This is a genomic window from Clostridium sp. BSD2780061688st1 H5, from assembly GCF_005845155.1.
GTDB lineage: Bacteria > Bacillota > Clostridia > Lachnospirales > Lachnospiraceae > Claveliimonas > Claveliimonas intestinigallinarum.
Genome location: NZ_SPGT01000006.1, coordinates 54,816 through 156,384, shown reverse-complemented (window position 1 = coordinate 156,384; position 101,569 = coordinate 54,816). Strand labels below are relative to the sequence as shown.

90 protein-coding genes (1 of these 90 running past the window's edge) are annotated in these 101,569 nt (G+C 55.0%); 76 read left to right on the top strand and 14 right to left on the bottom strand.

Features of this window, described 5'->3' with window-relative positions; genetic code table 11:
• Positions 1-667, top strand: a 667-nt coding sequence (locus tag FGQ86_RS05940) for a transposase (RefSeq protein WP_171031517.1), incomplete at its 5' end; no start/stop codon positions are given.
• Positions 668-791: 124 nt separating this feature from the next.
• Here the strand turns inward: FGQ86_RS05940 and FGQ86_RS05935 are convergent.
• Positions 792-2,147: a nucleobase:cation symporter-2 family protein gene (locus FGQ86_RS05935; protein WP_033125498.1), complete on the bottom strand. Its 1,356-nt coding sequence runs from the start codon at positions 2,145-2,147 to the stop codon at positions 792-794.
• A 183-nt stretch (positions 2,148-2,330) separates the two neighbouring features.
• Between FGQ86_RS05935 and FGQ86_RS05930 the strand changes: the two genes are divergently transcribed.
• The 4 genes from FGQ86_RS05930 to FGQ86_RS05920 all read left to right on the top strand — a co-directional run bounded on the left by FGQ86_RS05930 (position 2,331) and on the right by FGQ86_RS05920 (position 5,664).
• Positions 2,331-3,203, top strand: a complete 873-nt coding sequence (locus FGQ86_RS05930; RefSeq protein ID WP_171031516.1) for a DegV family protein — start codon at positions 2,331-2,333, stop codon at positions 3,201-3,203.
• Between the two features lie 110 nt (positions 3,204-3,313).
• Complete coding sequence (locus FGQ86_RS16585) at positions 3,314-3,445, top strand: hypothetical protein (RefSeq protein ID WP_255349846.1); 132 nt, start codon at positions 3,314-3,316, stop codon at positions 3,443-3,445.
• Positions 3,446-3,570: 125 nt separating this feature from the next.
• Complete coding sequence (locus FGQ86_RS05925; RefSeq protein ID WP_138303201.1) at positions 3,571-4,485, top strand: DMT family transporter; 915 nt, start codon at positions 3,571-3,573, stop codon at positions 4,483-4,485.
• 54 nt (positions 4,486-4,539) lie between these two features.
• On the top strand, positions 4,540-5,664 hold the full coding sequence (locus FGQ86_RS05920) for a DUF362 domain-containing protein (protein ID WP_033125501.1): 1,125 nt from the start codon (positions 4,540-4,542) through the stop codon (positions 5,662-5,664).
• A 66-nt stretch (positions 5,665-5,730) separates the two neighbouring features.
• Here the strand turns inward: FGQ86_RS05920 and FGQ86_RS05915 are convergent, their stop codons facing one another.
• Positions 5,731-7,497: a hypothetical protein gene (locus tag FGQ86_RS05915; protein WP_138303200.1), complete on the bottom strand. Its 1,767-nt coding sequence runs from the start codon at positions 7,495-7,497 to the stop codon at positions 5,731-5,733.
• A 22-nt stretch (positions 7,498-7,519) separates the two neighbouring features.
• Complete coding sequence (locus FGQ86_RS05910) at positions 7,520-8,425, bottom strand: MoxR family ATPase (protein ID WP_347562482.1); 906 nt, start codon at positions 8,423-8,425, stop codon at positions 7,520-7,522.
• A 208-nt stretch (positions 8,426-8,633) separates the two neighbouring features.
• Here FGQ86_RS05910 and FGQ86_RS05905 point away from each other — a divergent pair, with 208 nt between their 5' ends.
• Positions 8,634-10,109, top strand: a complete 1,476-nt coding sequence (locus FGQ86_RS05905) for a carbon starvation CstA family protein (protein ID WP_033125503.1) — start codon at positions 8,634-8,636, stop codon at positions 10,107-10,109.
• A gap of 142 nt (positions 10,110-10,251) precedes the next feature.
• Positions 10,252-10,629, top strand: a complete 378-nt coding sequence (crcB, locus tag FGQ86_RS05900; RefSeq protein WP_330635874.1) for a fluoride efflux transporter CrcB — start codon at positions 10,252-10,254, stop codon at positions 10,627-10,629.
• Here crcB and FGQ86_RS05895 read toward each other — a convergent pair.
• Positions 10,568-11,452: a MerR family transcriptional regulator gene (locus FGQ86_RS05895; RefSeq protein WP_138303199.1), complete on the bottom strand. Its 885-nt coding sequence runs from the start codon at positions 11,450-11,452 to the stop codon at positions 10,568-10,570. The genes crcB and FGQ86_RS05895 overlap by 62 nt on opposite strands.
• A gap of 227 nt (positions 11,453-11,679) precedes the next feature.
• On the opposite strand from FGQ86_RS05895, the gene FGQ86_RS05890 reads away from it, so the two are divergent.
• The 3 genes from FGQ86_RS05890 to ilvC all read left to right on the top strand — a co-directional run bounded on the left by FGQ86_RS05890 (position 11,680) and on the right by ilvC (position 15,249).
• Entirely contained in the window at positions 11,680-13,488 is a 1,809-nt protein-coding gene (locus tag FGQ86_RS05890; RefSeq protein WP_033125504.1) for an ABC-F family ATP-binding cassette domain-containing protein, read from the top strand.
• A gap of 132 nt (positions 13,489-13,620) precedes the next feature.
• Positions 13,621-14,163 carry an acetolactate synthase small subunit gene (gene ilvN, locus FGQ86_RS05885; protein WP_052083993.1) on the top strand — a complete coding sequence of 181 codons (543 nt, stop codon included), beginning with the start codon at positions 13,621-13,623 and terminating at the stop codon, positions 14,161-14,163.
• 66 nt (positions 14,164-14,229) lie between these two features.
• Positions 14,230-15,249 (top strand): ketol-acid reductoisomerase, encoded by a 1,020-nt coding sequence (gene ilvC / locus FGQ86_RS05880; RefSeq protein WP_033125505.1) that lies wholly within the window; start codon positions 14,230-14,232, stop codon positions 15,247-15,249.
• Positions 15,250-15,340: 91 nt separating this feature from the next.
• On the opposite strand, the gene FGQ86_RS05875 is transcribed toward ilvC, so the two are convergent.
• Positions 15,341-16,579, bottom strand: a complete 1,239-nt coding sequence (locus tag FGQ86_RS05875) for a hypothetical protein (protein WP_138303198.1) — start codon at positions 16,577-16,579, stop codon at positions 15,341-15,343.
• A gap of 87 nt (positions 16,580-16,666) precedes the next feature.
• On the opposite strand from FGQ86_RS05875, the gene FGQ86_RS05870 reads away from it, so the two are divergent.
• Both FGQ86_RS05870 and FGQ86_RS05865 read left to right on the top strand, forming a co-directional pair.
• Positions 16,667-17,968: a hypothetical protein gene (locus FGQ86_RS05870; protein ID WP_138303197.1), complete on the top strand. Its 1,302-nt coding sequence runs from the start codon at positions 16,667-16,669 to the stop codon at positions 17,966-17,968.
• Between the two features lie 127 nt (positions 17,969-18,095).
• Positions 18,096-18,737: an orotate phosphoribosyltransferase gene (locus FGQ86_RS05865; protein ID WP_033125510.1), complete on the top strand. Its 642-nt coding sequence runs from the start codon at positions 18,096-18,098 to the stop codon at positions 18,735-18,737.
• A 79-nt stretch (positions 18,738-18,816) separates the two neighbouring features.
• On the opposite strand, the gene rpsT is transcribed toward FGQ86_RS05865, so the two are convergent.
• Positions 18,817-19,080, bottom strand: a complete 264-nt coding sequence (gene rpsT / locus FGQ86_RS05860; protein WP_033125511.1) for a 30S ribosomal protein S20 — start codon at positions 19,078-19,080, stop codon at positions 18,817-18,819.
• A 184-nt stretch (positions 19,081-19,264) separates the two neighbouring features.
• On the opposite strand from rpsT, the gene gpr reads away from it, so the two are divergent.
• The 35 genes from gpr (at position 19,265) to recN (ending at position 53,877) form a co-directional block, all read left to right on the top strand.
• Positions 19,265-20,218, top strand: a complete 954-nt coding sequence (gene gpr, locus FGQ86_RS05855) for a GPR endopeptidase (RefSeq protein WP_033125512.1) — start codon at positions 19,265-19,267, stop codon at positions 20,216-20,218.
• Between the two features lie 76 nt (positions 20,219-20,294).
• Positions 20,295-21,479: a stage II sporulation protein P gene (locus tag FGQ86_RS05850; protein ID WP_330635865.1), complete on the top strand. Its 1,185-nt coding sequence runs from the start codon at positions 20,295-20,297 to the stop codon at positions 21,477-21,479.
• A gap of 98 nt (positions 21,480-21,577) precedes the next feature.
• Complete coding sequence (locus FGQ86_RS05845) at positions 21,578-23,500, top strand: DNA gyrase subunit B (RefSeq protein WP_138303196.1); 1,923 nt, start codon at positions 21,578-21,580, stop codon at positions 23,498-23,500.
• Between the two features lie 16 nt (positions 23,501-23,516).
• The gene (locus FGQ86_RS05840; protein WP_138303195.1) at positions 23,517-25,757 is read left to right on the top strand and encodes a DNA topoisomerase (ATP-hydrolyzing); all 2,241 of its coding nucleotides are present in this window, start codon (positions 23,517-23,519) and stop codon (positions 25,755-25,757) included.
• 208 nt (positions 25,758-25,965) lie between these two features.
• Positions 25,966-26,433, top strand: a complete 468-nt coding sequence (rimP, locus tag FGQ86_RS05835; protein ID WP_033125515.1) for a ribosome maturation factor RimP — start codon at positions 25,966-25,968, stop codon at positions 26,431-26,433.
• A gap of 17 nt (positions 26,434-26,450) precedes the next feature.
• The gene (gene nusA, locus FGQ86_RS05830; protein ID WP_138303194.1) at positions 26,451-27,725 is read left to right on the top strand and encodes a transcription termination factor NusA; all 1,275 of its coding nucleotides are present in this window, start codon (positions 26,451-26,453) and stop codon (positions 27,723-27,725) included.
• 32 nt (positions 27,726-27,757) lie between these two features.
• Positions 27,758-28,012, top strand: a complete 255-nt coding sequence (locus tag FGQ86_RS05825) for a YlxR family protein (protein WP_138303207.1) — start codon at positions 27,758-27,760, stop codon at positions 28,010-28,012.
• Positions 27,999-28,310 carry a ribosomal L7Ae/L30e/S12e/Gadd45 family protein gene (locus FGQ86_RS05820; RefSeq protein WP_033125518.1) on the top strand — a complete coding sequence of 104 codons (312 nt, stop codon included), beginning with the start codon at positions 27,999-28,001 and terminating at the stop codon, positions 28,308-28,310. The genes FGQ86_RS05825 and FGQ86_RS05820 overlap by 14 nt, the downstream gene beginning before the upstream one ends.
• A 26-nt stretch (positions 28,311-28,336) precedes the next feature.
• Positions 28,337-31,063: a translation initiation factor IF-2 gene (gene infB, locus FGQ86_RS05815; protein WP_138303193.1), complete on the top strand. Its 2,727-nt coding sequence runs from the start codon at positions 28,337-28,339 to the stop codon at positions 31,061-31,063.
• Between the two features lie 37 nt (positions 31,064-31,100).
• Positions 31,101-31,487: a 30S ribosome-binding factor RbfA gene (gene rbfA, locus FGQ86_RS05810; RefSeq protein WP_138303192.1), complete on the top strand. Its 387-nt coding sequence runs from the start codon at positions 31,101-31,103 to the stop codon at positions 31,485-31,487.
• Positions 31,477-32,457 (top strand): bifunctional oligoribonuclease/PAP phosphatase NrnA, encoded by a 981-nt coding sequence (locus tag FGQ86_RS05805; protein ID WP_138303191.1) that lies wholly within the window; start codon positions 31,477-31,479, stop codon positions 32,455-32,457. Before rbfA ends, FGQ86_RS05805 begins: the two co-directional genes overlap by 11 nt.
• A gap of 3 nt (positions 32,458-32,460) precedes the next feature.
• Complete coding sequence (truB, locus tag FGQ86_RS05800; protein WP_138303190.1) at positions 32,461-33,348, top strand: tRNA pseudouridine(55) synthase TruB; 888 nt, start codon at positions 32,461-32,463, stop codon at positions 33,346-33,348.
• A gap of 36 nt (positions 33,349-33,384) precedes the next feature.
• Positions 33,385-34,311 (top strand): bifunctional riboflavin kinase/FAD synthetase, encoded by a 927-nt coding sequence (locus FGQ86_RS05795; protein ID WP_138303189.1) that lies wholly within the window; start codon positions 33,385-33,387, stop codon positions 34,309-34,311.
• A 146-nt stretch (positions 34,312-34,457) separates the two neighbouring features.
• Positions 34,458-34,724: a 30S ribosomal protein S15 gene (gene rpsO / locus FGQ86_RS05790; protein WP_033125523.1), complete on the top strand. Its 267-nt coding sequence runs from the start codon at positions 34,458-34,460 to the stop codon at positions 34,722-34,724.
• A gap of 204 nt (positions 34,725-34,928) precedes the next feature.
• Positions 34,929-37,016 (top strand): polyribonucleotide nucleotidyltransferase, encoded by a 2,088-nt coding sequence (locus tag FGQ86_RS05785; RefSeq protein ID WP_138303188.1) that lies wholly within the window; start codon positions 34,929-34,931, stop codon positions 37,014-37,016.
• Between the two features lie 170 nt (positions 37,017-37,186).
• On the top strand, positions 37,187-38,104 hold the full coding sequence (spoIIIAA, locus tag FGQ86_RS05780; protein ID WP_033125525.1) for a stage III sporulation protein AA: 918 nt from the start codon (positions 37,187-37,189) through the stop codon (positions 38,102-38,104).
• Complete coding sequence (locus FGQ86_RS05775; protein ID WP_033125526.1) at positions 38,101-38,619, top strand: stage III sporulation protein AB; 519 nt, start codon at positions 38,101-38,103, stop codon at positions 38,617-38,619. The genes spoIIIAA and FGQ86_RS05775 overlap by 4 nt, the downstream gene beginning before the upstream one ends.
• A gap of 9 nt (positions 38,620-38,628) precedes the next feature.
• A complete protein-coding gene (gene spoIIIAC, locus FGQ86_RS05770; protein WP_033125527.1) occupies positions 38,629-38,823 on the top strand; it encodes a stage III sporulation protein AC in 195 nt (64 codons plus the stop codon).
• Between the two features lie 54 nt (positions 38,824-38,877).
• Positions 38,878-39,264 carry a SpoIIIAC/SpoIIIAD family protein gene (locus FGQ86_RS05765; RefSeq protein ID WP_033125528.1) on the top strand — a complete coding sequence of 129 codons (387 nt, stop codon included), beginning with the start codon at positions 38,878-38,880 and terminating at the stop codon, positions 39,262-39,264.
• Positions 39,261-40,472: a stage III sporulation protein AE gene (locus tag FGQ86_RS05760; protein WP_138303187.1), complete on the top strand. Its 1,212-nt coding sequence runs from the start codon at positions 39,261-39,263 to the stop codon at positions 40,470-40,472. The genes FGQ86_RS05765 and FGQ86_RS05760 overlap by 4 nt, the downstream gene beginning before the upstream one ends.
• 40 nt (positions 40,473-40,512) lie before the next feature.
• On the top strand, positions 40,513-40,917 hold the full coding sequence (locus FGQ86_RS05755) for a stage III sporulation protein AF (RefSeq protein ID WP_033125530.1): 405 nt from the start codon (positions 40,513-40,515) through the stop codon (positions 40,915-40,917).
• Entirely contained in the window at positions 40,907-41,527 is a 621-nt protein-coding gene (locus FGQ86_RS05750) for a stage III sporulation protein AG (RefSeq protein WP_243127174.1), read from the top strand. Before FGQ86_RS05755 ends, FGQ86_RS05750 begins: the two co-directional genes overlap by 11 nt.
• A gap of 12 nt (positions 41,528-41,539) precedes the next feature.
• Positions 41,540-42,196 (top strand): SpoIIIAH-like family protein, encoded by a 657-nt coding sequence (locus FGQ86_RS05745; protein ID WP_138303186.1) that lies wholly within the window; start codon positions 41,540-41,542, stop codon positions 42,194-42,196.
• 97 nt (positions 42,197-42,293) lie between these two features.
• Positions 42,294-43,064, top strand: a complete 771-nt coding sequence (locus FGQ86_RS05740) for a lamin tail domain-containing protein (RefSeq protein ID WP_138303185.1) — start codon at positions 42,294-42,296, stop codon at positions 43,062-43,064.
• 204 nt (positions 43,065-43,268) lie between these two features.
• Positions 43,269-44,873 carry a peptide chain release factor 3 gene (locus tag FGQ86_RS05735; RefSeq protein WP_138303184.1) on the top strand — a complete coding sequence of 535 codons (1,605 nt, stop codon included), beginning with the start codon at positions 43,269-43,271 and terminating at the stop codon, positions 44,871-44,873.
• A 110-nt stretch (positions 44,874-44,983) separates the two neighbouring features.
• On the top strand, positions 44,984-45,367 hold the full coding sequence (locus tag FGQ86_RS05730; protein WP_033125536.1) for an Asp23/Gls24 family envelope stress response protein: 384 nt from the start codon (positions 44,984-44,986) through the stop codon (positions 45,365-45,367).
• Positions 45,368-45,766: a transcription antitermination factor NusB gene (gene nusB, locus FGQ86_RS05725; RefSeq protein ID WP_138303183.1), complete on the top strand. Its 399-nt coding sequence runs from the start codon at positions 45,368-45,370 to the stop codon at positions 45,764-45,766.
• 23 nt (positions 45,767-45,789) lie between these two features.
• A complete protein-coding gene (gene xseA / locus FGQ86_RS05720; RefSeq protein ID WP_033125538.1) occupies positions 45,790-47,025 on the top strand; it encodes an exodeoxyribonuclease VII large subunit in 1,236 nt (411 codons plus the stop codon).
• On the top strand, positions 47,010-47,249 hold the full coding sequence (gene xseB, locus FGQ86_RS05715) for an exodeoxyribonuclease VII small subunit (RefSeq protein WP_033125539.1): 240 nt from the start codon (positions 47,010-47,012) through the stop codon (positions 47,247-47,249). Before xseA ends, xseB begins: the two co-directional genes overlap by 16 nt.
• Before the next feature lies 1 nt (position 47,250).
• On the top strand, positions 47,251-48,141 hold the full coding sequence (locus FGQ86_RS05710) for a polyprenyl synthetase family protein (RefSeq protein ID WP_033125540.1): 891 nt from the start codon (positions 47,251-47,253) through the stop codon (positions 48,139-48,141).
• Positions 48,142-48,153: 12 nt separating this feature from the next.
• Positions 48,154-50,046, top strand: coding sequence for a 1-deoxy-D-xylulose-5-phosphate synthase (gene dxs / locus FGQ86_RS05705; RefSeq protein WP_138303182.1), 1,893 nt, complete (start codon positions 48,154-48,156; stop codon positions 50,044-50,046).
• A gap of 13 nt (positions 50,047-50,059) precedes the next feature.
• Positions 50,060-50,869 carry a TlyA family RNA methyltransferase gene (locus FGQ86_RS05700; protein WP_033125542.1) on the top strand — a complete coding sequence of 270 codons (810 nt, stop codon included), beginning with the start codon at positions 50,060-50,062 and terminating at the stop codon, positions 50,867-50,869.
• A gap of 3 nt (positions 50,870-50,872) precedes the next feature.
• Positions 50,873-51,703, top strand: a complete 831-nt coding sequence (locus FGQ86_RS05695; protein ID WP_033125543.1) for an NAD(+)/NADH kinase — start codon at positions 50,873-50,875, stop codon at positions 51,701-51,703.
• A gap of 4 nt (positions 51,704-51,707) precedes the next feature.
• On the top strand, positions 51,708-52,157 hold the full coding sequence (argR, locus tag FGQ86_RS05690; RefSeq protein WP_033125544.1) for an arginine repressor: 450 nt from the start codon (positions 51,708-51,710) through the stop codon (positions 52,155-52,157).
• Between the two features lie 40 nt (positions 52,158-52,197).
• A complete protein-coding gene (recN, locus tag FGQ86_RS05685) occupies positions 52,198-53,877 on the top strand; it encodes a DNA repair protein RecN (RefSeq protein ID WP_138303181.1) in 1,680 nt (559 codons plus the stop codon).
• A 316-nt stretch (positions 53,878-54,193) separates the two neighbouring features.
• Here the strand turns inward: recN and FGQ86_RS05680 are convergent, their stop codons facing one another.
• Genes FGQ86_RS05680 through FGQ86_RS05665 form a run of 4 tightly spaced genes read right to left on the bottom strand, consistent with a single transcriptional unit; the run spans position 54,194 to position 63,935 of the window.
• Positions 54,194-55,648, bottom strand: coding sequence for a glutamate synthase subunit beta (locus FGQ86_RS05680; RefSeq protein ID WP_138303180.1), 1,455 nt, complete (start codon positions 55,646-55,648; stop codon positions 54,194-54,196).
• A gap of 21 nt (positions 55,649-55,669) precedes the next feature.
• A complete protein-coding gene (gene gltB, locus FGQ86_RS05675; protein ID WP_138303179.1) occupies positions 55,670-60,190 on the bottom strand; it encodes a glutamate synthase large subunit in 4,521 nt (1,506 codons plus the stop codon).
• A gap of 26 nt (positions 60,191-60,216) precedes the next feature.
• Positions 60,217-61,797 (bottom strand): asparagine synthase B, encoded by a 1,581-nt coding sequence (gene asnB / locus FGQ86_RS05670; RefSeq protein ID WP_138303178.1) that lies wholly within the window; start codon positions 61,795-61,797, stop codon positions 60,217-60,219.
• A gap of 44 nt (positions 61,798-61,841) precedes the next feature.
• On the bottom strand, positions 61,842-63,935 hold the full coding sequence (locus FGQ86_RS05665; RefSeq protein WP_138303177.1) for a glutamine synthetase III: 2,094 nt from the start codon (positions 63,933-63,935) through the stop codon (positions 61,842-61,844).
• A gap of 459 nt (positions 63,936-64,394) precedes the next feature.
• Here FGQ86_RS05665 and FGQ86_RS05660 point away from each other — a divergent pair, with 459 nt between their 5' ends.
• From FGQ86_RS05660 to rpsU, 10 genes are all read left to right on the top strand, one after another.
• Positions 64,395-65,621: a glutamine synthetase family protein gene (locus FGQ86_RS05660; RefSeq protein WP_347562481.1), complete on the top strand. Its 1,227-nt coding sequence runs from the start codon at positions 64,395-64,397 to the stop codon at positions 65,619-65,621.
• 37 nt (positions 65,622-65,658) lie between these two features.
• The gene (locus FGQ86_RS05655; RefSeq protein ID WP_138303176.1) at positions 65,659-66,240 is read left to right on the top strand and encodes an ANTAR domain-containing protein; all 582 of its coding nucleotides are present in this window, start codon (positions 65,659-65,661) and stop codon (positions 66,238-66,240) included.
• A 109-nt stretch (positions 66,241-66,349) separates the two neighbouring features.
• Positions 66,350-67,417, top strand: a complete 1,068-nt coding sequence (spoIVB, locus tag FGQ86_RS05650) for a SpoIVB peptidase (RefSeq protein WP_138303175.1) — start codon at positions 66,350-66,352, stop codon at positions 67,415-67,417.
• Between the two features lie 113 nt (positions 67,418-67,530).
• On the top strand, positions 67,531-68,322 hold the full coding sequence (gene spo0A, locus FGQ86_RS05645; protein WP_033125552.1) for a sporulation transcription factor Spo0A: 792 nt from the start codon (positions 67,531-67,533) through the stop codon (positions 68,320-68,322).
• A 76-nt stretch (positions 68,323-68,398) separates the two neighbouring features.
• Positions 68,399-69,835 carry a glycogen synthase GlgA gene (glgA, locus tag FGQ86_RS05640; RefSeq protein WP_033125553.1) on the top strand — a complete coding sequence of 479 codons (1,437 nt, stop codon included), beginning with the start codon at positions 68,399-68,401 and terminating at the stop codon, positions 69,833-69,835.
• A gap of 99 nt (positions 69,836-69,934) precedes the next feature.
• A complete protein-coding gene (locus tag FGQ86_RS05635) occupies positions 69,935-70,588 on the top strand; it encodes a vitamin B12 dependent-methionine synthase activation domain-containing protein (RefSeq protein ID WP_033125554.1) in 654 nt (217 codons plus the stop codon).
• Complete coding sequence (locus FGQ86_RS05630; RefSeq protein ID WP_033125555.1) at positions 70,585-72,975, top strand: homocysteine S-methyltransferase family protein; 2,391 nt, start codon at positions 70,585-70,587, stop codon at positions 72,973-72,975. The genes FGQ86_RS05635 and FGQ86_RS05630 overlap by 4 nt, the downstream gene beginning before the upstream one ends.
• A 131-nt stretch (positions 72,976-73,106) precedes the next feature.
• Positions 73,107-74,621: a 4Fe-4S dicluster domain-containing protein gene (locus tag FGQ86_RS05625; protein WP_033125556.1), complete on the top strand. Its 1,515-nt coding sequence runs from the start codon at positions 73,107-73,109 to the stop codon at positions 74,619-74,621.
• Positions 74,622-74,739: 118 nt separating this feature from the next.
• The gene (gene alaS / locus FGQ86_RS05620) at positions 74,740-77,376 is read left to right on the top strand and encodes an alanine--tRNA ligase (RefSeq protein ID WP_033125557.1); all 2,637 of its coding nucleotides are present in this window, start codon (positions 74,740-74,742) and stop codon (positions 77,374-77,376) included.
• 121 nt (positions 77,377-77,497) lie between these two features.
• Complete coding sequence (gene rpsU / locus FGQ86_RS05615) at positions 77,498-77,674, top strand: 30S ribosomal protein S21 (protein WP_004222305.1); 177 nt, start codon at positions 77,498-77,500, stop codon at positions 77,672-77,674.
• Between the two features lie 80 nt (positions 77,675-77,754).
• On the opposite strand, the gene FGQ86_RS05610 is transcribed toward rpsU, so the two are convergent.
• Positions 77,755-78,339 (bottom strand): Maf family protein, encoded by a 585-nt coding sequence (locus FGQ86_RS05610; protein WP_138303174.1) that lies wholly within the window; start codon positions 78,337-78,339, stop codon positions 77,755-77,757.
• 140 nt (positions 78,340-78,479) lie between these two features.
• Between FGQ86_RS05610 and FGQ86_RS05605 the strand changes: the two genes are divergently transcribed.
• Positions 78,480-79,022 carry a prolyl-tRNA synthetase associated domain-containing protein gene (locus FGQ86_RS05605; RefSeq protein ID WP_033125559.1) on the top strand — a complete coding sequence of 181 codons (543 nt, stop codon included), beginning with the start codon at positions 78,480-78,482 and terminating at the stop codon, positions 79,020-79,022.
• A 31-nt stretch (positions 79,023-79,053) separates the two neighbouring features.
• Here the strand turns inward: FGQ86_RS05605 and FGQ86_RS05600 are convergent, their stop codons facing one another.
• On the bottom strand, positions 79,054-80,208 hold the full coding sequence (locus FGQ86_RS05600; protein ID WP_033125560.1) for a DUF4317 domain-containing protein: 1,155 nt from the start codon (positions 80,206-80,208) through the stop codon (positions 79,054-79,056).
• 214 nt (positions 80,209-80,422) lie between these two features.
• Here FGQ86_RS05600 and FGQ86_RS05595 point away from each other — a divergent pair, with 214 nt between their 5' ends.
• The gene (locus tag FGQ86_RS05595; RefSeq protein WP_138303173.1) at positions 80,423-81,634 is read left to right on the top strand and encodes a D-alanyl-D-alanine carboxypeptidase family protein; all 1,212 of its coding nucleotides are present in this window, start codon (positions 80,423-80,425) and stop codon (positions 81,632-81,634) included.
• A gap of 123 nt (positions 81,635-81,757) precedes the next feature.
• Positions 81,758-82,627, top strand: a complete 870-nt coding sequence (locus tag FGQ86_RS05590) for a metallophosphoesterase (RefSeq protein ID WP_033125562.1) — start codon at positions 81,758-81,760, stop codon at positions 82,625-82,627.
• Positions 82,628-82,629: 2 nt separating this feature from the next.
• On the opposite strand, the gene FGQ86_RS05585 is transcribed toward FGQ86_RS05590, so the two are convergent.
• Entirely contained in the window at positions 82,630-83,508 is an 879-nt protein-coding gene (locus FGQ86_RS05585) for a DegV family protein (protein WP_138303172.1), read from the bottom strand.
• 165 nt (positions 83,509-83,673) lie between these two features.
• Here FGQ86_RS05585 and FGQ86_RS05580 point away from each other — a divergent pair, with 165 nt between their 5' ends.
• The 5 genes from FGQ86_RS05580 (at position 83,674) to FGQ86_RS05560 (ending at position 89,186) form a co-directional block, all read left to right on the top strand.
• A complete protein-coding gene (locus FGQ86_RS05580; RefSeq protein ID WP_033125564.1) occupies positions 83,674-84,258 on the top strand; it encodes a TetR family transcriptional regulator in 585 nt (194 codons plus the stop codon).
• A 72-nt stretch (positions 84,259-84,330) separates the two neighbouring features.
• Positions 84,331-85,125 carry a segregation/condensation protein A gene (locus FGQ86_RS05575; protein ID WP_052084000.1) on the top strand — a complete coding sequence of 265 codons (795 nt, stop codon included), beginning with the start codon at positions 84,331-84,333 and terminating at the stop codon, positions 85,123-85,125.
• Position 85,126: 1 nt separating this feature from the next.
• Entirely contained in the window at positions 85,127-85,696 is a 570-nt protein-coding gene (gene scpB, locus FGQ86_RS05570) for an SMC-Scp complex subunit ScpB (RefSeq protein WP_033125565.1), read from the top strand.
• Between the two features lie 127 nt (positions 85,697-85,823).
• Entirely contained in the window at positions 85,824-87,074 is a 1,251-nt protein-coding gene (locus FGQ86_RS05565; RefSeq protein ID WP_347562480.1) for a D-alanyl-D-alanine carboxypeptidase family protein, read from the top strand.
• A 123-nt stretch (positions 87,075-87,197) separates the two neighbouring features.
• A complete protein-coding gene (locus FGQ86_RS05560; RefSeq protein ID WP_138303171.1) occupies positions 87,198-89,186 on the top strand; it encodes a 2-isopropylmalate synthase in 1,989 nt (662 codons plus the stop codon).
• Positions 89,187-89,210: 24 nt separating this feature from the next.
• Here FGQ86_RS05560 and pepI read toward each other — a convergent pair whose 3' ends face one another.
• Positions 89,211-90,104: a proline iminopeptidase gene (gene pepI / locus FGQ86_RS05555; protein ID WP_138303170.1), complete on the bottom strand. Its 894-nt coding sequence runs from the start codon at positions 90,102-90,104 to the stop codon at positions 89,211-89,213.
• 304 nt (positions 90,105-90,408) lie between these two features.
• Between pepI and FGQ86_RS05550 the strand changes: the two genes are divergently transcribed.
• The 11 genes from FGQ86_RS05550 to FGQ86_RS05500 all read left to right on the top strand — a co-directional run.
• Positions 90,409-92,196, top strand: coding sequence for an aminopeptidase P family N-terminal domain-containing protein (locus tag FGQ86_RS05550; RefSeq protein WP_138303169.1), 1,788 nt, complete (start codon positions 90,409-90,411; stop codon positions 92,194-92,196).
• A gap of 28 nt (positions 92,197-92,224) precedes the next feature.
• Complete coding sequence (locus tag FGQ86_RS05545; protein WP_033125201.1) at positions 92,225-93,586, top strand: peptide MFS transporter; 1,362 nt, start codon at positions 92,225-92,227, stop codon at positions 93,584-93,586.
• A gap of 91 nt (positions 93,587-93,677) precedes the next feature.
• Positions 93,678-94,763 carry a Xaa-Pro peptidase family protein gene (locus FGQ86_RS05540; protein ID WP_033125202.1) on the top strand — a complete coding sequence of 362 codons (1,086 nt, stop codon included), beginning with the start codon at positions 93,678-93,680 and terminating at the stop codon, positions 94,761-94,763.
• A 118-nt stretch (positions 94,764-94,881) separates the two neighbouring features.
• A complete protein-coding gene (locus FGQ86_RS05535; protein ID WP_033125203.1) occupies positions 94,882-95,820 on the top strand; it encodes a MurR/RpiR family transcriptional regulator in 939 nt (312 codons plus the stop codon).
• Positions 95,813-97,042, top strand: a complete 1,230-nt coding sequence (locus FGQ86_RS05530) for an NAD(P)/FAD-dependent oxidoreductase (protein ID WP_033125204.1) — start codon at positions 95,813-95,815, stop codon at positions 97,040-97,042. Before FGQ86_RS05535 ends, FGQ86_RS05530 begins: the two co-directional genes overlap by 8 nt.
• Before the next feature lie 35 nt (positions 97,043-97,077).
• Positions 97,078-97,521: a YcxB family protein gene (locus FGQ86_RS05525; RefSeq protein ID WP_138303168.1), complete on the top strand. Its 444-nt coding sequence runs from the start codon at positions 97,078-97,080 to the stop codon at positions 97,519-97,521.
• Between the two features lie 58 nt (positions 97,522-97,579).
• Positions 97,580-98,236, top strand: a complete 657-nt coding sequence (gene cmk / locus FGQ86_RS05520) for a (d)CMP kinase (protein ID WP_033125206.1) — start codon at positions 97,580-97,582, stop codon at positions 98,234-98,236.
• Between the two features lie 178 nt (positions 98,237-98,414).
• Positions 98,415-98,519 carry a hypothetical protein gene (locus tag FGQ86_RS16670; RefSeq protein ID WP_347562479.1) on the top strand — a complete coding sequence of 35 codons (105 nt, stop codon included), beginning with the start codon at positions 98,415-98,417 and terminating at the stop codon, positions 98,517-98,519.
• Positions 98,500-99,600 (top strand): 30S ribosomal protein S1, encoded by a 1,101-nt coding sequence (rpsA, locus tag FGQ86_RS05510; RefSeq protein WP_033125207.1) that lies wholly within the window; start codon positions 98,500-98,502, stop codon positions 99,598-99,600. Before FGQ86_RS16670 ends, rpsA begins: the two co-directional genes overlap by 20 nt.
• A gap of 212 nt (positions 99,601-99,812) precedes the next feature.
• Entirely contained in the window at positions 99,813-101,135 is a 1,323-nt protein-coding gene (gene rsxC, locus FGQ86_RS05505; protein ID WP_033125208.1) for an electron transport complex subunit RsxC, read from the top strand.
• Positions 101,136-101,164: 29 nt separating this feature from the next.
• A protein-coding gene (locus tag FGQ86_RS05500) for an RnfABCDGE type electron transport complex subunit D (protein ID WP_033125209.1) crosses the window boundary here: on the top strand, positions 101,165-101,569 show its start. Its footprint extends 549 nt past the window's final position; only the first 405 of its 954 coding nucleotides appear in the window; it begins with the start codon at positions 101,165-101,167; its stop codon lies beyond the right edge, outside the window.

Genomic DNA, 101,569 nt, shown 5'->3' with positions numbered 1-101,569 from the left:
CCGGTATATCGTAGGTTTTACTATCCACCCTAATCCTACAGACACAACAACGATGATCCCCCATTTGCAGCATCTAAAGGAGAAACTGGGTAGGTTCCCGGAAAACATCGTGGCAGATGCAGGATACGGGAGTGAAGAGAATTACGAATATTTAGAAGAAAAACAACTGGGCAATTATGTGAAATATAATAAGTTTCATTGGGAAAAGAGACGAAAGAACCGAGAGAACCCCTATTTACCGGAACATTTACCCTACAATAAAGAGAGGGATTGTTTCCTATGCCGGAATGGAAAACATCTGGAGCATGTAGGGGACCGAAAATATGTAACAGACGCTGGATATGAAACCCGTAGAGATTATTACCGGTGTGAAGACTGCGGAGGGTGTCCATATGCAGGGGAGTGCAAAAACTCAGACAAACCAAAGACGATACGGATATCCCATCGTTTAAATGAGTTAAAGAGAAAAGCGAACGAAAACCTTTGCTCTGAGAAAGGACTGGAGCTGCGTTCACAAAGAGTGGTGGAAGTAGAACAGACCTTTGGAAGGATCAAAGGCTGTTGGTCGTTCCGGCGATTTCTGCTCCGAGGAAAAGAGAAGGTAAAGATAGAGTGGGGACTATTATCGATTGCCCATAATATCACAAAAATGGCACTGGAAGGCTAAGGACCAGTGCCGTTTTTCAGATATGAAAGAGCCTTTTGATAAAAGAAAGGGTGCCCCTTTCCTATAAATTTAAAAATTCATAGTTTTGGGACACCCTCTTCTTACAGTTCACTCGGATTTTTTCTTATTTTGTCCCTTCTTCTTTTTTCTCCTCCTTTGGGAGTATGACGTTCAGAAGAATGGCCATCAGTGTGGCAACAACAACCGGTGAGCTTCCAAATACGGTAGTCACCCACTCGGGGAAGGCGGCCAGTGAGCCGGAGGCCTGGGTAATTCCCATGCCGAGAGCCACGGAAAGTCCCACAATGGAGGTGTTCCGGAAGTTCATCTCCTGCTGGAAGATGAGCTTGATGCCGGTCATGGCGATGGAGGCGAACACAGATATGGTGGCGCCGCCCAGCACACACTGGGGAATGGTGGTCAGAAGACCGGAGAACTTGGGCACAAAGCCGGCGATCATCAGGATGATGGCGGCCAGTCCCAGCACGCAGCGGTTGATGACCTTTGTAGTGGTCACAATACCCACGTTCTGGCTGTAGGTGGCTGTGGGAAGTCCTCCCAGGAAGGCGCAGAGGATGTTGCTGATGCCGTACATGACAATGCCTCCCTGCAGCTCCTTGTTCTCAGGCATCCGGTTCATGCTGCCGGATGTTGTGGCGGAGAAGTCTCCGATGGCCTGAATGGAGTTGATGGCGAACAGAAGTCCGATGGCTATGCAGGCGGAGGGCTCAAAGCTCATGGAAAAGTGCAGCGGCTGCGGAAGCTGGAAGAGCCCGGCGGACTGGACACCGGACAGATCCACAAGGCCAAAGGGGATAGCCAGAATATAGCCGGCCACAATACCAATCAGGATGGAGGCCAGCTTAAGGAAGCCTTTTGCAAAGTGATTGAGGCCTGTCACAACAGCCAGCGTAAAAAAGGCTACAAGCCAGTTCTGCCAGGAGCCGTAGGCGTCGCTGGAGGTACCGCCCGCCATATAGTTGACAGCAGTGGGGTACAGAGAAAGGCCGATGGTGAAGACGACGGTCCCCGTCACAAGGGGCGGGAACAGGATGCGGATCTTCCTTATGCAGAAGCCCACAATGATGGCGACAACGCCGCCTACCACCTGTGCGCCCAGAATGGTGGCGATGTCGTAGGTGCCTGCAATAGCCTGCATGCTGGGCACGTAGGCAAAGCTGATGCCCATGATGACAGGCAGGGCGCTTCCGAGCTGGAAATTTCCAAATTTAATAAACGGGAAAAGCTGGAGCAGTGTGCTGATAGCGGAGCAGAACAGGGCGGCCTGTATGAGAATGACCCTGTCGCTGTCGTTGATCCCGGCCACACCTGCAACAATGATGGACGGCGTGACGCATCCCACGATCATGGCGACTACATGCTGCAGAGCCAGGGGCAGAGCCTGCCCGAAGGACGGTACACCGTTCAGTTCAAAAACAGACGCGTGTGTTTTCTTGACAGATGAATTTGAACCAGACATAATTTCCTCCTATGTACTATATAGATTTACCTTTTTCCACTGTGCGGGCAGGCCGCACAGCAAACTACCATACTACTTTATCACTAAACGGACGAATTGCAAAGAAGAAAATCAAATCACTGGTAAATTCCTCCGCAATGCGATATAATGGGCAAAGCGGTATTTTACAAGGAGGTTTTTGGCATGGCAGATTTTGTGATCACAACAGACTCCAACTCGGATGTCCCGGAAGAATTTCTGGAGCAGTACAAAATTCCCGTTATCCCCCAGTACTACATGTTCGGGGACACTGTATACGGGGATGAGATCAAGATGGAGCCGTCAGAATTTTATGAGACCATGAGGAAGGGAGAGCTTCCCAAATCCATGGCAAACAATCCGGAGGTGATCCGTGAAAAGTTTACGGCTATATTAAAACAGGGAAAGGATATTCTTCACATTGCTTTTTCCAGCGCCCTCAGCGGCAGCTGCCAGAACGTGCAGGTGGCGGCCAGGGACCTGATGGAGGACTTCCCGGGCAGAAGGATCCTTGTATTTGACTCCCTCAACGCCTCCCTGGGCGAAGGGGTATCCGTCATGCGGGCGGCGCAGCTCAAAGAGGAAGGGCGATCCATGGAGGAGATCTATGATACGCTGACAGAGGAGAGAGACCATATAAATGTGTATTTCACGGTGGACGATCTTCACCATCTCCAGAGAGGCGGACGGGTCTCCAAGACGACGGCTGTGGTGGGCAGCATGATCAACATCAAGCCCCTTCTTACGGTGACGGCCTCCGGGGAGCTGAAGTCTGACGGTACGGTGCGGGGCAGGAAGAAAGCCCTGAAGACTCTGGTGACAAAGATGGAGCAGTCCCTTGACACGGAGCGCTTCGGCAAGGACAGGCCTGTAGCCATCGTGCACGGAGACTGCCCTGAGGACGCCAGGGCTGTGGGGGAGCAGGTGGCGGCGCTGGGCTTTGACAATATCGTGATCAATGATGTGAGCCCAAGCATCGGCACCCACGCGGGCCCCGGTGTGGTGGGACTGATCTTTTATGGGAAAACAGTACAGTAAGGGTACGATAGCAGAGGCTTTACCTGGATTTGACAAAGGCTTAATCCTTTTGTGACAATTGTATGTTAATCTTTCTATGTCAACATTTTAGGACAGTGAGGATGAGGAAGATGAGAAAAGAGAGAAGAAGCCGCAAAAGGATTAAAGCCGATCTGATGAGATCCTACTACAGCATGGAATCAAAGGTGGACGCCAAGGCAAGGGAAGTGTTTAAGAGAAAGCCCTACACGGCGGCGCACTAGAGATGGCATGCGGTACAGATCCTGAGAGTATCCCATATCAGTCCGGAAGGAAAAGACGGATATGGGATTTTTTTCTGCTTAAATGCAAAGGCAGCTAAAAAACATAGGAAGAGGCATTCGGTATTATGACAAATATGGAAAGAAGAGAGGCGATGAGAGGGATGTCCATCGCCCTCATTGGAGGGATATTCTGGGGACTGGCAGGCGTCTTTGGACAGTTCTTATTTGAGTATAAGGGGACAAACGCCAGGTGGCTTGTCAGCGTCCGGCTTGTGATCGCGGGCATCCTGCTCCTGTCCACAGTGCTTGTCAAGCAGAGGAATACCTTCTGGAAGATCTGGACAGACAAAAGGGACGCTCTTATCCTTGTCCTCTTTGCCATCTTCGGGATGGCTGGCTGCCAGCTCTCCTACTACACGGCGGTGGAGCTCTCCAACGCGGGGACAGCCACGGTGCTGCAGTACACAGCGCCGGTGCTGATCCTGGGGTATGAGTCCGTCCGCATGAGGAGGTGCCCGAAGGGATTTGAGATTGCAGCCCTGATCCTGGCGCTGGGAGGGACGTTTCTTCTGGCCACCCACGGAAATGTCCGAACCATGGCCCTTTCCGGGGAGGCTCTGGCCTGGGGGCTTTTGTCCGCGGTCATGATGGCTGTGTATAATCTGCTCCCAACAAAGCTTATGAAAAAGTACGGCACCTTCTGCGTCATCGGCTGGGGCATGCTGGTGGGCGGCATTGTGCTGTCCGCCTTTACCCACCCCTGGCATGTGGCCGGGCACTGGGATCTGGAGGCGGTGGGAGCTCTGGCGGTGGTCATCGTCGTGGGAACAGTGCTGTCCTTCTCCTTCTATATGGAGGGAGTGCGTATGATCGGGGCGGCAAAGGCCAGCCTGCTGGCATCTGTGGAGCCTGTCACAGCCACTGTGGCATCGGCCCTTATCATGCATGTTGTGTTTGCGGGGATAGATGTGGCTGGCATCCTGTGCATTCTGGCTGCGGTGCTCCTTTTATCTCTGCCGGGACTGAAAAAAGACAGGTAATGGAAAGATACAGAGAAATCCAGAAAAAATATAAAGAATAAAGAGGAGAAAGCAATGGAAAAATCAAAAGTGTATTTTACTGACCTCCGGGCTCTGCCTGGAACCAACCTTCCCCGGAAGCTGCAGAAGCTGATCAAAAAGGCGGGCATCGGGGAGATTGATTTTGAGAAGAAGATGACGGCCATCAAGATCCATTTCGGAGAGCCGGGCAATCTGTCTTTCCTTCGGCCAAACTATGCCAAGGCGGTGGCAGACGTGATCAAGGAGCTGGGAGGACGTCCCTTCCTGACAGACTGCAACACACTCTATGTGGGCAGAAGAAAGGATGCGCTGGAGCACCTTTCCGCAGCCTATGAGAACGGGTTTAACATCCTATCCACAGGCTGCCATATTATTATTGCCGACGGCCTGAAGGGGACAGATGAGGCCTATGTGCCGGTGCGGGGAGGAGAGCTGGTCAAGGAGGCGAAGATCGGCCGGGCCATTATGGACGCGGACATCTTTATCAGCCTCAACCATTTTAAAGGGCATGAGGCCACCGGATTCGGCGGAGCCCTCAAGAACATTGGCATGGGCTGCGGGAGCAGAGCCGGCAAGATGGAGCAGCACAATAGCGGCAAGCCGACTGTGGACAGGGAGCACTGTGTGGGCTGCCGCGTCTGTTCAAAGAACTGCGCCCACGGCGCTATTTCCTTCCCGGAGAAGAAGGCCAGCATTGACCACGACAAATGCGTGGGCTGCGGACGGTGCCTGGGAGCCTGCAACTTTGACGCCATCTACAACGAGAACAGCTCCGCGGTGAAGGATCTGGATATGAAGATCGCGGAGTACTCCAAGGCGGTGCTGGACGGCAGACCGAATTTCCACATCAACCTGGTCATCGATGTATCGCCCTACTGTGACTGCCATGCGGAGAACGATCTTCCCATCCTGCCGGATGTGGGCATGTTCGCCAGCTTTGATCCGGTGGCCCTGGACCAGGCCTGCGCGGATGCCTGCAACGCGCAGCAGCCCATACCGGGAAGCCTTCTGGACGACCGGATGCACGAGCGCGATTTCTGCGATCACCACGACCACTTTGTCAACACCACGCCGGAGAGCGAGTGGGAGACCTGTCTGGCCCATGCGGAGAAGATCGGCATCGGCACAAGGGAGTATGAGCTGATCGAAGTGAAATAGAGGACACAATGATTATAAAGTGAGACAGACGGCAAAAAGCTGACCCTGCCGAGGCGACAAAGGCCTCTAGCGCAGGGTCAGCTTTTGTATCTGCTGCTGTATGAGCACCCCGGCGGCCTCGCTGAAGCGCTCCATTTTCTCTATGCGGACAAAATCATTGCCAAAGATCTCCCGGGCGGCTCTGGTGTCCCCGTCGGCGCCGGTCAGGATGCCGCACACGTATACGCCCTTTTTCCGCAGGGCCCGGACCTCGGCGGCAGTGTCCTTCACGCCGGCCTGACCGGAGTAGTCCTGGCTCACCAGTCTCCTGGAGGAACCGGCTGGGGTGGCGGGGATCCGCCGGTCGTCGTTAGGGCTGGCGTCGGTGAGGACGATGAGAAGGCGGTTCCTTGCAGGAGAGTCCTCCATCAGGCGCCCGGCGCCCCGGAGGGCCAGGCCGTCCCTGTTCCATCCGGCCGCGAAATACCGGAAGATGTGCTCCGCCTGTCCCGGATCTGTCTGGCTGTAGTCCACAAACCTCTGTAGGACCGTGTAGCCACGGACGCTGAGAAAGGAGAAGACCTGTACCGGTATGCGGCAAAGCTGCAGGCTTCGGGCGATGACATAGCCCTGGGCCGCGATGATCTCCTGGCTCTGAAGCCGTGAGGCGGAGGCGTCCAGCATCAGATCCACAGAGAAGTCTGCCTCCGACTCATCCAGCGTGTCCATGAAGACCCGTGGATCGTCCAGGTAGAGTCCCCTCCAGATCTGGGAGGGGAAGAGGACGCCGGACCGGCTGCGGACCCGGATGGGCTGGGGATAGACCAGAAGACTGCTTCGTATCTGTTCCGAGAGCCGGGTGATGCTGGCCCTGTAGAGCCTGTATCTGCCCTGGAAATGTGCTTTATTCCTGTACATCTGGGCGGCGGCGTCCCGCCGAACCTTCTGCACCGCGGTGTCCGGGGAGGGGGCGGCTCCCTGCTGGCCGTCTGTAAAATAGAGATGGCATCTGGCATGGGCGTCCCGGCACAGCTCATCCTCGATCCGCCGCCATTCCTCCTCCGTGTACAGAGGCTTTCCAAAGCAGCCCTCTATATAGAGGAGATCCGCCTTCTGGACAGCCGGGTTCTGGCGGCCCACATCCAGGCCTCTGCGTCCTTCGGCGACCCGGCCCTCCCCGGGGATGACGCCGGTCATGAGGAGCGTGTCCGTGCGGACCAGGCGGGAGGGGAGTCTGCGAAGAAGGAAGCGGCGGAGCTTTTGGCGAAGGCCGGCCAGGACAGAGGGACGTCCGGGGGAGGAGAGGATCGGGAAATATCTGCGGAAGACCTGAAGGGTCCGCTCTCTGATCTCCTGCGCTGTCATGGCCCCATCGTACTGGAGGTCTGCAAAGAGTCGCCTCTCCCAGGGGTTCACAAGGCCCGCCTCCTTTCCCAGGACCAGACGGCACCGGGCTGCCTGGAGAGCGTAGACAAGACTGTTCTGGGCCATCCACTGCTGCCGGGATCGGGACAGCTCCTGGGCGAAGAATGTTTCTGCATGGCGCAGGCGCATTTCGGACAGCACAGGCCGCTGGGCTGATTCCCTCTCATAGGCGCAGCTTTCCAGGGCGACCCAGAGAAGGCCGTCCAGCGTTTCCCGGAGGAAAGAGCGGTTGATCTGGTCAAAGAGCTCCCCCATGATGTCCGGGTCATACCACTTGTGTACATATCCGATGATGGAGTTCATGTAAAAGTCCGGCTCCCCGTCCTGCCAGAAGGCGGTGAAGGAAGGGGTGAAGGAGTAGTCGCCGGCGGCAGTCCATATGATATTTAGAGCCCGCCTCTGAGGGCGGGGAAGCTTCTTTTCCTGCATGTTCTGGTATACCGCCTCTCTGCTACGGCCGGAAGATGGCCTGTGCGTCTGTCTTTTTGGAAATCCTGGATGCGATGATATCCCGAACAAGGGACTGCTCGTACTCGTCCGGGGTCTTGTTTGTCAGGCCCATGTCCAGAGCCTGACAAGGGGCCAGCCCTCCCTGCATCATCCGCAGAGCACCGGTGAGTCCCCGCAGATCCAGTACCTTTTCCGTCAGCTCACCGCTCCTGCATTTATCCCTTATATCAATGAAAAGAGAGGTGAACTGCCGGACATAGTCAGGCTTCATGGCGGGAAACTCTCTGGTGAGCAGACGGGAGAGATCCTCCTTTGCGATTTCCGGCATGATAAGGATCATAAAGCGGGAGGAGAGCGCCTCGTTCAGTTCCCTCGTCCCGGCATAGCCGTAGTTCATAGTGGCGATGAACCGGGTGGCGCCGTGGATCCGGATTTTTTTATATCCGGGGATCTGGACAAAGCGGCGGAAGTCCAGGACTGAGTGGAGGACTGCCAGAGCCTCATTCCTGGCCATATTGATCTCATCCAGCACACAGAAGCCTCCCCCTGCGGCAGCCTCGCTGACCGGGCCGGGGCGGAAGGTGACCTCCCCGTTTTTAAATGTGTCTGTCCCCAGCATGGACGCCGCGTCGGCATTGATGTGGAGGGAGACGTTGTATACCGGCCGCCCGAAGGCGGCAGCCAGATTTTCCGCCAGCACGTTTTTCCCGGTGGCTTTGGCCCCCGCCAGGAGCAGGTTTTCGCCGGCCAGAAGAGCCTGGGCAGCCTGTTCCCACACGTTCCTTCCATAATAAAAATAGCGGGGCGTTTCCGCAGCCTCCGTCTCCAGCGCATAGGCTTTCCTGAATTCCTTTATCCCATTGATCACCTGTGGATCGATCTGTTCTTCCTCTAAAAATTTCAGCACAATGATCCCTCGCTTCCTCATAAATTGACAGGTGTATTATATCACTTTGGTAAAAAAATGAGAAGAATAGTCGGAATACTGAAAAAAATATTAAAATAGATCAAGAGATATTGATTAAAAAAGTTTCTTTACTTTTAAAATTCGCACTGTTATACTAAATTAGTGCGTAAAAGTGTAGTTTATGGAATGAGAAAAAGGAGGGAAACATATGGCAACTTTTATTATCGGTCTCGTGATCCTGTTCGTCGGCGCTGCGCTGTACGGCAAATTCTGCGAGCATGTATTTGGGCCTGATGACAGGAAGACTCCTGCCTACACAAAACAGGACGGTCTGGACTATGTTCCCATGAGAGAGTGGAAGAACAGTCTGATCAACCTGCTGAATATTGCAGGTACAGGCCCGATCCTTGGACCTATCCAGGGAATTCTTTTCGGGCCTATCGCATTTATCACTATCCCTATCGGAAATATTATCGGCGGCGCTATGCACGATTACTTTTCCGGTATGATCTGTCTGCGTGACGGAGGTACACAGATGCCGGATATGATCCGCAGATACAGCAACAAAGGCGTGTACACTGTTTACCAGATTTTCTGCAGTCTGCTGCTTCTTCTGGTAGGCGCTGTATTTATCTACACACCTGGCGACATTGCCGCGACACAGGTGTTCGGCTTTGACGGAAAGGCAACCTCCGTTTCCACATGGGTGATCTACGGTGTGATCTTTGTTTACTACCTGGTCGCTACTGTATTCCCCATCGACAAGATCATCGGACGTATCTACCCGATCTTCGGAGCAATCCTTCTGTTCTCCGCACTCGGCGTATTTGTCGGCCTTTTTGCAAAGGGCTACCCGCTGATCAACATCTGGGACAACTGGAACGGCGCTCTTGTATCCTACGGTGACTATTTCAGTGCAAACCACTTTATCCCGATCTTCTTCATCACGGTGGCATGTGGTATTCTGTCTGGATTCCACTCCACACAGACAGCCATCATCTCCCGTACAATGAAGAGCGAGCGCCAGGGCCGCATGACATTCTACAACATGATGGTTCTGGAGGGATTCATCGCTATGGTTTGGGCTGCAGGCGCCATGGGCGTTTACAACCTGGGACTGCAGGCTGCGGATGCTTCACTTGCCACAGCTACCATCGGTGTTGTCTGCAAGGATATCCTTGGACCTGTGGGCGGCGTGATCGCTCTTCTGGGCGTCATCGTACTTCCCATCACATCCGGAGATACTGCCCTTCGCTCCCTGCGTATGGCCATCTCTGATGCCCTTCACCTTGATCAGAAAAATGTGAAAAAACGTCTGGGCCTGGCAGCTGTTATCTTCATCCTGGTTGCTGTCATCCTTGTATTTGCAAAGAGCAATGCGGAAGGATTCAACATCCTGTGGCGTTACTTCGCATGGTCAAACCAGACGCTGTCGCTGTTCGCCTTCATCGCCATCTCTGTATGGATGTTTGAGAACGGAAAAGCAAAATTTGTCTGGATGCCTCTGATCCCGGGCGCATGGTATGCCTTTGTCACAATTACATACATTGTAAACGCCAAGATCGGCTTCAATGTACCGTGGGGCGCATCCTATGTGATCGGTGTCATTGCGGCAGCCGTTTATGTCGCACTCATTATCTGGTACGGCAAAAAGCGCGCGGCACGCAAGGCGCAGAACGCATAATGTAACAGAACCATATACACTTTGCATAGAGAGGGGCAGGGCCTTGACGGTCCTGCCCTTTGTCTGCGCGATAAAATTTAGTTTCCCGAAGAAATGATCTTTGCCGGAAAATGATTTTACAAGAGAAATGATTTTGAGAGAGGTGAATGAGATGCAGCTTGCGAGCTTTGTTTTTGTGGGACTGGGCGGGGCTGTGGGAGCCATGCTCCGGTACGCTGTCAGCCTTCTGCCCTACAAGGGTACCTTCCCTGTGCTGACCCTTGCGACCAATCTGCTGGGGGCCCTGGCCATCGGCGTGATCGCCGGTATGGCGGCCAGGAGGCAGGCCCCGGAGGGGCTGGTGCTCTTCCTGAAGACGGGAGTGTGCGGCGGTTTTACGACCTTTTCCACCTTCTCACTGGAGGCCTGGCAGCTCCTGGAGAAGGGGCATCCGGGCCTTGCCGTGACTTATATGCTGCTCAGTGTCCTGGGCTGTCTTGCCGGCGTGGCTGCAGGTCTGTGGGCTGCCTCCAGGTGGTAAACTCTGCCCGGCTGCGCATGGCGGAGGTAAAGGGCAGGATGACCATGACAAGATCCAGGGCAGCGTAGAGGAGAAGGCAGAGACCCTGGAGAGCCACCGCGGCGGCCACAGCCGGACCGCCGCCAGACTGGATGATGGCGCTCCGTATCAGCCAGATGCGGCTCAGTATCATCTGCCCGGCCACGGCAAAGGTGAAGGCACACAGCAAAAAGAGGAGAGCGGCCTCCGCGGGCATGACCATCCGCAGGAAGGCGCCCCTTTCAAGAGCTTTCTTCTTAAGCCGGCTCTTCCAGATGCCCAGGATGGCGGTGAGAGAGCACTGGATCATCAGAAGATAGGGCGGGAGCGTAAAAGAGGGATGCCGCATCATCTGGAGAATGAGGAGCGCTGTGATGACCAGAAAGGAGCCCAGGTTGGCCATGGCAAATAACAGGTTGCCGGCCAGAATGCGCCGGGTTTGCGTCAGGGCATCGCTAAGGAGAAGGGCCTCCACATCCAGAGCTTCCAGATTTTCCCCTCGTTTTATCTTTTCCAGAAGGCGTATCGTCTGCTTTGCCTTGCTGAGCGTCTGCTGTTCCTCCTGTATTCTTTTTTTCAGAAGGCGTGAGGGGTCATCCCCGCTCAGATATTGGCGGATCTGAGGAACGGAAAAGTCGAGCAGGCGCAGCTTCCTGATGAGGAGGAGGGAGCGTATCGTCTCCTCGTCATAGTCCTTATATCCGTTTTCTTCCGGCTGGGCGGGATGAATCAGCCCGTTTGACTCATAGTACCGAATGGCCTTGCGGGTCAGCCCGGTTCTTTCTTCTGCTTCCTTTATCTTCATGGCTTGTATCCTCCAATCTCAGTTTTTCTATGCTCTTTATAGCATGTGCCCCCGGGGAACAGTCAATAGAATTCAGGCATATAGTTTGCTCGCAGCATTTGCAGAGGCCATTTTTGCTCCTATGGACTTGCCGGGAGAAAAGAAATCCTATAAAATAGCGTCATGTGCAGTGGTTTGCCGCAAGTGTTTTCGCCAGCGGCAAAGGAAAATGAAAAGAGGTTTTACTTATGAATATCATCAACATTGAACATATCAGCAAGGTTTTTGGCGGCAAGACGATTTTTGAGGACGCCTCCTACGGCGTGCAGGAGGGGGACAAGGTGGGGATCATCGGCATCAACGGGACCGGAAAGACCACCCTCCTGCGCCTTGTGGCAGGGCTGGAGACACCGGATGAGGGGCAGATCGTGACCCGCAGCGGCATCCGCATGGCCTACCTCTCACAGACGCCTCAGTTTGAGGACGGGGCCACGGTCTCCTCCTGGGCCTTCAGCGGGGATCCGGATATGGACTGGAAGGTGCAGAGCAATCTCAATGAGCTGGGCATCACGGACTGGGAAGCCCCCATCGATACCCTGTCCGGCGGGCAGAAGAAGCGGACCGCCATGGCCAGGCTGCTGGCGGACTCCTTTGATGTGCTGCTTCTGGACGAGCCCACCAACCACCTGGATCAGGAGATGATCAGCTGGCTGGAGGACTATCTGAAATCCTTCCGGGGCACTGTTCTGATGGTGACTCACGACCGGTATTTTCTGGACAAGGTGACAGACAGAATTCTGGAAATTGACTGGGGAAAGATTTACGGATACGAGGCGAATTATTCACAGTTCCTTGAGCTGAAGGCGGCCAGGGAGGAGAGTGAGCTTGCCTCGGAGAGAAAGAGAAAGAGCGTCCTTCGGATGGAACTGGAGTGGGCCAGGAGGGGATGCCGCGCCAGATCCACCAAGCAGAGAGCGCGGCTGGAGAGGCTGGAGGCGCTCAAGAGCCAGGCGGCCCCTGTGGCTAAGGAGACGGCCCAGATCGATTCGGTGGAGACGAGGATGGGCAGGAAGACGGTGGAGCTGCACCACATCAGCAAGAGCTATGGCGAAAATGTGATTATCCGGGATTTTGACTACATTTTCCTGAAAAATCAGAAGGTGGGGATCGTGGGGCCCAACGGCTGCGGAAAATCCACCCTGCTGAAGATCATTGCCGGGGAGGTGGAGCCGGATGGCGGACAGGTGGAAGTGGGGGAGACTGTGCGGATAGCTTATTTCTCCCAGGAGCTGCCCCAGATGGACACAGAGCAGAGAGTCATCGACTATGTGAAGGATATAGGCGAGTATGTGCAGACAAAGGAGGGCAGGATAAGCGCCTCCCAGATGCTGGAGCGCTTTCTCTTTACGCCGGAAATGCAGTATTCTCCGGTCGGAAAGCTGTCCGGCGGAGAGAAGAAGCGCCTTTATCTGCTTGGGATCCTGCAGTCAAACCCCAATTTCCTCGTCCTTGACGAGTGCACCAACGACCTGGACATCCCCACCATGACGATCCTGGAGGACTACCTGTCCGCCTTTACAGGGATCGTAGTGACTGTCTCTCATGATCGGTATTTCCTGGACAATGTGGCGGACCGGATCTTTGAGTTCTGCGGAGGAGGAGCTCTCAGACAGTATGAGGGAGGCTATACGGACTACATCGAGACAAAGGGGCGGGAGGAGATTTCCGCCGGGATCCACAGTCAGGCTCCGGGAAAGAAGAGCGAGGCAGAAGCACAGGATAAAAGCGGGGCGAAGGACTGGAAGCAGCACAGGAACGCAAAGCTCAAATTCTCCTACAAAGAACAGAGAGAGTACGAGACCATTGATGAGGACATAGCGGCCCTGGAGGAGAAGCTGGAGGAGCTGGACGGGGAGATTATGGCCAACGCTACCAACTCGGCAAAGCTTGGGGAGCTGATGGAGAAAAAGGAGCAGGCGCAGGCAGAGCTGGACGAGAAGATGGAACGGTGGGTCTATCTGACAGAGCTGGCCGAGAAAATAGAGGGGCAGAAGTAGGATTTACGGAAGCAAAATTTCCTGAAAATAAAAGTTTCTGGAAACTGCTTGACAAAACTATATAGAATTGCTATTATAAAAAAACAGAACGCACTCTGTTTTTGAAAAAATCAAATGAAAAGAGGTGCAGATATGAATAGGGTATTTTCACTGCTGGTTGACAACACGCCGGGTGTGCTGAGTCGAATTTCAGGACTTTTCAGCCGGCGGGGCTACAGTATTGACAGCATTACCGCAGGTGTGACCGCTGATCCCCGCTTTACAAGAATTACGATCGTGTCAAGTGGCGACGAGCTGATCCTCTCTCAGATTGAGAAGCAGGTACGCAAGCTGGAGGATGTCATTGAGATCAAGGTGCTGAAAGAGGGCGAGTCCGTTTACCGCGAGCTGATCATGGTGAAGGTGAGAGCTAACGCGGCCCAGAGGGCGGAGATCATCTCCGTGGCAGATATTTTCCGGGCCAAGGTGGTGGATGTGGAGAAGGAGTCCCTGATGCTGGAGCTGACAGGAAATCAGTCCAAGCTGGAGGCTTTCTTAAATCTCCTTGACGGCTATGAGATACTGGAGCTGGCGAGAACCGGAATTACCGGACTGTCCAGAGGAGTCAAGAACATCACTGTGATTGACGAGAACGGACAGAAGAGGACATGGAACCCGGACGACGGCGCCAAGTAAAATGTGCATGCTAAAGGACTAAAGCCTTTAACAATATAAAGATTATATTTTAGGAGGAATGTAAAAATGGCAGCAAGAATTTTTTACCAGGAAGACTGTAATTTATCAGCACTGGAAGGACAGAAGATCGCAATCATCGGATACGGAAGCCAGGGACATGCCCACGCGCTGAACCTGAAAGAGTCCGGATGCGATGTCATCGTAGGACTTTACGAGGGAAGCAAGTCCTGGGCCAAGGCTGAGGCACAGGGATTTAAGGTATACACAGCAGCAGAGGCCGCAAAGCAGGCTGACGTGATCATGATCCTGATCAACGATGAGAAGCAGGCTGATATGTACAAGAAGGACATCGAGCCGAACCTGGAAGAGGGCAACATGCTGATGTTCGCACACGGCTTCAACATCCATTTCGGATGCATCAAGCCGCCGAAGAACGTGGATGTTACTATGATCGCTCCGAAGGCTCCGGGCCACACAGTAAGAAGCGAGTACCAGGCTGGAAAAGGAACTCCCTGCCTGATCGCTGTTGAGCAGGACGCAACAGGAAAGGCCTGGGACCGTGCACTGGCTTACGGACTGGCTATCGGCGGAGCAAGAGCCGGACTTCTGGAGACAACCTTCCGTGTTGAGACAGAGACAGACCTCTTCGGTGAGCAGGCTGTTCTTTGCGGCGGCGTATGCGCTCTGATGCAGGCTGGATTTGAGACACTGTGCGAGGCAGGATATGATCCGAGAAACGCATACTTTGAGTGTATCCACGAGATGAAGCTGATCGTAGACCTGATCTACCAGAGCGGCTTTGCCGGAATGAGATACTCCATCTCCAACACAGCAGAGTACGGTGATTACATCACAGGACCGAAGATCATCACAGAGGATACAAAGAAGGCTATGAAGAAGATCCTCTCCGATATCCAGGACGGCTCCTTCGCAAAAGAGTTCCTGCTGGATATGTCAGACGCTGGACGTCAGGTTCACTTCAAGGCCATGAGAAAGCTGGCTGCAGAGCATCCGTCAGAGAAGGTCGGAGAAGAGATCAGAAAGCTTTACAGCTGGAACGGCGAGGACAAGCTGATCAACAACTAATCAGAAATCCTACATATATAAAAGAGATGAAGAAAAGGCATCTTACGAAGCGGAAGCTCCGGAGGATGCCTTTTTTAGATGCGTTATGCGCCTACGAATAGAAGTCGATCCGCTTGGTGCTTTCGTCTATGCGATAGTCCAGGTCAAAGAGCCCGGCGAAATCCTCGACCTTCAGGCCGACGCAGAAGCGGGCACCCACCTCCGTGTCCTCGTCTGCGGTGACAAAGGGAAGGTTTAGAGGCTCTCCATTTTTCATCACGTTGAATTCCGTGATCTCATTATCGGAGAACTGGCTCTCCATCTGCCAGGTGTCGTCTCCGATCTTCCAGGATGACAGCCACAGTCCCTCCTCCGGCTCCAGGCAGTAGCTGCCGCCCAGGGCACTGACATACTCCCGCACGATCAGAGGCACGCTGGCGGAGTCGGTGACATATCCGATATCGCATGGAAGCATGTAGGAGGCGGTCTCCTGGCTGTACCAGCAGTAGCAGAAACGATCCGTGATCAGGGACCACTGGTTGACGGAGTCCTCCTGGCTGTTGTAGGTCATTTTTTTACCGTCCAGATAAATCGAGTCCAGTCTGGTCATGTGCTTACCGCGGGTGTATTCCTCGGGGATAGCGGCTAACTCGTCCAACTGGTTGTCCACGCACATCTGTGCATACTCATCGGCAAGCCGCTGGTACAGCTCCTCCTGAGAGCTGAATCCGTTGATCCCAAAGTCCGCCATGTTGATCCAGCTCTGGTGGGCTTCCATATCCTCCTGCGAAGGGTACCAGGCCAGGTGCACGCTTGTCAGGGGATTGTTCCAGAGAAAGTCCTCGTCATTGTAGGCCAGCTCCTCCCGGTAAACATCCCCCGCGCGGGCCATGACTTCAGCGACCTGCCCGAGATCGTCAAAGGAGAGAAGCCCGATCCACCCGTCGTCGTAGGTGGGAAGCTCCTCCAGGATACGGACGGCCCTGTCGTAATAGAGGTCATGGATCTCCGACACGTAGGTGCAGGAGATTTCCTTTGAGTAAAGAATTGTGCTGCTCCCGTCAATCGTGACGTTTTTCAGATAGCTGTTGGCTGTGAATGTGAGATCCCGCTCCCTGGAGCGGAAGGTGTACTCTACATTTTTGGGACGGTCCTCCACCTGCTCTGATGAGACCAGCTCAAACTCCTCGTCCGGGCAGACGGAGCGGACGTAGTCCAGCACCTCCTCCTCGCCGTACACATCGCTGTCAATGGTGGTACAGGAGGCGAGGAGCAGGGAGGAGAGAAGAGCGGCGAGCAGGGCGGGGAGGACGCGCCTCTTTAAATGTCTTTGTGTTTTCTGTCTGTTCATATTGACCCCTCATATTTTATAAAAAATCTAGTATTGAGTTTCTCATGGTTTGATTATATCATAGAGAAAAAGAGGGGGATATATTATATGGAGAACAAAATTATTTACAGTGAGATACCGGACAATCTGAGGGAGCAGAGTGAAAATTTAAAGAAGCCTGTCGACATTGCCCATATGATTTTTTTCCCGGTAGTTCCATTTCTTTTGAGCGTGGACCAGTGGCTTGAGATACCCAGAGAAGATCTTTACTTTTACAAAGCGAGATATTTTGTGTTTTCGCTCATCCTTTCTCTTCTCCCCGTCCTTGTCGGCTTTTTATATGCCAGGCGGAAGGCGAGAAAGAGGCAGGAGAAGATATGCCGATGCATGGAACGCGCACAGCAGGAGGACTGCATACTGACATTTTCAGAAGAAGGGATATGTCTTTTCTCCAAGAAAACAGGAGAAGCAAAAGATATCCCGTATGAAGGTGTGAAGGAGATACTCGAAGAGAGGGATGCTTTTCATATTCTGTTGGACAGGGGAGAAAAGACATTTCTGAAAAAATATCTGGACTTTGAGAGCATGGAAAAGCTGGAGACACTATCGAAAATCTATTGCCCGGACAGATATGTGCGGGAGGGAGAAGAAAAAGTGGAGGAGATCTCAGTCTCTATCCCGGCCATTTCCAGCGATACGTGGACAAAGATCCGTGGAAAGCTGCGCACAGATGAGGCAAAGAAAGCGGTTCGGGCCTATACAGCCCGGTTCACAAGGGAAATGGAGATAAAGGAAGATCAGACATTCATAGCAGAGGGAGTGGCCATAACCGCGATGGGAGTCGTGATTTCTTACTTTGAAAGCGGAGACTTTTCCCACATTTTAGCTGTCTTTGCCACTCTGTTAGGTCTGGCTCTGACTGGATATAGCCAGGCGCTGCGTGGTCTGATGTGGGCCTTCCTCCGGCTGTGCGGCATACCTTCGTTCTATGAGGCAATTAGAAAGCGGGATGAATATGCCGCAAAGGAATACCGTCTTGGCAAAGAGGGGATTTGTGATCAGATGACTGGCATTTTTTATCCGTATGACAATATCGGGCCTGTCATCGAGACAGAAGAGGAACTGAGGGTGGGACGCGTTTTTACATATGAAAAAGGCAACGACCCGGAACAATTTGACAGGCTGCGCGCTATGCTGAAAAAATATACGCCGGACCAGTACAGATACTATGAATTTTCGGGAGAGGCAGAAGAGAAGAAGGAAGGGAAGGCCGGGTATATTGCGGCGGCTGTTGTCCTTCTGTTTGTTCTCTTTGGCCGTTTCCTGCTCCCGCCCTGGTATGAGACGGATTTATTTGTCCGTTTTCTGGCGGTTCCCAGGGATGTATATTTAGACAGCCTTTTTCACTAAAGAGTACCGAACAAAATCTATACAAAAATATATCTGACAACATTCCATTTTTTGCTAATTTGTGCTAAAATATGAACTAGCAGAAAAAAAGAAAAAACTGCCCGCGGCAGAAGGGAGGAATTGTGTAATGGATACGAATTTTGAGGATCTGCGCTCATGGAAAAATCCGAAGGCGCGCGTAAAAATCATGAAGGGGCATTTTGTTACCACACATTCACACGTCAATACATATATTGACCTGTCCACCATGAAGTCCAGGTGCAACAATGCCAGAGAGACTGCCAAGGTGATGGCTGAACCCTATCTGGCATCCACGGAGATCGACACGATCGTGTGTCTGGACGGCATGGAAGTGGTGGGAACATTTATTGCGGACATTCTGTCCAGGCCCGGAACCGTCTCCATCAACACAGGAAAAAATATTTCCGTTGTCACACCGGAGACAGACAGGGCCGGCCAGATGATCTTTCGGGACAACACGAAGCGCATGATCGACGGCCAGAGGATCCTGATCGTTGCAGGTCTTATCACAACGGGAAAAACTATGATGCAGTCCATAGAGAGCGTTCTCTACTATGGCGGGATAGTAAACGGCATCTGCGCCGCTTTCAGCCTTGTCTCCAAGGTGGCGGGGATGGACATCAACGCGGTGTTTACCCAGAAAGAAGTGCTGGGGTACGAGAAGTACTCTGACGGCGACTGCCCCATGTGTGCGGCTGGGAAGAAGGTAGACGCCTTTGTAAACAGCTACGGATACTCGGCTCTCTAAGCGGTTTCAGAGAGATTTTTGAGGACAAAAAAAGACAACCACTGACGGTATGGTTGTCTTTTTTGTCTTCACTTTATTATTAAGCAATTCCGTTAACAGCTTTTGCTAAACGGGAAATCTTTCTTGCGCAAGTGTTCTTGTGATAAACACCCTTGCTTCCTGCCTTGTTGATCTCGATTGTAGCAACTCTCAGAGCTTCTGCAGCAGCAGCGGCATCCTTGTGCGCAACGGCTGTCTCAACTTTCTTTACGCAGGTCTTAACTTTAGATTTGATTGCCTTATTTCTAGCAGCCTTTGTTTCGTTTACTAAAATTCTTTTTTTAGCAGATTTGATGTTAGCCAACTTGTCCACCTCCATTAAAACTATTTCGAATTAATCGATGACCGTTCGTTAGAGCCGGACACGGACGTTCTAACGAAACATACTATTGTATTTTATGCCAAGGTTTCCCGGATGTCAATACATATTTCTGAAAATATTGCAAAAACTATCGGTAAACCAAAAGACTGAAGTGAGGTTATCAGACATGATCGAGAAGTACAGTATCCGAACAGACCTGGCCCTGGAACAGAAGGAGCGCTTTGAGGCGGACAATGTGGAAATTTCCGGGGTGGTGCTGGAGGAAAAGTATGATGAGGAGAGGGACATCAAAGTCACGACTGTCAGGATCGAGACGGAAAACGGAGCCAGGACGATGGGAAAGCCGGTAGGGACCTACATTACCCTAGAGGCCCCGGAGCTGGCAGTGCCGGACGAAGGATACCACAGGGAGGTCTCGGAGGAGATCCTCCGCTTTCTCAGGCGGCTTCTTGATATGGGGAAAGAGGATTACTCTGTCCTTGTGGTCGGCCTTGGAAACCGACAGGTGACGCCGGACGCGCTGGGGCCTTATGTGGCGGACAATCTGAACATTACCAGGCACATCGTGAAGGAGTACGGCAAATATGCCATGGGGAAGGACCAGGTGCGGCTTCTGAGCGCCATTGTGCCCGGGGTCATGGGACAGACCGGGATGGAGACTGTGGAGATCATAAGGGGCGTGGTGAGAGAGACAAAGCCGGACGCGGTCATCGCCATTGACGCGCTGGCGGCCAGGAATTCCAGGAGGCTGAACAGGACCGTGCAGATCTCAGACACAGGGATCAGTCCGGGCTCAGGGATCGGGAACCAGAGAAGCGCTATCACAGAGGAGACGGTAGGAGTCCCGGTCGTCGCTATCGGTGTACCCACAGTGGTGGACGCCGCCACGATCGTAGGCGACGCCATGGAAAACCTGATCGCCCAGATGGAGCGCTCGGAGACTATGAAGGGCGTGGGGGTTGTTCTCCAGGGGTACAATGCGGCCGAAAAGTATGAGCTTGTCAAGGAGCTGATTGCCCCGCACCTGAACGGCATGTTTGTGACGCCGAAGGATGTGGACGAGACAGTCAAGCGGATCAGCTTCACTATATCAGAGGCACTGAACCGGCTTTTCGCATAATGCAGGCGGAAATCTCATATAGTGTAAAAGCGGCAGAATGGACCGGAGAATATGAGACGAGCAGGTGGAAGAGCTGTTGAGAAAGAGATGGAGATTAAACAGAATAGGAATCGGGGTGATCCTGCTTCTGCTGACCGCCTACGGGTCAGTACAGGCAGGATTTCGTCCTGTGGGCAGCGTGGGAGGACATCTGGCGGAGGCCCTTCTGGGGAACTCGGAGAAAATGTTTTTGCCGGGAGCCTTTTACATAGAGAACGGGGCGGAGCTCTCCGCAGCGGATCTGCTGGCGAAGGGCATCAGTCTTCTGGCCCCCATCGGCACCTACGTGGATGGGCAGGAGAGTGAGGAGACCGATGTGGAGGATGCGGCAACCTACCAGATGATCCTGTCCCAGCAGGCCAGTGATGAAAATGAGGTGGGCGCCGACGGCACTCTGGTCAGCGGCACAGACGACTCTGACCAGACGACCATACATACCTCGGGGACACCGATTGATACTTCCATAGAAAAGATGAGCAGCTTTGACTATCTGATCGGCAATTTTTACACAGTGGACAGCACCACTATGATCCGGCCGGATGAGCTGAACGGGGCAGAGCTCCTGAGCAAAAATATGAAGATAGACCAGAGCACGGAGGGGCCGAAGATCCTGATCTACCACACCCACTCCCAGGAGATGTTCGCCGATTCGGTGGAGGGGGATGCGTCCACCTCCATCGTGGGGATCGGGGATTATCTGACTGCGCTCCTAAACGACACGTATCACATTCCTACCATGCACCATACAGCTGTCTACGACCTGATAGACGGGAAGCTGGACAGGAGCCTTGCCTACGACCTGGCAAAGCCGGATCTTCAGAAGATATTGGATGAAAACCCGAGCATTGAGGTTGTGATCGACCTGCACAGAGATGGGGTGAACGAGGGAACCCATCTGGTGACAGAGGTGAACGGGAAACCCACTGCTCAGATCATGTTTTTTAACGGGCTGAGTAAGACCAGGGCCAACGGGGAGATCGACTATCTGGCCAATCCGTACATACAGGATAACCTGGCTTTCTCTCTGCAGATGCAGGTGGCGGCTAACAATGAGTACCCGGGATTTACCAGGCGGATCTACCTGAGAGGATACCGCTATAACATGCACTTTAAGCCCAAGAGCCTCCTTGTGGAGGCGGGGGCCCAGACCAACACGGTGGAGGAGATGAGAAACGCCATGGAGGTGCTGGCAGACCTGCTGCACACAGTGCTGGTGGGGTAAGCGTCCTTTTTCTGTTTGCAAGCCCCTACATTTTGTGCTAATATTGAAACAGTGCGTAGAAAAATACCAGAAATTGGAGAGGAAGGATTAGGAGCAACATGGCGAACAAAAACACGTATGATGCAGACAGCATTGCTGTGCTGGAGGGACTGGAGGCGGTCCGGAAGCGCCCGGGCATGTATATAGGAAGCGTCTCCACAAAGGGGCTGAACCACCTGATCTACGAGATCGTGGACAACTCAGTGGACGAACATCTGGCCGGCTACTGCAGTGAAATCCGGGTCACACTGGAGAAGGACGGATCCTGTACGGTCAGCGACAACGGGCGCGGCGTTCCTGTGGGTATGCACGCGAAAGGCGTCCCGGCAGCGAGACTTGTCTACACGACTCTCCATGCCGGTGGAAAATTTGACGACTCCGCCTACAAGACAAGCGGCGGTCTACACGGCGTGGGCTCATCGGTAGTCAACGCCCTCTCTGCCTATATGGATGTGGAGATCAGCAGGGACGGCTATATCCACCATGACCGCTACGAGAGAGGAATTCCGGTGGTGGAGCTGGAGGACGGCCTTCTTCCCAAAATTGGAAAAACGAAAAAGACAGGGACTAAGGTGAATTTCCTCCCGGATGACACCATCTTTGAGAAGACCAGATTCCGGGGGGAAGAGGTCAAGAGCCGTATGCACGAGACCGCCTACCTCAATCCATCCCTTACTATTATATATGAAGACAAGCGGGGGGCTGAGCCGGAGAAGATCACCTATCACGAGCCGGACGGCATCCTTGGATTTATCCGGGAGCTGAACGAGAAGAAGGAGGCGGTCCACGAGCCGGTCTACTTTAAAGGAGAGGCTGACGGCATCGAGGTGGAGGCGGCCTTCCAGTACGTCAATGAATTTCACGAGAATGTGCTGGGATTTTGTAATAACATCTACAATGCAGAGGGGGGAACCCACCTGACCGGCTTTAAGACAACCTTCACCACAGTTATGAACCAGTATGCCAGAGAGCTGGGTATTCTGAAGGAGAAGGACGCCAACTTTACCGGGGCGGATATCCGCAACGGCATGACTGCCATCATTTCCATCAAGCACCCGGATCCAAGATTTGAGGGACAGACAAAGACTAAGCTGGACAATCCGGATGCCGCCAAGGCAGTCAGCAAGGTGACAGGCGACGAGATCGTCCGGTATTTTGACAGAAATCTGGACAACCTGAAAAAGGTCCTTTCCTGCGCGGAGAAGGCGGCCAAGATCAGGAAGACGGAGGAGAGGGCAAAGACGAACCTTCTCACGAAGCAGAAATATTCCTTTGACAGCAACGGAAAGCTGGCCAACTGTGAGAGCAGGGACGCCTCCAAATGCGAGATCTTTATCGTGGAGGGGGACTCTGCCGGGGGCTCGGCGAAGACGGCCAGAGACAGAATGTTCCAGGCCATTCTTCCCATCCGGGGAAAGATCCTGAATGTGGAGAAGGCCAGCATTGACAAGATCCTGGCCAACGCGGAGATCAAGACCATGATCAATGCCTTTGGCTGCGGATTTTCGGAAGGGTACGGAAACGATTTTGACATTTCCAAGCTGAGATACGACAAGATCATTATTATGGCCGATGCGGACGTGGACGGAGCGCATATCTCCACCCTGCTTCTGACGCTCTTTTACCGCTTCATGCCGGAGCTCATCTACGAGGGACATGTGTATATCGCCATGCCGCCCCTCTACAAGGCTATGCCCAAAAAGGGGGAGGAGGAGTACCTCTACGATGACAAGGCGCTGGAGCGATACAGAAAGACCCACGACGGCCCCTTTACTTTGCAGAGGTACAAGGGACTGGGAGAGATGGACGCGGAACAGCTCTGGGAGACAACGCTGAACCCTGAGACCCGGATCCTGAAGCTGGTGGAGATTGAGGACGCCAGGATGGCCTCCGGCGTGACGGAGATGCTGATGGGCAACGAGGTTCCGCCCCGCCGGGCATTTATCTACGAAAACGCGACAGAGGCGGAGCTGGATATATAGAAGGGAGTAAAGAAAGATGCCGGAAGAACAGATCATACGGACAGAATATTCCGACCTGATGAAAAAATCATATATTGACTACGCCATGAGCGTGATCATTGCCAGAGCTCTCCCGGATGTCCGGGACGGCCTGAAGCCTGTCCAGAGGCGTACTCTCTACGATATGCATGAGCTGGGCATCCGCTGGGACAGGCCCTACAGGAAATGCGCCCGTATTGTGGGAGATACCATGGGTAAATACCACCCTCACGGGGACAGCTCCATCTACGAGGCGCTGGTAGTCATGGCCCAGGATTTCAAGAAGGGCATGGTGCTGGTGGACGGTCACGGAAACTTCGGCTCCATCGAGGGGGACGGAGCCGCGGCCATGAGGTACACGGAGGCCAGGCTGGCCAAATTTACCCAGATGGCCTTTCTCCAGGACCTGGACAAGGACGTGATCAATTTTGTCCCCAATTTCGACGAGACGGAGAAGGAGCCTGAGGTGCTGCCGGTGCGCGTCCCCAACCTTCTTGTCAACGGAGCGGAGGGAATTGCGGTGGGTATGGCCACCAGCATCCCCACCCACAATCTGGGGGAGGTCATTGACGCGGCCAAGGCCTACATGAAAAACAGCGACATCAGCACAAGACAGCTGATGAAATACGTGAAGGGACCGGATTTCCCCACCGGAGGGATCGTGGTCAACAAGGACGACCTGCCGGACATCTACGAGACCGGCGTGGGTAAGATCAAGATCCGGGGAAAGGTGGAAGTGGAGGACATGAAGGGCGGCAAGCAGCGACTTGTCATCACAGAGATCCCCTACACCATGATCGGCTCCGGCATCGGGAAGTTCCTAAATGATGTGTGCGCCCTGGTGGAGACAAAGAAGACCGGGGACATTGTGGACATTTCCAACCAGTCCTCCAAGGAGGGCATCCGCATTGTCATTGAGCTGAAAAAAGGCGCGGATGTGAAAAATCTGACCAACATGCTCTACAAGAAGACCCGGCTGGAGGACACCTTTGGCGTCAACATGCTGGCTGTGGCGGACGGCCGCCCGGAGACCATGGGTCTCAAGAAGATCATCGAGCACCACGTGGACTTCCAGTTCGAGCTGGCCACGAGAAAGTACAAGACACTCCTTGCCAAGGAGCAGGAGAAAAAGGAAATCCAGGAGGGCCTCATCAAGGCCTGCGATGTCATTGACCTGATCATTGAGATCCTCCGGGGCAGCCGGAACATCCAGGACGCAAAGGCCTGCCTCACCCAGGGCATTACGGACAACATCACCTTCAAGTCGAAGATCTCGAAGAAGATGGCCTCCATGCTCCGGTTCACGGACCGCCAGGCGGACGCTATCCTGCAGATGCGCCTGTACCGTCTCATCGGACTGGAGATAGACGCCCTCATGAAGGAGCATGAAGAGACACTGGCCAACATTGCCCGGTATGAGGATATCCTGAACAACTATGACTCCATGGCGGACGTCATCATAGAGGAGCTGGACGCCTTTAAAAAGGAATTTGCTGTTCCAAGAAAAACAGTGGTGGAGAATGCGGAAGAGGCGGTCTTCGAGGAGAAGAAGATCGAGGAGCAGGAAGTGGTGTTCCTGATGGACCGTTTCGGCTACGCAAGGTGCGTGGACACGTCCACCTATGAGAGAAACAGGGAGGCAGCGGACAGCGAGAACAAGTTCGTCCTCACCTGCCTCAACACAGGAAAAATCTGTATCTTTACAGATACGGGAAAAATGCACCAGGTGAAGGTGCTGGATGTGCCCTACGGAAAATTCCGGGATAAGGGCCAGCCCATAGACAATATGAGCAACTTTGACAGCACCGCCGAGGAGATCGTCTACATGTGCGACGCGGAGCAGATGCGCTTTGCCATGCTTTTCTTTGCCACAAGGCAGGGAATGGTCAAGAAGGTGGCCGGAACCGAGTTCCAGGTGTCCAAGCGGACCATAGCCGCCACCAAGCTGCAGGAGGGAGATGCCCTTGTCGCTGTGGCTGTGATCAACGACAACCAGTACGTGGTGCTGCAGACAAAGGACGGCTATTTCCTGCGTTTCCACGCGGAGGAGGTCTCCGAGAAGAAGAAGGGCGCCGTCGGCGTCCGGGGCATCAAGCTTCGGAAGAACGACGAGCTGGAGGCCGCCTATCTCTTTGAGGACGGGGAGGACCCGAAGGCCATCTACAGGGAGAAGGAAGTGGCCCTGAACCGGCTGCGGATCGGGAAGAGAGACACCCAGGGAGTGAAAAACCGGGGATGATTAGGAAAAATCTGTGTAAAACCCCTTGATTTCCCGAAAAAGGAGTGCTATACTATATGCCAGTTACATAAGCATGCGGCAGAAGAGTGGACGAAAGTTCACTCTTCTTTATATGATAGGGAGCTTTTCCATTTTTCATATATTTTCCGCTGGATCTATGTCTTTATCAGCGCCGGGGAGGCGCACAGGTACGATAGGAGGTTTTACATTGGCGAAGAGAGAAGCGTATGAACAGAAGACCGAGGAAATCCTTCTTCCTATTATGGAGAGGAACGGATTTGAACTGGTGGACGTGGAGTATGTCAAGGAGGGCGGCAACTGGTACTTGAGGGCCTATATCGACAAGCCGGGCGGTATCAATGTGGATGACTGTGAGATGGTCAGCAGAGAGCTGTCAGATATACTGGACGAGAAGGACTTTATTGACGAGGCCTACATCCTGGAGGTCAGCTCGCCGGGACTTGGACGCCCGCTGAAAAAGGAGAAGGATTTCAAGAGGAGCCTTGGCCAGGAGGTGGATGTCCGCACGTACCGGATGGTGGATAAGAGGAAAGAATTCACCGGGATCCTGAAGGATTATGATAAGGACACTGTAACGATAGAAATGGAAGATGGAAGCTTAAAAACATTTGAGAAAGGCGATATCGCGCTTATTCGTCTGTCATTCGATTTTTAATTTAGGAGGAAAGACACATGAACACAGAATTACTGGAAGCGTTGAATATTTTGGAAAAGGAAAAGGACATCAGCAAGGATACACTGATGGATGCCATTGAGAATTCTCTCATCAATGCCTGCAAGAACCATTTTGGAAAGGCGGACAATATCAAGGTCATCATGGACAGAGAGACATGCGACTACAAGCTTCTGCAGGAGAAGACGGTTGTGGAGGAAGTGGAAGACAAGGTGGAGGAGATCAGCCTCGAGGACGCCAAGAACATTGACAGCAAATACGAGCTGGGCGATGTGGTCCAGATCCCGGTAGAGTCCAAATCCTTCGGCCGTATCGCCACACAGAACGCCAAGAACCTCATTCTTCAGAAGATCCGCGAGGAGGAGAGAAAGGTCATCTACGACCAGTATTTTGAGAAAGAGAAGGATATCGTGACAGGTATCGTTCAGCGCTATGTCGGAAAGAACATCAGCATCAACCTGGGTAAGGCGGACGCCATGCTGACAGAGAACGAGCAGGTGAAGGGCGAGGTGTTCAAGCCCACTGAGCGCATCAAGCTCTACGTGGTGGAGGTTAAAAACACCACAAAAGGGCCGAAGATCCTCGTGTCACGTACACACCCGGAGCTGGTAAAACGGCTTTTTGAGGCGGAGGTCACCGAGGTGAAGGATGGCATCGTGGAGATCAAGAGCATTGCCAGAGAGGCTGGAAGCCGTACAAAGATCGCTGTCTGGTCCAATGATCCGGACGTAGATCCGGTGGGAGCCTGCGTGGGCATGAACGGTGCCAGGGTCAACGCCATTGTAAATGAGCTGAGAGGCGAGAAGATCGACATCATCAACTGGGATGAGAACCCGGGTATCCTGATCGAGAACGCTCTGAGCCCGGCCAAGGTCATCTCCGTTATGGCTGACCCGGACGAGAAGACGGCCAGCGTCATCGTGCCGGATTACCAGCTCTCACTTGCCATCGGCAAAGAGGGACAGAACGCAAGGCTTGCGGCCCGTCTGACCGGCTACAAGATCGACATCAAGAGCGAGACACAGGCCATTGAGTCCGGCGAGCTCCCGGAGAACTACATGGAGCTGGGCGAAGGCGTATACGAGGAGGAAGTATACGAGGACGGCTACGATGAGGCTTACGATGACAGCTATGATGAGAACTACGATGACTACGGCTATGAAGAGGACGGCTACGGCGAAGAGGATGAGGAGTACGGCGACGGCTATGACCAGGAGGATGAGCCGTACAGCGAAGACCAGGATGACATAGAATTCCACGAGACAGAAGAATAGGTGATTATTTGAGCAATAATAAAAAAGTTCCCATGCGCAAATGCGTGGGGTGCCAGGAAATGAAGAGTAAAAAAGAGATGCTGCGCGTTATCAGAACCCGGGAAGGAGAGTTCCTGCTGGATGCAACCGGAAAGAAGAACGGCAGGGGAGCCTATATCTGCCCTTCCTCTGAGTGCCTCGCGAAAGCCATCAGGCAGAAGGGGCTGGAGCGGTCATTCAAGCAGGCGATCCCGCAGGAGGTCTACGAGATGCTGGAAAGGGAGATGAGAGAGATTGAGTCAAAGTAAAGCCCTGTCCATGATCGGACTTGCGACCAAGGCCGGAAAGACGGCGAGCGGGGAGTTCTGTACGGAGAAAGAGGTAAAGACAGGAAGAGCTGCACTTGTCATCGTCGCCGGCGATGCGTCGGATAATACAAAGAAAAAATTCCGGAATATGTGCGAGTATTACAAGGTGCCCATCTGTTTTTATGCGGATAAGGATACGCTTGGCCACGCCATGGGAAAAGAATTCCGGGCATCTCTGGCAGTCCTGGACGCCGGGTTTGCAAAAGGGATCATGAAACATCTGGATACGGAAAGATAATGATGCTGCATAGAGGAGGTATTTGCATGTCGAAAATTAGAGTGTATGAGCTTGCCAAGGAGCTCGACAGATCCAGCAAGGAGCTGATGGAGTTTCTAGCAGAGAAAAATATAACAGTAAAAAGCAATATGAGCTCCCTGGAGGAAGAGGAGACTCAGATGCTGAGAAAGGCATTTGGAAAGAAGAAAGAGGAGGCTCCAAAGAAGGAAGAGGCTCCCAGGAAGAAGAACATTGTCCATGTCTTCCGTCCTCAGAACAGCCGCGACGGAAAGAACCTGATGCGCCAGGGAAGGGCTCAGGGACAGAAGGGAGCCGGCGCGCGTCCGGCAGCACCCGGGGAGAGACCGCAGGCAGGACGTCCGGGGGCAAGACCACAGGGCGACAGACCGGAGAGAGCCCAGGGAGGGGCGCGCCCGGCAGGATGCCCGGAGAGGCCGCAGACAGAGCGGGCTCACAGCGACAGACAGAGGGCAGAAGGACGTCCACAGGGCGACAGACCGGAGAGAGCCCAGGGAGGAACACGTCCGGCAGGAGGAGCTGAGAGAAGCCAGGGCGGCGCGCGCCCGGCAGGACGTTCAGACAGACCTCAGGGGACAAGAGGCGGCGACAGAAGAGACGGACGCCCCCAGGGAAGACCCTCTCAGGACAGAAGAGACGACCGGCGTGACGGCGGCGAGAGAGGCGACAGAAGGCCGGGACAGCGCTCCGGCAGAGGCTTTGAGGGAGAGAGAAGAGACGACAGACAGGGCAGCCGTGACAGCAGAGGCGGACGCTTTGGCGACAACAAGGACCGCCAGCCCAGAAAGAATTCCTCTATCCCCGCGCCTGCCCTGGAGGGACAGAAGCCCCAGAGAGCAAAGGGAAAGGGCAAGGACGATTACAGGAAGAAGGATTACCGCGGCGACGAGGACGACAGAATGACAAAGGGCAAGGGCAAGAAGCAGGAGTCCAAGAACCAGCTTCAGAAGCCGCAGCATAAGGAGCAGAAGCAGGAAGAGCAGATCAAGTCCATCGTCATCCCTGAGGTGCTGACCATCCAGGAACTGGCAGACAAGATGAAGGTCGTTCCGTCTGTTATCATAAAGAAGCTGTTTATGCAGGGCAAGATCGTCACAGTAAACCAGGAGATCGACTATGACACAGCGGAGGAGATTGCCCTTGAGTTTGACATCCTCTGCGAGAAGGAAGAGGTAGTGGACGTGATCGAGGAGCTCCTCAAGGAAGAGGAGGAGGACGAGAAGAAGATGAAGAAGCGTCCTCCGGTAGTCTGTGTCATGGGTCATGTAGACCACGGCAAGACCTCCCTTCTGGATGCCATCCGCCACACGAACGTGACAGACAGAGAGGCCGGCGGTATCACCCAGCACATCGGAGCCTACGTGGTGGAGGTAAACGGGGAGAAGATCACATTCCTGGATACACCGGGACATGAGGCGTTTACCGCCATGCGTATGCGCGGCGCCAACTCCACAGATATCGCCATCCTGGTGGTGGCTGCGGACGACGGCGTGATGCCCCAGACAGTGGAGGCCATCAACCATGCCAAGGCCGCGGGAGTCGAGATCATCGTTGCCATCAACAAGATCGACAAGCCCAGCGCCAACATTGACCGGGTGAAGCAGGAGCTGGCAGAGCACGAGCTGATCCCCGAGGACTGGGGCGGAAGCACAGTGTTCGTACCTGTGTCCGCCAAGACAGGCGAGGGACTCTCTGACCTCATGGAGATGATCATCCTGACTGCGGAGATGATGGAGCTGAAGGCGAACCCCAACCGCCGGGCAAGGGGACTTGTGATCGAGGCGCAGCTGGATAAGGGAAGAGGCCCGGTTGCCACTGTACTCGTGCAGAAGGGAACTCTCCGGGTAGGCGATCCGGTTGCGGCCGGCAGCTCATTCGGAAAGGTGAGAGCCATGATGGACGACAAGGGAAGACGGGTCAAGGAGGCCGGTCCTTCCATGCCGGTGGAGATCCTGGGTCTCAACGACGTCCCCAACGCGGGGGAGGTCCTTGTGGGCTGCAAGAACGAGAAGGAGGCCCGCAGCTTTGCGGACACCTTTATTTCACAGAACAAGGCGAAGCTTCTGGAGGAGACAAAATCCAAGCTGTCTCTTGACGATCTGTTTACCCAGATCAAGGAGGGCAATCTGAAAGAGCTGGGCATCGTCGTGAAGGCTGATGTACAGGGCTCTGTGGAGGCCCTGAAGCAGAGCCTCCTGAAGCTGTCCAACGACGAGGTGGTTGTGAAGGTCATCCACGGAGGAGTGGGAGCCATCAACGAGTCGGATGTCAGCCTTGCCTCTGCCTCCAACGCCATCATTATCGGATTTAACGTGCGTCCGGATGCTGTGGCCAAGGAGACGGCTGAGAGAGAAGGAGTGGATATCCGCCTGTACCGCGTGATCTATAATGCCATCGAGGATGTGGAGGCAGCCATGAAGGGTATGCTGGATCCCGTCTTCGAGGAGAAGGTGCTGGGACATGCGGAGATTCGTCAGACCTTCAAGGCATCCGGCGTGGGAACCATCGGCGGAGCCTATGTGATGGACGGAACATTTGAGAGAGACTGTCAGGCGAGGATCATTCGTGACGGCGTTGTCATCTACGACGGCAAGCTTGCGTCCTTAAAGAGATTTAAGGACGATGTCAAAGAGGTGAGATCCGGATACGAGTGCGGCTTTGTCTTTGAGAATTACAATGATATTAAAGAGGGAGACCAGGTGGAGGCCTACAAGATGGTTGAGATTCCGAGATAGGCTTCCCGTCTGGCTGCCGCAGTAAGGAGAGAGATCTATGAGAAAGAACAGCATTAAGAATACAAGAGTCAACACGGAAGTGCTAAGGGAACTCTCCAACATCCTCAGGGGCGGCATCAAGGATCCGCGGATCGCGCCGTGGACCTCTGTCGTCGCTGTGGAGGTGGCCCCGGATTTAAAGACCTGCAAGGCCTACATCAGCGTGCTGGGAGACGAGAAGGCCCAGGCTGATACCATTACCGGCCTGAAAAGCGCGGAGGGCTATATCCGGAGGGAGCTGGCACATACACTGAACATGAGAAACACGCCGGAGATCCGGTTCATTCTGGATCAGTCCATTGAGTACGGCGTCAATATGTCCAAAAAGATAGCAGACGTAACCAAAGGCATGGATCAAAAAGGAGATGCGGAGGATGCAGAATAAACTGGCAGAACTTCTGGAGGGAAAGACCTCTGTTGCAATAGGCGGACACGTGCGGCCCGACGGCGACTGCGTCGGCGCCTGCATGGGGCTTTACCAGTATTTGAGAAACAACTATAAAGACATAGAGACAGACGTGTACCTGGAGGAGATCCCCTCCCATTTCTCCTTTGTGAAGGGGACCGGGGATATCCGCCATCAGGTGCAGCCGGGAAAAACCTACGACCTGTTTATCTGTCTGGACTGCGGAGATGCGGAGAGGCTGGGCTTCTCCGGCCCTCTCTTCGAGAGCGCAGCGCAGACTTTCTGTGTGGATCACCATATCAGCAACCAGGCCTTTGCGGATGAAAACTATATCGTGCCGGACGCAAGCTCCACCTCGGAGCTGGTCTTCCATCTCCTGGACAGAGAAAAGATAACAAAGGAGATCGCGGAGGCCCTCTACATAGGGATCGTGCACGACACCGGCGTGTTCCAGTATTCCTGCGCAGGGCCGGAGACCTTCCGCATAGCGGCGGACCTGCTGGAGAAGGGAGTGGATGCGCCATCCATCATAGAGAGGACCTATTGTGAAAAGAGCTATGCCCAGAACCAGATCCTGGGACGGGCGCTTCTTGAGAGCATTGTCTTTATGCATGGACAGTGCATTTTCTCCTCAGTCTCCCAGGCGGTGATGAAATTTTACGGTGTGACACCCAAGGAGCTGGATGGAATCGTCAGCCAGCTTCGGATCACGAAGGGCGTGGAGGTGGCCATTTTCCTCTATGAGCAGGAGCCAAATGTCTACAAGGTCAGCCTCCGGTCAAAGGAGAAGGTGGATGTCAGCAGGGTGGCTGTCTACTTTGGAGGCGGCGGCCACGTGAAGGCGGCCGGCTGCACCATGCCCGGCACAGTCCACGATGTGATCAACAACCTGGCAGGGCAGATCGCCCTCCAGCTTGAACCGGAAGAAACGAAGACAGAAGAGGCATAACGCATGTTGGACGGCATTTTCAATGTTTATAAAGAGAAAGGCTACACATCCCACGATGTGGTGGCAAGGCTGAGAGGCATTGCCGGGCAGAAAAAAGTCGGGCATACAGGGACGCTGGATCCGGATGCGGAGGGCGTCCTTCCCGTCTGTCTGGGAAAGGCCACCAAGGTGTGCGACGTGCTGACAGACAAAAGCAAGACCTATCAGGCAGTACTGCTGCTGGGACGGAGAACAGACACCCAGGATATATCCGGGGCCTGCCTGGAGGAGAGAGATACTTCGGGACTTGCAAAGGAGACTGTCAGAAGAGCGGTGGAGAGCTTCCTGGGGGACTATATGCAGACGCCTCCCATGTACTCCGCCTTAAAGGTAGATGGAAAAAAGCTCTACGAACTGGCCCGGGAGGGAAAGACGGTGGAGCGCAAAGCCCGGAAGGTACAGATTCACAGGATAGAGATCAGGAAGATGGATCTGCCCCGGGTCTGGATCGAGGTGGAGTGCTCCAAGGGAACCTACATCCGCACCCTCTGCGATGACATCGGGGAGCTGCTGGGCGTGGGGGGATGCATGGAGGAGCTTCTGCGCACCAGAGTGGGACATTTCAGGATAGAGGACAGCGTAAGGCTCTCGGAGCTTGAGAGGTACAGGGAGGAGGGCACGTTTGAGGAGCATCTCATACCTGTGGACAGCGTGTTCGCGGACTGTCCCAGGCTGGACGTGCCAGAGCGCCTGGAGCCTCTTTTATACAACGGCAATCCTCTCCGCCTTCCGGAGGGGGAGGACGGTCAGCTGGTGCGCGTGTACGACAGCCGGGGCCGGTTCATTGCGCTGTACCGCTATCAGCAGAAAAAGCATATTTACAAAAATGAAAAGATGTTCTTCAGCCCATAGAGGCAGGACAGGACAGAGGACAAAGAAGGGATCGCAATGCAGTATATAAATGGACTGGAGACCTTCAGCGCGGCAGGCAGGAGCGCTGTGACGCTGGGGAAATTTGACGGCCTGCACAAGGGACATCAGAAGCTTGTGGAGAAAGTAACAGAATACGGCAGGGCAGACGGGCTGAACAGCATTGTATGTGCCTTTGACATGGAGCCCCTGTGCCGGCGTCTGAACCGCCCTTACCAGGTGCTGATGACACAGGAGGAAAGAAAGAGGCATCTGGAGGGACAGGTGGACTATCTGGTTAGCTGCCCCTTTACCGAGAGCTTCAGCCAGATGAGCGCGGAGGATTTTATCCGGGATGTGATCGCCGGACTTTTCCAGGCAGCATACGTGGTGGTGGGTACTGATTTTCATTTCGGCTATCAGAAGAGAGGGGACGTGCACATGCTGGCCGCCTATCAGCATATCTATGACTATCAGCTTGAGGTGGTGGACAAGGAGCGATACGAGGACCGGGAGATCAGCAGCACCTTTGTGAAGGAGGCGCTGGCGGCTGGGGACATGGCTCTGGCCGAGACACTCCTGGGCTATCCCTACGAGCTGGAGGGGACGGTGGAGCACGGGAAAAAGCTGGGCCGCACCCTGGGCTTTCCCACCTTCAATGTGGAGCCGCCGAAGGAGAAGCTCCTCCCCCCTAACGGCGTCTATCTGGAGCAGGTGGAGGTGGATGGAAGCTGGTACAACGCCATCGGCAACCTGGGCGTCAAGCCCACGGTGACGGACAGCGGCAGGATGCTTGTGGAGAGCTTTCTCCTTGACTACAGCGGCAACGCCTACGGGAAGCGCGTGAAGATCAGGCTCAGGGCCTTCCGCCGTCCGGAGCAGAGGTTTCGGGACGTGGAGGAGATGAAGCGCCATGTGGACATGGATATTGCCTGCGGAAGAGAGTTTTTCGCCGGCTCAAAGTAGAAACTTAAAGTAAAAAAGTGTTTACTTTCCCATCTGCATATGCTATACTACGCAAGTGGTAAAAAGACAGCCGGCGTTCGGTAAAAGGAAGACTCCGACCATTACTTAATGCCTGGCCAAGTATCAGAAAAAGGAGGAAATGAAACATGATTTCAAAAGAGCAGAAAGCACAGATCATCGCTGAGTATGGAAGAGGAGAGGGAGACACAGGTTCTCCGGAGGTACAGATCGCTATCCTGACAGCCAGGATCAACGACCTGACAGACCACTTCAAGGCAAACCCGAAGGATCACCACTCAAGAAGAGGACTTCTGAAGATGGTTGGTCAGAGAAGAGGCCTTCTCGCTTATCTGAAAAAGAAAGATATCGAGAGATACCGTGCACTGATCGAGAGACTTGGTCTGAGAAAATAATCGGATCGCAAGATACAGAGGGACACCCAAAATGGGCGTCCCTTTTTCTTGCCTGTCAGTCATTTCTATGATATAATAACTTAGATTGTGGGCAGGGATAAATTCCGAGACCACTGAAAAGCACAGTTGCCCCGGCAAATATGTTTTTCAGTAGTTTCGGTTTTGCCTGCCCCGGCTGAATACTATTTTTAAAAGGAGAATGACATGTATAAGAAGTATGAAATGGAATTAGCCGGAAGAACACTCCGTGTCGATGTGGACAGAGTGGCCAAGCAGGCCAACGGCGCTGTGCTCATGCACTATGGCGACACGACGGTTCTTTGTACGGCAACCGCATCTGAGAAACCCCGGGAGGGCATTGATTTCTTCCCGCTGAGCGTTGAGTACAATGAGAGAATGTACGCTGTCGGAAAGATCCCGGGCGGATTTAACAAGCGTGAGGGAAAGGCTTCCGAGAACGCCATCCTCACAGACCGCGTCATCGACCGGCCTATGCGCCCCCTTTTCCCCAAGGACTACAGAAACGATGTAACGCTGGAGAACCTGGTGCTGTCTGTGGATCAGGACTGTGCGCCTGAGCTGACGGCCATGCTGGGAGCTGCCATCGCCACATGTATTTCCGACATCCCCTTTGACGGCCCTATCTCCACCACGCAGGTGGGTCTGGTGGACGGCGAGTTCGTGTTCAACCCAACCGCAGACCAGAGAGAGGCTTCCGACCTGGCCCTCACCGTGGCATCCACAAAGGAGAAGGTGATCATGATCGAGGCCGGAGCAAACGAGGTTCCGGAGGACAAGATGGTCGAGGCCATCTTTGCGGCCCATGAGCTGAACCAGAAGGTCATCGCCTTCATTGAGACCATCGTTGCTGAGTGCGGAAAGCCGAAGCACTCCTATGAGAGCTTTGCCGTTCCCCAGGAGCTGTTTGACGACATCCAGAAGGTGGTTCCGCCCCAGGAGATGGAGGAGGCAGTCTTCACGGACGACAAGCAGACAAGAGAGGAGAATATCCGCCAGGTGACAGAGAAGCTGGAGGAGGCTTTTGCAGACAACGAGGAGTATCTGGAGAAGCTGTCTGAGGCAGTGTACCAGTATCAGAAAAAGACGGTGCGCAAGATGATCCTGAAGGATCACAAGCGCCCGGACGGAAGGGCCATCGACCAGATCCGTCCCCTCTCCGCAGAGGTGGATCTGATCCCGAGAGTGCACGGCTCCGCCATGTTTACGAGAGGACAGACACAGATCTGCACAGTGACTACACTGGCGCCTCTGTCTGAGGCGCAGCGCCTGGACGGGCTGGACGAGCGTGAGACATCCAAGCGCTATATGCACCACTACAATTTCCCGTCCTACTCTGTAGGTGAGACAAGACCTTCCAGAGGACCGGGACGCCGCGAGATCGGTCACGGAGCTCTGGCTGAGAGAGCGCTTATACCTGTACTTCCCAGCGAGAGCGAGTTCCCTTATGCTATCCGTACAGTGTCCGAGACATTTGAGTCCAACGGTTCCACATCCCAGGCCAGCGTGTGCGCCTCCTCCATGTCGCTGATGGCGGCGGGCGTGCCCATCAAATCCGCAGTTGCGGGTATCTCCGCAGGCCTGGTGACAGGGGAGACAGATGACGATTACCTGGTGCTGACAGACATTCAGGGACTGGAGGACTTCTTCGGGGATATGGACTTCAAGGTGGCAGGTACACACAAGGGTATCACAGCCATCCAGATGGATATTAAGATCCACGGACTGACAAGGCCCATCATCGAGGAGGCCATTGCAGCCACAAAGAAGGCAAGAACCTACATCCTGGACGAGGTGATGGCAAAGACTATCGCTGAGCCAAGACCGGAGGTGGGCCCCTATGCGCCGAAGATCATCCAGATGCAGATCGATCCCCAGAAGATCGGTGATGTGGTTGGCCAGAGAGGAAAGACCATCAATGCCATCATCGAGGAGACCGGCGTGAAGATCGATATTGAGGACGACGGCTCTGTATCCATCTGCGGAACAGAGAGCGAGTCCATGGAGAGGGCGAGACGCCTTATCGAGATCATCGTCACAGACTTTGAGGCCGGACAGGTGCTGGAAGGAAAGGTTGTCAGCATCAAAGAGTTTGGCGCTTTCCTTGAGTTTGCTCCTGGAAAAGAGGGAATGGTACACATTTCCAAGATCTCCAAGCAGCACATCAAGCAGGTGGAGGACGTGCTCACCCTGGGCGATGTGGTGAAGGTCGTATGCCTCGGAAAGGACAAGATGGGACGCTTCTCCTTCAGTATGAAGGACGTGGCGCAGTAGAGACAGACCGCGCAGGATATAGAAGAATACAGAAAGCTATCAATGCAAAAAAGGCATGCTTCATCCCCTTTTATGGGCTCTGAGGCATGCCTTTTTATTGTGGGTTTTGAAAGCTGACAGGAATAAATGATTGTCCACAACATATATATGGGTTAAAGAGGTGGACAAAGATGCAGAAAGAAAGAGTGTGGAGCATCCTCCCGGAGAGGGTGCGGCAGGTGCTGGATAAAGAGGTTACAAATTATGACGAGCTTCAGGAGATCAAGCTCCGTACCGGTCAGCCGCTGCTGATCAGGTGCCGCGGGGAGGAGAGGATCCCCGGCAGGGGCCACCCCTATGTGGTGACGGCAAGAGATGTGAGGGAGGCCGTGGATTACACGAGCAACTTCTCCCTCTACGCCTATGAGGATGAGATGAGGCAGGGATTTATCACGATAGAGGGAGGACACAGAGTGGGCATGACAGGGCAGGTCATACTGGACGGAGGGCATGTGAAAAATCTGAAGTATATCTCCTCGGTCAACATCCGCATTTCCCACGAGATAGAAGGGTGCGCGGACAAGATCATGCCCTATGTGGTCCGGGGCGGCAGGGTGGCGCACACCCTGATCCTCTCGCCGCCGGGATGCGGAAAGACGACCCTTCTGCGGGACATGGTCCGGCAGATTTCCGACGGAAACCAGCTTGTAAAGGGCATGACAGTGGGTGTGGTGGACGAGCGGTCAGAGATCGCGGGCTGCTGGAGGGGAGTGGCCCAAAATCATCTGGGCATACGCACAGATGTGCTGGACGGATGCCCCAAGGCGGAGGGCATGATCATGCTGATCCGCTCCATGGCGCCCCAGGTGATCGCTGTGGATGAGATAGGTGCCCAGGAGGATGTGCACGCTATAGAGTACGCCATGCACTGCGGCTGTAAGCTGATCGCCACCATGCACGGCGCCTCCATTGAAGAGCTGAGGAAGAAGCCGGTATCCAGAAAAATGATTGACGAGAAGCGCTTTGAGCGGTACATCGTCCTGGAGGGAAGAGGACAGATAGAGGGCATATACGACGAGTACGGGCGGCCCGTGAGGAGGGAGGGATGATCCGGCTGGCCGGCGGATTTCTTGTCATCGGCACAGCTTCTCTGTTCGGCTTTCGGGCAGCGGACACGCTTGAGGAGGAGTACCGGCAGATGCAGGACATCCGCAGGATCGTGTACATGCTCCAGGGGGAGATCCGGTACGCCAGATCCTTTCTATCGGAGGCCTTCCTTGCCATCGCGGCAAACCAGGAGGAGCCTTACCGGTCCTGGCTCCTCAGTATGCAGGAGAAAATGGACCTGCGGGAGGAGGGCTCTTTGCCCTGTATCTGGGAGGAGACAGCCAGAGAGCACCTTGCCAGGCTGGCACTGAAGGAGGGGGAGAAGAGGAGGCTGTACGCCCTGGGGCGTTACCTGGGGACAGCGGATGTGAAGATGCAGATCTCCCACCTGCAGATGTACGCGGAGCACCTGGAGACGCGGATGGAGGAAATGCAGCAGACCATGCAGACACAGAAAAAGCTTTACAGGGTCCTCGGCATGTCCGGCGGTATCCTGCTGGCAATCCTGCTCATATAGGAGGAGAAGATGGAAGTAGATCTGATATTTAAAATTGCGGCAGTTGGCATCCTTGTCTCTGTGCTGAGCCAGGTGCTGAAGCACAGCGGCAGGGAAGAGCAGGCCTTTCTCACAAGCCTGGCGGGACTCCTCCTTGTACTGTTCTGGATCGTGCCCTACATTTATGATCTGTTTGCAGCCATACAGGGCCTGTTTTCGCTGTAGAGCCCTTTGCTCTGACAGCGTGGCGGACGCCGAGGGAAGACAAGGTGATGGAAGATGGACATTTTACAGATTGCCCTGCTGGGGGTGGCGGGAACGCTCCTGGCCATCCAGTTCAAGGGTGGAAAAACAGAATACGGGATATATATCTGCGCCGGCATCAGCCTTCTCATCTTTTTTGCTGTCCTTGACAGGATCGCGGCGGTGGTGGCCCGCCTGGACGAGATCACAGCCTACATTGATCTGGCTCCGGCCTACATAGAGATGCTGCTGAAAATGCTGGGGATCACTTTTGTGGCTGAATTTTCCTCGGCCCTGTGCAGGGATGCAGGCTATCAGACCATTGCCCAGCAGATCGAAGTGTTTGCCAAGCTGGCGGTTCTCGTGCTGGGCCTGCCGGTGGTGTTCTCGCTGCTGGAGCTGATAGGGGAGTTTCTGTCATGAGCCACAGAAGAAAGGGAAGCCGCCTGCCATTACGGCGTCTGTGCCTCCTTCTGCCTGTCCTTGTCTGCTGCCTCCTCGCCTGCTGTCTCCTTGCTCCGGCCAGGAGCCTGGCGGCGGATACAGAAGAGAAGGAGCAGACGCAGACAACAGACCGGGCAGAGGAGATACTGGAGGAAGAGCTGGAACTGGATCAGATCAATGAGACGCTGGAGGAGATCTTCCCGGATGAAAAGCTGGACTTTGGAGAGACGGTCAGGGCTGTCATCACAGGAGACCTGTCCGTCTCGGTGGATCTCCTTGGGCGGCTCATATCGGATCAGCTCTTTCACGCCCTGGAGGTAAACCGGGAGAGTCTGATCCACATGGTCCTCATCGCGGTGATCGCGGCTGTGTTTGCCAATTTTGCGGAGGTCTTTCAGGCGCGCCAGATATCAGAGATCAGCTTCTATGTACTCTACATGCTTATGATCGCTCTCTGTCTGGGAGCCTTCCAGAGCGCAGCGGCCTGGGTGGAGGACGGGATCGGGCTTCTGACAGAATTTATGAAGGCCCTCTGTCCGGTCTACTTTATCGCTGTCTCCCTGGCAAAGGGGAGCATGACAGCCGCGGCGTTCTACAATCTGGCGCTTTTTGTCATCCTGCTGGTGGAGGTGTTTATGGTGAAGCTTCTGCTGCCTGCCCTTCACGTGTACATGATGATCAAGGTGCTGAACTATCTGTCCCAGGAGGAGTATCTGTCCAGATTTATCGAGCTGATCGAGACCATCGTGTCCTGGACTCTAAAGACTCTGCTGGCACTTGTCATCGGACTGAACACTATACAGGGGCTTATCGCCCCGGCTGTAGACAGCGTAAAGCGCAGTGTGCTGACCCGGGGCGTGGAGGCCATACCAGGCGTGGGAGACGCCATCGGCGGCACGGCGGAGGTCATCCTCGGGACGGCGGTGGTGGTCAAAAACGGCATTGGCATAGCCGGGGTGATCATCTGCTTTGCGCTTTGCATGGTGCCCCTTGTGCAGGCCGGTCTCATGGTGCTCATGTATAAGCTGGCCGCTGCGGTCCTGCAGCCTGTGTCGGACAAACGGCTCATCGGCTGCATCGGTGGAATGGCGGACGCCTGCCAGCTCCTGATGCGGCTCATCTTTACCGCCGGCATGCTCTTTCTCCTGACCGTGGCCATTGTGGCTGCTACCACGAACAGCGGATAGAGAGCAGGCAGGTAATAATCGTGAGAAAAGGAGGTGCGATATGCTGGAGCAGCTCTATGGGTGGATCAGGAGCCTCGCTTATTTTATGGTGTTCTCCGCTGTGCTCAGCCATGTGATCCCCGGCCAGGCCTACAAAAAATATATCCGCTTTTTCACAGGGCTCCTGCTCGTCATCCTCCTCCTGACGCCGGTCATGAAGCTGCTGGGCATGGGGCAGGAGTTCTCTGCCATCTACCAGGGCACTGCCTACGCGGAGGAGCTGCGGCAGATCCAGGAGGCGGGGGCCTACCTGGAGGATATCGGGTCAGGGGAGGGCCTGCCAGCGAATGGCGGAAAGCCGGACAGCGCGGAGCCGGGCCCCGAAGAGCCGGATACTAAAGAGTCGGAGGCAGAGGAGACAGGGGGCAACAGGATCAGTGTGGAGGAGATCAGGATTGGACAGTAAAAAAATCAAAGAATGGCTTGGAAAGCTGACGGCAGGAGGCGCCAGGACCTGGCTTCGGAAGGATCGGCTGCTGATCCTTCTCCTGGCGGGTGTGCTGCTGCTGGTGATCACCCTCCCCGTCTCAGACAAAAGCGGGGAGGAGGACTCCTCCCTGTCCCAGGGCGGGCAGGAGGCGGGCACCGGGCTTTCCGGAGGTGTGGACTATGCGCAGTACATGGAGAAAAGACTGGAGGAGGCCCTGTCAGAGGTGTCCGGCGTGGGGAAGGTGAAGGTCATGGTGACCCTCCGTTCCACCTCCGAGAAGGTAGTGGAGAAGGATGAGGAGCAGGAGAGCGAGACGGTGACAGAGCAGGACAGCCAGGGGGGAACACGCACCACAGCAAGGAGCAGCTCCAGCGGTACCACTGTATACGGTGAGCCTGGCAGCGGCACCTCCGCCGGGCAGGAGCCCTACGTGACAAAGGAGCTGACCCCTTCCGTGGAGGGGGTGGTGGTGATCGCCCAGGGCGGGGACCAGCCCGTCACCGTGCAGAACATAACGGAGGCGGTGCAGGCATTATTTAATGTAGACACGCATAAAATTAAGGTGATGAAGCTGAATGAAAATTAAGGAGGTAGCAGAGTGAAAAAAATATTCAGGAAAAACCAGATCATCATTGCGGCTCTTGCGGTCATGATCGCTGCGGCGGGGTATCTGAACTACTCGGGGCGGCTCTTCGGGGAGAAGGACGACGCGGCTCAGACGAGCGGGGATCTGGCCAGCCAGGAGCTTCTGGACATATCCGAGGAGGACGTGTCTGCCAGCTCGGACGACATTGAGAGCCAGGATATAGACGGGGACGCTGCCGGGACGGACGGGGAGACAGACGACGGAGGTGTGGACGGCACACCCGGCGAGGCTGTGCTGACAAGCGGGGATGCCAGCGCGGTGGTGGCAGAGGCGAAGGTGACAAGAGAGCAGGTGCGGGCAAAGAACAAGGAGGATCTCCTCTCCATCATTGACAACCAAAATCTGAGCGATGAGCAGAAGCAGGACGCTGTCAACCAGATGGTCCAGATGACTGATCTTGCGGAAAAGGAGGCGGCGTCCGAAACCCTGCTGGCCTCCAAGGGATTTACTGACGCGGTAGTCAGCCTGACGGCGGACAGCGCGGACGTGGTGGTCAGTGCCTCGGAGCTGTCGGACGCTAACCGGGCGCAGATCGAGGATATTATTACAAGAAAAACCGGGATTGCCGCCCAGAATATCGTCATCACACCCATCAACACAGCGGAGTAGCTTTACAAAGATTTAACGGAAAGCAAAGATGGATTTGAACTGGAGCTGTTAAGATAAGAACGAAGAAAGATACCAGGGGCAGAAAGGGAATGAGAGGATGACAGGGAGAGAGAAGAGGGCGCTTCGGGATGCGTTTATCAAGCTTTTGTCCGCCGCAGTGGTGGCCGCCGGTCTGGCCGGCATGTACGGCATGAGAGCGGGAGCTGTGCAGGCTCCGGCGAACAGGACGGCTTTCCAGGCAGAGGCAGAAGCTGTGGAAAAAACAGAGCCAGGACAACAGACAGGACAGCAGGGGAAGGTGATCATTTCCCAGTTCTACGGAGCCGGAGGCGGGGAGGGAGTCTTCTCCAACGACTTTGTAGAGCTCTACAACCCTGGAGACGAGGCCGTTCGTCTGGACGATTACATACTGGGCTACAGCTCGGGGGCCGTGGAGGACGAGGCCGGCTCCACCGTGGACAGCGACGGCGTGCGGACAGAGAGGACAGTCGGGCTGGCCGGATCCATACCGGCCCACGGCTACTATCTCGTGTGCGGCGCAGGCAATGTGCAGGAAGATAGAGCTTACCAGATAGAGAGCTTTAACAGGATGTGGCAGGATCTTGTGATCGATGACCAGCCCACGGTCACACTGAAGCTCTACGGGGGAGCGAACCTTGTAGATATGGTTTCCACAGAGGGGAGCAGCTGCCAGTATCTCGTCTCCGCCAGCACGTCTGTAGTCAATGGAGAGGCGGCAAGAGGGGAGAGTGGAAGAAGCGGAAAAGGGCTGCGGACCTTCTACTGGGACGGCAGGGTGACGCCGGAGTATGAAAACCTCTACGAGCCCCACAGCTCCTACGGGGCAGCGGACGGAGAAGGAAGATAAGGAAGAGAGATAGCGGGTACGGACAGGTACAGTGTACAGCGGGACAGCTTTGGCTGCCCCGCTGTTTTGCGCTGGCAGTTTGGGCTTTTTTTGCAGAGATGGAGATTAAAACAATTGCACAGACGGCACGACCTGTGGTAAACTGTATATTCGGAGTAAAACGACTATCTGATGTAAATTAGAATATAGAGGAGAGCTTATATCATGCCGGAATTGACAAAACAGATGAAAGATGAAATCAAAAGGCGCCGCACCTTTGCCATCATTTCCCACCCGGACGCGGGAAAGACGACTCTGACAGAGAAGTTCCTGCTCTACGGGGGAGCCATCAACCAGGCGGGAAGCGTGAAGGGAAAGGCTACCGCAAAGCACGCTGTGTCGGACTGGATGGAGATCGAGAAGGAGAGAGGTATCTCCGTCACATCCTCTGTCCTGCAGTTTGAGTACGACGGGTACTGTATCAATATTCTGGATACACCGGGTCACCAGGACTTCTCGGAGGATACCTACCGGACTCTGATGGCGGCGGACTCCGCCGTCATGGTGATCGACGCGTCCAAGGGTGTGGAGGCCCAGACGAGAAAGCTGTTCAAGGTCTGTACCATGCGCCACATCCCCATCTTTACCTTTATCAACAAGATGGACCGGGAGGCCATGGATACCTTTGAGCTGCTGGACGACATCGAGAATGAGTTGGGAATTGCGACCTGCCCCATCAACTGGCCCATCGGCTCGGGCAAGAGCTTTAAGGGCGTGTATGACAGGAAGGAGAGAGAGGTGGAGCTCTTCTCCGACACAAAGAAGGGAACGACCCAGGGAGAGGTCAAAAAGGTGAAGATCGATGACCCGGAGATCGCCTGGCTCATCGATGACAACCAGAGACTACAGCTGGAGGAGGAGATTGAGCTCCAGGACGGAGCAGGAGCCGAGTTTGACCAGGAACTGGTCAGCCGTGGAGAGCTGTCGCCGGTATTTTTCGGCTCCGCACTGACCAACTTCGGCGTGGAGACCTTCCTGCAGCACTTCCTTGATATGACCTCATCCCCTCTCCCGAGAAAATCTGACAAGGGGGACATCGATCCCATGGAGGAGCCGGATTTCTCGGCCTTTGTGTTCAAGATACAGGCCAACATGAACAAGGCCCACAGGGACAGGATCGCCTTCATGCGCATCTGCTCCGGCAAATTTGACGCCGGCATGGAGGTCCATCACATCCAGGGGGGCAAGAAGGTGCGGCTCTCCCAGCCCCAGCAGATGATGGCCAGCGAGAGAAAGATCATTGAGAACGCCTATGCGGGAGATATCATCGGCGTCTTTGACCCGGGCATTTTCTCCATCGGAGATACGCTGACCGCCTCCCCGGAGAAATTTGCCTTTGAGGGCATCCCCACCTTTGCCCCGGAGCACTTTGCAAGAGTCCGCCAGGTGGACACCATGAAGAGAAAGCAGTTCATCAAGGGTATCAGCCAGATTGCCCAGGAGGGAGCCATCCAGATCTTCCAGGAGTACAATACCGGTATGGAGGAGATTATCGTGGGCGTTGTGGGCGTCCTGCAGTTCGACGTGCTCAAGTACCGTCTGGAGAACGAGTACAAGGTGGAAATCCGCCTGGATACGCTGCCCTACGAGCACATCCGCTGGATCGAGAACGAAGACCTGGATCTGGATCACCTTGTAGGCACTTCGGACATGAAGAAAATCAAGGATCTGAAGGACCGTCCGCTGCTCCTCTTTATCAACGAATGGAGTATCCGCATGACTCTGGACCGGAACGAGGGACTTGTCCTCTCGGAATTCGGCCGCTCATAGGACACGGAGTTCGTTCGCAGGAGAAAGTGTTGGCATTTGCATATAAATTTGTTATAATGTATATTAATAATGTAATGTGAATTTGTAACACATATATGGAGGGCATTTTTATGGGAAAAGACGAGAGAAGTACCTATACAATAAAAGAGGATGAAAATCTCGGCGAGGTGAAGATCGCTGACGAGGTGGTGGCCATCATCGCCGGCCTTGCGGCCATGGAGGTGGACGGAGTGGCGTCCATGTCCGGCAATGCCACGAGAGAGCTGATCAGCAAGCTGGGCATGAAGTCCCTGTCAAAGGGCGTGAAGGTGGACGTGCTGGAGGGAATTGTCACAGTGTCCCTGAAGCTGAACCTGAAGTATGGCTACAATGTCATGGACATCTGCCAGAAGGTGCAGGAGAAGGTGAAGGCAGCCATCGAAAATATGACAGGCCTTACTGTTGCGGACGTGAATATCCGCATCGCAGGCGTGGATGTTCCGGAGGAAGCGTAAGTGAAGAGATCAGAGTCTAGGGAACATATATTTAAGCTGGTGTTTGGACTGGAGTTCAACGCCGAAGAGGAGATGCCCCAGCAGCTGGAGCTGTATTTTGACCAGCTTGAGGAGGCGAAGGAGAAGGACAGGGAATATATCCGGAAGAAAGCCCAGGCTGTCGCTGAGCACAAGGAGGAGATCGACAAGCTGATCGGTGAGCACACGACAGGCTGGAAGACCACCAGGATGAACAAGGTGGATCTTACGATCCTGCGCCTGGCTGTCTATGAGATGAAGTGGGACGATGACGTGCCTGTGTCTGTGGCGATCAACGAGGCAGTGGAGCTTGCCAAGCGGTTTGGCGGGGACGAGAGCCCCTCTTTCATAAACGGCGTTCTGGCCAGGATCGCAGACTGAGACGAGAGGTGCATTGACAGATCATGGCGGGAAATGTTTATACAGTAAAACAGGTAAATGCCTATATCCGGAATATGTTCACCCAGGATTTCATGCTGAACCGTATTTACGTTAAAGGCGAAGTGTCAAACTGTAAGTACCACACGTCGGGTCATATATATTTTTCATTGAAGGATGAGTCCGGAACGATTGCCTGTGTCATGTTTGCAGGGCAGCGTGGAGGGCTCTCTTTTCGTATGACGGAGGGACAGCAGGTGATCGTCTTTGGCTCGGTCAGCGTGTATGAGCGTGGAGGTACATACCAGCTCTACGCGAGGCAGATCCGGCTGGACGGTGAGGGCGTTCTATACGAGAAATTCCAGGCCCTGAAAAAGGAGCTGGAGGAGATGGGCATGTTTGCCCCCGAGTACAAAAAACCCATCCCGCCCTTTGCCATGCGGGTGGGCGTAGTGACGGCATCCACCGGGGCGGCTGTGCGGGATATCATGAATATCAGCAGGCGCCGGAATCCCTACGTGCAGCTCATTCTCTACCCGGCCCAGGTGCAGGGTGAGGGGGCAAAGGAGAGCATTGTAAAAGGAATACGCATGCTGGAGCAGGCCGGTGTGGATGTGATGATCGTTGGCAGAGGCGGCGGTTCAATCGAGGATCTCTGGGCCTTCAACGAGGAGATAGTGGCCAGAGCCATCTTTGACTGCTCTGTGCCGGTGATCTCCGCGGTTGGACACGAGACCGACACCACCATCGCTGACTATGTGGCGGACCTGCGGGCTCCCACGCCCTCGGCTGCGGCCGAGCTGGCAGTGTGGGATATCCGGCTCTTTGACCAGCGCCTGCAGGAGACGGCCCTGCAGATGAACAGGCAGATGGACAGAGTGCTCCAGGTGAGCCGCCTGCGGCTTCAGAAATACGAGGCCAGGCTCCAGTATCTCCACCCCGGCAACAAGCTGCGGGAGAGACGGCAGATGCTGGTGGAGCTGGAGGATGCCATGAGGCGGAGCATGGAGCAGAAGGTGCAGAGGGCGAGACACCAGCTTGCCATTTACATTGAGAAGATGCGGGGGCTCTCCCCCGCCGGAAAGCTGAATCAGGGCTACTCTTACGTGGAGAGGGAGTCCGGCGGCAGACGGGAGGCGGTAAAGAGCATCCGCCAGGTGGAAAAAGATATGGAGCTGCGCATCTACGTCTCGGACGGTGTGATCCGGGCCAGAGCGGAGGATGTGCAGGATGAAGGAGGGACACCATGGAAGAGAGAATAGAGGAGCAGACAGTGCCCGCGGAAGGAGAGCAGACGCTGGAGCAGCTCTTTGCGGAGCTGGAGGCGTTGACAGGAGCGCTGGAGGAGGAGTCCTCCCTTGAGAAGTCCTTTCAGCTCTACCACAGGGGAATGGACATGCTGAAGGCGTGCAGCGACAGGATAGACAGAGTGGAAAAACAGATACAGGTTCTGGATGAAAAAGGAGAGACCCATGAGTTGCAGTAGGATGGAGTATGAGCGAGAGCGGGAGCAGAAGGTTGAGGAGATAGAGGCCCTGCTCACAAAGTATCTGCCCTCAAAGGAGGGATTGCAGAAGATCATCATGGAGGCCATGGAGTACAGCCTCATGGCAGGCGGCAAGCGGCTCCGCCCCATGCTGATGCAGGAGACCTACCGCCTCTTTGGCGGAGAGGGAGAGCTGGTGGAGCCCTTTATGGCGGCTATGGAGATGATCCACACCTACTCCCTTGTCCACGACGACCTGCCGGCTATGGACAATGACGAGTACCGGAGAGGACGGAAGACCACCCATGTGGTCTACGGGGAGGACATGGGGATCCTGGCAGGCGATGCCCTTTTAAACTATGCCTTTGAGACGGCCTCCTCGGCTTTTGAGCAGTATCCGGATAAAGCCCTTCTCATAGGAAAAGCCCTCCGTGTCCTGTCCGCAAAGGCGGGCATCCACGGCATGATCGGCGGTCAGGTGGTGGATGTGAAGGAGACGGGACACGCTGTCTCAAGAGAGGTGCTGGATTTTATCTATGAGCTGAAGACAGGGGCGCTTATCGAGAGCTCCATGATGATCGGCGCCATCCTCGCCGGCGCCTCGGATGGAGATGTGAAGAAGGTGGAGAAGATTGCCTCCAATGTGGGCTTTGCCTTCCAGGTGCAGGATGACATCCTGGATGTGACCAGCACCAGCGAGGTGCTGGGAAAGCCGGTCCACAGCGATGAGAAGAATGAGAAGAGCACCTACGTGACTCTGGTCGGACTCAAGGAGGCGGGAAGGCTGGTGGAGACAGCGTCCATGGAGGCTGTCCGTCTTCTGGGAGAGCTTCCCGGGGAAAACGGCTACCTGGCATGGCTCATCGAGAAGCTGATCCACCGGGAGAAATAAGGAGCGACAGGTATGTTGTTAGATCGGATCGAGAGAGAAAATGATGTAAAAAAACTTAGGGCCGAGGAGCTGGAGGAGCTGGCGGCGGAGATCAGGCAGTTCCTGATCGAAAAGATCAGTATGACAGGAGGCCATCTGGCCTCCAATCTGGGTGTGGTGGAGCTCACTATCGCCATGCACAGAGTGTTCCAGCTCCCGGAGGACAAGATGATCTGGGATGTGGGGCATCAGTCCTACACCCATAAGATCCTGACAGGGCGCAGGGCGGGCTTTGACGACCTGCGCAAATACGGGGGCATGAGCGGCTTTCCGAAGCGGAAGGAGAGCGCCTGCGACGCCTTTGATACGGGGCACAGCTCCACCTCCATCTCCGCGGGGCTGGGGTACGTGCAGGCCCGTGATCTCCTGGGGCAGGACTACAGTGTCCTCTCTGTTATAGGAGACGGCGCCATGACCGGCGGCATGGCCTACGAGGCCCTGAACAACGCGGCGCGGATCAAGACCAATTTTATTATTATCTTAAATGACAATGAGATGTCCATATCGGAGAATGTAGGCGGCATGTCCGACTATCTGGCCCGTCTGCGGACAGCGGACATCTATACAGGCCTGAAAAAGGGAGTCACCAACACCCTCCACAGAATTCCGGTAGCGGGGGACTCCATCATCGAGCAGATCCGCCGGACAAAGAACAGCATCAAGCAGCTGGTAGTGCCGGGCATGCTCTTTGAGGATATGGGGATCACCTATCTGGGGCCCATACCGGGACATGACATCGCCATGCTCTGCCGGGCCCTGCGGGAGGCGAAAAAGGTGGAGGGGCCTGTCCTTCTCCACGTCCTCACCCAGAAGGGAAAGGGCTACGAGCCGGCGGAGCAGGAGCCGGCCCGCTTCCATGGGACAGGTCCCTTCGACATAGAGACGGGAAAGCCTGTTGGCACAAAGAAGAAGGATACATACACGGATGTGTTCTCAAAGGTGATCTGCGATATCGGCAAGAGAAATCCCAGGGTGGCGGTCATCACAGCCGCCATGGCGGACGGCACCGGCCTCTCCGAGTTCCAGCGCCGTTTCCCGAAACGGTTTTTCGACGTGGGCATCGCAGAGGGCCACGCGGTCACCTTTGCGGCCGGTCTGGCGGCAGGGGGGATGAAGCCAGTGTTTGCCGTGTACTCCTCCTTCCTCCAGAGAGGGTATGACCAGATCATACACGATGTGGGACTGCAGAACCTGCCGGTTGTCTTTGCGGTGGACAGGGCCGGACTGGTGGGCAGCGACGGGGAGACTCACCAGGGGATCTTTGACCTGTCCTATCTGGGCAGCATCCCCAATATGACTGTCATGTCGCCCAAGAACCGCTGGGAGCTGGCGGATATGCTGCGCTTTGCTGTGGACTATGAGGGACCCATCGCGCTGCGCTATCCCCGTGGAACAGCCTACGACGGCTGCGAGGAGTTCCGCTCCCCCATCCGGTACGGAAAGAGCGAGGTCATCTACGAGGAGGAGAGCATTGCCATCGTGAGTGTGGGCCACATGTTTGAGGAGGCCCTGAAGACCCGCAGGCTTATCAAGGAGACCGGGTACAATTGCAGTCTGGTCAACGCCAGATTTGTCAAGCCCATTGACAGCGAGATGATCGAGGAGTTGGCAAAGCGCCACAGTCTCATCGTCACCATAGAGGAGAACGTCCTCTGCGGAGGCTTTGGGGAGCAGGTGACAGAGTACGTGTCCGCTCAGGGACTTCCGGTAAAGGTGCTGAATCTGGCCCTGCCGGACGACTATATCGAGCACGGCAGCGTGGATGTGCTGCGAAGAGAGGTCCTTCTGGATGCTCCTTCCATGATGAAGCGCATTGTGACTGCGTATATACTTGCATGCTCCAAAAGGGCAGAAAAGGATATCTGAAAGGAGAACAGCCATGAAAGAGCGTCTGGATGTATTGCTTGTAAAAAGAAATCTCGCCGGTTCCAGAGAGAAGGCCAAGGCCATCATCATGTCCGGCATTGTGTATGTGGACGGACAGAAGGAGGACAAGGCCGGCACAACCTTCCCGGAGGATGTACAGATTGAGGTCAGAGGGCACACCCTTCCCTATGTCAGCAGAGGGGGACTGAAGCTGGAGAAGGCTCTGAAGTGCTTTGACGTGTCCGTGGAGGGAAAGGTCTGCACAGATGTGGGATCCTCCACAGGCGGGTTCACAGACTGCATGCTGCAAAACGGCGCGGTCAAGGTGTTTGCCATAGATGTGGGACGGGGACAGCTTGACTGGAAGCTGCGCCAGGATGACCGGGTGGTCTGTATGGAAAAGACAAACATCCGCTACGTAAAGCCGGAGGATTTGGGGGAGCCCATCGACTTCTCCTCCATAGATGTATCCTTCATCTCCCTCACAAAGGTGCTCGGCCCTATCCGGGACTATCTGACAGAGAAAGGGCAGATCGTGGCTCTTATCAAGCCCCAGTTTGAGGCCGGCAGGGAGAAAGTCGGAAAGAAAGGGGTGGTGCGGGAAAAGAGCACCCATCTGGAGGTCATCAGCCAGATTATTTCCTATGCCCTTTCCATTGGCTTCCGGGTGCTGGACCTGACATTTTCGCCCATCAAAGGGCCGGAGGGGAATATCGAGTATCTGGTCCACCTGGAAAAATGTGATCCCTCGCAGGCGGCTGTGGAGGATGGGATCGCTGTGGAGACGGTTGTGTCAGAAGCATTTGAAGCACTGCGAGGTTAGAAGATGGAACGGTTTTATATAGTGACGAATGATGGAAAAGACAGAGACGGAAGGGTCACGGACAGGATCCGGCACATCCTTGAGGGCGCAGGGAAGACATGCCTGTTCTCGGAGAAGGATGAGAAAAAAAATATCATCCGGGAGACAGTTCCCGAGGATGCAGACTGCGCCATTGTCATCGGCGGAGACGGCAGCCTCATAGAGGTGGCAAGGATCCTGAAAAATGAGATTCCCATTTTGGGCATTAATATGGGGACGCTGGGTTACCTGACCGAGGTGGATCCCGCCAGGCTGGATGAGGCGCTGGCACAGATCCTGCAGGGGGATTACTGCATTGAGGAGAGGATGATGCTGGAGGGACATTTTCAGGGGAAGGAGCCGGACGTGGCCCTCAACGACATCGTAATTTCCAGAAAAGGAAGCCTGCGGGTCATTCATTTTGATGTATATGTGAACGGCGCCTGCCTGAATTCCTACGAGGCGGACGGAATGATCATATCCACCCCCACTGGCTCCACAGCCTACAACCTGTCGGCAGGAGGACCTGTGGTAGAGCCGACAGCGTCCCTCATCGTCCTCACCCCCATCTGCTCCCATGCGCTGAACACAAGCAGCATTGTGCTGTCCGCGGAGGATGAGGTTATCGTTCAGATCGGGCAGGGGAGAAACGGGAGAGAAGAGGAAGTGTTCGCCACATTTGACGGCGCGGATGTGGTGGAGATGCGGACCGGAGACAGAGTCCTGGTGCGCAGATCAGAGCACGTGACAAAGCTGATGAAGCTGAGCAAGGTCAGCTTTCTCGAAATCATGCGCAGAAAGATGAAAGGAAACTGATACCATGAAGATCAACCGACATGCGAAGATAGTAGAACTCATCAATAAATACAGAATTGAGACACAGGAGGAGCTGGCAGAATACCTGAACAAAGAGGGCTTTAAGGTGACCCAGGCCACTGTATCCAGGGATATCCGGGATCTGAAGCTGACCAAGGTGCCTACAGACGACGGCAGACAGAAATACGCGGTGCACCAGAAGGGTGAGTCCGAGATGAGTGAGAAATATATCCGGGTACTCCGGGACGGCTATGTCTCCATGGACAAGGCTCAGAATATCCTCGTGATCAAGACCGTGGTGGGTATGGCGAACGCGGTGTGCGCTGCCCTGGATGCCATGAAGTGGAATGAGATCATCGGGAGCGTGGCCGGGGACGATACTATCATCTGTGTGATCCGCAGTGTGGACGAGACCATAGCTGTCATGGATAAGATCAGCAAAATTGTTTCTTAGTGGCTTTTGAAAGATACAGTATAAGGATACAGGAGGCTGTATGTTACAGAATTTACATGTAAAAAATCTTGCCCTGATCGATGAAGTGGAGATCGACTTCCAGAAAGGGCTGAACATACTGACAGGAGAGACCGGAGCGGGGAAATCGATTATCCTCGGTTCGGTCAGCCTTGCTCTTGGGGCCAGATACACCACAGATATCCTGCGCAAGGGCGCCAGGTACGGATTTGTGGAGCTGACCTTTACAGTGGAGAATGAGAAGCAGGAGGAGAAGCTTAAAAAGCTGGATATCTTTCCCGAGGAGGGGACAGTCGTCCTGAGCCGGCGTCTCATGGAGGGCCGCAGTACAAGCAAGATCAACGGAGAGACCGTGCCCATCTCTCTCCTCAAGGAGGCAGCCGCCATCCTGATCGACATACACGGACAGCATGAACACCAGTCTCTTCTCTACAAGAAGAGACAGCTGGAGCTGCTGGATGCCTTTGCATCCGAGAAGATCCTGGAGGCAAAGGAGAAGGTCCGCTTCTCCTTCCAGGAGTACAGAAAGTGGAAAAAAGAGCTGGAGGAGGCTGATCAGGACGAGGCAGAGCGGGCGAAGGAAGCCTCTTTTCTCGAATTTGAGATAGGCGAGATCGAGGACGCCGGACTGAGGGACGGCGAGGATGAGGAGCTGGAGGAGAGCTACCGGCGCATGGTCAACAGCAAGAGGATCGTGGAAGGTGTCAGTGAGGCCCACGGCTACACAAGCGGGGAGGCGGGCAGCGCCAGCGAGTGCCTCAGCCGGGCGGCCAGGTGTCTTGCGGAGGCGGCAGGACTGGACGAGGATGCCCGTCAGCTCTACGAGCAGCTTCTGGAGGTAGACAGCCTTCTGAATGATTTCAACAGGGAACTGGCAGACTATGAGAAGTCGCTGGAGTTCTCTGATGAGGACTTTGCCGAGACGGAGAACCGGCTCAATGAGATCAACCGGCTCAAGACAAAATACGGCAGCACTATCGAAGAGATCAGGGCCTACTGTGAGGAGAAAAAAAGCCGTCTCCTGGTGCTGAACGACTACGACCGCTACCTGGAGGAGTTGAAGGAGAAGTACGAGCGCTCTCTTAAGCATCTGGAGAAGAATACCACTGTCCTTACAAGGCTGAGAAAGGAGCAGAGTCTGCTTTTTGCTGACAGGATCACAGAGGGACTGCGTGATCTGAATTTCGCCGATGTACGGTTCCAGATCGATTTTTCCGGTCTGCCGGAGTATACCTCAAACGGAAAGGACGACATCGCCTACATGATCTCCATGAACCCGGGAGAGCCCTTAAAGCCCCTGGCGGAGGTGGCTTCCGGAGGCGAGCTGTCCAGGATCATGCTGGCCATCAAGACAGTGATGGCGGACAGGGACGAGATACCGACCCTTATCTTTGACGAGATCGACGTGGGGATCAGCGGCCGGACAGCCCAGAAGGTGTCCGAGAAGATGGCTGTCATCGGGAAGACCCACCAGGTCATCTGTATCACCCATCTGGCTCAGATCGCCGCCCAGGCGGACGCTCACTACATGATCGAGAAGACGGTGGAAGAGGGAACGACCCACACCGGTATCCGTCAGCTCTCGGAGGAGGAATCCGTTGAGGAGCTGGCAAGGATACTGGGAGGCGCGAAGATCACCGACGCGGTCCTGGAGAACGCGAGGGAGATGAAGGAGATGGCCCGAGGTGGAAGAGGGGAGTAATTGGATTAGCGGGTATAAATCAATCTGCTGGATACTGTCGCTGTGTTTGAGATTACATACAAAATCATTTGTTTGATTTTCCTCATATACAGGAAAACAGTATCCCGGCAAAGGCAAACGCCCATCCGCTCTGGCAAGCGTGATGGGCGTTTGCGTCACAGACGCAGATAACTAATCATCTCAAAGAGCTGCCACATCGGCTTTGATCCGATATGCAATGCTTCTTTTCATCTTCAGTATAGTAAGAAAATTATCTTTTGTCAATGCGTTTATGGAAACACTTTTTTAAGCAGCTGTAATTTCCTGACAAGAAAGTTTACATATTTGTATACCCCATCAGGTACTCATCCACTTCCCTGGCACACGCGCGGCCCTCCGCGATGGCCCAGACTACAAGGGACTGCCCCCGGTGCATATCTCCTGCGGCAAACACCTTCTCTGTGTTGGTCTTGTAGGAGGAGGGGGCAGTGGCAGCCACGCCTCTGGGCGTGAGGTCGAGCTGGAAGGCGTCTGACACGTAGGACTCGCATCCGGTAAAGCCTGCCGCGATGAGGAGCAGGTCTGCCTCCAAAATCTGCTCACTGCCCTCTATTTCTGTCATTTTTCCGTCCTTGAAAGAGAGTTTCACGGTCTTTACTCCGGTGAGCTGATTTTTGTCGTCTGTCAGGAATTCCTTGATGGTGGTCTCATAGATCCGGGGATCGTGGCCAAAGCAGAAGATGGCCTCCTCCTGTCCGTAATCGGTCTTGCAGACCTTGGGCCACTCCGGCCAGGGGTTGGATGGCGTGCGCTCATCCGGGGCCTTGGGCATCATCTCAATCTGCGTGACGGAGGCGCAGCCCTGGCGGATACAGGTACCCACGCAGTCATTTCCGGTGTCTCCGCCGCCCACGATGATGACCTTTTTATCCTTTGCGGATACCCAGGGGGTACCGTCCAGCAGATGCTTTGTGGCCCTTGTGAGGAAGTCCACGGCAAAGTAGATGCCCTCCGCCTGGCGGCCCTCACCGTTTAAGTCCCTGGCTCTCTTGGAGCCGCAGCACAGGATCACAGCGTCATACTCCTCCAGCAGCTTCTGGGCCGGGATGTCAGCGCCGATGTTGGCGCCGGTCACAAACTCGATGCCCTCCGCGGTCATCAGATCCACGCGGCGCTGTACGATGGATTTGTCCAGCTTCATGTTGGGGATACCGTACATGAGAAGGCCTCCCACGCGGTCCTCCCTCTCAAACACAGTCACATGGTGGCCTCTCTGGTTGAGCTGGTCTGCGGCTGCCAGGCCGGCGGGACCGGCCCCAACTACGGCCACCTTCTTTTCCGTGCGCACAGCCGGGATCCGGGGCTTCATATTTCCCTCGGCAAAGCCGGTCTCTATGATGAAGAGCTCATTGTCGCGGATGGTCACCGGATCGTCGTTCATGCCGCAGACACAGGCTTTTTCACACAGCGCAGGGCAGACCCTCCCGGTAAATTCCGGAAAGCTGCTCGTCTTGCGCAGACGGGAGAGTGCCTGGGAGTAGTTTCCGTGAAACACCTCGTCGTTCCACTCCGGGATCAGATTGTGGAGCGGGCAGCCTGTCACCATGCCCTTCAGCTGCAGTGCAGACTGGCAGAAGGGAACGCCGCAGTTCATGCAGCGTGCCCCCTGGAGCCTTCTTTCCTCAGGGGAAAGAGGGGGATGAAATTCATTGAAATTCTTGATGCGCTCCTCCGGAGCACAGGACGAATTATCCACTCTTTTATATTCTAAAAAACCAGTTGGTTTTCCCATAGTCAGTCTTCCTCCTTTGGACTATTTCTGGATCTCATAAAATGCTTCAAGCGCCGCGTCTTCATGGGAGAGACCCTTCTCTTCGTACTTGCTGATGGCGTGGAGCATGCGCTGGTAATCGTTGGGAAGGATCTTCTTAAATCCGGGCAGATAATCTCCGAAATGCTCCAGGATATCCTTTGCGAGAGCGGAAGAGGTCTCCTTCTCGTAATCCTTCAGTATATTTTTCAGCTCGGCAATGTCGTGCTTTTCCGTCACCTCAGACATGGTCACCATATCCTTGTTCAGCTTTTTGTAGAGCTGATGATCCATATCCAGCACATAGGCTGTGCCGCCGCTCATGCCTGCGGCAAAGTTTTTGCCGGTTTTTCCAAGGATGACCGCGCAGCCTCCTGTCATGTATTCCAGACCGTGGTCGCCGCAGCCCTCGGCCACCGCTGTGGCGCCGGAGTTGCGGACGCAGAAGCGCTCGCCGGCCACGCCGCAGACATAGGCTTTTCCTGATGTGGCGCCGTAGAGGGCCACGTTTCCGATGATGATGTTTTCAGAGGCCTTAAAAGTGCTGTGTCTGGACGGATACACGATCAGCTTTCCGCCTGACAGGCCCTTGCCGAAGTAGTCGTTGGCGTCTCCCTCCAGCGTCAGGGTCAGACCCTTGGGGATAAAGGCGCCGAAGGACTGTCCGCCGCCTCCGGTGCAGTGTACCTTAAAGGTGTCGTCCTTGAGTGTGTTCTTGAAGGCGGCTGTGATCTCGGATCCCAGGATGGTTCCGACAGAGCGGTTCACGCTGTTCACGCGGATGCTCTCGCTGTGCTTCCTGCCGCTCTTCAGAGCCTTCTCAAAGCGGGGCAGGAGAATGGCCTCGTCCACGGTCTTCTCCAGCTCAAAGTCAAAGACATCTTCCGGGTTGAAGTGAACTGCGCTGCCCTCCGGAGAGGAGCAGAGGATCCTTGAGAGGTCTACCTTTTTCGCTCTCGGGATCGTACAGTTCTCCCTTACCTTCAGACATTCCGTGTGTCCCACCATCTCAGAGAGAGTGCGGAAGCCAAGCTTTGCCATAATCTCCCGCAGCTCCTGGGCAATGAAGAGCATGAAGTTCATGACATACTCCGGCTTGCCCTTGAAGCGTTTGCGCAGGCACTCATTTTGGGTGGCAACACCTACAGGGCAGGTGTCCAGATTGCAGACCCGCATCATCATACAGCCCATGGTCACAAGGGGAGCGGTGGCAAAGCCGAACTCCTCAGCTCCCAGCAGGGCGGCGATGGCCACATCCCGGCCGCTCATGAGCTTGCCGTCTGTCTCGATCACGACACGGCTCCTCAAGTGGTTCTGGATCAGCGTCTGATGCGTCTCGGCAAGGCCAAGCTCCCAGGGAAGACCCGCGTGGTGGATAGAGCTCTGGGGCGCGGCTCCTGTACCTCCGTCGTAGCCGGAGATGAGCACAACCTGGGCTCCCGCCTTGGCCACGCCGGAGGCGATGGTGCCTACACCAGCCTCGGACACCAGCTTGACAGCGATCCGGGCCTTTCTATTGGCGTTCTTCAGGTCATAGATAAGCTGCGCCAGATCCTCGATGGAGTAGATATCGTGGTGCGGCGGAGGGGAGATCAGAGACACGCCTGGGGTAGAGTAGCGGGTCTTTGCGATCCAGGGGTATACCTTCTTACCGGGCAGATGTCCGCCTTCTCCGGGCTTTGCGCCCTGGGCCATTTTAATCTGGATCTCTTTTGCGCTCACCAGATATTCGCTGGTGACGCCAAAGCGCCCGGAGGCCACCTGCTTGATGGCGCTGTTTTTCTCTGTCCCAAGGCGCTCCGGCTTCTCGCCGCCCTCGCCTGAGTTGGACTTGCCGCCCAGCCGGTTCATGGCAATGGCCATGCACTCGTGGGCCTCCTCGGAGATGGAGCCGTAGGACATGGCCCCTGTCTTAAAGTGCTTGACGATCTCAGAGGCGGGCTCCACCTCGTCGATGGGGATGCCCCCGTCCTCCGGGAACTGGAAGGCCAGAAGGCCCCGCAGAGTGTGGGGACGGGTCTCATCGTCCACCATGGCCGTATATTCCTTAAACCTGTTATAATCGCCGTTCTGTGTGGACTGCTGGAGGGCAATGATGGTGGCGGGGTTGTAGAGGTGGTCCTCCTTGTCCTCGCCGCTCCGAAGCCGGTGGAAGCCGGTGCTGTCCAGCGTGGTATCCACACCCAGATCCAGGGGATCAAAGGCCTTGTTGTGGCGGGCGATCACATCGTCATTGATGTCCTTCATGCTGATGCCGCCCACCCGGCTGACAGTGTTGGTAAAGTATTTGTCTATGACTTCCTTGCTGATGCCCACAGCCTCGAAGATCTGGGCGGACTGGTAGGACTGGAGGGTGGAAATGCCCATCTTGGCCGCGATCTTCACGATACCGTGGAGAACAGCCTCGTTGTAGTCGTGGATGGCTGTGTGGTAGTCCTTGTCCAGAATTCCCCTGTCAATGAGCTCCGCAATGCACTCGTGGGCCAGGTAGGGATTGACAGCCCTGGCGCCGTAGCCCAGGATGGTGGCAAACTGGTGCACATCCCTCGGCTCGCCGCTCTCCAGGATGATGGAGACAGCGGTTCTCTTCTTTGTCCGGATCAGGTGCTGCTCCATGGCGGAGACAGCCAGGAGAGCGGGGATGGCCACATGGTTCTCATCCACGCCCCGGTCGGAGAGGATGATGATGTTGGCCCCCTTTGTATAGGCCCTGTCGCAGCTCACAAAGAGCTGATCCAGCGCCTTCTCAAGAGAGGTGTTCTTGAAGTAGAGCAGAGATACCACCGCGCTCTTAAATCCCGGCCGGTCCAGGGACTTGATCTTCATCATGTCCACGCCGGTGAGGATGGGATTTTTCACCTCCAGCACCGTACAGTTGCCGCTTTCCTCCTCCAGCAGGTTTCCATCCGATCCGATGTACACCGTGGTGTCTGTGACGATCTCCTCCCGGAGAGAGTCGATAGGCGGGTTGGTTACCTGGGCAAAGAGCTGTTTAAAATAGTGGGAGAGAGGCGGATGCTTCTCCGACAGCACGGCCAGGGGAATATCGGTTCCCATGGAGGCTGTGGCCTCAGATCCGTTTGTTGCCATGGGAAGGAGCACATCCTTCACATCCTCGTAGGTGTATCCAAAGACCTTGTAGAGCTGATCCCTCCTCACCTGATTGTGGACCGGCACCTTCTTGTTGGGAACCGGGATGTCCTTTAAGTAGAGCAGGTTCAGGTCCAGCCACTCGCCGTAGGGCTGGCGGGTGGAGTAGTACTCCTTGCACTCCTCGTCGGAGATCAGCTTTTTCTTCTTTGTGTCCACGAGGAGGATCTTGCCTGGCTGCAGCCTGGATTTCTCCACCACATGCTCCGCCGGGATATCCAGTACCCCCACCTCGGAGGAGAGGATGAGATGCCGGTCGTCCGTGATGTAGTATCTGGAGGGACGAAGTCCGTTCCGGTCCAGGACAGCGCCCAGGATATCCCCGTCTGAGAAGAGGATGGCCGCAGGGCCGTCCCAGGGCTCCATCATGGTGGCGTAGTAGTGGTAGAAGTCCTTTTTCTGCTCATCCATGTACCGGTCGTGTCTCCAGGGCTCCGGTATAGTGATCATGACGGCCAGGGGAAGATCCATGCCGTTCATGTAGAGGAACTCCAGCGTGTTGTCCAGCATGGCGGAGTCAGATCCACTGCTGCCGATGACCGGGAGCACCTTGTCGATGTCATCGGAGATAACAGAGGAGTGCATAGTCTCCTCCCTGGCCAGCATGCGGTCCGCGTTGCCCCGGATGGTGTTGATCTCCCCGTTGTGGAGGATCAGGCGGTTGGGGTGGGCCCGCTCCCAGCTGGGCGTTGTATTGGTGGAGAAGCGGGAGTGGACCATGGCGATGGCTGTGCGGTAGTCCTCATCCTGCAGGTCGTCGTAGAAGCGGCGGAGCTGTCCTACAAGGAACATCCCCTTGTAGACGATGGTCCGGGAGGAGAGGGAGGCCACGTAAGTGTCCTCGCAGCTCTGCTCAAACTCTCTTCTTGCGATGTAGAGACGGCGGTCAAAGTCGATGCCCTTTGGGCAGTCCTTTGGCCTTTCCACAAAGCACTGCATGATGTAGGGCATGCGCTCCCTGGCGTAGTCGCCCAGTATCTCCGGGTGGACCGGCACATTTCTCCAGCCCAGAAGCGTAAGGCCGCCCTTCTCCAGGATGACCTCAAACATTTTCCGGGAGAAGTTCCTCTTCAGCGTGTCCTGGGGAAAGAAGAACATGCCCACGCCGTAGTCCCTCTCATCTCCCAGGGCAATGCCGATCTGCGCGGCTGCCTTGGAAAAAAAAGAGTGGGAAATCTGCGTCAGGATTCCCACTCCGTCACCAACCTGTCCAGTAGCGTCTTTGCCTGCGCGGTGTTCCAGTTTTTCTACGATCGTAAGGGCGTCATCCAGGATTTTGTACTCCTGGATGCCGTCGATACTGACAACAGCTCCGATGCCGCAGGCATCGTGCTCAAAACTGCTCTGATATAAATTTTGATTTTCCTGGTTCATATGAAAACTCCTTTCGTATTGCGGGATTACACGCCGCTTGCTCCGTAGTTGGAGAGTACTCTTGCGGAAGGATCATCCACATCACAGCCCTCCCACTCCCTGTTGGGCATCCAGAAGTCCACGATCATCTCGGACTGTCCGGGATAGTATTTCTCGAAGATCTCCCGGTACAGGAGGGACTCCTTTGTGAAGGGAGCTGCATGTGTATATTGTTTCCGTTTTTCTTCAAATTCTTCATCGGAATAGCAGCCCTCGGCGTATTCCTTCAGATAGTCCACCATGGAGTGGCCCACTGCGTCGGAGAAGGCCGCCTTCTCGCGCATCAGGATGTCGTAGGGAAGATAGTCGCCCTCAAAGGCGTGGCGGAGAAGATATTTTCCCTTGCCATAGATGTTCATCTTCTTTGCCGGGTCCACGCTCATGACGTAGGAGACAAAATCTAGATCGCCGAAGGGAACCCGGGCCTCCATGGAGTTTACGCTGATGCACCGGTCTGCCCGGAGCACATCGTACATGTGAAGCTCGTGGACTCTCTTGACGGACTCCTTCTGGAAGGCCTCCGGTGAGGGAGCGAAATCCGTATATTTGTATCCGAACAGCTCATCGGAGATCTCGCCGGTCATGAGAACCCGAACGTCCGTATTCTCGTGGATCGCTTTGCAGAGAAGATACATGCCCATGGAGGCGCGGATCGTGGTGATATCAAAGGTTCCCAGGGTGCGGATGACATCGGGGAGGGCGTTCAGCACATCCTCTTTTGTGATGATGACTTCTGTGTGGTCGCTGCCGATATAGTCCGCCACCTCTTTTGCGTATTTCAGGTCAATGGCGTCCTGGCTCATGCCGATGGCGAAGGTGCGGATGGGTTTGTCCAGGATGCGGGCAGACACAGCGCACACGAGAGAGGAGTCCAGGCCGCCGCTGAGGAGAAAGCCAAGAGGAGCGTCCGCGTCCAGTCTCTTGCGGATCCCCTCCACCAGTTTGTCATGGATGTTTTTGCAGACCGTCTCTGTGTCGTCCATGCACACAGAGCTTACTTCCGTGATATCCCTGTAGCAGATGAACTCTCCGTCCTTATAGTAGTATCCAGGCGGGAAGGGCATGATCTTGTCAGTGAGTCCTACCAGGTTTTTTGCCTCACTTGCGAAAATAGCGGCGCCATTTTTATCATATCCATAGTAGAGTGGACGGATGCCGATGGGATCCCTGGCTGCTATGTATGATTTTGTGTCGCCGTCGAAGAGGATGAGAGCGTACTCTGCATCCAGCATGCCGAACATGTCTGTTCCGTATTCTTTATAGAGAGGGAGAAGGAGCTCGCAGTCGCTGTCGCTCTTAAAGGTGTAGCCCTTTTCCTCCAGCTCTTTTTTCAGCTTTCTGAAGCCGTATAACTCTCCATTGCATACAAGGGTATGACCGCAAAGGGAGAAGGGCTGCATCCCTTCTCCTGTAAGTCCCATAATCGCAAGTCTGTGAAAACCGAGAAGACCGAAGCCGGTATCCACGATCCGGCTGTCGTCCGGTCCTCTCGAGATGGTGCGGTCAAATCCCTCCTTAAATAAATCGTAATCGGCACTGGGTGAACAGTACCCCATAATTGAACACATAAGATGTTACCTCCGGGATTTGATTTTTTTATAAAGCGCTCTGTCTAAATGATGCCAAAGAGCAGTTTTCCGTAAGTCGGGAAAGGCCATACGGCTGTGTCTGTCATGGTCTCCAGAAGATCCACGTCGCCTCGGAGAGCTTCCATGGCCGGGATGACCATATCTCTGTAGTAGAAGGCCGCCTTCTCGAAATCGGAAATCGTGTCTGCTTCACTGACAACTCTCTTCAGTGTCTCCAGCTTCTCGTAAGCGGAAGCGGTGAGAGAGGAGATCTTCTTGACTGTGCTGTATTCATAGGATGTGTCGATCTCAGCGCCGAGAGAGCGCTTTGCGAGTACAGTGTCTGTGAGTGAGTGGGCGTATCCGCTGACTGCCGGGAGAATATCCCGCTCAGCCATCTCAGCCATAGTCAGGGCTTCGATGTGCAGTACCTTCACATAGTTTTCCATCATGATCTCATAGCGGGACTCCATTTCCTCCTCGCTGAACACCTTGTGGGAGGTGAAGAGCTTCACGTTCTTTTCGTGGAGGAAGCAGGGCAATGCGTCCGGCGTGGTGCGCAGGTTCAGAAGTCCTCTCTTTTCAGCCTCCTCAAGCCATGCGTCGTCATAGCCGTTTCCGTTGAAGATGATCCGCTTGTGATCCCGGATCGTATCCCGGATCAGGTCGTGGAGAGCAGCCTCAAAATCATCTGCGTTCTCCAGGACGTCTGCGAACTGTTTCAGTTCTTCCGCGACCGCTGTGTTCAGGATCACGTTAGGTCCTGAGATGGAAGCGGAGGAGCCCAGCATACGGAACTCAAATTTATTTCCGGTAAAGGCAAAGGGTGATGTCCTGTTCCGGTCTGTGGAGTCCTTCGGGAACTTGGGGAGAACGTGCACGCCGACGCGCATCAGCTCTTTTTCCTTTCCGTCGTAGGACTCTTCATTTTCAATAGCCTTGAGGATCTCGGTCAGCTCATCGCCAAGGAACATGGAGATGACGGCCGGCGGAGCCTCGTTGGCGCCCAGTCTGTGGTCGTTGCCAGCAGAGGCGGCTGAGAGGCGGAGCAGATCCTGGTACTCATCCACTGCTTTGATAACCGCGCAGAGGAAGAGGAGGAACTGGGCGTTCTCGGATGGCGTGTCGCCGGGCTCAAGAAGGTTAACGCCGGTATCTGTGGAGATGGACCAGTTGTTGTGCTTGCCGCTTCCGTTGATGCCCTCAAACGGTTTCTCGTGGAGAAGACAGACAAGGTCGTGCTTCTTGGCGATCCGCTGCATCAGCTCCATCATCAGCTGGTTGTGGTCTGTGGCAATGTTGGTGGTGGTGAAGATAGGAGCCAGCTCATGCTGTGCGGGAGCCACTTCGTTGTGCTCTGTCTTGGCCAGGATGCCCAGCTTCCAGAGCTCCTCATTTAACTCCTTCATGTAGGCCTGGACACGGGATTTGATGGTGCCGAAGTAGTGATCCTCCAGCTCCTGTCCCTTCGGAGCGGGAGCGCCGAAGAGTGTTCTGCCTGTGTAGATCAGGTCCTTTCTCTCCTCGTAATATTTTTTGTCCACCAGGAAATACTCCTGCTCAGGTCCTACGGTTGTCTTTACGGATTTCACATCATCGTTTCCAAAGAGGTGGACAACCCGGAGCGCCTGCCGGTTGATGGCCTGCATGCTGCGAAGAAGAGGTGTCTTTTTGTCAAGCGCGTGGCCGCTGTAGGAGCAGAAGGCTGTGGGGATGCACAGAACGCCGTTCTTGATGAAAGCGTAGGCTGTGGGATCCCAGGCTGTGTAGCCTCTGGCTTCAAAGGTGGCTCTCAGTCCTCCTGACGGGAAAGAGGAGGCGTCCGGCTCGCCCTGCACCAGCTCTTTCCCGGAGAACTCCATGATGACTTTTCCGTCCACATCCGGGCTGATGAAGCTGTCGTGCTTCTCGGCTGTCATGCCTGTCATGGGCTGGAACCAGTGGGTATAGTGGGTGACGCCCTTCTCGATGGCCCAGTCCTTCATAGCGTTGGCAACGACGTTGGCAATATTTATGTCCAGGCTCCTTCCGTCTTTCATTGTGCGCTGAAGCTGCCGGAATGTCTCCTTGGGAAGACGCTCCTTCATGACAGACTCATCGAAAACCATTGAACCGAATTTTTCTGCTGCTGTACTCATGACTCTCAAACTCCTTTTCATTTTTATTTGGATTTGATGTGTGCGGCCCAGGCCGCAAGGATAAAATAAATAAAAAAGAGCGGCAGTGGAACTCCTCCATCCCGATATGGCCATTTCTCAGGGTGGAAAAGCGACTCCATTGCCGCGTACACAAAGTAAAAGAAAAAACGGCGCGCAAAAAAAGGGGTATTCCTGCGACGCCGTTGCCGTTCTTTGCATATGACTATACTGCCGTGATAAAGATTTGTCAAATGTTTTCTTGTATTTATTTTCGTACAATCCGCCCGGCCGGCCCGACAGAAGTTGACACAGAAAAGGAAATCCGCTATATTTTCTACTGTAAAGAATAGTGGGCAAAGGCGTTCATCTGAGGCAGGGAAAGTTTTCGCGGCTGTGAGAGCTTTCTCTTTCAGAAGACGCCTTTTTATCATATATTAAGATGTAAGAGGAGGTAAGAATATGGACATGTATCAATATGAAAAGGTCATGACATTTGTGGATGAGGAGGATGTAAAATTCATCCGTCTGGCCTTTTTTGACGCCTTTGGCGTGCAGAAAAATATTTCCATCATGTCAGGCCAGCTGGAGAGGGCCTTCAAGGAGGGGATCTCTTTCGACGCGTCGGCTGTGGCCGGATTTGACAGTGAGGTGAAGAGCGACCTCTTTCTCCACCCGGATCCGTCCACCTTTTCTATTCTGCCGTGGCGTCCGTCCACAGGGCGGGTGGCCAGGATGTACTGCGACATCCGCTATCCGGACGGGACGATCTACGAGAAAGACAGCCGCTATATATTAAAGAAGGCAGTGGAGAAGGCAAGGGAAAAGGGACTGAAGATCGATTTCGGGACAGAGGTGGAGTTCTACCTCTTTAATACAGACGAGCAGGGCAGCCCGACCAAGATCCCCTTTGACATGGCCGGATACATGGATGTGGCCCCGGAGGACAAGGGGGAGAACATTCGCAGGGAGATCTGTTTCACCCTTATTGATATGGGTATTGAGCCGGAGGCATCTCACCACGAGGAGGGGCCCGGCCAGAATGAGATTGACTTCCAGTACAGTGATCCCCTCACAGCGGCGGACAACACGGCCACCTTCAAGTGGGTGGTGAGCACAGCGGCCATGGGGAACGGCCTTTACGCCGACTTCTCTCCAAAGCCCATCAAGGAATATGCGGGAAACGGCATGCATATCAATATGTCAGTGAGATGTGAGGACGGGTCGGACTGCAACGGCCAGTTTATGACAGGCATCCTGGAGCACATAAGGGACATTACCCTGTTTTTAAATCCATCCGAGGATTCCTACAGGAGGCTGGGTGAGAAGAAGGCTCCCAAGTATGTGACCTGGTCCCCGGAGAACCGCTCCCAGCTGATCCGGATCCCGGCGGTGAAGAACAAAAGGAAGCGGATCGAGCTTCGCTCCCCTGACCCCACGGCCAATCCCTATCTGGCCTTCGCCCTCCTCATCTACGCCGGGATGGACGGCATCGAGAGAAAGCTGCCCCTCCAGAAGCCGGCCAATGTCAATCTGTACACGGCGGACCACAAGGTGACGGATCAGCTCAGGAAGCTGCCGGAGAGCCGCGGGGAGGCCTGGGATGCGGCGTCTGCAAGCACCCTGGTAAAGAAGGTGCTGCCAGAGGCTTATCTGGACGTTTACAAGAACCCGCCGAAGACACGCTGACAGATACATTGACAAGGATAAAGGAGTGGGAAAGAACATGACAGCAGAAAAAGAGGCATACCGCATCCTGGTGGCTTCTGCGTCAGACAAGATGGTCTCAGTTGTAAGGGAGGTGCTCCCGGGCCCCCAGTACAGGGATATTTCCTACGTGTCCACCATGGGGGACGCCAAGCGTATGCTGGTCAGCCATATCTGTGATATTCTCATCATCAACACGCCGCTGAAGGACGACTTCGGCATACAGTCCGCCATCGATATAGCGGAGCAGCACGAGACGGGAATTCTCCTGCTGGTCAAAGCGGAGATGTACGAGCAGGTGTCCTCCCAGGTGGAGGACTACGGCATCGTCACCCTGGCCAGGCCCACCACAAGGCAGAGCCTCTACGCGTCCGTGAAGATGCTCAGCGCTGTCCAGATGAAGATAAAGAAGCTGGAGAAGGAGATGCGCAGGCTGAAGGAGCGGATGCAGGAGCAGCAGACCATTGACAGGGCCAAGTGGGTTCTGGTGGACCAGAGGAAGATGAGCGAGCCGGACGCCCACAGGTACATAGAGAAATCAGCCATGGACCGGTGCGTCAGGAAGATCCGCATTGCGGAGGAGATTTTGAGAGACAGCTGACAGCCATTGAAGACAGGCAGCCATTTATTACCAGTGTAAAAGTTTTCCTCCTTCGCATACTAACGATAAAACGCCCTCACAGGAAGGGCGGCAGTATGGAGACGATAGTATGCGAAGATATTGGTACAGACGAATTTTGATCATGATCCTTGTGTTCACCATCTCTGTAGGAGGGAGCTGGTATCTGATCGAGGAGAACAGAGCCGGCCTGGAGAGGGAGGCAAGCGCGGACGCGTCCGGGGAGCTACTGATCCCCGGCGGCATGCCGGTGGGCATCTATCTGGAGACAAAAGGGGCCATGGTCCTGGGAACTGAGAAGATCCAGGGCGAGGACGGGCAGGAGTATGAGCCCGCCGCCAACCTGGTGCAGGAGGGCGACTACATCATTGGGCTGGACGGGGAGGAGATCGACAACAAGTCCCAGCTCGTGGAGGCAGTGGCGGCACTGGACAAGGAGGAGGTCGTGCTGAAGGTGCGCCGGGATGGCCAGGAGATCGCCATCCGCATGAAAGCTGTGCGGTGCGGAAGGGATGAGTACAAGCTGGGGATCTGGGTGCGGGACAATGCCCAGGGCCTGGGGACTGTCACCTTTCTAAACGCGGACAGCCAGTTCGGAGCTCTCGGGCACGGGATCCGGGACACAGATACAGGAAAGCTCTTAAGCGCTTCGGACGGCCTTCTCTACACAACCAGCATCAAGGACATCAAGAAGGGGAAGGATGGGACGCCGGGGGGCATGGAGGGCGTCATTATCTATAACAATTACAATATCCTGGGGACCATCACCCAGAACACGGAGGACGGCATATACGGCACCCTGGACAGGATCGACGCTCTCTTTACGGATACGCAGCCCCTGGAGGCGGCTGTGGATGAGAGCCAGATAGAGGAGGGGGAGGCTACCATCCGATGCGCGGTCAGCGGCCAGGTGGAGGATTACAGCATTCGTATTACAAAAGTTGACAGGAACGCCCAGGAAGCGAACAAAGAGATTTTGCTGGAGGTGACGGACGAGAAGCTGCTGGAGCTCACCGGCGGCATCGTCCAGGGCATGAGCGGCAGCCCCATTATCCAGAACGGACGGCTCATCGGGGCAGTGACCCACGTGTTCGTGAACAACCCGAAGGAGGGCTACGGCATTTTTGTCCAGGATATGTTGAAACATATCGAAAGGTAAGAAAACAGGAAGAAGGTGTCGAGATCTTCCGACTTCAAAACCTTGATTTCGCATTTTTGTAATTCTATAATTTTCCTTGACAGTTTTTCAAGAACAGATAGGAGGATTATGGAATGGGAGAGATTCGTGTAGCAATCGCCGACGACAATGAGAGAATTCTGGAGCTGCTTGGCGAAATCATCAGCAGCGACAAGGATTTAAGTCTGGTGGGAAAGGCGGACAACGGTGAGGATATGTGCCGCGTGATCCGGGAGAAGGAGCCGGATGTTGTCCTGCTCGATCTGATCATGCCTAAAATGGACGGACTGGGAGTGATGGACGCCGTCAACCATGACAAAACTTTGAAAAAGCGCCCGTATTTTATCATAGTGACAGCTGTGGGCCAGGAGAGGATCACGGAGGACGCCTTCAACAAGGGAGCCATGTACTATGTCATGAAGCCCTTTAAAAATGACGTCATCCTGGAGCGGATCAAGCAGGTCACTCAGAAGGGGAGGACAAGCTATATCCCTGGCACGGATCTGTCCCAGCAGGGCGGCGAAACGCAGGAGCAAAGCCTGGAGACGAGAGTGACAGACATGATCCACGAGATTGGTATTCCCGCCCACATCAAGGGGTATCATTACCTGCGGGACGCTATCATGATGGCCGTGGAGGACATGGACGTGCTGAACGCGGTGACCAAGGTGCTGTACCCCACAGTCGCCAAGCGCCACCAGACGACGGCCAGCCGGGTGGAGCGGGCTATCCGCCACGCCATTGAGGTGGCATGGAGCCGAGGGAAGCTGGACACACTGGATGAGCTCTTCGGATACACTGTGAGCAACGGCAAGGGAAAGCCCACAAACTCAGAGTTTATCGCCCTTATTGCGGACACCCTCCGCCTGGAATATAAAAACAGATAACCCTTTTCATCTGAAAAAAAATACGGTATAATAAGCGTATATACCTAGATACCGTAAGGATGGGAGGAAAGATATCATGAAACAAATACTTTTTGCAGCATCGGAGTCCGTGCCCTTTATCAAGACGGGCGGGCTGGCAGACGTAGTCGGGTCTCTGCCGAAATATTTTGACAAAGAAAAATACGATGTCCGCGTCATGCTGCCAAAATATCTCTGCATAAAAGAGGAGTGGAGAAATCAGCTGCAGTACCGGACGCATTTTTACATGGACCTGAACTGGAGAACAGAGTACGTAGGAATTCTTGAGTTGCAGTACGAAGGAATTACGTTCTATTTTATAGATAATGAATACTATTTCAGCGGCTGGGCGCCCTATGGAGATATGTATGCGGATATCGAGAAGTTTGCCTTCTTCTCCAAGGCGGTGCTGAGCGCCCTGCCGGTGATCGGCTTCCGGCCGGATATCATCCACTGCCATGACTGGCAGACCGGTCTGATCCCCATCTTCCTCGATAATTTCCGCTATGGAAACGAGTATTACCGGGGCATCAAGACAATCATGACCATCCACAACCTGAAATTCCAGGGCACCTGGGATACAAAGAGAGTGCAGGATATCACAGGCCTTCCGTCCTACTATTTCGTGCCGGACAAGCTGGAGGCCTACAAGGATGCCAACTACCTGAAAGGCGGCATCGTTTATGCGGACCGCATTACCACTGTCAGCAGTACATATGCGGAGGAGATCAAGACTCCCTTCTACGGCGAGAAGCTGGACGGACTGATGAACGCAAGGGCAAACTGCCTCTCAGGTATTGTCAACGGCATTGACTACAATGAGTACAATCCGGAGACAGACAAGCACATTGCCCGCAATTACTCGGTGAGCAATTTCCGGAAGGAGAAGGTAAAGAATAAGATTGCCCTCCAGGAGGAGCTGGGGCTGGACAAGGACAGCCATGTAATGATGATCGGCATTGTTTCCAGACTGACAGATCAGAAGGGCTTTGACCTGATCGACTGTGTACTGGATGAGCTCTGTCAGGACGCCATCCAGATCGTGGCTCTGGGAACCGGGGAGGCGCGGTACGAGAACATGTTCCGCCATTACGCATGGAAGTATCCGGGAAAGGTTTCCGCGAACATTTACTATTCCGAGCCCATGTCCCACAAGATCTACGCTTCCTGCGACGCTTTCCTCATGCCCTCCCTCTTTGAGCCCTGCGGCCTGAGCCAGCTCATGAGCCTGCGGTACGGGACTCTGCCCATCGTCAGGGAGACAGGCGGACTGAAGGACACGGTGGAGCCCTACAATGAATATGAGAAGACCGGCACCGGCTTCAGCTTCTGCAATTACAATGCTCACGAGATGATGGCAACTGTCCGCTATGCGGAGCAGATCTACTACGATCACAAGAGAGACTGGAACAAGATCGTTGAGAGAGCCATGCAGCAGGATTTCTCATGGAACAATTCCGCAAGACAGTATGAGAAGCTTTACGACGAGCTATAGAATGTATGACAGGATGATCTCAGGCTGCCGCACCTGTTTATCTGGCGCGGCAGCCTGTTTTGTACAACTACAAGGACAAGAAAGGACACAGAAATCGGGATGACAGACACGAGGACAAAAGAGGCGATCCGCTACCTGGGATTTGGACGAAAGGAGGCGGATCAGGCCACTCTGGACCTGATAGCAGGCTCCTTTGACAAGCTGGAGCAGGCGGCCTCCCCCAGGATCGTCTGGAGGCTCTTTGACCTGAAAACCGCCGGGGAGGGACGCCTGGACATAGGCGGCATGGAGGTGGAGAGCAGGAGTCTCTGGAAAAATATGAAGGGCTGCTGTCAGACAGTAGTCCTGGGAGCCACCCTGGGAGCCGGCGTGGATCTCCTTATGCGCCGCCAGTCCCTGACAGACATGGCCGGAGCCGTGGTGACACAGGCCTGTGCGGCTGCCATGCTGGAGGAATATCTGGATGAGGAGCAGGAGAAGATCGGCCGCGAGCTGGAGAGGGAGGGCAAGTATCTGCGGCCCAGGTTCAGCCCCGGCTACGGAGATTTTTCCATCCGGCACCAGGGACAGATCCTGGCCATGCTGGATGCGCCAAAGAGGATTGGCCTTTCCATGACAGACAGCTCCATGCTCACCCCGGTGAAATCTGTCACCGCGGTGATCGGGGTTTCCACAGTGAGGGAGCCCTGCCACAGGAAGGGCTGTGAGGCCTGCGGAAAGAGAGATTGCATATATCGGAGGAACGAAGGATGATACTGGACAGATTAGGAAAAGAGCTGCTGTTTTTTGACGGCGGCATGGGAACCCTTCTCCAGGAGAAGGGACTGCGCCCCGGGGAACTGCCGGAGGTCTGGAACCTGGAGCACACAGAGGAGATCGTGGATATCCACAGACAGTACTTTGAGGCCGGGAGCGACATTGTCCTCACCAACACATTCGGGGCCAACGCCCTCAAATTCCACAGCAGTGAGTACGATCTGGAGGACATCATCACAGCCGCTGTGGTGAGCGCCAGGGAGGGCGCCTATCTGGGAGTCCATGACGACAGGAAGGTCTACGTGGCCATGGACATAGGACCAACAGGAAAGCTCCTGAAACCGCTGGGAGACCTGGACTTTGAGACGGCCCTGTCCGCCTTCGGGGAGGCCGCCGGGTACGGGGAGGCCGCCGGGGCGGACCTGATCCATATTGAGACCATGAGCGACATGTACGAGATGAAGGCGGCGGTGCTGGGGGCCAAGGAGCACACCTCCCTGCCGGTCTTTGTCACCATGATCTTTGACGAGAAGGGCAAGCTGCTGACGGGCGGGGATGTGGCTGCCGCTGTCTCCATGCTGGAGGGGCTCCGGGTGGACGCCCTTGGCATCAACTGCGGCCTGGGACCGGAGCAGATGCTCCCCATTCTGGAGGACGTCATGAGATACACCTCCCTGCCGGTGATCGTGAAGCCCAACGCGGGCCTGCCGGTGCAGCGGGACGGACACACGGTGTATGACGTGGAGCCGGAAGAATTTGCCGCCTCCATGCAGAGGATCGTGGAGATGGGGGCCTGCGTGGTGGGCGGATGCTGCGGCACCACCCCGGATCACATTCGGCAGATGACCCGGCTGTGCCGGGGGATGGAGGCGAAGGCTCCGGTCAGGAAGAAGGAGACCATCGTATCCTCCTACGGGCAGGCGGTGATCCTGGGGGATAAGCCGGTGATCATCGGAGAGCGCATCAATCCTACAGGAAAGAAAAAGTTCCGGCAGGCGCTGAAGGATCACGACATGGAGTACATCCTGAAGGAGGCGGTTACCCAGCAGGAGAGAGGCGCCCACATCCTGGATGTGAACGTGGGCCTTCCGGACATTGACGAGACAGCCATGATGCGGGATGTGGTGGGAGAGCTGCAGAGCATTACCAGCCTGCCCCTGCAGATCGACACGGTGGATCCGGAGGCTATGGAAGCCGCCATGCGGATGTACAACGGGAAGCCCATGATCAACTCTGTCAACGGAAAGCAGGAGTCCATGGCCCAGGTATTCCCCCTTGTGAAAAAGTACGGGGGCGTAGTGGTAGGCCTGACTCTGGACGAGGCGGGTATCCCCTCGGACGCCGAGGGGCGTGCCAGGATCGCCGGAAAAATCATCAAAGAGGCGGCCAGGTACGGGATCGAGCCCAAGGATATCGTCATCGACGTGCTGGCTATGACCATCAGCTCCGACCCGGAGGGGGCCAGGACGACACTGGAGGCTCTCCGCCTTGTGCGGGAGAGATACGGCGTCCGGACTGTCCTCGGCGTGTCCAACATCTCCTTTGGCCTGCCGGGGCGGGCGGTCATCAACGCCAACTTCTACACCATGGCCATGCAGAGCGGCCTCACGGCGGGCATCATCAATCCCTCCTCCCCTGAGATGATGAAGTCCTACTACGCCTACTGCGCGCTGATGGGCTTTGACAGCAACTGCGAGGACTACATCAGGGAGTACGGCAGCGCCGGTCCGGAGATCTCTGCCCCGACGGGGGGACAGCCCGCCCTCACCCTGAAGGAGGCCATAGAGAAGGGATTGAAGGAGGATGCCTCTGCCATCACAAAGGAGCTGGTGAAGGAGCAGGCTCCCCTTGCCATTATCGACAGTGAGCTGATCCCGGCCCTGGATCAGGTGGGAAAGGGATTTGAGAAGGGAACCGTCTTTCTGCCCCAGCTTCTCATGAGCGCCGACGCGGCCAAAAACGCCTTTGCCGTGCTCAGAGACAAGCTGGAGGAGAGCGGAGCAGCCGCGGAAAAGAAGGAGAAGATCATTCTTGCCACAGTCAAGGGAGATATCCACGACATCGGGAAAAACATCGTGAAGGTGCTCCTGGAAAACTACAGCTTTGACGTGATCGACATGGGCAAGGATGTTCCCCCGGAGGACATCGTGCAAAAGGCTCTTGACGAGGATGTCCGGCTGGTTGGTCTCTCTGCTCTCATGACCACCACTGTGGGCAGTATGGAGGAAACCATCCGGCAGCTTAGAAAGGAGAAGCCGGACTGCCGGGTGATGGTGGGCGGCGCTGTGCTGAACCAGGAGTATGCGGACATGATCGGAGCCGACTTCTACGGGAAGGACGCCATGCAGTCTGTGTATTACGCCCAGAGCCTGTTTGAAAAGTAGGGCTTGCTCCATGTTCCTGATTTTGTACACGCAGTGTTCTTGACAGAAAATTAACAGCCGGCTATAGTTGTAATGATGAAAGGCCCTTTTGACGAGGGGGCAAAAGTTCTAATACAGGAGGAGACCGCTTTATGATGAGAGGATTGGATACGACGGTGCGGAGACTGCGCCGCAAGGTATTCGAGGAGGTCGCAAGGCTTGGGTTTAAATCCAACCCGGAGACGTTAAACGACGATATGGAAGCCATTCCATACAAAATGGTAAACGAGGACACGAAGATCAAATACAGGGAGAGTGTGTACAGAGCCAGGGCTATCGTCCGCGAGAGGCTGCGGCTGGCCATGGGTCTGGCCCTGCGCCCGGAGAACAAGCCGGTTCACCTGACCGCAGGTGTGGAGGCCAGCAATATTTCCGACAAATACTATGAGCCGCCTCTTATGCAGGTGATCCCGTCCGCCTGCGAGGCCTGTGAGGAGAAGGGATACGAGGTCAGCAACATGTGCAAGGGCTGTCTGGCACATCCCTGTATGGAGGTCTGCCCCAAAGGAGCCATCTCCTTTGTGAACGGCAAATCCTTTATCGATCAGTCCAAATGTATCAAGTGCGGCAAGTGCAAGTCCGTCTGTCCCTATGACGCCATTGCCAAGAAGGAGCGGCCCTGCCAGAAGGCCTGCGGCGTGGGAGCTATCGTTTCTGACAAGATGGGACGGGCCTACATTGACAATGACAAATGTGTTTCCTGCGGTATGTGCATGGTGAACTGCCCATTCGGAGCCATCTCAGACAAGTCCCAGATCTTCCAGCTGGCCAGAGCCCTGACCGAGGGGGACTATATCATTGCGGAGATCGCCCCGGCCTTCTACGGACAGTTCGGCGACAACATCACGCCGAGGAACCTGAAAGCGGCTCTCATGGAGCTGGGCTTTAAAGAGGTGTACGAGGTGGCTCTGGGAGCGGACATCGGCGCCATTGCCGAGGCTCATCACTATGTGGAGAAGGTGACTACAGGGGAGCTTCCCTTCCTGCTCACCTCCTGCTGCCCCTCCTGGGCTATGCTGGCGAAGAAATTCTTCCCGGATCTCATTGACGAGGTATCCCAGGAGCTGACGCCTATGGTGGCTACTGCGAGGACCATCAAGAAGGAGCATCCGGACGCCAAGGTGGTCTTTATCGGACCCTGCGCGGCCAAGAAGCTGGAGGCCATGAGAAGAAGCGTCCGCAGCGATGTGGATTTCGTGGTGACCTTTGAGGAGCTCCAGGCTATGTTTGACGCAAAGGACATTGACCTGGCTGAGTACTCCGCCGAGTCCTCCTTCCACAACGCCACAGGCGCAGGCCGCGGCTATGCGGTGGCTGGCGGCGTGGCGGACGCCATCAAGAAATGTATCAACACCTACTATCCGGATGTGCAGGTGAACATCGAGCACGCGGAGGGGCTGGCCGACTGCAAGAAGATCCTGACCCTGGCCAAGGCGGGCAGGATGAACGGCTGTCTCATCGAGGGTATGGGCTGTCCCGGCGGCTGCGTGGCCGGCGCCGGCACCAATATCCCCGTTGCGAAGGCCCAGAAGAAGATCCAGGATTTCGTAAAGGCATCCTCAAAGCAGGTGCCTCCGAAGGAGCTGGAAGAGATCGAGCTGAAGTAGGCAGACCTGTAAGCGGTGAGGCTGAAAGGTAAAGCTAACAGGTGAAAAGCCCCGGCGTTGACAAACGCCGGGGTTCTCTTTATAATTAGATATTAGTTTGAAAATTTAGGAGGAAACTATGCAAAAATACGGTGTAAATGAATTAAGAAAAATGTTCCTGACATTTTTTGAGAGCAAGGGACACCTGGCGATGAAGAGTTTTTCGCTCGTGCCCCACAATGATAAAAGCCTTCTTCTGATCAATTCCGGTATGGCTCCTCTGAAGCCCTACTTCACAGGCCAGGAGATCCCTCCGAGGACGAGAGTGACTACCTGCCAGAAGTGCATCCGCACCGGGGACATTGAGAATGTGGGAAAGACAGCACGCCACGGCACCTTCTTCGAGATGCTGGGCAACTTCTCCTTTGGAGACTACTTCAAGAAGGAGGCCATCGCCTGGACATGGGAGTTCCTGACAGAGGTGGTGGGCCTTGACCCGGATCGCCTGTACCCTTCCGTCTACGTGGACGACGACGAGGCGTGGGAGATCTGGAACAAGCAGATCGGTATTCCGGAGGAGAGAATCTTCCGTTTTGGCAAGGAGGACAACTTCTGGGAGCACGGAAGCGGTCCCTGCGGCCCCTGCTCAGAGGTCTACTATGACCGGGGCGAGAAGTACGGCTGCGGAAAGCCGGACTGCACGGTAGGCTGTGACTGTGACCGGTATATGGAGATCTGGAACAACGTGTTTACCCAGTTTGACAATGACGGGCACGGGAACTATACAGAGCTGGAACAGAAGAACATTGACACAGGCATGGGTCTGGAGCGTCTGGCCTGTATCGTGCAGGACGTGGACTCCATGTTTGACATCGACACGATCCGGGCTCTCAGAGAGCACGTATGCCGCCTTGCCGGCAAGGAGTACGAGAAGGATTATGCCACGGACGTGTCCATCCGCGTCATCACGGACCACATCCGCTCTGTCACCTTCATGATCTCCGACGGCATCATGCCCTCCAACAGCGGAAGAGGCTATGTGCTGCGCCGGCTTCTCCGCCGCGCCTGCCGTCACGGACGTCTCCTGGGCATCAAGGGAGAGTTCCTTGTAGAGCTGGCCCAGACGGTCATCGATGGGTCCAAGGACGGCTATCCGGAGCTGGAGGAGAAGAAGGATTTCATCTTCAAGGTGATCACCAAGGAGGAAGAGCAGTTTAACAAGACCATAGACCAGGGACTTTCCATCCTGGAGGGGCTGGAGTCCCAGATGGAGAAGGAGGGAAGTAAAGTCCTCTCCGGCGAGGAGGCCTTCCGCCTCTATGACACATACGGCTTCCCTGTGGATCTGACAAGGGAGATCCTGGAGGAGAAAGGCTTTTCCATCGATGAGGAGGGCTTTGAGAAGGCTGCAAAGGCCCAGAAGGAGCGGGCTAAGGGCACCTTCGGCGAGACAAACTACATGGGAGCCGATGTGACTGTGTACGAGTCCATCGACCCTGCCGTGACCAGTACATTTGTAGGCTATGACCACCTGACATACGACTCTGAGATCACTGTCCTGACGACAGAGGACGAGGTGGTGGACGCCCTCTCTGACGGACAGAAGGGCACCGTATTTGTAAAAGAGACTCCGTTTTACGCTACAAGCGGTGGCCAGGAGGCGGACAACGGCGTGATCCGCACAGAGGACGGACTGTTCCAGGTGGAGGACACGATCAAGCTCCTGGGCGGAAAGATCGGCCATGTGGGCCATGTGGTGAGCGGTATGCTGAAGGTGGGAGACAAGGCTACCCTGGAGGTCAACGAGGAGAAGCGGGCCCTCTCCGCAAGGAACCACAGCGCCACCCATCTTCTCCAGCAGGCGCTGCGCCAGGTGTTGGGAACCCATGTGGAGCAGGCCGGATCCTCTGTCAACGAGTACAGGCTCCGTTTTGACTTTACCCACTTCTCAGCCTTGACAAAGGAAGAGCTGAAAAAGGTGGAGGAGATCGTCAACGAGCAGATCATGAACTGTCTGCCTGTGAAGGCGGAGAACATGCCTATCGAGGAGGCGAAAAAGACCGGAGCAGCCGCTCTCTTTGGAGAGAAGTATGGCGACATCGTCCGCGTGGTGAGCATGGGTGATTTCTCCAAGGAGTTCTGCGGCGGAACCCATGTGGACAACACAGGCGTCATCACAGCCTTCAAGATCATCTCTGAGACAGGCGTGGCCGCTGGCGTGCGCAGGATCGAGGCCCTCACATCCAAGGGTCTTCTCAGGTACTACGACGAGCTGGAGGAGAAGCTGGAGAGATCCGCGAAGCTTTTGAAGACCACGCCGGACAAGCTGGAAGAACGGCTGTCCCACATGATCTCCGAGAACAAGGAGCTTCACAGCGAGGTGGAGAGCCTGAAGAGTAAGCTGGCCAAAGAGTCCATGGGAGATGTGACAGACCAGGTGACAGAGGTGAAGGGCGTTAAATTCCTGGCGGCCAAGGCGCCTGGTGCTGACATGAACGGACTGCGGGATCTGGGAGACCAGCTCAAGGAGAAGCTGGGAGAGGGCGTCATCGTCCTGGCGTCAGACGCAGGAGGAAAGGTCAGCCTCATGGCCACAGCCACAGAGGGAGCCATCAAGGCAGGAGCCCACGCCGGCAACCTGATCAAGGCCATCGCCGGCTGCGTCGGCGGAGGCGGAGGCGGACGCCCGAACATGGCGCAGGCAGGCGGAAAGAACCCGGCCGGCATTGACGAAGCCCTGGAAAAAGCAAAAGAAGTACTGGAAAACCAGCTTTAAAACGCAAAAAATTATTGACGTGCCGGAAAAATGTGCTATAATCTAATGTAGTGCAATAAATATACCCGAACAGTCGTATGATGCACAATATAGGGCTGGAGGGGAGGTTAGGTGTGAGACTATGTCAAATGTAATCGTTAAAGAAAACGAGACGTTGGACAGCGCTTTACGCAGATTTAAAAGAAGCTGCGCAAAGGCTGGTATTCAGCAGGAAATTCGGAAAAGAGAGCATTACGAGAAACCAAGCGTAAGACGCAAAAAGAAATCCGAAGCTGCTAGAAAACGTAAATATAACTAATGTGCAAAGCAAAGATGACACGCGGATGCGTGTCATCTTTTTTTCATCTTTTTCAGTGCCCTCTTACATTCGATACTTCCTTACAGAGCTTCCAGCTCTCTCAGCTCGTGGTACAGCCTCGCGATGGGAAGTCCGACCACGTTGTTGTAGTCTCCCCGGATTTCCTTTACATGCACGGCAAAGGGCCCCTGAATCCCGTAGGCTCCGGCCTTGTCCAAAGGATCGCCGGTCCGTATGTAGGAGAGAAGCTCCCCTCTTGTCACGGGATAGAAGGTGACAAGGGTGCACTCGTGGAAGGTGCGCATGTATTTCTTTTTTCCCTTCACTGCGATGAGGCACACGCCCGTGTAGACCTGATGGGTCCGGTCCGCCAGCATGGAGAGCATATCCAGCGCCTCATCCTCATCGGCGGGCTTTCCCAGGATCTCGCCGTTGTAGGCGACGACAGTGTCCGCTCCGATGACGGTAAAGTCCTCTGTCTGGGAAGCCTGGCATTTTTCGAAGATATCCCTGGCCTTCAGAGCCGCCAGATCCTCCACGATCTCGGCGGGGGAGGAGCCGCCGCTCTTTTCTTCCGCGTCAGAGGGACACACCTCAAAGGAAAATCCTGCCTGGGAGAGAAGCTCCCTCCTTCTGGGGGAAGCGGAGGCAAGTATATATTTCATGACAGATCACAACCTTTCAATCATATTTTTTGATGGTTTTCACAGCCGGCCCGCCAAAAAGCCATCTGTGCGTCTTGCGAAAGAGGGGGCCGGTGCACTATAATAGCTCCTGTAAGACAAAATGAAATGGAGGAAAACCTATGTATATCAGCGAAATCACAAACACCCCTCCGGACGATGTGGAGAAGAGAGTCCCGCTTGAGCAGGAGGTGTACAGGGTCTTCAAAAAGCTGGGGATCCCCTACGAGAGGGTGGACAACGACCCGGCCGCGTCCATGGAGGAGTGCGCCGAGATCGGCGAGGTGCTGCAGGCGCCTGTGAGAAAGGATGTCTTTCTCTGCAACCAGAAGAAGACCTCCTTCTTCCTGCTTCTCATGCCCGACGACAAGCCCTTTGACACCGCCTCCTTCAGCAAAAAGCTGGGCGTGTCCCACATGTCCTTTGCGCCGCCGGAGTTGATGGTGAAGCACATCGGCTGTACACCTGGCTCTGCCAGCGTTGTGGGGCTTCTGAACGATGAGGACGACTACGTGCAGCTCATCATCGACAAGGAGGTGGCCCAGGCGGAGTGGTTTGTCTGCAACACAGGCATCAACACCACCCATCTGAAATTTAAGACCCAGGATCTTCTGAAAAAGTTCCTGCCCTACACCCACCACAGACCCAGGATCGTGGAGCTGTAGAGTCTGTGACTTTGCAGACGGAGGGGCCGTCCTATACGGACGGCTCCGAAACCCCTGTCTCCGGATCCATTCGGACTTCAATGCCGTTGACCTCCACCTGGTCATCCACAGGGATCACAAGGCATTTCCGCCCGTCCACGATCCGTACGTCCACCAGGTCTGTCCGGTCCGGATTGACGTTGATCACAATGTCCGGAGTCTTGATGTTGAATTTCTTTGTGCTGGCAATGTTGGAGGCCAGAAGGGAGGCCTTTGCGCCCACAGTTTCATCGAACTCCCGGTCAAAGTTCTCCAGGTTCTCCTCCGGCACCCCGCTCAGGGAGAAGAGACGTCTGACCTCCGGCTTGCCAAGCTCCAGGGGCTCCGGCTCCTCCTTGTTCTCCTCGATCAGGGTGTTCAGGTTCTCGTGAATATTGCGGATCACACTGTAGGCACAGTCCTCGCCCAGGGTGTCCGCGATCATGGCCTGGAAGGACTCCTTCTGGGTGCCGGCGCTCAAGACCTGGCTGCAGCCCAGAACCTGGGTGAGGAAGACCTCCTGCAGCTCCTCGGGCTTCTTGGAGTAATAGAGCAGGCCGTGGACGTCGCTGGCCCGGTCGTTGAAGGCGGGGAAGAGAAAACCGTTTACCGGATCATTTACGATCCAGTCCCGGATCCTGTCCTCGATGCTGTTGTGCTCCGCGTTGTAGCAAAGGCCCGCCTTGGAGAGGGACACAGGACAGATGCTGCACAGTATGTAGTCGTAGACTGTATCGGAGGCGTCGTACATCTCCATCCCGTCGGAGGCCTTGCCGGGCACGTCGTAGGCGGCGTGGATGAGGAGAATGAGATAGTGCTCCCCAAAGTCATAGTTCTCGATCACCTTATCGTAAAACTCGGACACCAGCATGTCGTCTGTGAGCCTGCTGTCCTTGAGCTGCATCAGGAACTCCTGGGCTCCGCCCTTTTGCTCCTCCTCCAGAGGAAAGCTCATATTGAGGAGGTTTTTCCCGACAGTGCCGGACAGAGTCCGCTTGAACAGATCAAAATACTTGTATTCCTCCTCCTCGGGGAGAGAGAGGAAGGCCTCCTTGAATTCCAGTTTCTTTTCCTTGTCTCCGTCCACATAGCAGCCGCAGATGCGGGTGATGGCGCAGTTCTGCAAAGAGAACTGCTTTCGGATTTCCAGAACTTCTTTTTTATTCATGAGATACCCCTTTTCTTACTATATTTTTTCTAAAAAGTCAGCCGGAGCCTCTCCCGGGGGAGACGAATTCCGGAACACTCATTTTAACACAGGGGAGCAGGCTTGACAACTATCCGGCCCGTCCTGGCGGCCCGCGGGCGGAGAAAAAAAGAATAAGTGCAAAAAGAGCAAAATATATTAGTAACAGACGATGTATGCAAGGAGAGATGGGCATATGAAACGATTTTTGACGGCCCTCCTGTGCGGGGCGCTGCTCCTGCAGCCGGCCCTGCTCAGAGCGGCGCCCCAGGCCGGCCAGGAAGAGACTGGGCAGGAGGAAAGCGGGCAGGAGGAAGCGGGGGCAGGTCCCCAGGTGGGTTCACCCTCTGCTTTTCTGATGGAGGCGTCCACAGGAAAGTCCGTCTACGAGAAAAACGCGGATGAGAGGCGGCCCCCTGCCAGCGTGACGAAGATCATGACCCTGCTTCTCATCTTTGACGCTCTGGCGGAAGGGAAGATTGCCCTGGAAGACCAGGTGACCGTGTCCGAGTATGCCGCCTCCATGGGAGGCTCTCAGGTCTTCCTGGAGCCGGGGGAGGTGCAGACGGCGGACACCCTGATCAAGTGTATCGCCGTAGCAAGCGCAAACGACGCATGTGTAGCCATGGCAGAGCATATCTGGGGGAGCGAGGAGGAGTTTGTGAAGCACATGAACGAGAGGGCTGCCGGACTTGGCATGGAGAACACCAGCTTTGTCAACTGTAACGGCCTGGATGCGGAGGGGCATTTGACTACCGCCAGGGACATAGGGACCATGTCCAGGGAGCTGATCCTTATATATCCCCAGATCCGGGATTACGCCGGCATCTGGATGGAGGACATTACCCACACCACGGCAAAGGGGAGCAGCACTTTCACCCTGGCCAACACAAACAAGCTGATCCGCCAGTACGCCTACGCCACAGGCCTGAAGACCGGTTCCACAGACGACGCCGGCTTCTGCGTGTCCGCCACGGCCGAAAAGAACCAGATGGAGATGATCGCGGTGGTCATGGGGGCGGAGACCTCAAAAGACCGGTTCAGGGACGCGGTGACTCTTCTGGACTATGGCTTTGGAAAGTGTGTCAAATATGTGGATGAGGGCATCCAGAGCCTGGAGCCTGTGAGGGTCCAGGGAGGCCAGAAGAGACTGGCGGCTGTCAGCCAGAAGGAGCCTTTCCAGTATGTGGACACGGAAGGGGCGGACCTGACAGCCATTGAGCGGGAGTATCAGCCCCAGGAGAAGCTGACAGCCCCTGTCAAAGCGGGGGATAAGGCGGGAAGCGTGGTCTACACACTGGACGGCGCCGAGATTGGCAGGGCGGACATTGTGGCGGTGGAGGATGTCCCGAAGGCCACCTACCAGAGCTCCCTGGAGCAGACCCTGGAGCTGTTCTTCCCGGCCTAGCCGGAAAGCAGGCATTAACTGGAAGAGAAGACGCGAAAGAAAGTTGCAAAACAGGGAAACAGATTATATAATCATTACCAGAACTGCCCAGAAGGCGGCAGACAGATAAGGGAGGAACGCGAAATGTGGAAGAAGCCGCTTGCGCTGCTTGGCGCGTCTGCCCTGGTGTGCGCCGGGGAGATGGCAAGGGAATTGTCCACCTTCCGGGTGAGACGCTACAGGGAAGAGATACCGGGAATGGAGAGAGGGAGCAAGATCCGGATGGTCTTTCTCTCAGATCTTCACGGAAAGGAGTACGGAAGGGAGAACCGCAGGCTCCTGGAGCAGGTCGAGAGGGAGGAGCCGGACTGTATCCTGGTGGGCGGCGACATGCTGACCCGGACACAGCCGGAGACTGACAGGACGGCAGCCGCTCTCATGAGGAGGCTTGCGGCTGTGGCCCCCGTCTATGCCGCCAACGGAAACCATGAGCAGAAGATGAAGGAGAACAGAAGACAGTACCAAGACCGGTATGAGAGATACCGGGACGCCCTGATGGGGGCAGGCGTACACCTGCTGGAAAACGAGACCTGTCTGTTTCAGAAGGGGAGCTTCCAGGCTGCGCTGACAGGCCTGGAGATCCCCCTTTCCTGCTACAGTCATTTCGGGAGGGAAAAGCTGCAGACAGAGGAGATAAAAAGGAGGATCGGGGAGCCGGAGGGAGAGGAGTACCACATCCTCCTGGCTCACAACCCGGCCTGCATGGACGCCTACTGGGACTGGGGGGCGGATCTTGTCCTGTCCGGGCATCTCCACGGAGGCGTCGTCCGGCTGCCCCTTGCGGGGGGAGTCATCACGCCTCAGATGCAGCTTTTCCCCAGATATTCAGGAGATATGTACAAAAGAAGAGACGGGCGAAGCTGTGTGGTCAGCCGGGGGCTGGGAACCCACACAGTCAATGTCCGTCTCTACAATATGGCTGAGCTCGTCAGCCTTTCCTTTACAGGTAAATAGGCCTAAGGCCGGTGCACCCGGAAGACGCCCACTCCAAGAGCCCCCGCCCCGGTGTGGCAGCCGATGCTCATGGTGAGAGGATAGTGGACGATCTCCATATCCGGAAAACATTCCTGATACTTTTCCTTCCAGGAGAGAAACTCTTCTTCGTCCATGTCCGTCTCGGCCATGCCAAGCTTCAGGACGCCCTCGTCCCTCAGATGGGAGAAGCGCATGTCTATATCCTTTCTTACCGCCTTGCACATAGTCCGGAAGGCGGCCTTCATGCCCCGGACCTTGGCGAAGGCATCCAGCTTGTCCCCCTGGATGGTGAGGACAGGCTTCAGGTTCAGCACCGTGCCCACCGCGGCGGCGGCTGGAGTGATGCGCCCTCCTTTTTTCAGGTATTTCAGGGTGTCCACCGCAATGTAGATGCTGGCATCCAGCGCCTCGCTTTCAAGCTGCTCCTTGATCTGTCGTCCCGTCCTTCCCTCCCTGGCGAGGAAGTAGGCGTCCAGCACGGACTGGGTTTGGGTGACAGAGATCCGGTGGTTGTCCACCACATGGACGCGGCCCTCAAAGTCACCCTCAGAGGCCAGAGCCAGAGCGCTGGCGCAGGAGGTGGAAAGTCCGCTGGACATGGGGATATACACGACCTCCCGGTAATCCCGCAGGAGGGAGGCCCACATGTCCATCACATCTCCGGGGGAGGGGAGGGATGTGCTGACAGCGGCGTCAGAGGCCAGCTTCCGGTAGAACGCGTCGGCAGTGATGCTCTTCCCCTCGTAAAAGGTCTCACCATCGATCAGGACAGGCATGGGAATGATATGGATGTCGGAATAAGGCTCGCACCCCGGCATGATCCCGCAGTTGCTGTCCGTCATAATAGCAATGTCTGACATAGTATTCTCCTTTACAGTTCCATGATATGACTTAAAAACTCAAAATATCTTACACATTGACCGATATTTTAACAGATGTTAAAATATTATAGCAGAACAAAAAATAAAACTCAATGACAGACCATCCGTTTTTGTCAGTTATTTATACAGATCGGGGGAAATGTAATGGAAGACAGACGCATTACGAAGACAAAGAGAAATCTGAAGAGCACCCTCATCTCCATGCTTCCGGAGCAGCCCTTTGAGCAGATCTCCATCACGGAGCTGTGTGCCAGGGCGCAGATCAGCAGGATCACCTTCTACTCTCACTACAGCGACAAGTACGCCCTGGTGGACGAGATCTTTCAGGATATGGTGGTCCTGGGCACGGAGGACTATGAGAGGAAACAGCGAAAGAACAATCCGGGAAGGGACGAGGTGCTCAGCTACTGCAACATCCTGGATGCCATTATGGAGCTGTACTACAGCCATTTTGACTTTTTCCATTACACGGCGCCGGACAAAAATCCCTACCTTGCGTTCGCCTTCTACAGCATCGTCCTGGAGACGGTGGAGAAGCACACCAAGAGGATGGAGAGGCAAAGCCGGCTTAAGTACTCGCCGAAGAGGATCGCCGGTTTTCTCTGCTACGGGATCATCGGCTTCATCAACGAGGGACACGCAGAGCGCATTCCGGTGGAAAGGCAGCAAAAAGAGGCCAAGGAGCTTCTCATGGGCATTCTACGGTCCCGAGTGCTCATACAGCTTTAGAAAAACTGTTGAGAAAAGAGCAAAGGTCAGATATAATAGTATGGTTAAGTCAGGAAAGAGCGGAGGATGTCTGTGGGATTAGAGGTAAAGCTGCAGGTGTTTGAAGGCCCTCTGGACCTTCTTCTGCACCTCATCGACAAAAATAAAATAGATATCTACGACATTCCTATCGTGGAGATCACAAATCAGTACATGGAATATATCCACGCCATGGAGAGGGAGGACCTGAACGTGATGAGCGAGTTCCTCCTCATGGCGGCCACACTGCTGGACATCAAGTGCCGGATGCTGCTTCCCAAGGAAGTGAACGAGGAGGGGGAGGAGGAAGACCCCCGGCAGGAGCTGGTGGAGCAGCTTCTCCAGTACAAGATGTACAAGTACATGTCCTACGAGCTCCGGGACCGGCAGGTGGAGGGCGAAAGATCCCTGTACCGGGAGCCGGACATACCGGAGGAGGTGCAGGACTACGTGGAGCCTGTGGATCTGGACAAACTGCTGGACGGGCTGACCCTGTCCAGGCTGAACAGCATTTTCCGGGAGATGATGCGCAGGCAGACGGAGAAGATCGATCCCATCCGCAGCCGCTTTGGAAAGATCGAGAAGGAGGAGGTCTCCCTGCCGGAGAAGCTGGACTATGTGGAGGAGTACGCCGGAACCCACCCCGCCTTCAGCTTCCGGCAGCTCCTGTCAAGGCAGGGATCCAGGGTACAGCTTGTAGTCACCTTCCTGGCCGTGCTGGAGCTGATGAAGACAGGCAAGATCAGGGTTCTGCAGGAGCAGCCCTTTGACGATATCCTTATCACCTCCATGATATGCGGCGGGGAGCGGACAGCGCAAGAAGAGCAAAGAGAAGAAGGGGAAGTATAAAGTGGAGATAAGCAGACTAGAGGGTATCATAGAAGCCATTCTTTTTACTATGGGGGACTCCGTGGAGCTCTCCAAGATCGCGGCGGCCATCGGCCATGACGAGGAGACGACCCGCAAGGTGATCCACAACATGATGGATAAATACGAGACGGACGACAGGGGAATCCACATCATTGAGCTGGAGGACTCCTTCCAGATGTGCACAAAGCCCCAGATGTACGAGTATCTCATCAAGGTGGCAAAGCAGCCCCGCAGGTACGTGCTCACGGACGTGCAGCTGGAGACGCTCTCCATCATCGCCTATCGCCAGCCTGTCACAAAGCTGGAGATCGAAAAGATCCGGGGAGTCAAGTCAGACCACGCGGTGAACAAACTGGTGGAGTATGATCTCGTGTGCGAGGTGGGACGGCTGGACGCGCCTGGAAAGCCCATCCTGTTCGGGACAACGGAGGAGTTCCTGCGGCGCTTCAGCATCCACTCCCTGGACGAGCTGCCGGGGATCAACCCGGAGCAGATCGAGAATTTCAAACACGAGGCCGAGGAGGAGGCCCAGCTGAAGCTGGACGTATAGCCTGTTCGGGCGCAAGACATATTTTTCGGTCACGGGGCATACATATAAGTTAACTGCGCGGATGCTTCGGGTCGTGATGTGTATGAGAAGACCGGAAAAAGGTCGGTTATATAGAAAATGGTATGGAATGAGAAGGATAAAGAGGGCCGGTATTCTCCTGGCGCCTGTCCTCCTCTTTATCTGGCTGGCGTTCTGTCCTTCCATGCGGGGGATGGCTGCCGGTGCCGGGGAGGGGGAGACGCCGGAGGAGCTGGCCCAGCTCTACGCCCGGTCAGCGGTCCTGATGGACGCTGACAGCGGGCGTGTTTTATTTGGAAAAGACGCGGACACAGCCCGTCCCATGGCCAGCACTACCAAGATTATGACGTGCATCCTGGCGCTGGAGACGGCGGACCTGGAGATGGAGTGCTCTGTGTCGGAGGAGGCTGCCTCCCAGCCGGAGGTCCGGCTGGGCGTCCGGGAGGGGGAGACCTACCGCCTGGAGGATCTTCTCTGCTCCCTGATGCTGGAGTCCCACAATGACAGCGCTGTAGTGATCGCGGAGAACACAGCCGGGAGTGTGGAGAAATTTGCCGGGATGATGAACCGGAAGGCGGAGGAGATCGGCTGCCGGGACACCTATTTCATCACTCCCAACGGCCTGGACGCCTCCGATGGGACCGGGATCCACTCCACCACAGCGGCCGACCTGGCCCGGATCCTTAAGTACTGTATCACCCAGTCCCCAAAGAGGACGGCCTTTCTCGACATCACGGGGAAGGACAGCTACACCTTCACAGACCTGTCCGGTCAGAGGAGCTTCTCCCTGCAAAACCACAACGCCTTTCTCACCATGATGGAGGGGGCTCTCACGGGAAAGACCGGATTTACAGCGGACGCCGGATACTGCTATGTGGGAGCTCTGGAAAACAGGGGACGCACCTTTATCGTAGCCCTGCTGGCCTGCGGGTGGCCGGGCAACAAGGGGTACAAGTGGGAGGACACAAAGAAACTGATGCAGTACGGGATTGACCACTACCAATATGAGACGGTCACTCTGGACCGGCCCCTGCCAGCCCTTCCTGTTTCCGGCGGCGCGCCGCCCTCCGGCACTCTGGAGGGGGAGGCTCTGGCTCTCCTTGCGTCAGAGCCCATCCAAAAGGAATTCCTTCTGGCGGAAAACGAGACGGTGACTGCCAGCATCGACCTGCCGGAGAAGCTGACTGCCCCGGTGACAGAGGGGCAGGAGGTGGGGAGTATCCGCTACTGCGTCGGGGATTTTCCGGTGGCAGAGCAGAAGGTAACGGCGGCTGCAAAGGTGCCGGAGCGAAGCGCCCTCTGGTGTTTCAGCCAGGTCTGCGCCCGCTATTTTGCGGGGAAGAATAAAATAAATCAATAAAAATGATTAAATTTACCACTTTTCTTTTGGGCATATGTATGATAGGATAGACGGGTATTAAAAAAGAACAATAAAGTTGATAAATATTCTGCTTTTTGTATTGCTGAAAGGAAGAGATGAGACATGAAGAATTTTGAGAAGTATGAGCGGCAGTATTTCATGCCGCCGGAAGTCACCTACGACTGGGTGAAGAAAGAATACATAGACCAGCCTCCCATCTGGTGCAGTGTGGACTTGCGGGACGGCAACCAGGCCCTGATCGAGCCTATGAGTCTGGAGGAGAAGCTGGAGTTCTTTGAGCTGCTCGTAAAGGTGGGCTTCAAGGAGATCGAGGTGGGCTTCCCGGCTGCCTCTGAGACAGAGTACAACTTTATGCGAGCCCTGATCGAGAAGAACATGATCCCAGACGACGTGACAGTCCAGGTGCTGACCCAGGCCAGAGAGCATATCATCAAGAGGACCTTTGAGGCTGTGAAGGGTGCGCCCCACGCTGTCATCCACCTGTACAATTCCACTTCTGTGGCTCAGAGAGAGCAGGTGTTCAAAAAGGATAAAGAGCAGATTAAGAAAATTGCTGTGGACGGTGCAAAGCTGCTGAAGAAGCTGGCGGACGAGACAGAGGGAAACTTCACCTTTGAGTACAGCCCGGAGAGCTTCTCAGGGACAGAGGTAGACTATGCCGTGGAGGTGTGCAACGCAGTCCTGGACGTGTGGAAGCCCCAGGCGGACAACAAGGCCATCATCAACATTCCCACGACTGTGGAGAACGCCATGCCCCACGTCTTTGCATCCCAGCTTGAGTATGTGCACAAGCATCTGGCCTACAGAGACAATGTGGTTCTCTCCCTCCATCCCCACAACGACAGGGGCTGCGGCGTGGCCACAGCGGAGCTTGGAATACTGGCCGGCGCTGACAGGATCGAGGGAACCCTGTTCGGAAACGGTGAGCGGACAGGAAACGTGGATATCATCACCCTGGGCATGAACATGTTCTCCCACGGTGTGGACCCGAAGCTGGACTTCTCCAACATGGAGGAGATCAAGGAGACCTACGAGCGGCTCACAAGGATGACTGTGGATGTGCGCCAGCCCTATGCGGGCGAGCTGGTCTTCACCGCCTTCTCCGGCTCCCACCAGGATGCCATCGCCAAGGGCATGGCCTGGAGAGAGGAGAAGAAGTGCGACAAGTGGACTGTTCCCTATCTGCCCATCGATCCCCAGGATGTGGGAAGACGCTACGACTCAGACGTTATCCGCATCAACAGCCAGTCCGGAAAGGGCGGCGTGAACTATATCCTGAAGCAGAGCCACGGCATCAACCTTCCGGAGAAGATGCGTGAGGAAGTGGGATACCTTGTGAAGGATGTCTCCGACAAGGCGCACAAGGAGCTGACACCGGAGTGGGTATACCAGATCTTTACGGACAACTACGTGAATGCGAAGACAGTGTTCTCCATTGACGAGTGCCATTTCCGCCAGGCGGACGGCATCATCGCCGACGCCACCATCCACCACGGCAATGACGAGCAGGTGGTGACCGCCTCCGGAAACGGACGTCTGGACGCAGTCAGCAACGCCATCAAGCAGTACTTCAACATCAGCTACGAGCTGCGCTACTACGAGGAGCACTCCCTCACCAGAGGATCTTCCTCCAAGGCGGTGGCCTACGTGGGCATCATCTCCCACGAGAAGACGTTCTGGGGCGTTGGCATCGACGCGGACATCATCCGCGCCTCCATCGAGGCCCTCATCGTGGCTGTGAACAAGATCGAGGAGCTCAGCACCGCTGACCCGGTGAAGGACGCCCGCATGATCGAGATCATGAACTATATACAGGCCAACTACATTGACGTGACGCTGGATGACCTGGCAGAGAAATTCTATCTCTCCAAGCCCTACCTTTCCAAGTATATCCGGGAGAAATCAGGGATGACCTTCGGAGACCTTGTGAAAAAGATCCGCATGAAGAAGGCCAGAGCGCTCTTAAAGAGCAGCAACATGACCGTGGAAAATATCGCCCTGTCCGTGGGCTATCAGAATGTGGAGCACTTTAACAGGCTCTTCAAGAAAGCGTACAATATGACACCGGTACAGTTCCGGAACCAGAAATAAGACGAGACAGAAGAAAACGGCTGCCTACACGCAGCCGTTTTTTTCTGTCTGATCCAGCCATTCAGTGAGAAGGCGGATATATTTTTCATTGTCCTCCACAAAGCACATGTGACGGCACCCGTCGAAGAGCTCCCATCTTGCGTTCGGGATGCGGTCGTACATGGTCTTGGCGATGAGGGGTGTGCACAGGTCGTTCGTGCCGCTGATGATGAGGGCCGGGCATTTGATCCTCTCCAGCTTGTCCGTGTACTCCCAGCTTCCCAGGGATCCTGTGGGGTTGTACTCGTTGGGACCCCAGCCGTAGAGGTAGGCCTCCTTCCCGGATCTCTTGGGACGGGTCACACACTCCGGCGTGTCAGCGGAGGGAGAGTCGCAGTGGCGCTCCATGAAGCGGCTGTTGGCGGCCAGGTACTCCGGCGTGTCAAAGTTTCCGGTCCGCTCCGCCTCGGCGATGGCCTCCTGGTCCTCCTGGGAGAGGAAACGGATCATCCGGTGCTGCTCCTTTGCCCACAGACTGGCGGAGGAAAGGGTGCTGGAGAGAATGACAGAGGCGACGCCCTCCGGCTGGTAGTCGCAGAGATACTCAATGGCCAGCATGCCGCCCCAGGACTGTCCCAGCAGGTGCACCTGGTCAAGCCCCAGATGCCTGCGCAGTTCCATCAGCTCGTTGTCCCATGTCTTCTGGCACCACAGCTCCGGGTGCCCGTCCACATAGGAGTTCCCGCAGCCAAGCTGGTCGTAGGAGATGACGGCCCTGCCTGTATCCGCCAGAGCGTCCAGCACCTCAAAGTAATTGTGTGTGGAGCCCGGTCCGCCGTGGAGAAGGAGCAGAGGCTTCTTGCCGTCCCTGCACTCGCCGGCGATCCGGTAGTAGGTCTGATAGCCCAGATAGGGCATGTATCCTTCTGTGATCTTCATATAGTTTACCTCCTGAATTTTTTTCTGAATTTTCTTTATATTATCTCATTGAAGGGCAGGCTTCTTACATAAAACCCGCTGCTTCTGACCAGTATATCATAAGGGGATTTTATTTGACAAGGCATGGATATGGGCATGTACTTCCCGATAAAGCCAATATTTTCAAGCCGCAATTTTTGAGTTTACAAACCTGGCTTTATATTGTAAAATAATATGGTCTGCGCCTGGTGTGCTTGTGCCGGCTGCCCTGCGCGGACAGACAGTGCATTTATACAAAACCACAATAATGGAGGCGAAAAAAGTCATGGATATAACCGAGAGAGTGCAGAAGCTGCATGAGATCATGCGGCAGAACAAGGTGGATATCTACATCGTGCCCACGGCTGATTTTCATCAGAGCGAGTATGTGGGAGAGTATTTCAAGATGAGAGAATTTCTCACTGGCTTTACCGGATCAGCGGGCACGGCCGTCTTTACAGCGGACGAAGCTTACCTCTGGACGGACGGCAGATATTTTATCCAGGCTGCAAAGGAGCTGGAGGGGACGCCGGTCAGACTCATGAAGATGGGCGAGCCCGGAGTGCCTGACATAGAGCATTTCTTAAGCGCCAGTCTTCCCGAGGGGGGCGTCATTGCCTTTGACGGAAGGTGTGTTTCCCTGGGCGACGGCAAGCTCTACGAGCAGATTGCCGCGAGCAAGCAGGGCTCTGTCTCCTGCGAAAGGGATCTGGCGGCGGACATCTGGAAAGACCGTCCGGCCCTGTCAGAGGAGCCGGTGTGGGAGCTTGCGCTTCAGTACGCAGGCGAGGACCGCAGCTCAAAGCTTGAGAGGATCCGCAGATCCATGGAGGAGGCGGGAGCGGACTGCCATATACTGACCACGCTGGACGATATATGCTGGACGCTGAACATCCGCGGAAACGACATCGAATTTTTCCCGCTGGTGCTGTCCTACGCAGTCATCAGGATGGACCGGATGGATCTCTATGTGGATGCGTCCAAATTCTCTGATGAGCTGAGGGAGAAGCTGGAGAAGGACGGCGTTGTCTTCCACCCCTACAATGACATCTATGAGGATGTGAAGAAGCTGGACGAAGGCGGAACTGTCCTCATCGACCCGGCAAGGCTGAACTACGCGCTCTGGAAAAACATTCCCCGCAAGACGGGAAAAGTGGAGATGCGCAACCCGGAGATCCTTTTCAAGGCAGTCAAAAATCCCACAGAGATTGCCAATATCCGCAAAGCGCAGCTCAAGGACAGCGTTGCCCATGTCAAATTTATGAAATGGGTCAAGGAGAACTACGACAAAGAGGTGATCACAGAGCTGAGCGCTTCACAGAAGCTGGATGAACTGCGGGCACAGCAGGGGAATTTTATCCGGCCCAGTTTTGAACCCATCGTATCCTTTGGCGAGCACGGGGCCATCGTGCACTACACATCCTCGCCGGAGACAGACGTGCGCCTGGAGGGCGGAAGCTTTCTTCTGACAGACACAGGCGCAGGCTTTTATGAGGGATCTACCGATATCACGAGAACCTACGCACTGGGCGACGTGACAGATAAGATGAAGGAGCACTTTACGCTGACAGCCATCAGCAACCTTCAGCTTGCATCGGCAAAATTTTTATACGGCACTACCGGGATGACACTGGACATGCTTGCCAGAAAGCCATTCTGGGACAGGAACCTGAACTTTAACCACGGGACGGGCCACGGGGTCGGCTATCTTCTGAACATACACGAACCGCCGACAGGCTTCCGCTGGCAGTTCCGGGCAGGAGAGATCCAGCCCTTCGAGGATGGCATGGTGATCACAGACGAGCCGGGCATCTACCTGGAGGGAGAATACGGGATCCGACTGGAAAATGAGCTGCTGACACGAAAGGGAACCCGGAACGAGTACGGGCAGTTCATGTATTTTGAGACCATCACATTCGTCCCGATGGACCTGGATGCCATCCTGCCGGATATGATGACAGAAGAGGAGAGACATCTTCTGAACACCTACCACAGCGCAGTGTACGAGAAGGTTTCCCCCTTCCTCGACGAGGAGGAGCGGGCATGGCTTCAGAAGTACACAAGAGCCGTGTAGGAAATAATAGTAGAGAGGAAACTTCAAAATGGAACAGACAGCAAAAAGAAAAAAACCCTTTGGTTTCTATGTCTGCGCGCTCGGCTTTACCTTTGAGCGTCTGGCATTTTACACCATGAAATATCTTCTGGCGATCTGGATCGCCACAGAGGCAATGCAGGGCGGACTCGGGCTTACCGACTCCGAGGGAACATTTATCTCCGCCGTGTTCGTGGCCGGAACCTACATCACACCCATCGTGGGCGGATGGATCGCCGACTACTGGCTGAGCCCCCGCATCTGCGTGCCGGCAGGTATGATCCTGATGGGCCTTGGCTATGTGTGCGCATGGCAGGCTGACTCCCTCACTATGGTGTGGGTCATGATCATACTGGTTGCCATCGGTACAGGTCTTTTCAAGGGAAACCTGTCCGGTATCAACGGACTTTTATTCCACGACCAGGAGGAGCTGAACAATGCATTCTCCATCCAGTACTCCTTTGTAAACATCGGAAGCTTTATCGGAACAACCTTTATCGCCATGCTTCCCATCTCAGGACTCTTTGGCCTGAAGCTGCCCTTTAACACCGTATTCCTGATCTGCGGCATCTTCCTCTTCATCGATGCCATCTGGTTCATCGCAAACCAGAGAGCGCTGGGAGAGGCGGGAAAGAAGCCCTTCAAGCATGATCAGAGAGAGTTCGTGGACAAGGCGAAGGCGGAAAAGGCAGAGAGCGCTCCCCTGACAAAGAGCGACTGGAAACGCATCATTGCGGTTATCCTTGTGACCCTGTTCTCTGTTGTGTTCTGGATGGTGTGGTATCTTGCCTACTATCCGGCCTATTTCTACTTTGGATGGGGCGACGGCGCTTCCTATCTGAACCACGCCAACTGGATGATCGGCTCCTTCCAGGTGCCCACATCCTGGTTTGACTCCATGAACGCCATCACCTGCATCATTCTGGGACCGGTGTTCGCTGTGGTGTGGGACAAGATGGCCAAGCGTCCGAAGGGCGATATGAGCATGTTCAAGAAGACAGCTCTGGGCATGATCCTTGTGGGTGTTGCCTTTGTTGTCATGGTACTGGCGGACATCATCAGAGGAGACGGCCAGTGCTCACTTGTCTGGATCGCCATGGTGGCTGTTCTCATGTCTGTGGGCGAGATGATCTTCTCACCTCTGGGGAACTCCTTCATCACAAAGATCGCGCCGGCCAAGGCCATGGGAATTCTTCTTGGCTTCTGGCCCATCGCCGTGTTCTTTGCACAGATGATCTATCCGCCGCTCTACGACTTCCTGAAGACCGTTCCCTTCCAGATGGGATACGGCGTCCTGGCAGCGGTTGTCATTGTTCTGGGAGTGATCCTGTGGGCATGCAGCGGCAAGCTGGACAAGCTGGAGCAGGAGTAATATCATAAGTAAGAGACCGACTGTTTTTGGCGGACATTTTGCCGGGGAGCTTCCCCGGCATGTGTAAAATATATAGAGAGGTGTGCATATCATGAACGAGGGAAGAACTCAGAAAATTTTAAAGGCAATGGAAGAAAACAAGATTCCCCAGATGATCATCTCTGATCCGGTAGCGATCTTCTACCTGACAGGAAAGTGGATCCATCCGGGCGAGAGGATGCTGGCTCTGTACCTGAATGTAAAGGGGAACCACAAGCTGGTCATCAACAAGCTGTTCCCCCAGGAGAAGGATCTGGGCGTTGAGCTTGTGTGGTACGATGACGTGGAGGACGCCGTGGAGATCCTGAGCCGCTACGTGGACAAGGACGCTGTCATGGGCGTGGACAAGAACTGGCCCGCCAGATTTCTTCTTCGCCTTCAGGAGCTGGGCGGCGGAAGCAGCTTTGTCAATGCTTCCTGGATCGTTGACCAGGTCCGCATGATCAAGGATGAGGAGGAGCAGGAGCTGATGCGGATCTCCTCCCGGATCAACGACGGCGTTATGGAGAAGGTCATCCCCCTTGTGGCAAAGGGAATGACAGAGATGGAGCTGGACCACAAGGTGCGGGAGATCTACAAGGAAGCCGGATGTGAGGGCGTGTCCTTTGATCCCATCACTGCCTACGGGAAGAACGGGGCAGATCCCCACCACGCCACAGACGATACAAAGGGCAAACGGGGTGACTGCGTAGTCATCGACATCGGCGGTTTCAAGGACAACTACGCTTCCGACATGACAAGAACCGTCTTCATCGGAGAGGTGTCAGACCGGGCAAGAGAGATCTACAACATCGTCCTGGAGGCCAACCTGCGGGGCATCGCGGCTGCAAAGCCGGGCAACCGGATGTGCGACGTGGACCTTGCCGCGAGAAATTACATCGAGGAGAAGGGCTACGGACAGTATTTTACGCACCGCACCGGACACTCCATCGGTCTGGAGGACCACGAGTTCGGCGACGTGTCATCTGTGAACACAGATATCATCAAGCCGGGCCAGTGCTTTTCCGTTGAGCCGGGCATCTATCTGCCGGAGGAGGGCATCGGTGTGCGCATCGAGGACCTTGTCCTGATCACAGAGGACGGCTGCGAGGTGCTCAACAGCTTTACAAAGGATCTGATCGTCGTACCGGAGGAGTAAGGATTTCTACTTGCGGACGGAAGCGACAGGATTTATAATAGTACAGTGAATACACACAGAGGGCAGGAACCGGGGGTTCTTTGTCCTCTTGTGACTATAAAGAAAAGGGACCTGTAAAATGGGAACAAACAACGAATTACTGCAGAAAATTGATGACGGATACGCGAGGTTCAGCAAGGGGCAGAAAAAGCTGGCTGACTACATCCGCAGAGACTATGACAAGGCCGCATTCCTCACAGCGGCGAAGATGGGCGAGGTGGTGGGGGTCAGCGAGTCCACAGTGGTCCGCTTTGCCACCGCTTTGGGCTATTCCGGCTACCCGGCCTTCCAGAAGGCGCTGGAGGAGATGGTGCGCACCCGGCTGAATTCCATCCAGCGCATGGAGGTGACTTACGGGCGTATCACCCAGGGGGAGATCCTGGAATCTGTCCTTCAGTCGGACATTGAGAAGATCAAGCTCACCATGGAGAACATTGACCATGAGGCCTTCGAGCTGGCGGTGGAGACTATCCTGAAGGCCAGGAAGGTGTATGTGGTGGGAATCAGGAGCTGCGCGCCCCTGGCCAGCTTCCTGAGCTTTTACCTCAATCTGCTCTGCGAGGATGTGACCCCTGTGAGCACCAACAGCTCCAGCGAGATCTTCGAGCAGCTCCTGCGCATCGGCGAGGAGGATGTGATCATCGGCATCAGTTTCCCGCGGTACTCCATGCGCACCCTGAAGGCGCTGGAATTCGCCAGCAACAGGAAGGCGAAGGTCATCACCCTGACAGACAGCATCCACTCCCCCATGAACCTCTACTCCTCCTGCAACCTGATCGCCAGGAGCGACATGGCCTCCATCGTGGACTCCCTGGTAGCCCCCTTAAGCGTTGTCAACGCCCTGGTGGTAGCCCTGTGCATGAAGAAGCAAAAAGAGGTGGTCTCCACCCTGGAGATGCTGGAGGAGATCTGGGACGAGTACCAGGTCTACAGCGGGGACGAACTGGACAAGGTGAGCGACAAGGTGGAGCTCTCCACGCCCGGAAGAAAGGAAGGCAAAGGGGAGGCAGATGAGTAAGGTTCTGATTATCGGCGCCGGCGCCGCCGGCATGTACGCGGCTGTGACAGCTGCCCGGGCGGGACATCAGGTCCACGTCTTTGAGAAAAATGACAAAGCCGGCAGAAAGCTTTTTATCACGGGAAAAGGGCGCTGCAACCTGACAAACGACTGCGACACAGAGGAACTGCTCCAGGCGGTCAAAAGCAATCGGAAATTTCTCTACAGCAGCTTTTACACCCACACAAACCAGGATGTGATCCGCTTTTTCCAGGACAATGGTATGCCTGTAAAGACGGAGCGAGGGGGTCGTGTCTTCCCCGCCTCTGACCACTCCTCAGATGTGATCCGCACTCTGGAGCGGCAGATGAGCAAATGGGGAGTCAGGCTCCACCTGGGGACAGAGGTGAGGGAGCTTCTGACAGAGGAGGGAAGGATAGCCGGCCTTCTCCTGGGGGACGGCACCCGGGAGACAGGAGACGCCTGCATCGTCGCCACCGGAGGCTTTTCCTATCCCCTGACCGGCTCCACCGGGGACGGCTACCGGTTTGCCCGGGAGGCAGGCCACAGCGTCACGGATCTTGTTCCCTCCCTCGTGCCGGTGGAGGCGAAAGAGAAGTGGGTGGGAGACCTGATGGGCCTGTCCCTGAGAAACATAGAGCTGACGGTAAAGGACGGGAAGAAGGAGCTGTACCGGGATTTCGGGGAAATGCTGTTCACCCATTTCGGTCTCAGCGGCCCGGTGGTACTTAGCGCTACCAGCGAGGTAGGGCCGCGGCTTGAGAAGGGGCCGCTCTCCTTCCACATCGATCTGAAGCCGGCTCTGACCCCGGAGCAGCTGGATCAGAGGATCCTGCGGGATTTCGGAGAGCAGAAGAACAGGCAGTTCAAAAATTCTCTCGGAAAGCTTCTCCCCGCCAAGCTGATCCCCGTGGTGGTGGGGCTGTCAGGCATTTCCCCGGAAAAGAAGATCCACGACATCTCCAGGGAGGAGAGAAGAGGGCTGGTCAGCCTTCTGAAGGATCTGACCGTGACGGCCGTGTCCCTGCGGAGCTGGAGCGAGGCCATCATCACAAAGGGCGGCGTCTCGGTGCGGGAGATAGACCCGGCCACTATGGAGTCGAAAAAGATAAAGGGACTCTATTTTGCCGGTGAAGTTCTGGATCTGGACGCGGTGACGGGAGGCTTTAACCTCCAGATCGCCTGGTCCACCGCCTATCTGGCGGGGAGCAGCATTCCCTAGCAGGAAAGAATTTTTACAGGAAAAGGAATGATATTATGGAACCAGTATATTATATGGAATACAGCGAGTCTTTTAAGATCGTAAACGAGATGTACACAGCCCTCTACAAATACAGGAACTCAAAGGCCTGGGGGCCCTTCAAGATCCAGGACATCAAGACAAGGGCTTACGAGGGCGCCAAGAAGCGGTGGGCAGAGCTGAAGAAGATCAGCCGGAAGGAGCGCCTTGTGAAGGTCAGCTTCTACGAGGACAGCTTCACCTGCGTGACAGGGGATGTCACCCAGGAATTCTCCTACGGGGAGATCGAGTGCATCTGCGAGACCGATACCACTCTTGCGCTGGTGGCGGACAAAAAGCGGAAGAAGGAGGGCTTTATCGCTCTGAAAAAAGGGAGCGTAAAGGGGAAGAGCCTTGCGGATCTGAAGGAATTTCTCCTGAAAAAATGCACAAAGGCAGGCGGCAGTATCAGACATCTCTAAAAGCGGAAGCGGACAGCCAACATGCGGCGAAAAAATATACAGGACAAGGAGCAAAGATATGGGTTACAGTATAGCGATCGACGGTCCGGCGGGGGCGGGAAAGAGCACCATCGCCCGGCTTGTGGCCAAAGAGAAGGGATTTATCTACGTGGATACAGGAGCCATGTACAGGGGGCTGGCGGTCCACTTCCTGAAGAAGGGCATACAGCCGGAGGACACGGAGAAGATCAAGGAGGCCTGCCGGGACGCCCAGGTTTCCATCGGCTATGAGGAGGGACAGCAGCAGGTCTATCTGAACGGCGAAAATATCACCTCCCAGCTGCGCCGGGAGGAAGTGGGCAATATGGCTTCAAAAAGCTCTGCCATCCCGGAGGTGAGAGAGAAGCTTCTCTCCCTGCAGCGGGATCTGGCCCGCAGGCAGAACGTGGTCATGGACGGCCGGGACATCGGCACCTGCGTCCTGCCGGACGCGGATGTGAAAGTCTACCTGACAGCCAGCAGCCGGACCCGGGCGAAGAGAAGATATGACGAGCTGACCGCCAGGGGAGTCCCCTGCGATCTGGAGCAGATCGAGCAGGACATCATCGAGCGGGACAGCCGGGATATGAACCGGGAGATCTCTCCTCTGCGCCAGGCTGAGGACGCGGTGCTGGTGGACAGCTCGGACATGACCATCAGGCAGGTGGCGGACGCCATCCTGGCTCTCTGCCGCTAGAGCCCCGCCGGGACTTTGAAACGACATATAATTACAATAAAATCAAAGATTTAGTTGAAATTATCTCGAAAAAGGGGTATGATATAAATGTTTTAGATACGATTTGCCGCACTGCAGACAGCGCGCAGATCATGCATGTAACAATACGTACTACATACAGACACTTGACGATTTTGATATGAATCAATTAAGGTCCGTGGAAACAGTAGGTATTACAGCAGGGGCATCCACGCCCAATAAAATAATTGAGGAGGTTCAAAATAATGTCAGAATTAACTTTTGAACAGATGTTGGAAGAGTCTTTTAAGACAATACGGAACGGGGAAGTGGTAGATGGTACAGTCATCGACGTAAAGCCTGATGAGATCATTTTAAATATAGGTTACAAGGCAGATGGCATCATTACGAGAAGCGAGTACACAAACGAGCCGAACGTGGATCTGACTACCATTGTGTCCCCTGGCGATACCATGACAGCAAAGGTGTTAAAAGTAAATGACGGAGAAGGTCAGGTGCTGCTCACTTATAAACGGCTTGCGGCCGAGAAGGGAAACGAGCGTCTCAGAGAGGCATTTGAGAACAAGGAAGTGCTGAAGGCTCCTGTTACTCAGATCCTGGGAGGCGGACTTTCCGTTGTGATCGACGAAGCCAGAGTATTTATCCCTGCAAGCCTGGTTTCCGACACCTATGAGAAAGACCTGAGCAAATATCAGGATCAGGAGATTGAGTTCGTCATCAGCGAGTTCAATCCGAGAAGAAACCGCATTATCGGCGACAGAAGACAGCTCCTTGTTGCCAGAAAGGCAGAGAAGCAGAAGGAACTTTTCGAGAAGCTACAGGTCGGCGACAGGATCGAAGGTACTGTGAAAAATGTGACAGATTTCGGCGCCTTTATCGATCTGGGCGGTGTGGACGGACTTCTCCACATCTCCGAGATGTCCTGGGGCAGAGTGGAGAACCCGAAGAAGGTATTCCAGGTTGGCGAGAAGGTGACTGTTCTCGTAAAGGATATCCACGACACAAAGATTGCCCTCAGCCTGAAGTTCCCGGAGACAAATCCCTGGGCCAACGCGGCAGAGGACTACGCTGTAGGAAAGATCATTACAGGCAGGGTTGCCCGCATGACAGACTTTGGCGCTTTTGTGGAGCTGGCTCCGGGTGTGGACGCGCTGCTTCACGTGTCACAGATTTCCAGAGCGCATGTCGACAAGCCGTCTGATGTCCTGACAGTGGGACAGGAGATCACAGCCAAGATCGTGGACCTCAACGAGGAGGAGAAGAAGATCAGCCTGAGCATGAAGGCTCTCGAGAACGCACAGCAGGCTGAGGAGGCTCCGGCTGAGGCAGAGGCTGAAGAGGAATAGATATATCCGGACATATCATTTCTTTTGAAATTATATAGCGAATTAAAAGATGGAGACTATGTTATAGTCTCTTTCTTTTCGTGTGAAGCATTGTTAAAAATGCGACAAGATGTACTTCGAAATATACAAAAAAAACGCCGGAAAACCTAGAAGAAACCGGTTTTTTCTTGTATAGTATATACAGATTATAGTAGGAAGGAAGGAAAAAAGAGATGGCATTGTTGACATTTAAGGGTGGTATCCACCCGGATGATGGCAAGAGCCTGGCAAAAGACAAGGCTATTGTCGAAGTTAAGCCAAAGGGAAACCTGGTTTATCCGCTTTCTCAGCATATTGGCGCCCCGGCTTCTCCCATCGTTGTAGTGGGCGATCATGTATTAAAAGGGCAGAAGATCGCGGAGGCCGGCGGATTTGTATCTGCCCCCATCTACGCCTCTGTCTCTGGTACAGTCAAGGCGATCGAGCCCCATTTCAACCCCACAGGGGCCAAGGTAAACTGCATTGTCGTTGAGAACGACGGCGAGTACGAGGAGGTTGAGTACGCTCCCGTAAAGCCTCTGGCCGATATGACCAAGGAAGAGATCCTAAACGCCATCGGTGAGGCCGGAGTTGTAGGTATGGGAGGCGCAGGCTTCCCCACAAGAGTGAAGCTCTCACCGAAGGAGCCGGAGAAGATCGACTATGTGATCGCGAACTGTGCGGAATGTGAACCATACATAACAGCGGACTACCGCAGAATGATGGAAACACCGGAGCTGCTCGTGGGCGGCATGAAGGTGGTTCTTTCACTGTTTGACAACGCAAAAGGTATTTTCGCGGTGGAGGACAACAAGCCGGACTGCATCGCCAAATTAAAGGAGCTTGTGAAGGACGAGCCCCGCATGGAAGTGATGGCGCTGAAGACAAAGTATCCGCAGGGCGCTGAGCGCCAGCTCATCTACGCCACCACGGGAAGGGCGATCAATTCCTCTATGCTCCCGGCCGACGCGGGCTGCGTTGTGGACAACGTGGAGACCATGATCAATATTTACCAGGCTGTCGTGAAGGGACTTCCCTCCATGGAGCGCATTGTGACAGTCAGCGGAGACGCTGTGAACGAGCCGGGCAACTTCAAGGTCCTGTTTGGCACAAACCAGGCGGAGCTTGTGGAGGCAGCCGGCGGATTTAAGGGAGAGCCCAAGAAGGTGATCTCAGGCGGCCCCATGATGGGATTTGCCATGTTCACACTGGACACTCCTGTCACAAAGACTTCTTCCTCCATTCTCTGTCTTTCCAGAGACGCGGTGGCAGAATTTGAACCAACAGCATGTATCAACTGCGGAAGATGCGTAGACGCCTGTCCAAGCAGGCTCATCCCCTCCAGACTGGCAGACTACGCGGAGCACCACGATGAGGAGCAGTTCACAAAGCTGAACGGGCTGGAGTGCGTGGAGTGCGGATGCTGCAGCTATGTATGTCCTGCAAAGCGCCAGCTGAAGCAGTCTATTGGTTCTATGAGAAAGATCGCACTTGCGAACCGCAAGAAAAAGAAATAAAGATTTTAGAGAGGAAGAGGTGAACAAACGTGGAGAATTCATTTAATATTTCATCTTCACCACATATACGTTCCAAGGTGACCTCCGGCAATATCATGCTCATGGTAGTCATTGCGCTGCTCCCGGCAACCTTCTTCGGAGTGTACAACTTTGGACTGCCCGCCCTGATCATGATGGTCAGCACAACGGCGGCTTCTGTGCTTACAGAATTTATCTATGAGAAACTGATGCATAAAAAGGTCACAGTGGGAGACTTCAGTGCGGTTGTCACTGGTATGCTCCTTGGATTGAATATGCCGCCCACAGCCCCCTGGTGGATGGGCGCCCTGGGAAGCGTATTTGCAATCCTGATCGTAAAGCAGCTTTTCGGAGGACTGGGACAGAACTTCATGAACCCTGCTCTGGGAGCCAGATGTTTCCTTCTGCTTTCCTTC

Coding starts and splice junctions, on each gene's coding strand:
- FGQ86_RS05525 (WP_138303168.1), top strand. CDS start 97,078: ATGGAACCAGTATATTATATGGAATACAGCGAGTCTTTTAAGATCGTA.
- FGQ86_RS05550 (WP_138303169.1), top strand. CDS start 90,409: ATGGATATAACCGAGAGAGTGCAGAAGCTGCATGAGATCATGCGGCAG.
- FGQ86_RS05760 (WP_138303187.1), top strand. CDS start 39,261: ATGAGCCACAGAAGAAAGGGAAGCCGCCTGCCATTACGGCGTCTGTGC.
- FGQ86_RS05680 (WP_138303180.1), bottom strand. CDS start 55,648: ATGGGAAAACCAACTGGTTTTTTAGAATATAAAAGAGTGGATAATTCG.
- FGQ86_RS05560 (WP_138303171.1), top strand. CDS start 87,198: ATGAAGAATTTTGAGAAGTATGAGCGGCAGTATTTCATGCCGCCGGAA.
- ilvC (WP_033125505.1), top strand. CDS start 14,230: ATGGCAGCAAGAATTTTTTACCAGGAAGACTGTAATTTATCAGCACTG.
- truB (WP_138303190.1), top strand. CDS start 32,461: ATGTTGGACGGCATTTTCAATGTTTATAAAGAGAAAGGCTACACATCC.
- FGQ86_RS05625 (WP_033125556.1), top strand. CDS start 73,107: ATGATGAGAGGATTGGATACGACGGTGCGGAGACTGCGCCGCAAGGTA.
- rbfA (WP_138303192.1), top strand. CDS start 31,101: ATGAGAAAGAACAGCATTAAGAATACAAGAGTCAACACGGAAGTGCTA.
- spoIIIAA (WP_033125525.1), top strand. CDS start 37,187: ATGCAGAAAGAAAGAGTGTGGAGCATCCTCCCGGAGAGGGTGCGGCAG.
- FGQ86_RS05535 (WP_033125203.1), top strand. CDS start 94,882: ATGGGAACAAACAACGAATTACTGCAGAAAATTGATGACGGATACGCG.
- FGQ86_RS05775 (WP_033125526.1), top strand. CDS start 38,101: ATGATCCGGCTGGCCGGCGGATTTCTTGTCATCGGCACAGCTTCTCTG.
- rpsU (WP_004222305.1), top strand. CDS start 77,498: ATGTCAAATGTAATCGTTAAAGAAAACGAGACGTTGGACAGCGCTTTA.
- FGQ86_RS05730 (WP_033125536.1), top strand. CDS start 44,984: ATGGGAAAAGACGAGAGAAGTACCTATACAATAAAAGAGGATGAAAAT.
- gltB (WP_138303179.1), bottom strand. CDS start 60,190: ATGAACCAGGAAAATCAAAATTTATATCAGAGCAGTTTTGAGCACGAT.
- FGQ86_RS05590 (WP_033125562.1), top strand. CDS start 81,758: ATGTGGAAGAAGCCGCTTGCGCTGCTTGGCGCGTCTGCCCTGGTGTGC.
- FGQ86_RS05755 (WP_033125530.1), top strand. CDS start 40,513: ATGCTGGAGCAGCTCTATGGGTGGATCAGGAGCCTCGCTTATTTTATG.
- FGQ86_RS05605 (WP_033125559.1), top strand. CDS start 78,480: ATGTATATCAGCGAAATCACAAACACCCCTCCGGACGATGTGGAGAAG.
- pepI (WP_138303170.1), bottom strand. CDS start 90,104: ATGAAGATCACAGAAGGATACATGCCCTATCTGGGCTATCAGACCTAC.
- FGQ86_RS16585 (WP_255349846.1), top strand. CDS start 3,314: ATGAGAAAAGAGAGAAGAAGCCGCAAAAGGATTAAAGCCGATCTGATG.
- FGQ86_RS05925 (WP_138303201.1), top strand. CDS start 3,571: ATGACAAATATGGAAAGAAGAGAGGCGATGAGAGGGATGTCCATCGCC.
- FGQ86_RS05700 (WP_033125542.1), top strand. CDS start 50,060: ATGAAAGAGCGTCTGGATGTATTGCTTGTAAAAAGAAATCTCGCCGGT.
- FGQ86_RS05785 (WP_138303188.1), top strand. CDS start 34,929: ATGTATAAGAAGTATGAAATGGAATTAGCCGGAAGAACACTCCGTGTC.
- FGQ86_RS05920 (WP_033125501.1), top strand. CDS start 4,540: ATGGAAAAATCAAAAGTGTATTTTACTGACCTCCGGGCTCTGCCTGGA.
- gpr (WP_033125512.1), top strand. CDS start 19,265: ATGATCGAGAAGTACAGTATCCGAACAGACCTGGCCCTGGAACAGAAG.
- xseB (WP_033125539.1), top strand. CDS start 47,010: ATGGAAGAGAGAATAGAGGAGCAGACAGTGCCCGCGGAAGGAGAGCAG.
- nusA (WP_138303194.1), top strand. CDS start 26,451: ATGAACACAGAATTACTGGAAGCGTTGAATATTTTGGAAAAGGAAAAG.
- FGQ86_RS05935 (WP_033125498.1), bottom strand. CDS start 2,147: ATGTCTGGTTCAAATTCATCTGTCAAGAAAACACACGCGTCTGTTTTT.
- FGQ86_RS05630 (WP_033125555.1), top strand. CDS start 70,585: ATGATACTGGACAGATTAGGAAAAGAGCTGCTGTTTTTTGACGGCGGC.
- alaS (WP_033125557.1), top strand. CDS start 74,740: ATGCAAAAATACGGTGTAAATGAATTAAGAAAAATGTTCCTGACATTT.
- FGQ86_RS05895 (WP_138303199.1), bottom strand. CDS start 11,452: ATGAAGATAAAGGAAGCAGAAGAAAGAACCGGGCTGACCCGCAAGGCC.
- FGQ86_RS05580 (WP_033125564.1), top strand. CDS start 83,674: ATGGAAGACAGACGCATTACGAAGACAAAGAGAAATCTGAAGAGCACC.
- FGQ86_RS05825 (WP_138303207.1), top strand. CDS start 27,758: ATGCGCAAATGCGTGGGGTGCCAGGAAATGAAGAGTAAAAAAGAGATG.
- FGQ86_RS05890 (WP_033125504.1), top strand. CDS start 11,680: ATGAATATCATCAACATTGAACATATCAGCAAGGTTTTTGGCGGCAAG.
- xseA (WP_033125538.1), top strand. CDS start 45,790: ATGGCGGGAAATGTTTATACAGTAAAACAGGTAAATGCCTATATCCGG.
- ilvN (WP_052083993.1), top strand. CDS start 13,621: ATGAATAGGGTATTTTCACTGCTGGTTGACAACACGCCGGGTGTGCTG.
- FGQ86_RS05665 (WP_138303177.1), bottom strand. CDS start 63,935: ATGAGTACAGCAGCAGAAAAATTCGGTTCAATGGTTTTCGATGAGTCT.
- infB (WP_138303193.1), top strand. CDS start 28,337: ATGTCGAAAATTAGAGTGTATGAGCTTGCCAAGGAGCTCGACAGATCC.
- FGQ86_RS05695 (WP_033125543.1), top strand. CDS start 50,873: ATGGAACGGTTTTATATAGTGACGAATGATGGAAAAGACAGAGACGGA.
- asnB (WP_138303178.1), bottom strand. CDS start 61,797: ATGTGTTCAATTATGGGGTACTGTTCACCCAGTGCCGATTACGATTTA.
- FGQ86_RS05840 (WP_138303195.1), top strand. CDS start 23,517: ATGCCGGAAGAACAGATCATACGGACAGAATATTCCGACCTGATGAAA.
- rpsO (WP_033125523.1), top strand. CDS start 34,458: ATGATTTCAAAAGAGCAGAAAGCACAGATCATCGCTGAGTATGGAAGA.
- FGQ86_RS05595 (WP_138303173.1), top strand. CDS start 80,423: ATGAAACGATTTTTGACGGCCCTCCTGTGCGGGGCGCTGCTCCTGCAG.
- argR (WP_033125544.1), top strand. CDS start 51,708: ATGAAGATCAACCGACATGCGAAGATAGTAGAACTCATCAATAAATAC.
- FGQ86_RS05610 (WP_138303174.1), bottom strand. CDS start 78,339: ATGAAATATATACTTGCCTCCGCTTCCCCCAGAAGGAGGGAGCTTCTC.
- glgA (WP_033125553.1), top strand. CDS start 68,399: ATGAAACAAATACTTTTTGCAGCATCGGAGTCCGTGCCCTTTATCAAG.
- FGQ86_RS05585 (WP_138303172.1), bottom strand. CDS start 83,508: ATGTCAGACATTGCTATTATGACGGACAGCAACTGCGGGATCATGCCG.
- FGQ86_RS05870 (WP_138303197.1), top strand. CDS start 16,667: ATGGAGAACAAAATTATTTACAGTGAGATACCGGACAATCTGAGGGAG.
- FGQ86_RS05655 (WP_138303176.1), top strand. CDS start 65,659: ATGACAGCAGAAAAAGAGGCATACCGCATCCTGGTGGCTTCTGCGTCA.
- FGQ86_RS05845 (WP_138303196.1), top strand. CDS start 21,578: ATGGCGAACAAAAACACGTATGATGCAGACAGCATTGCTGTGCTGGAG.
- FGQ86_RS05565 (WP_347562480.1), top strand. CDS start 85,824: ATGAGAAGGATAAAGAGGGCCGGTATTCTCCTGGCGCCTGTCCTCCTC.
- spoIVB (WP_138303175.1), top strand. CDS start 66,350: ATGCGAAGATATTGGTACAGACGAATTTTGATCATGATCCTTGTGTTC.
- spoIIIAC (WP_033125527.1), top strand. CDS start 38,629: ATGGAAGTAGATCTGATATTTAAAATTGCGGCAGTTGGCATCCTTGTC.
- rpsA (WP_033125207.1), top strand. CDS start 98,500: ATGTCAGAATTAACTTTTGAACAGATGTTGGAAGAGTCTTTTAAGACA.
- FGQ86_RS05600 (WP_033125560.1), bottom strand. CDS start 80,208: ATGAATAAAAAAGAAGTTCTGGAAATCCGAAAGCAGTTCTCTTTGCAG.
- FGQ86_RS05865 (WP_033125510.1), top strand. CDS start 18,096: ATGGATACGAATTTTGAGGATCTGCGCTCATGGAAAAATCCGAAGGCG.
- cmk (WP_033125206.1), top strand. CDS start 97,580: ATGGGTTACAGTATAGCGATCGACGGTCCGGCGGGGGCGGGAAAGAGC.
- FGQ86_RS05710 (WP_033125540.1), top strand. CDS start 47,251: ATGGAGTATGAGCGAGAGCGGGAGCAGAAGGTTGAGGAGATAGAGGCC.
- recN (WP_138303181.1), top strand. CDS start 52,198: ATGTTACAGAATTTACATGTAAAAAATCTTGCCCTGATCGATGAAGTG.
- FGQ86_RS05545 (WP_033125201.1), top strand. CDS start 92,225: ATGGAACAGACAGCAAAAAGAAAAAAACCCTTTGGTTTCTATGTCTGC.
- FGQ86_RS05905 (WP_033125503.1), top strand. CDS start 8,634: ATGGCAACTTTTATTATCGGTCTCGTGATCCTGTTCGTCGGCGCTGCG.
- FGQ86_RS05930 (WP_171031516.1), top strand. CDS start 2,331: ATGGCAGATTTTGTGATCACAACAGACTCCAACTCGGATGTCCCGGAA.
- FGQ86_RS05530 (WP_033125204.1), top strand. CDS start 95,813: ATGAGTAAGGTTCTGATTATCGGCGCCGGCGCCGCCGGCATGTACGCG.
- FGQ86_RS05540 (WP_033125202.1), top strand. CDS start 93,678: ATGAACGAGGGAAGAACTCAGAAAATTTTAAAGGCAATGGAAGAAAAC.
- FGQ86_RS05660 (WP_347562481.1), top strand. CDS start 64,395: ATGGACATGTATCAATATGAAAAGGTCATGACATTTGTGGATGAGGAG.
- FGQ86_RS05805 (WP_138303191.1), top strand. CDS start 31,477: ATGCAGAATAAACTGGCAGAACTTCTGGAGGGAAAGACCTCTGTTGCA.
- rsxC (WP_033125208.1), top strand. CDS start 99,813: ATGGCATTGTTGACATTTAAGGGTGGTATCCACCCGGATGATGGCAAG.
- FGQ86_RS16670 (WP_347562479.1), top strand. CDS start 98,415: ATGAATCAATTAAGGTCCGTGGAAACAGTAGGTATTACAGCAGGGGCA.
- FGQ86_RS05735 (WP_138303184.1), top strand. CDS start 43,269: ATGCCGGAATTGACAAAACAGATGAAAGATGAAATCAAAAGGCGCCGC.
- spo0A (WP_033125552.1), top strand. CDS start 67,531: ATGGGAGAGATTCGTGTAGCAATCGCCGACGACAATGAGAGAATTCTG.
- FGQ86_RS05795 (WP_138303189.1), top strand. CDS start 33,385: ATGCAGTATATAAATGGACTGGAGACCTTCAGCGCGGCAGGCAGGAGC.
- FGQ86_RS05740 (WP_138303185.1), top strand. CDS start 42,294: ATGACAGGGAGAGAGAAGAGGGCGCTTCGGGATGCGTTTATCAAGCTT.
- FGQ86_RS05915 (WP_138303200.1), bottom strand. CDS start 7,497: ATGCAGGAAAAGAAGCTTCCCCGCCCTCAGAGGCGGGCTCTAAATATC.
- dxs (WP_138303182.1), top strand. CDS start 48,154: ATGTTGTTAGATCGGATCGAGAGAGAAAATGATGTAAAAAAACTTAGG.
- FGQ86_RS05875 (WP_138303198.1), bottom strand. CDS start 16,579: ATGAACAGACAGAAAACACAAAGACATTTAAAGAGGCGCGTCCTCCCC.
- FGQ86_RS05635 (WP_033125554.1), top strand. CDS start 69,935: ATGACAGACACGAGGACAAAAGAGGCGATCCGCTACCTGGGATTTGGA.
- FGQ86_RS05765 (WP_033125528.1), top strand. CDS start 38,878: ATGGACATTTTACAGATTGCCCTGCTGGGGGTGGCGGGAACGCTCCTG.